Annotated in this window: 100 protein-coding genes (1 of these 100 only partly in view); 42 read left to right on the top strand and 58 right to left on the bottom strand. The window is 66.6% G+C overall.

What is annotated here, in order from left to right; genetic code table 11:
* Nucleotides 1–2,120, bottom strand: partial view of a TonB-dependent receptor gene (locus FBZ90_RS18650; RefSeq protein WP_211102160.1) — the 5' portion only. It extends 331 nt beyond the left edge of the window; the window shows 2,120 of its 2,451 coding nt (coding positions 1–2,120); it begins with the start codon at nt 2,118–2,120; the stop codon falls past the left edge of the window.
* Nucleotides 2,121–2,257: 137 nt separating this feature from the next.
* Nucleotides 2,258–3,778, bottom strand: a complete 1,521-nt coding sequence (locus tag FBZ90_RS18645; RefSeq protein WP_145734489.1) for a carboxylesterase/lipase family protein — start codon at nt 3,776–3,778, stop codon at nt 2,258–2,260.
* Nucleotides 3,779–4,055: 277 nt separating this feature from the next.
* Here FBZ90_RS18645 and FBZ90_RS18640 point away from each other — a divergent pair, with 277 nt between their 5' ends.
* Together FBZ90_RS18640 and FBZ90_RS18635 are read left to right on the top strand one after the other, a co-directional pair.
* Nucleotides 4,056–5,039 carry an AraC-like ligand-binding domain-containing protein gene (locus FBZ90_RS18640; protein WP_186455907.1) on the top strand — a complete coding sequence of 328 codons (984 nt, stop codon included), beginning with the start codon at nt 4,056–4,058 and terminating at the stop codon, nt 5,037–5,039.
* 450 nt (nt 5,040–5,489) lie between these two features.
* A complete protein-coding gene (locus FBZ90_RS18635; protein WP_246130489.1) occupies nt 5,490–6,725 on the top strand; it encodes a methyl-accepting chemotaxis protein in 1,236 nt (411 codons plus the stop codon).
* 48 nt (nt 6,726–6,773) lie between these two features.
* Here FBZ90_RS18635 and FBZ90_RS18630 read toward each other — a convergent pair whose 3' ends face one another.
* The 5 genes from FBZ90_RS18630 to FBZ90_RS18610 all read right to left on the bottom strand — a co-directional run bounded on the left by FBZ90_RS18630 (nt 6,774) and on the right by FBZ90_RS18610 (nt 13,437).
* Nucleotides 6,774–8,246 (bottom strand): PepSY domain-containing protein, encoded by a 1,473-nt coding sequence (locus FBZ90_RS18630; RefSeq protein WP_145734486.1) that lies wholly within the window; start codon nt 8,244–8,246, stop codon nt 6,774–6,776.
* The gene (locus FBZ90_RS18625; protein ID WP_211102159.1) at nt 8,230–10,371 is read right to left on the bottom strand and encodes a TonB-dependent receptor; all 2,142 of its coding nucleotides are present in this window, start codon (nt 10,369–10,371) and stop codon (nt 8,230–8,232) included. The genes FBZ90_RS18630 and FBZ90_RS18625 overlap by 17 nt, the downstream gene beginning before the upstream one ends.
* A gap of 176 nt (nt 10,372–10,547) precedes the next feature.
* Nucleotides 10,548–11,384 carry a HoxN/HupN/NixA family nickel/cobalt transporter gene (locus FBZ90_RS18620; RefSeq protein ID WP_145734484.1) on the bottom strand — a complete coding sequence of 279 codons (837 nt, stop codon included), beginning with the start codon at nt 11,382–11,384 and terminating at the stop codon, nt 10,548–10,550.
* On the bottom strand, nt 11,381–12,439 hold the full coding sequence (locus FBZ90_RS18615) for a WD40 repeat domain-containing protein (RefSeq protein WP_211102158.1): 1,059 nt from the start codon (nt 12,437–12,439) through the stop codon (nt 11,381–11,383). The genes FBZ90_RS18620 and FBZ90_RS18615 overlap by 4 nt, the downstream gene beginning before the upstream one ends.
* A 23-nt stretch (nt 12,440–12,462) precedes the next feature.
* Nucleotides 12,463–13,437: a CobW family GTP-binding protein gene (locus tag FBZ90_RS18610; protein ID WP_145734483.1), complete on the bottom strand. Its 975-nt coding sequence runs from the start codon at nt 13,435–13,437 to the stop codon at nt 12,463–12,465.
* A gap of 195 nt (nt 13,438–13,632) precedes the next feature.
* Between FBZ90_RS18610 and FBZ90_RS18605 the strand changes: the two genes are divergently transcribed.
* From FBZ90_RS18605 to FBZ90_RS18580, 6 genes are all read left to right on the top strand, one after another.
* Nucleotides 13,633–15,102, top strand: coding sequence for a sensor histidine kinase (locus FBZ90_RS18605; RefSeq protein WP_145734482.1), 1,470 nt, complete (start codon nt 13,633–13,635; stop codon nt 15,100–15,102).
* Complete coding sequence (locus FBZ90_RS18600) at nt 15,087–16,481, top strand: sigma-54-dependent transcriptional regulator (protein WP_145734481.1); 1,395 nt, start codon at nt 15,087–15,089, stop codon at nt 16,479–16,481. The genes FBZ90_RS18605 and FBZ90_RS18600 overlap by 16 nt, the downstream gene beginning before the upstream one ends.
* An 86-nt stretch (nt 16,482–16,567) precedes the next feature.
* Entirely contained in the window at nt 16,568–17,272 is a 705-nt protein-coding gene (locus tag FBZ90_RS18595; RefSeq protein ID WP_145734480.1) for a hypothetical protein, read from the top strand.
* Nucleotides 17,273–17,334: 62 nt separating this feature from the next.
* The gene (locus FBZ90_RS18590) at nt 17,335–18,018 is read left to right on the top strand and encodes a hypothetical protein (RefSeq protein WP_145734479.1); all 684 of its coding nucleotides are present in this window, start codon (nt 17,335–17,337) and stop codon (nt 18,016–18,018) included.
* Entirely contained in the window at nt 17,996–19,267 is a 1,272-nt protein-coding gene (locus FBZ90_RS18585) for an arsenic transporter (RefSeq protein WP_211102156.1), read from the top strand. Before FBZ90_RS18590 ends, FBZ90_RS18585 begins: the two co-directional genes overlap by 23 nt.
* Nucleotides 19,264–20,541: an MFS transporter gene (locus FBZ90_RS18580; protein ID WP_145734477.1), complete on the top strand. Its 1,278-nt coding sequence runs from the start codon at nt 19,264–19,266 to the stop codon at nt 20,539–20,541. Before FBZ90_RS18585 ends, FBZ90_RS18580 begins: the two co-directional genes overlap by 4 nt.
* A 4-nt stretch (nt 20,542–20,545) precedes the next feature.
* Here FBZ90_RS18580 and FBZ90_RS18575 read toward each other — a convergent pair whose 3' ends face one another.
* A complete protein-coding gene (locus FBZ90_RS18575; RefSeq protein ID WP_145734476.1) occupies nt 20,546–22,249 on the bottom strand; it encodes a S41 family peptidase in 1,704 nt (567 codons plus the stop codon).
* A gap of 330 nt (nt 22,250–22,579) precedes the next feature.
* Here FBZ90_RS18575 and FBZ90_RS18570 point away from each other — a divergent pair, with 330 nt between their 5' ends.
* A complete protein-coding gene (locus FBZ90_RS18570) occupies nt 22,580–23,572 on the top strand; it encodes an alpha/beta hydrolase family protein (RefSeq protein WP_186455906.1) in 993 nt (330 codons plus the stop codon).
* Complete coding sequence (mgtA, locus tag FBZ90_RS18565) at nt 23,557–26,118, top strand: magnesium-translocating P-type ATPase (protein ID WP_145734474.1); 2,562 nt, start codon at nt 23,557–23,559, stop codon at nt 26,116–26,118. The genes FBZ90_RS18570 and mgtA overlap by 16 nt, the downstream gene beginning before the upstream one ends.
* Before the next feature lie 58 nt (nt 26,119–26,176).
* Here mgtA and FBZ90_RS18560 read toward each other — a convergent pair whose 3' ends face one another.
* Together FBZ90_RS18560 and FBZ90_RS18555 are read right to left on the bottom strand one after the other, a co-directional pair.
* Entirely contained in the window at nt 26,177–26,740 is a 564-nt protein-coding gene (locus tag FBZ90_RS18560) for a peroxiredoxin (protein ID WP_145734473.1), read from the bottom strand.
* A gap of 140 nt (nt 26,741–26,880) precedes the next feature.
* The gene (locus tag FBZ90_RS18555; protein WP_145734472.1) at nt 26,881–28,503 is read right to left on the bottom strand and encodes an ABC-F family ATP-binding cassette domain-containing protein; all 1,623 of its coding nucleotides are present in this window, start codon (nt 28,501–28,503) and stop codon (nt 26,881–26,883) included.
* A gap of 215 nt (nt 28,504–28,718) precedes the next feature.
* Between FBZ90_RS18555 and FBZ90_RS18550 the strand changes: the two genes are divergently transcribed.
* Nucleotides 28,719–29,228: a YciE/YciF ferroxidase family protein gene (locus tag FBZ90_RS18550; RefSeq protein ID WP_145734471.1), complete on the top strand. Its 510-nt coding sequence runs from the start codon at nt 28,719–28,721 to the stop codon at nt 29,226–29,228.
* A gap of 120 nt (nt 29,229–29,348) precedes the next feature.
* Here FBZ90_RS18550 and FBZ90_RS18545 read toward each other — a convergent pair whose 3' ends face one another.
* Both FBZ90_RS18545 and FBZ90_RS18540 read right to left on the bottom strand, forming a co-directional pair.
* A complete protein-coding gene (locus tag FBZ90_RS18545; protein ID WP_186455905.1) occupies nt 29,349–29,594 on the bottom strand; it encodes a DUF2795 domain-containing protein in 246 nt (81 codons plus the stop codon).
* A 97-nt stretch (nt 29,595–29,691) separates the two neighbouring features.
* Entirely contained in the window at nt 29,692–30,198 is a 507-nt protein-coding gene (locus tag FBZ90_RS18540) for a hypothetical protein (protein WP_145734470.1), read from the bottom strand.
* 9 nt (nt 30,199–30,207) lie between these two features.
* Here FBZ90_RS18540 and FBZ90_RS18535 point away from each other — a divergent pair, with 9 nt between their 5' ends.
* Both FBZ90_RS18535 and FBZ90_RS18530 read left to right on the top strand, forming a co-directional pair.
* Complete coding sequence (locus FBZ90_RS18535) at nt 30,208–30,858, top strand: hypothetical protein (RefSeq protein ID WP_145734469.1); 651 nt, start codon at nt 30,208–30,210, stop codon at nt 30,856–30,858.
* Nucleotides 30,859–31,098 (top strand): hypothetical protein, encoded by a 240-nt coding sequence (locus FBZ90_RS18530; protein ID WP_145734468.1) that lies wholly within the window; start codon nt 30,859–30,861, stop codon nt 31,096–31,098.
* Nucleotides 31,099–31,499: 401 nt separating this feature from the next.
* Here FBZ90_RS18530 and FBZ90_RS18525 read toward each other — a convergent pair whose 3' ends face one another.
* The 9 genes from FBZ90_RS18525 to FBZ90_RS18485 all read right to left on the bottom strand — a co-directional run bounded on the left by FBZ90_RS18525 (nt 31,500) and on the right by FBZ90_RS18485 (nt 43,955).
* On the bottom strand, nt 31,500–32,780 hold the full coding sequence (locus FBZ90_RS18525) for a PAS domain-containing sensor histidine kinase (RefSeq protein ID WP_145734467.1): 1,281 nt from the start codon (nt 32,778–32,780) through the stop codon (nt 31,500–31,502).
* Nucleotides 32,781–32,808: 28 nt separating this feature from the next.
* The gene (locus FBZ90_RS18520) at nt 32,809–34,104 is read right to left on the bottom strand and encodes an MFS transporter (protein WP_186455904.1); all 1,296 of its coding nucleotides are present in this window, start codon (nt 34,102–34,104) and stop codon (nt 32,809–32,811) included.
* Between the two features lie 263 nt (nt 34,105–34,367).
* Nucleotides 34,368–34,907, bottom strand: a complete 540-nt coding sequence (locus tag FBZ90_RS18515; RefSeq protein WP_145734465.1) for a sigma-70 family RNA polymerase sigma factor — start codon at nt 34,905–34,907, stop codon at nt 34,368–34,370.
* A gap of 80 nt (nt 34,908–34,987) precedes the next feature.
* Nucleotides 34,988–35,794, bottom strand: coding sequence for an SDR family NAD(P)-dependent oxidoreductase (locus FBZ90_RS18510; RefSeq protein ID WP_145734464.1), 807 nt, complete (start codon nt 35,792–35,794; stop codon nt 34,988–34,990).
* Between the two features lie 39 nt (nt 35,795–35,833).
* Nucleotides 35,834–37,003, bottom strand: a complete 1,170-nt coding sequence (locus FBZ90_RS18505; RefSeq protein WP_145734463.1) for a zinc-dependent alcohol dehydrogenase — start codon at nt 37,001–37,003, stop codon at nt 35,834–35,836.
* A gap of 218 nt (nt 37,004–37,221) precedes the next feature.
* Nucleotides 37,222–37,620, bottom strand: coding sequence for a response regulator (locus FBZ90_RS18500; RefSeq protein WP_145734462.1), 399 nt, complete (start codon nt 37,618–37,620; stop codon nt 37,222–37,224).
* Entirely contained in the window at nt 37,604–41,095 is a 3,492-nt protein-coding gene (locus tag FBZ90_RS18495; RefSeq protein ID WP_145734461.1) for a chemotaxis protein CheB, read from the bottom strand. Before FBZ90_RS18495 ends, FBZ90_RS18500 begins: the two co-directional genes overlap by 17 nt.
* A gap of 173 nt (nt 41,096–41,268) precedes the next feature.
* Nucleotides 41,269–43,647 carry a membrane-bound PQQ-dependent dehydrogenase, glucose/quinate/shikimate family gene (locus FBZ90_RS18490; RefSeq protein WP_145734458.1) on the bottom strand — a complete coding sequence of 793 codons (2,379 nt, stop codon included), beginning with the start codon at nt 43,645–43,647 and terminating at the stop codon, nt 41,269–41,271.
* Complete coding sequence (locus tag FBZ90_RS18485) at nt 43,644–43,955, bottom strand: hypothetical protein (protein ID WP_145734456.1); 312 nt, start codon at nt 43,953–43,955, stop codon at nt 43,644–43,646. Before FBZ90_RS18485 ends, FBZ90_RS18490 begins: the two co-directional genes overlap by 4 nt.
* A gap of 127 nt (nt 43,956–44,082) precedes the next feature.
* On the opposite strand from FBZ90_RS18485, the gene arsH reads away from it, so the two are divergent.
* The 6 genes from arsH to FBZ90_RS18455 all read left to right on the top strand — a co-directional run bounded on the left by arsH (nt 44,083) and on the right by FBZ90_RS18455 (nt 49,119).
* Nucleotides 44,083–44,826 carry an arsenical resistance protein ArsH gene (gene arsH / locus FBZ90_RS18480; RefSeq protein ID WP_186455903.1) on the top strand — a complete coding sequence of 248 codons (744 nt, stop codon included), beginning with the start codon at nt 44,083–44,085 and terminating at the stop codon, nt 44,824–44,826.
* Nucleotides 44,827–44,831: 5 nt separating this feature from the next.
* Nucleotides 44,832–45,194 (top strand): ArsR/SmtB family transcription factor, encoded by a 363-nt coding sequence (locus FBZ90_RS18475; protein ID WP_145734454.1) that lies wholly within the window; start codon nt 44,832–44,834, stop codon nt 45,192–45,194.
* Nucleotides 45,191–46,036 carry an arsenate reductase (glutaredoxin) gene (arsC, locus tag FBZ90_RS28905; protein ID WP_145734452.1) on the top strand — a complete coding sequence of 282 codons (846 nt, stop codon included), beginning with the start codon at nt 45,191–45,193 and terminating at the stop codon, nt 46,034–46,036. The genes FBZ90_RS18475 and arsC overlap by 4 nt, the downstream gene beginning before the upstream one ends.
* Before the next feature lie 11 nt (nt 46,037–46,047).
* Nucleotides 46,048–47,073 (top strand): ACR3 family arsenite efflux transporter, encoded by a 1,026-nt coding sequence (gene arsB, locus FBZ90_RS18465; protein WP_145734451.1) that lies wholly within the window; start codon nt 46,048–46,050, stop codon nt 47,071–47,073.
* A gap of 103 nt (nt 47,074–47,176) precedes the next feature.
* Nucleotides 47,177–47,848, top strand: coding sequence for an ABC transporter ATP-binding protein (locus FBZ90_RS18460; protein ID WP_145734449.1), 672 nt, complete (start codon nt 47,177–47,179; stop codon nt 47,846–47,848).
* Nucleotides 47,845–49,119, top strand: coding sequence for an ABC transporter permease (locus FBZ90_RS18455; RefSeq protein WP_145734447.1), 1,275 nt, complete (start codon nt 47,845–47,847; stop codon nt 49,117–49,119). Before FBZ90_RS18460 ends, FBZ90_RS18455 begins: the two co-directional genes overlap by 4 nt.
* 3 nt (nt 49,120–49,122) lie before the next feature.
* On the opposite strand, the gene FBZ90_RS27920 is transcribed toward FBZ90_RS18455, so the two are convergent.
* Nucleotides 49,123–49,272: a hypothetical protein gene (locus FBZ90_RS27920; protein ID WP_186455902.1), complete on the bottom strand. Its 150-nt coding sequence runs from the start codon at nt 49,270–49,272 to the stop codon at nt 49,123–49,125.
* Nucleotides 49,273–49,567: 295 nt separating this feature from the next.
* Here FBZ90_RS27920 and FBZ90_RS18450 point away from each other — a divergent pair, with 295 nt between their 5' ends.
* The 16 genes from FBZ90_RS18450 (at nt 49,568) to tehA (ending at nt 75,633) form a co-directional block, all read left to right on the top strand.
* The gene (locus tag FBZ90_RS18450) at nt 49,568–50,062 is read left to right on the top strand and encodes a DUF3299 domain-containing protein (protein WP_145734446.1); all 495 of its coding nucleotides are present in this window, start codon (nt 49,568–49,570) and stop codon (nt 50,060–50,062) included.
* A gap of 135 nt (nt 50,063–50,197) precedes the next feature.
* Nucleotides 50,198–50,764 (top strand): RNA polymerase sigma factor, encoded by a 567-nt coding sequence (locus tag FBZ90_RS18445; protein ID WP_145734444.1) that lies wholly within the window; start codon nt 50,198–50,200, stop codon nt 50,762–50,764.
* Nucleotides 50,761–51,756, top strand: a complete 996-nt coding sequence (locus tag FBZ90_RS18440; protein WP_145734442.1) for a FecR family protein — start codon at nt 50,761–50,763, stop codon at nt 51,754–51,756. The genes FBZ90_RS18445 and FBZ90_RS18440 overlap by 4 nt, the downstream gene beginning before the upstream one ends.
* Nucleotides 51,757–51,963: 207 nt before the next feature.
* Nucleotides 51,964–54,765 (top strand): TonB-dependent receptor, encoded by a 2,802-nt coding sequence (locus FBZ90_RS18435; RefSeq protein WP_186455901.1) that lies wholly within the window; start codon nt 51,964–51,966, stop codon nt 54,763–54,765.
* 105 nt (nt 54,766–54,870) lie between these two features.
* Complete coding sequence (locus tag FBZ90_RS18430; RefSeq protein WP_145734438.1) at nt 54,871–56,388, top strand: tryptophan halogenase family protein; 1,518 nt, start codon at nt 54,871–54,873, stop codon at nt 56,386–56,388.
* 57 nt (nt 56,389–56,445) lie between these two features.
* A complete protein-coding gene (locus FBZ90_RS18425) occupies nt 56,446–58,512 on the top strand; it encodes a hypothetical protein (protein WP_145734436.1) in 2,067 nt (688 codons plus the stop codon).
* A 264-nt stretch (nt 58,513–58,776) separates the two neighbouring features.
* Nucleotides 58,777–61,563, top strand: a complete 2,787-nt coding sequence (locus FBZ90_RS18420) for a TonB-dependent receptor (RefSeq protein WP_246130488.1) — start codon at nt 58,777–58,779, stop codon at nt 61,561–61,563.
* A gap of 160 nt (nt 61,564–61,723) precedes the next feature.
* Nucleotides 61,724–62,272, top strand: a complete 549-nt coding sequence (locus FBZ90_RS18415) for an RNA polymerase sigma factor (protein ID WP_186455900.1) — start codon at nt 61,724–61,726, stop codon at nt 62,270–62,272.
* Nucleotides 62,269–63,264 carry a FecR family protein gene (locus tag FBZ90_RS18410; RefSeq protein ID WP_145734432.1) on the top strand — a complete coding sequence of 332 codons (996 nt, stop codon included), beginning with the start codon at nt 62,269–62,271 and terminating at the stop codon, nt 63,262–63,264. Before FBZ90_RS18415 ends, FBZ90_RS18410 begins: the two co-directional genes overlap by 4 nt.
* A gap of 67 nt (nt 63,265–63,331) precedes the next feature.
* The gene (locus FBZ90_RS18405; RefSeq protein WP_186455899.1) at nt 63,332–66,292 is read left to right on the top strand and encodes a TonB-dependent receptor; all 2,961 of its coding nucleotides are present in this window, start codon (nt 63,332–63,334) and stop codon (nt 66,290–66,292) included.
* 2 nt (nt 66,293–66,294) lie between these two features.
* Nucleotides 66,295–67,458, top strand: a complete 1,164-nt coding sequence (locus tag FBZ90_RS27915) for a hypothetical protein (protein ID WP_186455898.1) — start codon at nt 66,295–66,297, stop codon at nt 67,456–67,458.
* A 71-nt stretch (nt 67,459–67,529) separates the two neighbouring features.
* Entirely contained in the window at nt 67,530–68,789 is a 1,260-nt protein-coding gene (locus FBZ90_RS18395; protein WP_145734428.1) for a histidine-type phosphatase, read from the top strand.
* 47 nt (nt 68,790–68,836) lie between these two features.
* Nucleotides 68,837–70,930, top strand: coding sequence for a phosphocholine-specific phospholipase C (locus FBZ90_RS18390; protein ID WP_145734426.1), 2,094 nt, complete (start codon nt 68,837–68,839; stop codon nt 70,928–70,930).
* Nucleotides 70,931–71,139: 209 nt separating this feature from the next.
* Complete coding sequence (locus FBZ90_RS18385) at nt 71,140–73,440, top strand: glycoside hydrolase family 31 protein (RefSeq protein WP_246130487.1); 2,301 nt, start codon at nt 71,140–71,142, stop codon at nt 73,438–73,440.
* 224 nt (nt 73,441–73,664) lie between these two features.
* Nucleotides 73,665–74,534, top strand: a complete 870-nt coding sequence (gene cysE / locus FBZ90_RS18380; protein WP_145734423.1) for a serine O-acetyltransferase — start codon at nt 73,665–73,667, stop codon at nt 74,532–74,534.
* A gap of 106 nt (nt 74,535–74,640) precedes the next feature.
* Nucleotides 74,641–75,633: a dicarboxylate transporter/tellurite-resistance protein TehA gene (gene tehA / locus FBZ90_RS18375; protein ID WP_145734421.1), complete on the top strand. Its 993-nt coding sequence runs from the start codon at nt 74,641–74,643 to the stop codon at nt 75,631–75,633.
* A 532-nt stretch (nt 75,634–76,165) separates the two neighbouring features.
* Here the strand turns inward: tehA and FBZ90_RS18370 are convergent.
* The 15 genes from FBZ90_RS18370 to FBZ90_RS18300 all read right to left on the bottom strand — a co-directional run bounded on the left by FBZ90_RS18370 (nt 76,166) and on the right by FBZ90_RS18300 (nt 89,671).
* Complete coding sequence (locus tag FBZ90_RS18370) at nt 76,166–76,798, bottom strand: response regulator transcription factor (protein WP_145734419.1); 633 nt, start codon at nt 76,796–76,798, stop codon at nt 76,166–76,168.
* A complete protein-coding gene (locus FBZ90_RS18365) occupies nt 76,798–78,309 on the bottom strand; it encodes an ATP-binding protein (protein WP_145734417.1) in 1,512 nt (503 codons plus the stop codon). The genes FBZ90_RS18370 and FBZ90_RS18365 overlap by 1 nt, the downstream gene beginning before the upstream one ends.
* 21 nt (nt 78,310–78,330) lie before the next feature.
* Entirely contained in the window at nt 78,331–78,834 is a 504-nt protein-coding gene (locus tag FBZ90_RS18360) for a hypothetical protein (RefSeq protein WP_145734415.1), read from the bottom strand.
* The gene (locus tag FBZ90_RS18355) at nt 78,831–79,793 is read right to left on the bottom strand and encodes a YncE family protein (RefSeq protein ID WP_145734413.1); all 963 of its coding nucleotides are present in this window, start codon (nt 79,791–79,793) and stop codon (nt 78,831–78,833) included. Before FBZ90_RS18355 ends, FBZ90_RS18360 begins: the two co-directional genes overlap by 4 nt.
* Before the next feature lies 1 nt (nt 79,794).
* A complete protein-coding gene (locus FBZ90_RS18350; protein WP_145734411.1) occupies nt 79,795–80,322 on the bottom strand; it encodes an SRPBCC family protein in 528 nt (175 codons plus the stop codon).
* Nucleotides 80,319–81,332 (bottom strand): vWA domain-containing protein, encoded by a 1,014-nt coding sequence (locus FBZ90_RS18345; RefSeq protein ID WP_145734409.1) that lies wholly within the window; start codon nt 81,330–81,332, stop codon nt 80,319–80,321. Before FBZ90_RS18345 ends, FBZ90_RS18350 begins: the two co-directional genes overlap by 4 nt.
* Nucleotides 81,329–81,883, bottom strand: coding sequence for an MxaK protein (locus tag FBZ90_RS18340; protein WP_145734407.1), 555 nt, complete (start codon nt 81,881–81,883; stop codon nt 81,329–81,331). Before FBZ90_RS18340 ends, FBZ90_RS18345 begins: the two co-directional genes overlap by 4 nt.
* On the bottom strand, nt 81,880–82,902 hold the full coding sequence (locus FBZ90_RS18335; RefSeq protein WP_145734405.1) for a vWA domain-containing protein: 1,023 nt from the start codon (nt 82,900–82,902) through the stop codon (nt 81,880–81,882). The genes FBZ90_RS18340 and FBZ90_RS18335 overlap by 4 nt, the downstream gene beginning before the upstream one ends.
* Nucleotides 82,899–83,822: a nonribosomal peptide synthetase MxaA gene (locus FBZ90_RS18330; protein ID WP_145734403.1), complete on the bottom strand. Its 924-nt coding sequence runs from the start codon at nt 83,820–83,822 to the stop codon at nt 82,899–82,901. Before FBZ90_RS18330 ends, FBZ90_RS18335 begins: the two co-directional genes overlap by 4 nt.
* A gap of 3 nt (nt 83,823–83,825) precedes the next feature.
* Nucleotides 83,826–84,668: a DUF58 domain-containing protein gene (locus FBZ90_RS18325; RefSeq protein ID WP_145734401.1), complete on the bottom strand. Its 843-nt coding sequence runs from the start codon at nt 84,666–84,668 to the stop codon at nt 83,826–83,828.
* Nucleotides 84,665–85,687, bottom strand: a complete 1,023-nt coding sequence (locus FBZ90_RS18320) for an AAA family ATPase (RefSeq protein ID WP_246130486.1) — start codon at nt 85,685–85,687, stop codon at nt 84,665–84,667. The genes FBZ90_RS18325 and FBZ90_RS18320 overlap by 4 nt, the downstream gene beginning before the upstream one ends.
* 161 nt (nt 85,688–85,848) lie before the next feature.
* Entirely contained in the window at nt 85,849–86,139 is a 291-nt protein-coding gene (locus tag FBZ90_RS18315) for a methanol dehydrogenase (protein ID WP_145734397.1), read from the bottom strand.
* 28 nt (nt 86,140–86,167) lie between these two features.
* Entirely contained in the window at nt 86,168–86,773 is a 606-nt protein-coding gene (gene moxG, locus FBZ90_RS18310) for a cytochrome c(L), periplasmic (RefSeq protein WP_145734395.1), read from the bottom strand.
* A 40-nt stretch (nt 86,774–86,813) separates the two neighbouring features.
* The gene (gene moxJ, locus FBZ90_RS18305) at nt 86,814–87,689 is read right to left on the bottom strand and encodes a methanol oxidation system protein MoxJ (RefSeq protein WP_145734392.1); all 876 of its coding nucleotides are present in this window, start codon (nt 87,687–87,689) and stop codon (nt 86,814–86,816) included.
* A gap of 104 nt (nt 87,690–87,793) precedes the next feature.
* Nucleotides 87,794–89,671, bottom strand: coding sequence for a methanol/ethanol family PQQ-dependent dehydrogenase (locus FBZ90_RS18300; protein ID WP_145734390.1), 1,878 nt, complete (start codon nt 89,669–89,671; stop codon nt 87,794–87,796).
* A 455-nt stretch (nt 89,672–90,126) separates the two neighbouring features.
* Here FBZ90_RS18300 and FBZ90_RS27910 point away from each other — a divergent pair, with 455 nt between their 5' ends.
* Nucleotides 90,127–90,294 (top strand): hypothetical protein, encoded by a 168-nt coding sequence (locus FBZ90_RS27910; RefSeq protein WP_186455897.1) that lies wholly within the window; start codon nt 90,127–90,129, stop codon nt 90,292–90,294.
* 327 nt (nt 90,295–90,621) lie between these two features.
* Here FBZ90_RS27910 and istB read toward each other — a convergent pair whose 3' ends face one another.
* Nucleotides 90,622–91,350 (bottom strand): IS21-like element helper ATPase IstB, encoded by a 729-nt coding sequence (gene istB / locus FBZ90_RS18295; protein ID WP_145734388.1) that lies wholly within the window; start codon nt 91,348–91,350, stop codon nt 90,622–90,624.
* Nucleotides 91,350–92,849 carry an IS21 family transposase gene (gene istA, locus FBZ90_RS18290; protein ID WP_145734593.1) on the bottom strand — a complete coding sequence of 500 codons (1,500 nt, stop codon included), beginning with the start codon at nt 92,847–92,849 and terminating at the stop codon, nt 91,350–91,352. The genes istB and istA overlap by 1 nt, the downstream gene beginning before the upstream one ends.
* 37 nt (nt 92,850–92,886) lie before the next feature.
* Here istA and FBZ90_RS18285 point away from each other — a divergent pair, with 37 nt between their 5' ends.
* Complete coding sequence (locus FBZ90_RS18285) at nt 92,887–93,549, top strand: helix-turn-helix domain-containing protein (RefSeq protein ID WP_145734386.1); 663 nt, start codon at nt 92,887–92,889, stop codon at nt 93,547–93,549.
* Between the two features lie 13 nt (nt 93,550–93,562).
* On the opposite strand, the gene tnpB is transcribed toward FBZ90_RS18285, so the two are convergent.
* The 4 genes from tnpB to FBZ90_RS18265 all read right to left on the bottom strand — a co-directional run bounded on the left by tnpB (nt 93,563) and on the right by FBZ90_RS18265 (nt 99,091).
* Nucleotides 93,563–93,721 carry an IS66 family insertion sequence element accessory protein TnpB gene (gene tnpB, locus FBZ90_RS18280; protein WP_420872611.1) on the bottom strand — a complete coding sequence of 53 codons (159 nt, stop codon included), beginning with the start codon at nt 93,719–93,721 and terminating at the stop codon, nt 93,563–93,565.
* Nucleotides 93,722–93,726: 5 nt separating this feature from the next.
* On the bottom strand, nt 93,727–94,116 hold the full coding sequence (tnpA, locus tag FBZ90_RS18275) for an IS66-like element accessory protein TnpA (protein ID WP_145734381.1): 390 nt from the start codon (nt 94,114–94,116) through the stop codon (nt 93,727–93,729).
* 209 nt (nt 94,117–94,325) lie between these two features.
* A complete protein-coding gene (locus FBZ90_RS18270) occupies nt 94,326–94,760 on the bottom strand; it encodes a hypothetical protein (protein WP_145734380.1) in 435 nt (144 codons plus the stop codon).
* The gene (locus tag FBZ90_RS18265; protein ID WP_186455896.1) at nt 94,757–99,091 is read right to left on the bottom strand and encodes an RHS repeat-associated core domain-containing protein; all 4,335 of its coding nucleotides are present in this window, start codon (nt 99,089–99,091) and stop codon (nt 94,757–94,759) included. The genes FBZ90_RS18270 and FBZ90_RS18265 overlap by 4 nt, the downstream gene beginning before the upstream one ends.
* Nucleotides 99,092–99,358: 267 nt before the next feature.
* Here FBZ90_RS18265 and FBZ90_RS18260 point away from each other — a divergent pair, with 267 nt between their 5' ends.
* The 3 genes from FBZ90_RS18260 to FBZ90_RS18250 all read left to right on the top strand — a co-directional run bounded on the left by FBZ90_RS18260 (nt 99,359) and on the right by FBZ90_RS18250 (nt 100,541).
* Nucleotides 99,359–99,688 (top strand): RHS repeat domain-containing protein, encoded by a 330-nt coding sequence (locus FBZ90_RS18260; RefSeq protein ID WP_211102154.1) that lies wholly within the window; start codon nt 99,359–99,361, stop codon nt 99,686–99,688.
* A gap of 51 nt (nt 99,689–99,739) precedes the next feature.
* Nucleotides 99,740–100,072 carry a hypothetical protein gene (locus FBZ90_RS18255; RefSeq protein ID WP_145734374.1) on the top strand — a complete coding sequence of 111 codons (333 nt, stop codon included), beginning with the start codon at nt 99,740–99,742 and terminating at the stop codon, nt 100,070–100,072.
* A gap of 115 nt (nt 100,073–100,187) precedes the next feature.
* The gene (locus FBZ90_RS18250) at nt 100,188–100,541 is read left to right on the top strand and encodes a hypothetical protein (RefSeq protein WP_145734372.1); all 354 of its coding nucleotides are present in this window, start codon (nt 100,188–100,190) and stop codon (nt 100,539–100,541) included.
* A 654-nt stretch (nt 100,542–101,195) separates the two neighbouring features.
* Here the strand turns inward: FBZ90_RS18250 and FBZ90_RS18245 are convergent.
* The 13 genes from FBZ90_RS18245 to FBZ90_RS28850 form a co-directional block, all read right to left on the bottom strand.
* Nucleotides 101,196–102,023 (bottom strand): hypothetical protein, encoded by an 828-nt coding sequence (locus FBZ90_RS18245; RefSeq protein ID WP_145734370.1) that lies wholly within the window; start codon nt 102,021–102,023, stop codon nt 101,196–101,198.
* Nucleotides 102,004–104,100 carry a type II secretion system secretin GspD gene (gene gspD, locus FBZ90_RS18240; protein ID WP_186455895.1) on the bottom strand — a complete coding sequence of 699 codons (2,097 nt, stop codon included), beginning with the start codon at nt 104,098–104,100 and terminating at the stop codon, nt 102,004–102,006. The genes FBZ90_RS18245 and gspD overlap by 20 nt, the downstream gene beginning before the upstream one ends.
* 120 nt (nt 104,101–104,220) lie before the next feature.
* On the bottom strand, nt 104,221–104,727 hold the full coding sequence (locus FBZ90_RS18235; RefSeq protein WP_145734366.1) for a hypothetical protein: 507 nt from the start codon (nt 104,725–104,727) through the stop codon (nt 104,221–104,223).
* Nucleotides 104,705–105,256: a GspMb/PilO family protein gene (locus FBZ90_RS18230; protein WP_145734364.1), complete on the bottom strand. Its 552-nt coding sequence runs from the start codon at nt 105,254–105,256 to the stop codon at nt 104,705–104,707. Before FBZ90_RS18230 ends, FBZ90_RS18235 begins: the two co-directional genes overlap by 23 nt.
* Nucleotides 105,253–106,212 (bottom strand): PilN domain-containing protein, encoded by a 960-nt coding sequence (locus FBZ90_RS18225; protein WP_145734362.1) that lies wholly within the window; start codon nt 106,210–106,212, stop codon nt 105,253–105,255. Before FBZ90_RS18225 ends, FBZ90_RS18230 begins: the two co-directional genes overlap by 4 nt.
* Nucleotides 106,209–106,865, bottom strand: coding sequence for a prepilin-type N-terminal cleavage/methylation domain-containing protein (locus FBZ90_RS18220; RefSeq protein WP_145734360.1), 657 nt, complete (start codon nt 106,863–106,865; stop codon nt 106,209–106,211). The genes FBZ90_RS18225 and FBZ90_RS18220 overlap by 4 nt, the downstream gene beginning before the upstream one ends.
* A complete protein-coding gene (locus FBZ90_RS18215) occupies nt 106,862–107,215 on the bottom strand; it encodes a type II secretion system protein (RefSeq protein ID WP_246130511.1) in 354 nt (117 codons plus the stop codon). The genes FBZ90_RS18220 and FBZ90_RS18215 overlap by 4 nt, the downstream gene beginning before the upstream one ends.
* A 5-nt stretch (nt 107,216–107,220) precedes the next feature.
* Complete coding sequence (locus FBZ90_RS18210; protein WP_145734356.1) at nt 107,221–107,640, bottom strand: prepilin-type N-terminal cleavage/methylation domain-containing protein; 420 nt, start codon at nt 107,638–107,640, stop codon at nt 107,221–107,223.
* Between the two features lie 2 nt (nt 107,641–107,642).
* Nucleotides 107,643–108,068 carry a type II secretion system major pseudopilin GspG gene (gspG, locus tag FBZ90_RS18205; protein WP_246130485.1) on the bottom strand — a complete coding sequence of 142 codons (426 nt, stop codon included), beginning with the start codon at nt 108,066–108,068 and terminating at the stop codon, nt 107,643–107,645.
* Nucleotides 108,069–108,075: 7 nt separating this feature from the next.
* On the bottom strand, nt 108,076–109,248 hold the full coding sequence (locus FBZ90_RS18200) for a type II secretion system F family protein (RefSeq protein ID WP_145734352.1): 1,173 nt from the start codon (nt 109,246–109,248) through the stop codon (nt 108,076–108,078).
* Nucleotides 109,249–109,282: 34 nt separating this feature from the next.
* Nucleotides 109,283–110,983, bottom strand: a complete 1,701-nt coding sequence (locus FBZ90_RS18195; protein WP_145734350.1) for a GspE/PulE family protein — start codon at nt 110,981–110,983, stop codon at nt 109,283–109,285.
* A gap of 281 nt (nt 110,984–111,264) precedes the next feature.
* Nucleotides 111,265–111,681: a prepilin peptidase gene (locus tag FBZ90_RS18190; protein ID WP_145734349.1), complete on the bottom strand. Its 417-nt coding sequence runs from the start codon at nt 111,679–111,681 to the stop codon at nt 111,265–111,267.
* Nucleotides 111,639–111,986: a prepilin peptidase gene (locus FBZ90_RS28850; RefSeq protein ID WP_420872610.1), complete on the bottom strand. Its 348-nt coding sequence runs from the start codon at nt 111,984–111,986 to the stop codon at nt 111,639–111,641. The genes FBZ90_RS18190 and FBZ90_RS28850 overlap by 43 nt, the downstream gene beginning before the upstream one ends.
* A 367-nt stretch (nt 111,987–112,353) precedes the next feature.
* Between FBZ90_RS28850 and FBZ90_RS18180 the strand changes: the two genes are divergently transcribed.
* Together FBZ90_RS18180 and FBZ90_RS18175 are read left to right on the top strand one after the other, a co-directional pair.
* Nucleotides 112,354–112,902 (top strand): helix-turn-helix domain-containing protein, encoded by a 549-nt coding sequence (locus FBZ90_RS18180; RefSeq protein ID WP_145734346.1) that lies wholly within the window; start codon nt 112,354–112,356, stop codon nt 112,900–112,902.
* A 2-nt stretch (nt 112,903–112,904) separates the two neighbouring features.
* Nucleotides 112,905–113,207 (top strand): transposase, encoded by a 303-nt coding sequence (locus FBZ90_RS18175; RefSeq protein ID WP_186455892.1) that lies wholly within the window; start codon nt 112,905–112,907, stop codon nt 113,205–113,207.
* Here FBZ90_RS18175 and FBZ90_RS18170 read toward each other — a convergent pair.
* Together FBZ90_RS18170 and tnpC are read right to left on the bottom strand one after the other, a co-directional pair.
* Nucleotides 113,197–113,802 (bottom strand): plasmid pRiA4b ORF-3 family protein, encoded by a 606-nt coding sequence (locus FBZ90_RS18170; protein ID WP_145734345.1) that lies wholly within the window; start codon nt 113,800–113,802, stop codon nt 113,197–113,199. The two genes, FBZ90_RS18175 and FBZ90_RS18170, sit on opposite strands and share 11 nt — an antisense overlap.
* Nucleotides 113,799–114,513, bottom strand: a 715-nt coding sequence (gene tnpC, locus FBZ90_RS18165; RefSeq protein WP_145734343.1) for an IS66 family transposase, incomplete at its 5' end; no start/stop codon positions are given. The genes tnpC and FBZ90_RS18170, both read right to left, overlap by 4 nt.

The raw sequence follows: 114,513 nt of genomic DNA, 5'->3' as shown, positions 1-114,513 counted from the left end.
GTCTTGGGCAGGCGGCTGTCCAGGGTGACGCCCACCACCCGGGGATCGACGCTGGTGTAACGGGCATGCAGATAGCCCAGCGTGCCGTCCAGGGTGAAGCCGCCACCCAGCACGGCCTGGGCCTCCACCTCCCCGCCCCAGATCTCGGCGTCGCCGGCATTATGCAGGGTGGGGGAAACGCCTTCCTGGAAGTTCAGCTGGATGCCGGTGTAGTCGGTGTGGAAGCCGGCCACGTTGAGCCGCAGGTGCCGGTCCAGCAGTTCCGACTTCACACCCAGTTCCACGGTTTCCGCCTTTTCCGGGCCGAAGCCAGGGGCGGTGCCGAGGGGGTTGGACAGGCGCGTGGTCCAGCTGCCCGACTTGAAGCCCTTGGACCACGAGGTGTAGGCCATGACGTCGTCGGTCAGGTGGTACTCGGCCCCCAGCCGGGGCGTGAAGATGTAAAAGTCCTTGGTGTTGACGCCGGCGGGGTAATAGCGCAGCGGCTGCCCCGCCACCGGGAAGCCCAGGGCCGCGCGGCAGGCCTCCGACACCGGATAGCAGCCGGAAATCTTGTAGTTCAGGCCGTTCAGGTCGGACTGGAAGCCCTCGAAGGTCTTATGTTCCCAGGTGTAGCGACCGCCCAGGGTCAGGCCGATGCGGTCGGTCAGCTGATAGTTCAGGTGGCTGTAGGCGGCGACCGAGGTCGTATCCAGATTGTTGGGACCGTCCAGCTGCAGCAGCCCCTCGTCGAAGGTGACGTAGTCGTGCAGGTTGCCGCCCTCATTGAAGAAATAGAGGCCGTTGACGAAATGCAGCCGGCCGTCGAACGCCTTGCCCGTCAGCTGGAATTCCTGCGACGTCTGGTGCTGGTCCATGCTGAACGACAGCTCCGCGATGGTCAGGGGGGAGCCGTCGGCGTCCATGCCCGTCCGCCACAGCAGGCGGCGATAGGCGGTGATGGACTTGAGGTCCAGATCCTCGCCCAATTCCCAGTCCAGCGTGTTGGCGACGCCATAGGATTGCAGGCGGGAGAAGCTGAGCCCGTTGCCGTAGGTCTTGTCGATATCGCCCGTCAGGAACTGGTTGCCGAAGGTCAGGCGCGGCCCCGTGGTCAGCGCCGTGCCCACCACCGCGCGGGGCACGGTGCACAGATTGGTGAAGTTGGGATTGCCGCCCACGCCGCTGATGGCGTTGAGCGTGGCCACCGGCAGGGTGACGCAGGCGTTGTACAGGGCGGACAGGCCGCCGCCCGTCACCGTGCCCAGCAGGCTGTTGGGCGTGGCCGACTGGTCTTCCTGGGTGTAGTCGGCGACCAGGGTGTCGGTGACGCGACCCGGCCCCTTCCAGAACAGCTTGGCGCGCACGGTCTGGCTGTTCTGCCCGCCCTGGGTGTCCGAGGTGCCGGAGCCGGAGCGCGAGAACGGCGCCGTGTCGGTCACCGTTCCGGCGGCACCAGGATAGGGCACCACCTGCTGATAGCCATCCCGCCGCTTGGAAGAGACGGTGATGGTGCTGAACAAGGTATCGCTGAGCGGAATATCGGCCGAGGCCCCGACATCGATGCGGTTCAGGCTGCCGCCGGTGATGGAGGCCGTGGCGTGATAGTCCTCCGCCGGCTGGCGGGTGACGATGCTGATGGCGCCGCCGATGGTATTGCGGCCGAACAGCGTGCCCTGCGGGCCCTTCAGCACCTCGATATGGTCGACATCCATCAGGTCGCTGTTGGCGCCGACCGTGCGCGCCAGATAGATGCCGTCGACATAGACGCCGACGCCGGGGTCCAGGTTGAAGGCGAAGTCATCCTGGCCGATGCCGCGGATGGATGCCGACAGAACCGAGGTGGAACCGGAGAAGGGTGAGCCCGCGTCCAGCGTGACATTGGGCGCCAGGCCGCCGATGCGCTGGACATCGTCGATGCCCTTGCCCTGAAGGGCCTCGGCGGAGAAGGTGGAAACCGCGATGGGAACGTCCTGGACGTTTTCCGCGCGCTTTTGCGCGGTGATGATCACTTCCTGGATCTGGTCCTGGGCGGCGGCCTTCTCCGCCGCCAAGGTCGGCGGCGACAACACCGCCGCCGACACCCCGGCCAATAGACCCAACCGCCATAGAGCGGGCTTACGCCCTTTATTCATCGCCATCCTGTCGCCTCCCGTTCCAGTCCGGGCCTTGAGCGTGGCCCGGTTACCGATGACGACAGGGAAACACGGGATACGCGTCCGGATCTTGGAAGGGAGCGAAGGGGATTTGACGCCAGGCGAAGGGAAATGTCCGGCCGTCATTGCGGCCCGCGATAATCCCCCCACGCCTTGCGCCGCGCGGCGTTCGGATCACGCTCTTCGCGATCCACCCGGTCGATGATCCGCGTCCGGCGCGTTTGCGGGTCATAGGTCGGCCAGCCGGGCGACCCGCCTTCCGCGAAATCCAGGAAGGCGTCCTGAAAGCGGCGGCTGACCTGTCGGGAAAGGCGGCGGCGGAACAGGTCGAAGCGGCCCAGGTCACCCTCCCCCGTGGTGCCGAACAGCAAGGGCAGGTCCAGCGCGTGCGTGGCGCCCCCGAACACCAGTCGCGTCAACGGGGTGGCATAGTCGATGCGGTACATCCAGGTATCGGTGAAGGCCGCGTGCGCCTGCGCCATCTGGACCGATGGCGCCCAGAAGACGAAGTCGCCGCCCATGTCGATTGCCGCCCGGCGGGAGGGATATCCGTCATAGGCGGCGGCGACGCGGTCACGCACCGCCGGTTCCGTCGCCTGGAACATGGCCTCCAACCGCGCCACCCGGCTGGGCAGCAGTGGCAGCCCCTTGTCCAGGATGGCCGCCTCGCGGGCCATGGTGCCGATGACCAGCGGCACGCGGTGGGCGGCGCCGGTACGGAACGCGTCAACCGGATGCAGCGGCAGGAAATCGCCGTCGACGACCGGCGACATGGCCAGCACGCCGGGGTGCTTGTCCGGCGCCTCATCATAGAACAAGCGGAAGGACGCCTCGACCAGCCGGTCGGCCGGCAGCTGGCGCAAGGCCCGGCCCACGCCCCTGTCGGCGATATCGATGCCCAACGCGATCAGCAGGTCGCGCGCCAGCGCCGTATGGCGCGACTGGCCAAGGATGCAACTGGCTGCCGGGCTCATCGCGAAGGCGCGGTGGAACAGGCCGGCCGCCGACGGCGCGCACATCAGGCACAGCACCGACATGGCGCCCGCCGAATGGCCGACCAGGGTCACATTGTCCGGGTCCCCGCCGAAGGCAGCGATGTTGCGCCTTACCCATGCCAGAGCGGCGACCTGGTCGCGCAGGCCAAGATTGCTCTCCAGCGGCTGATCCGGCGTCGACCAGGCGCTGAAGTTGGTGAAACCGAACACGCCGAGCCGGTAATTGAGACTGACGAAGATGACATCGCCATCCTTCACCAGACGGTCGCCCTGATAAAGCGCACCGCGTGAGCCGCCCAAGGCAAATGCCCCGCCGTAAAGCCAGACCACCACCGGGCGGGGCGAGCCCGACACCGGCACGGGGGCGGAGATGTTCAGGGTCAGGCAATCCTCGGACATGGGTGTGGCCTCACCGGCGCCACCCATGAACTCAAACCCGCGCCGCTGCATGGGGATGGCCCCGGAGGCATCCGCGACAAGCATGTCCCCATGGGGCTGGACAGGTTGGGGCGCCCGGAAGCGCCAGGGGCCGGTGGGCGGGGCCGCATAGGGAATGCCCCGCCACATGCGGACACCGGCGTCGATGACGCCGTGGACATCCCCCTGTTCCGTTCGGACACGCAGGGTGTCCACCTCGTCCAGCGCCATTCCGCCCCCCCTTCATTCCCGTCGCCCTTGCCGATCCGGTGGGGACGGTGGCGAAGCTAAGCATGCGCACTGGCCAAACTTCTTGGATGGGAGCGAAAGGAATTTGGCGCCAGGCGAAGTCGCCCGCCCATTCGCCGGTCGATTTCATGGGTCCATGAATTGTTGTGGGCAATAACAGTTGAGTTTATGCTAGCACCAGAAGAACGAAGGCGTGGGGCCGGGCATCGCCCGGACCACGGCGCGGAAAAAGCAGGGAGGAAAAAGGACCATGGGCCTCATGGAGCGCTTTTCCGTGGACGGCGTCGCCCCGGCGCGGCGCCGCCATCATTGGAACGACATCGTCAGCCAGGCTTTTCCCAATGTCGCCGTCGATCCCGGTGAGGATGACTTCAGCGCCCATCTGGTGCGCCAACCCTTGGGGCAGTTGGACTTCGCCTATGTCCACTCGGGGCCGGCCACCGTCTGCCGACTGCCCCAGGGCCGGCCCCAGCAACCGGAAGAGCCCTATTTCAAGATCCATGCGCAGCATCGGGGCAGTAGTCTGAACCGGCAAGGCGGACGCGAAGCCGTACTGAGCGAGGGGGATTGGACCCTGTGCGATAGCCGCAGCCCCTATTCGATCACCTTTGCCGAGACCAACCAGATGCTGGTGGTGAAGCTGCCCCAGTCGTTGCTGACCCGGCGGGTACCGGACCCCGATCGTCTTGTCGGCATGCGCATGGGGGCGGAGCGGCCGGAATCCAGGATGCTTTTGTCCATGCTGCGATCCCTGGCCCCCCAACCCGACCTGCCCGGTGAACCCGGCTGGACCGGCGCCGTGGCGGACATCCTGTTGGATGTTCTGGCCCTGGCCTACCGATCCGACACCATCGCCGGTACGACCGGGAACGGATCAGGGGCCGCCATGGACGGTACCCCCACCCATGGGGCGCTATCGCACTGGACGCGACAGGTACGGGGCTATGTGGACGCCAACCTGCGCGATCCGGGACTGAACAGCGCCCAGGTGGCCGCGGCCCTGGGCATTTCCCCCCGCTATGTACAGATGGCCTTCGCCAGCCTGGGCACCACCGCCACGGCCTATATCCTGGCCCGGCGCCTGGACCTGGCGGCCACCACCCTGCGGTCACGGCGGGATGCCTCTGGCGCCAGCATCAGCGACATCGCCTATGATGTCGGTTTCAACGACCTGTCCCACTTCAGCCGCAGTTTCCGCGCCCACTTCGGCATCAGCCCGCGCTCCTACCGGGCCAGCCACTGACCTATCCCGATGAACATCGCGCCCCGGGGGCTGGGAACAACCGACCGATGGCGCCATCCCGCTTAATTCACAAGGTTGGTTTGGGATTTTTCCTGGCCAACGACCCTTACCATATGCAAAAGAATATAAATGATACGGATCGTCTATTAACTGAAATTTAGCATCAGCATGGCATTTATTGCGCATCCACACGGAAGGATAGGATAGATGTTTAATTTTAAGAGCAAAGATAAGGCCCTCACCAGAAAGGTATCCGCCATTGACGCCCTGCGGGCAAAGGTCATGGTGGCGGATGAGAACCTGAACATCGTTTATGTAAACCCTTCCGTTGTTACATTACTGCGTGAGGTCCAGGCTGATTTACGCAAAGAGCTGCCATTATTTAATGTCGACAAACTAGTTGGCAGCAACATTGATATATTTCATAAGAATCCAGCGCATCAGCGCGGCATGCTGGCGAAATTAACCAAGCCGTATTCGGCGACCATCAAGGTGGCGGAACATCAGTTCGACCTGCTGGTCACCCCGTTGACCGAGGATGGGCGGCGCATCGGCTTCGTCGTGGAATGGTCGGACGCCAAGGAGCGGCTGGAGAACCTGGACTACGCCAACCAGATGTCGGCCATCAAACGGTCGCAGGCGGTCATTGAGTTCACCACCGATGGCATCATCACCAAGGCCAACGACAATTTCCTGAATGTGATGGGCTATCGCCTGGACGAGGTGGTGGGCAAGCATCACCGGATGTTCGTGGAAAAAGACTACAGCACCAGCAGCGAATACGCCCAGTTCTGGGACACGCTGAAGCGGGGCGAATACAAGGCCGCCCAATTTAGGCGCATCGCCAAATCCGGCAAGGCCGTCTGGATCGAAGGCGCCTACAACCCGATCTTCGATGAGAAGGGTCGGGTGACCAAGGTGGTCAAGTTCGCGGTGGACGTGACGGCCCAGGTCAACCTTCTCGGCAACCTGAAGGTTCTGATCGACCAGAACTTCGGTGAGATCGAACGGGCGCTGGGACAGTCGACGCGCGAGTCCGCGTCCGCCGGTGCCGCCGCCGGCACCACGGCCAACAGCGTGCAGATGGTGGCCGCCAGCGCCGAGGAATTGGCCGCGTCCATCGGCGAAATCTCGCAAAGCATGTCCCGCGCCCGGGTCGCCACCGATACCGCGTTCGACCGCACCGTCACGGTGGGCGAAAGCACCGACCGGCTGGCGGCCGCCGCGCAGGCCATGAACGGCATCGTCGGGCTGATCAACAACATCGCGGGCCAGATCAACCTGCTGGCGCTGAACGCCACCATCGAGGCGGCGCGCGCGGGTGAGGCCGGCAAGGGTTTCGCCGTCGTGGCCAGCGAGGTGAAGAACCTGGCCAACCAGTCGGCCAAGGCGACCGAGCAAATCTCCGGCGAGATCGAGGGCATACAGTCGACCTCGACCGAGGTGGCCGCCGCCCTGGCCGCCATCCGCGAGGCGGTGTCCACCGTCCGTGAGCATGTCTCGGGCACGGCGGCGGCCGTCGAAGAGCAAAGTGCCGTGACCCGCAGCATGTCGACCAACATGCAAAGCGCATCCGCCGACGTTTCCACCGTGACCGCCAGCGTCACCGCCATCTCCGCCGCCATCGGCCAAGTGGCGGCGGCGGTGGACAAGACCAAGGAAGCGGCCCAGGTACTGGTTCGCTGACACAGGGGCGGGCGGAGGGCGGCTGAACAGCCGTCCCCCGCCGCCGCTTTACCCCAGGCGTCGGCGCAGGCGGCGCAAGCCGACGACGATCCCGGTCACGCTGAAAGCCAGCCCTAGGCTGAGCAGGGCCAGTTGCACGGCGGCGCGCAGGACCGGCCGGCTGGCCAGCCCGGGAACGGCGAAGGTGTGCAGCGCATAGTACAGCCAGGCATAAGCCTTGCGGCTGTCGTCCATCACGGCGCCGACACGCCCGGTCAAGGCATCGACATAGATGTCCGCGCGCATCGGGGCCTGGGTGCTGAACCGCCGTATCCCGGGTGGCAGGCCCTCCGCCAACAGGTAGAGGTCGTCGGCCCCCGGCGTGGCGCCCTCGGCCGCGTCGGGCCAGGCGGCGCGAACGGCCTGGGTCAGCAAATCCGGGGGCAAGGTCGACGCCGGCCGGCCCCCCGCCATCAACACCCGCGGCGCGCCGGAACCATGGGCGACCGCCACCCCATGGCCCGCGATGATGGCGAAGTCGACTTCCGCCGCCGGCGCGAGCAGACGCAGGTCGGCAAGAGATAAGGCCGCGACGGCCGTGGGCAGGGCCCCGCCCCGCATCGCCGCCACACGATTGGCCGGCGCCTCGCCGGTGGAAAACAGCCGGCCATGGTCCATGGACAGCCAGCCGCTGATGATCCAGGTGGCGACGAAGGTCCCCGCCACCAGCCCCGTCAGATGATGCCAGCCCAGCCAGCCCGGAAACGGGGTGTAGCGGGCCCGCCGGCCACGGCGCGCCTTCACCGTGCGCTGAATGCCCAGCCAAAGGCCGGCCATCGTCGTCAGCACGGCGCTGAACGACAGCCACCAGACGACCTGGTTCCATAAGCCCCAGTCCTGGCGCAGCGGGGTGATATAGACCCAATGCAGAACGGCGCCGCACCAGTTCCACAAGCGCTCGGCCCGCGTGGCGCGCTGCGCCACCTCCCCCGTCAGGGCCGAAACGTACAGCCAGGTACCCGCCCCGTCCGCCAGAACGACGCGATAGTAGGGCCGGCCGGAATCGAAACGCTGGTGGACGATCCATTGGTCATAGGGGTAGGGCCCCTCCACCCGCTCCACCGCCGCGCCGGCGAACCGGGACGCCACCAACGCCGCCTGGCCAGGGGTCAGCGGTCCCGCCTCCGGCCCCTCGTCCGCCACGACCAGCCGATCCCCCCGCCCCGGTACCGTCACGACATAGGTCGGGCGCCCGGCGCGGTTGATGAGGCGCAAGCCGGTGGCGTCGGGCGCCCCGGCCAGCGCGGCGGCGGGCGGCACCGCCAGGGCCCCCATGTCGATTGGCGACGACGACGCCCGCCGCGCCCCATCGGACAGGGCCGGAAAGGGCACGAAGAGCATCACGGCGCCGCTGGCGAACCAGACCGCGAACATCAGGCAGAGCAGGATGCCGGCCCAGCGGTGGAACCAGGCCAGTTGCCGCAGAGCCCCCGCCCCCCAGGGGCGTTTGGCCGCCAACGGCGCCTCAGAACTTGGCGACAATGCCCACCTCCGCGCTGCGCGGCGCGCCCAGCATGACCTCGGAGGGATAATAGATGTCCGCCCACTGGGCGTAGGCCTTGTCGAACAGATTGTTGATGCGCCCCGTCAGCATGACGCCGGGGGACAGGCGGTAACTGGCGTAGATGTCCACCAGGGTGTAGCTGTCCAGGCTGACCGTGTTCGCGGCGTTGGCGTAACGCTTGCCGATGTAGCGGAGGCCGCCGCCGATCTCCAGGGGCAGGCCGCCGATCTCCGACACGCTGGTCCACAGGTTGGCCGTCCATTTCGGGATGTTGGCCGGCTGTTTCCCGCTGTCGTCCAGGCCGGTGTTGGTGTCGACGAAATAGCCGTAATGGGTGTCGGTAAAGGCGGTGTTGGCGCTGATCGTCCAATGATCGGTCAGGCGCAGGTTGCCGGCCAGCTCCACACCCTTGGAACGCTGACTGCCGGCGGCGCTCAGCACATCCACGCCCGTCTGGACCAGGATGTTCTGCCGCAGGATGTCGTACAGCGACAAGGTGGCATCGGCGCGATGGTCCGGGGTGTTGGCCTTCACCCCCACCTCGACCTGGTGCGACCGGGACAGTCCGAAATTCTCCGACGCGTTGGCGACGAAGATATTGGACCCCACCGGGTCCTGCCCCGTGGTGAAGGAAACGTAGGGGGTGATGACATCCTGGATGGTGTAAACGGCGCCGACGCGCCAGGTGCCCGACCGGTAGGTCCGGGTGAAGCTGGTGGCGGCGCTGTAGCTGCCGTCGAAATTATAATTCTTGCGGTCCAGATCCAGCACGTCGAAACGGCCGCCGGTGACCAGCTTCAACGCCGGCGTGACGTCCAGGACGTCCTCGAAAAAGGCGGAGGCGTCGTCCCACTTGGTCGGGCTGTGCTTCCCCTTCAGGGCCCCGAAAAGGCCGGGGTCGGGATTGAAGGGATCGACGCTGTCGCCGTCCGGGAAACCGCGGGTGCGATCGAAATCCAGATGGTTGTAATCGAAGCCCGCCACCACCTTGTTGGGCAGCGAGAACAGATCACCCTGATAGGTCACGCTGCCCTGGTCGCCGACCAGATCCTGCTTATGAAAGACGAAGAAGCGGTCACGGTCGATCAGGCGCGTGGCGCTGTTGAACTGATAGGTTTCCGCGTCGATCCACCGGCGGTCGGCATGGAAGTAATAAGCGAAATTCTCAAACGTCAGGTCGGATCGCGGCGTCCATTTCACCAGCAGTTGCGGCCATGTCTGCTCCCCATGGATGCGGGCGTCACTGACATTGTAGTTCACATAGCGCATGCGCTGGTCCAGCGTCTGGCCATCGCTGGCGGAGACGACGCCCTTCAGCGGCCGGGTCGCGAAGCTGGCCGGCACCAGGGGCGTGCCGAAATAGGTGGACGGGTTGTCCTGCAGATAGTCCAGGGTCAGCTGGATTTCCCAGGTCTCCGCCGGGCGCCAGACCAGGGAGGCGGTGGCGTTGGTGGAATTGGCGCCCGCGCCGTGCACGTAGCCATCGGTGCCCGTGCGGCTGACATCCAGCCGCACCGCCAGCTTGTCCCCCACATGGGTGGTGCCGCCCACGCCCAGATTGGTGGTGCCGAAGCTGCCGACCGTGGCCAGCAGGTCAACCTCCGGCGTGCCGAAGCTGGGGCCCTTGTTGACGACGTTGACCACGCCGCCAATGGCGCCCTGGCCATACAGCACCGAGGCCGGGCCCTTCAGGATTTCCACACTGGCGAGGTTGAAGGTGTTTTGCGGCCGGTTGGTCATGTCGGACGGACCGATGTACAGGCCGTTGCGCAACACGGTGATCTGGTCGCCGGTGAACCCGCGCATGGCGAAGGACGAGGGGTCCCCGGGTGAACCGCCCGAGGTGACGCCCGGCAGGCTGTCGGCCGCCTGCTCCACGGTGGCGAAGCCCCGCCCGATCATCTGGTCGCTGTCGATGACATCCAGCGTCGCCGGCGTCTCCCGCGCGCTCAGCCCCAGGCGGCTGGCGGTGGGGGTGAACTGTTCCAACGACCGCGTCTTGGCGGCGGTAATGGTGATGACGTCCACCGGCTGGTCCGCCGCCGCTTCCTGCGCATGTGCAAACCCGCTCCAGCCCACCGCCAGGGCCAACGGCGCCGACATGGCCATGAACCGGCCCCACCGCATTCCTCTCAAACGCCCCATACCAATCCCCATGCGTCTATCCGACGGGGCGGTTCCCATCCGTCCCAGTCGGCATTCTTGTCGTAAGCGCCCCATGCCGTGGCCCCAAGAGCCACGGTCACAAGGTGGGTTCAAGGAAATCTGGCCGCTGTCGCTCAGGAACTGGTCCGGGACCGGACCACCGCGCGGAACCGGGGCCCCGCCAGCAAGGCGACAACGGCGAGCGCGGCCCCCACCCCCAGGAAGGTGAAGGTGGCATCGTCCAGCTCGATGCCATGGCCTGTCATCTCCAGCAGGTCGACCAGCGCCATGGCGTAGGACAAGCCGACGATCAGCCAGCCAACCGCCCGGCGATAGCGCTGGACCACCGCCCCCTTGACCACCCCTGGGGCCGCCCCTGTGGCGTCGCGTGACCGCAGCAGCCGACTGACGATCTGGCTGTCCAGCGTGTCCGTGATGATCATTCCGGCTGCGAAAACAATCATGATGCTCGCGACCGCCGCGATCCCACCCCGGGTCGACGCCGCAGCGCCCCAGGCGGCCGCCTGGGTGGCCGTGTCGAAAACCAGACCAAAAATGAGGCCCGTGACGATGACCGCCAGCGGGTGGGTATTGGTGCGCAGCGACACCGGCAGAATTTTGGCGCGCCACCCGACCGGGACGTAGCCGTGCCGACGGCATAGCGCCATCAGGTTCAAGGTGCCCACCAGGACCAACAGCGCGAACACGGCGATATCCACCCCGGTGGCAAACCAGGCCGGCAGGACCAGTTGGCCAGCCAGCAAGGAGACGCCAAGGGCCACCCCCGCCACGGCCAGATTGTGGCCCACCGCGAACAAGGTGCCCGTCCAGCGCGACAGGCTGGACCGCTGATCGACCGAACGAAAGACGATGTTGTCGATGACGGCGACATGGTCGGGATCGAGGCCATGCCGCAAGCCCAGAAGGAACATGAGGCCCAGGGCCGGGGCTGTCAGGGGGGCGTCGGTCATGGACGGGCTTCCGGCAGCGGCATGCGCGCCTCGAGATCGAGAATGCCGATGCGGCCGTCCTCATCCCCCCAGGCCAGGCGCGTGCCCTGGGCGTTCCAGGAAAGCGCCTTGATAGGGGCGCCCGTTAGATCGACATCCAGCGCGCCATCATCGGCGGGGCGCGACAGCAGGACCGCCCCATCGTCATAGCCGATCGCCAGAATGTCCTCACGCGGGTGGAAGGCCACACGGCTGACCACGGCATGTCGACTTTCCGCCAGCAGCAGCGGCGCCCTGCCCATGGGACCGGTCTTGCCCTCGAACGGCCATAGGACGGCCGACCGGGCGCCACCGGTCGCCAGCCACCGGCCCCGCCGGTCCCAGGAGAAGCTGCGGGTCTTGGCGACATATCCCGGCATGCGCATGTCATGCCGCTCCGGCAGTCGCCAACCGTGCAGGCCCGTCTCCTGCAGGGCGGTGATGAAATAGCGCCCGTCCGGGCTCATGGCGCAGGCAAGGTGGGACCCCACCCAGTTCAGCGCCACCTGTCCCCCGGTGGCGGAGGAGGCATAGTACAGGGTGGCCCCGTTGTAATGCGCGACGCCCAGGCGCTTGCCCTTGCCATCGAAGGCCAGGCCGCCGACGCTGGAGCCGACGGTGTAGCTGTGGGAGGGTTCGGCCGCCCCCTTGGCCCAAATGGCGACCTCGCGCCCGGCCGCCGCCGCGATCAGGCCCGATGACGGGCTGGCGATGAGGTGTTCCACCCAGCGCCGCCCGAAATGGCCCAGTTGCTCCACCTGGCCATCGACCGTCACCCGCTGGACGGCGCCATCATCCCCGCCGGTGATGATGGAAGAGCGATCGGGGTGGAGGCACGCGCTCAAAATGGCGCCGCGATGCGCCATCCAGAGGGCCGTGTCCGTCCCACGGGACAGGCGCCGCACGCTGCCATCGCCCAACGTCGCCAAGAGGATGTCGCCCAACCACAGCAGGGCGGTGGGCTCGGCACCGACCGACACGCGGCGGCCACACCGGTTCACCAGCGTGTCGGCCTTGGGGTTCATGGCGAGGTTCATGGCGAGGTTCATGGCGCCCAGCATCAGGAGACCGGAACGGCGCAGGCCTCGAACCCCTGGCGCAGGGCAGCCGCGTCCAGGTTCCGGCCGATGAAGACCAGCCGGCTGGTCCGGGGCTCATCCGGCTTCCAGTCGCGTTGGTACGTTCCCTGGATCAGCATATGGACACCCTGGACCACATAGCGCTGCTCCTCCGCCGGGAAGGCCAGGATGCCCTTGAGGCGAAGGATATCCTGCCCCCGTTCCATGGTCAGTTGCTGCAGCCAGGGAATGAAGCGCTCAGGCCGAAGGGGCACGCTGGAGGTCAGCGACACCGAGGCGACCGAATCGTCATGCTCGTGGTCGTCCTCGGACAGGAAATTGGGTTCGATCTTCAGGATGCGGTCGAGATCGAAGGCGCCGCGTTCCAGCACCTCCTGCAGGGGCACGACGCAGTTCAGCGTCTCATGCAGCCGCGCCTGGCTGTTGATGGCCTGGATGCGCCGGCGCACTTCCTGAAGCTGCTCGCCGGTCACCAGGTCGGTCTTGTTGAGCAGGATGACGTCGGCGAAGGCGATCTGCTCTTCCGCCTCATGGCTGTCCGCCAACCGCGCCAGCACATAGCGGCAATCCACCACGGTGACGATGGCGTCCAGGTTGACGCGGGCGCGCACCTCCTCATCCACGAAGAAGGTCTGCGCGACGGGGGCGGGGTCGGCGAGGCCCGTGGTCTCGATGATGATGGCGTCGAAGCCGCCCTTGCGTTTCATCAAGCCTTCGATGATGCGGATCAGGTCGCCCCGGACGGTGCAGCAGATGCACCCGTTGTTCATTTCGAACACTTCCTCGTCGGCATCAACCACCAGGTCGTTGTCGATGCCGATTTCACCAAATTCATTGACGATCACCGCATACTTACGGCCGTGGTTCTCGCTGAGGATCCGGTTCAGCAGCGTGGTCTTCCCGGCGCCGAGATAGCCGGTCAGGACGGTGACGGGAATGGACGGGGCCGGGGCCATGGAACGCTCCAAAGAAATGTTATGTTATAACGTAACGTATTTCACCGGCAAACTCAACCATGCCTGAACGGACCGGCGCGGGCCTGCGGGGGCGCTGGTTTCGGCGCCGCACCGGCCTACCTTTATGTTTCTTCCCCGGCCCCCGGCTGACCGCCCAGGACCACCGCCCCCAAGGACTGCGAGCCCACCCTCCCCGTGTTCCGATCCCTCCGCACCCGCCTATTCGCGCTTCTCGCCATCGTGGTCATCGCGGCTTGCGCCATCGGTGTCCTGATGATCGGCCTGTTCCAGCGCTCGACCGCGGCCCAAGTCGGACAGATGGAGGCTGAAATCAGCCGCGCCTGCGAGGCGCAGGCCAGCGCCTTCCGGTTCTATGCCGCCGGCTGGCATGACCATGCCTCCTCCGTCAGCGCGTCCGCCTTCCGCGATGGACTGGAGGCGGTGGTGCAAAGCGCGTTGCGCGACCATCCCGGGATCGAGGGTGGACTATGGCGGGAGGGCGACGGATCGCTGGCCTATGCCTATCCCACCTACGAAGGCGCCGGCCCCAAGACCGATCTGCCGCAGGCGGAAGCCGGGCGCATCCAGGCGGTCAATGAGACAGCCCTGGCCCAGGGTCACCCGGTCAATGCCCGCTATGCCGGATCGACCGAGGTGCTGCTGCTGTCCGCCTGCCCGTTGCCCGGGCCGCTGTCGGGCCTCACGGCCTGGACCATGACCCGGGTTCGGACCCTGGGCGGGCATGGCTATCAGCAGCTGATGATCGGCCTCGGCCTGCTGCTGGCCACCGTGCTGGCCGCCGTCGTGCTGCTGACCCAGCTGACCATGACCTGGTCCCGCCATATCTCCCGGATCGAGGCGACGCTGGCCGCCCATGACGTCAATGACCTGCCCCGCCTGCCCGCGACGGGGGAACGGGAACTGGACCGCATCGTCCGGGCCCTGAACGAGGCGGGAGACCGGCTGGCGGCGGCCCGCCAACGGGCGGAGGGCATGGCGCGGGAGATGGCGGCCAGCCAGCGCCTGGCCGCCATCGGCCGTATCACCGCCGGCGTGGCGCACGAAATCCGCAACCCCATCGCCGCCATGAAGCTGAAGGCGGAAAACGCCCTGGCCGGCGACGCCGGCCGGCGGGAGCAGGCCTTGACCGCCATCCTCGATCAGATCGACCGGCTGGACCTGCTGCTGCGCCGGCTGCTCAGCGTGACCGAGCGGGACGTGCCGGAGCGGGAAGAGGTCACCCTGGCGGACTTCCTGGACAGCCTTGCGCAACGGCACGCCGACCTGGCCGCGACGCGGGGCATACGGCTGAGCGCCGAGGCGGCCACGCCACGCGCCCGGTTCGATCCCGAACAGATGGGCCGGGCCCTGGACAATCTGGTCCTGAACGCCGTGCAGGCGGCGCCAGCGGGCACCGCCGTGCAGGTTCGCGCCCACCGCGCCGGTGATCGCCTGGTCCTTTCGGTGCGGGACCTGGGGGACGGGCCGCCGCCCGCCCTGCGGGACGACCTGTTTGAGCCCTTCGTCACCGGGCGGGCGGAAGGGACGGGGCTGGGCCTGTCCATCGTCCGGGAAATCGCGGTCGCCCACGACGGCATCGCCCGATTCCGTCGCGACGACGGCGCAACCACCTTCGAAATGGTGCTGCCATGGCAACCGTGCTGATTGTCGATGACGATGCCGCCCTGCGCGACGCCCTGGGCGAGGTGGTGGGGGATTGCGGTCATACGGCGCGGCCCGCCCCCTCGGGCGAGGCGGCATTGGCCATCCTGGCGAACGAGGCGGTGGACGCCATGGTGCTGGACCTGCGCATGCCGGGGCTGGACGGGATGGAGGTGTTGCGCCGCGTGCGCGACCGCTTCACCACCCTGCCCGTGACGGTGCTGACGGCCCACGCCACCGCCGCCAACACCATCGAGGCCATGCGCCTGGGCGCGTTCGACCACCTGACCAAACCCGTCGGCCGGGCCGCGTTGACACAGGCCCTGAACGGCATGCTGGCCCTGAACCGCGGCGGGGAAACACCCGGCGGCGCCACCCCCAGCCCGGCGGAGGGCCTGATCGGCGTGTGCGAGGCCATGCGCGCCGTGCAGAAGACCATCGGCATGCTGGTGGACAGCGACGCCACCGTGCTGATCACCGGGGAAACCGGCACCGGCAAGGAGGTGGTCGCCCGCGCCCTGCACGATCATGGTAGCCGGGCCGCCCGGCCGTTCGTCGCCGTCAACTGCGCCGCCATCCCCTCGGAATTGATGGAGAGCGAGTTGTTCGGCCATGTGAAAGGCGCCTTCACCGGCGCCACGGCCGACAGGATGGGGGCCTTTCGCCAGGCCGACGGGGGCACGCTGTTCCTAGATGAGATCGGCGACATGGACCTCGCCCTGCAGGCGAAAATCCTGCGCGCCTTGCAGGAACGCTCGGTCACGCCCATCGGGGGCAAGCCCATGGCCGTGGATGTGCGGGTGGTGGCCGCCACCCACCGCGACCTGCGCCAGCGGGTGAGCGAGGGCGGTTTCCGGGAGGACTTGTTTTACCGCCTGCATGTCGTCCCCATCCATCTGCCGCCCTTGCGGGAGCGCCGGGCCGACATCCTGCCCCTGGTCGAATCCTTCCTGGCCCAAGCGGGGAACAAGACGGGAAACAAGACCCTGGACGCCGATGCCGCCGCCCGCCTGGTGGCCTATCGCTGGCCCGGCAATGTCCGGGAGCTGCGCAACGTCGTCGAACGGTTGGCGGTGCTGGTCCGCGGCCCGGTGATCACCGCCGCCGACATCGGCTTTCTGGAGGGGGCGGGCGCCCGGTCGATGCCGGACAGCGCGGAAAGGGGGCTAGAGGAGGACCTGCCCGCCGCCGTGGCGAGGCTGGAGGAGTCCATGATCCGCCGGGCGTTGGAACGTTGTGCCGGCAACCGGGCGGAGGCGGCCCGGCTGCTGGGCATCCACCGCCCTTTGCTGTACGCCAAGATGAAGCGCTACGGCCTGGAAGCGTCCGAAGAGCGAACGGCGCCTGTTTCAAATTCGGACGCAAGCGTGTCGGAGCAGTGACCCTATCTATCTGTAAACATTAAGAGTCCTTTCTGGCACGCTGCTTGCCAATTCCCTCCTGGTCCCCATAACCAGGAGTCAGTCTGATGCTTACCGTTCGGAACCTCGGCCTGTTGGCCGGCACCGCCCTTCTTCTGCTGCAAACCCAGGGTCAAGCCCAGGTCGCCCCACCGATGGGCCCTCCGCCGCCGCCGCTGGCGGAAGCCGTGGGCGTGGGCCCGGTTTTCGACGCGACGCAGCTGCCATCGATCAAGGGCGTCGTCCGTCAATTCACCCAGACGCCCCGGGGCGACATCGACGGCCTGATCCTGACGGACGGCACGGAGGTGAAGACACCGCCGCATCTGTCCAGCCAGATCGCCTACGCCGTCCGCCCCGGCAGCACCGTGGTCGTGCATGGCCTGCGGGCCGCGGCGTTGCCCCTGGTGCGCGCCGTTTCCATCACCGATGAGACGTCGAAGATCACCATCACCGATGAGGGCCCCGGCCGCTGGGTGGATGCGTCGGGCGGCCCCACCCTGTCCAGCGGGCGGGTGCGCATGCCCCTGCATGGACCGGAGGGCGAGATCGACGGCGTGCTGCTGGACGACGGCACCGTGCTGCGGCTGCCGCCGGAAGCCTATCGCGGCGGCACCCGGCTTGAGCCCGGCCAGCCGGTCGTGGCCGAAGGGCCCGTCCTGACGACGCCGTTCGGCAAGGTTGTGGACGTGACGGCCCTGGGGGCCACGCGGGACCGCCTGGAGCCGCTGGCGCCGCAACCGCCGGCTCCGCCGCCGCCCCCGCGTCCTTGACGCCCTGCCCCCTTTCTGGCCGCCCCCTTTCTGAACAAGGCCCTTTCTAAGTGAGGACTCTCATGCATTGGATAGACCCAGAACACCTGCCGGTGATCCCCGGCCGCGTGACCCGGCTGTTGTTGAGCCCACGGGGCGAGGTTGACGGCTTTCTGTTGGGCGACGGGCTGGAGGTGCTCATGCCCCCCCACGTCGGTGCCGCGGTGGCCGCAGCCCTGACCGGCAGCCACGACGTGACCGTCGGCATACGGGGCGTGAAGCTCAGGGCCGGCAATGTCGTCGCCGCCGTCGCGGTGGATCTGCCCGATGGACGGCGCTTCGCCGACAACGGTCCAGACCACCCCCCGTCAGACCAACCCTCGCCCAACCACAGGCCACCGCCCCAGCCGGCGGTGGAGCGTACACCGGCCACCACCACGGGCCGCATCGAGCGCCTGTTGCATGGCGGCAAGGGTGAGTTGCGCGGCGTCCTGCTCCATGGCGGCGAGCAGGTGCGTTTCGCCGCCGCCGAGACGGAGCCGCTGGCCAAGGGGATACACATCGGCGCCCCCTTTGCCGCCGCCGGCGAGAGGGTGATGACCACGGCGGGGTCGGTCCTGGTGGCGCGGGCCATCGGCGCCAGCGCCGATGAGCTGCGGGATCTGCAACCCGCCAAGGAGAAGCCAGGCAAGCTCAAGCCCAGTCCCAAGCCGGGTCCCAAGGCCGACCACCAGCGGGATGCCGATGCCGGCCGTCACGCTGGTTGAGGGCGGGATTTGGACGGTGGCGGCCGTTACGACCGGCGGCGTCATCGTCCGACCCTGGCGCCTGCCTGAGGCCGTATGGGCCATGGCGGGCGCCGCCACCCTGGTCGCCACGGCGCTGGTTCCGTGGCGGCAGGCCTGGGGGGCCGTCGCGGAAGGCAGCGACCTCTACCTGTTCCTGATCGGCATGATGATGCTGGCCGAATTGGCCCGACAGGAGGGGCTTTTCGACTGGTTGGCCGCCATCGCCGTCAACCGGGCGGGCGGATCGGGCGGGCGACTTTTCACCCAGATGTTCCTGATCGGCGTGGCGGTGACTGCCTTCCTGTCCAACGATGCCACCGCCGTGGTCCTGACCCCCGCCGTCTATGCGGCGGTCCGGGCTGCGGGCGCCACCCCGGCGCCCTATCTTTTCGCCTGCGCCTTCGTCGCCAACGCCGCCAGTTTCCTGCTGCCCATCTCCAACCCCTCCAACCTGGTGATGTATGGCGGGCACCTGCCGCCGCTCACCGACTGGCTGGGCCGTTTCGCCCTGCCGTCGACCTTGGCCATCGGGGCGACGTTTCTGGCGCTTTTCCTGAGTCAGCGGCGCGCCCTCTCCGCCCCCATCGCCCGGCGCATACCGGTGCCGACGCTGGCCAGGGGCGGCCGCCTCGCGGCTTATGCCCTGGCGGTGGCCGCCGTCACCTTGGTGGCGGCCTCCACCGCCGGCCGCCCCCTGGGGGGACCGACGTTCGGCGTGGCGGCCCTGGCCGCCGCCCTGCTGTGCGCGGTGGAGCGGCGGTCCCTGCCCCGCCTGCTTGGCCACCTGTCGTGGAGCACCCTGCCCCTGGTCGCCGGCCTGTTCATCATGGTGCGCGCACTGGGCCAGACCAGCGTCGTGGACCGGCTGGCGGAACGGCTGGGTCAGGCCGGCGGGGCGGGGCTACTGGATGGGGGGCAGATGGGCGTCGGCCTGGTGGTGGCCGTCCTCTGCAACCTGATCAACAACCTGCCGGCGGGGCTGCTGGCCAACTCGGTGGTGGCCCTGGCGGCCCCGCCCGCCGCAACGGTGGGCGCGATGCTGATCGGCCTGAACCTGGGGCCGAACCTGTCCGTGACCGGGTCCCTGGCAACACTTCTCTGGCTGGCCGCGCTGCGGCGGGAGGGGGAGGAGATTAGCGCCTGGCGCTTCATGCGCCTGGGTGCCGTGGTCACCCTCCCGGCCCTGCTGCTGGCCCTGGCCGCGCTTTCCTTGGGAGCACGCCTATGATTTCGACGCCCTTAAGGGGCAGCGTGGCACGGCTGTGCAAAGGCCTGAACGCGCTGGACGCCCTCAACTTCCTGCTGGCCGACGTGCGCGGCGCCCTGGGGCCATTCCTGAACGTCTACCTGGTCACCCAGCAGGGCTGGAGCCAATCCGCCGTGGGCATGGTGACCATGGTGAGCGGCCTGCTGGGCCTGGCCGCCCAGGGGCCGGCCGGCGCCCTGATCGACGCCGTCCGCGCCAAGCGGGAACTGGTGGCCGCCGCGCTGGCGGTGTTGGCCATCGGCAGCGTCGTCATCTTCGCCGTGCCGACGTTCTGGCCCGTCCTGCTGGCCAATACCGTGCTGGCGGTGGTGGGCGACATCTTCGGGCCGGCCGTTGCGGCACTGACCCTGGGGCTGTACGCCCGGTCCCAGTTGGCGGGGCGGATGGGGCGCAACGGCGCCTTCGACCACGCCGGCAATGTTTTCATCGCCCTGGCCGCCGGGGTGCTGGGTCACCTTTTCGGCCAGCGGTCGGTCTTCCTGCTGGGGCCGTTCTTCGCCGTGCTGGCCATCATCGCGGTGCTGTCCATCCCGGCGGCGGCCATCGACCACCAGCGCGCCCGGGGTCAGGACGGCCAGGGCCGTGACGAGAAGGCCACCCGTCCGGCCCAGGGAAGCGTACGCGCCCTGCTCCGATGCCGGCCGCTGATGATCTTCGCCGGCTGCGGGCTGCTGTTCCATTTCGCCAACGCCCCCCTGCTGCCCCTGGTGGGTCAGAAGCTGGCCAACGCCAACCCGGAATGGGCGACAGCCATGATGTCCTCCTGCATCATCGCCGCCCAATTGGTCATGCTGCCCATGGCGCTGCTGGCCGGTCATTACGCGGAGAAATGGGGACGCAAGCCGGTGCTGCTGATCGCCTTCGCCGTGCTGCCCCTGCGCGCCTGCCTCTACCTGGCATCCGACAACCCCGCCTGGCTGATCGGCGTCCAGCTTCTGGACGGCGTCGGCGCCGGGCTGGTCGGGGTGCTGACACCCCTGATCGTCGCCGACCTGACGCGGGAGAGCGGCCATTACAACCTGGCCCTGGGCCTCATCATGTCGGCGCAGGGGATAGGCGGAGCCATCAGCGGCCTGGCGGCGGGCGCCGTGGTCGACAGGTTCGGCTATTCGTGGGCCTTCCTGGGCCTGGGGGCGGCGGCGGGACTGGCCGTCATGGCGCTGACGGCCCTGTTCCCGGAAACCGCCGGCCGAACGGGCCCCCGGCTGGCGGTCGCCCCCACCCGAACGGGGTGACGGGTCAGGGCCGCGCCGCAGCCGCCCCAGGGGCTTCGGCAGGGGGGACTTTGACAGGAGGGGCTTGGGCCCCCGTCACCACCGCCAGGGCGGCTTCCAGCGGCAGGTCCCGCCCTTCGCGGATGGTCGCCAGGGTCTTCCACACCGTGATGTCCGGTGTCAGGCCAGAGCCCTCCAGATCCCGCCCCTTGGGGTCCCTCAGCGCCGCCTCGGGCACCTGGATCAAGCCACCGTTCGGCAAACGGTAGGCCCGCGCCATGAGAACATCGCCGGATGTCTTCCGGCCCACGATGGTCGCCCGGCCATAAGCCTGAAGTGCTGCGGCGGAAACCTCGGCGGCACTGGCGGAGGCCGGGCCGACCAGGACGGCCAACGAACCGGATAAGGCAGCATTCCCGTCCGAAACCTTGATCATTTCGGTCTCGGTGGCGCCCCGTTGTTCCATGATCGTGGTCCCGGCGGGCAGGAAGTAACCCAGGAAGCGTTGCATAGCTTTAACGGTGCCGCCGGAATTATTGCGTAAATCGAAAATTACGGCCCCAGAATTCTGCTGTTTAAGTTGCATTCCAACCCAGTCGACATTCTCATCGTTGAATTTGTCGAATCGGATGACCAGGGTGGCGCCAACCTTCTCAGCGGACCGGTGGTAGGGCTGCCATCCCTCGATATAGCTAATCGGCACCTTCGCCTCAAACTTCCTCTCTTCCCCGTTGGGCAACTGGATGGTTAACGCGATACCGTCCTCGCCATCCTGGCGCGGCAGGCTGGTCATTCCCCTGAGGAACGAGCCGATCTCAATGCCCTCACGATCCGCCACCGAGTCCTTTTGAACGTCGATCACCGACAAGCCCTCGTCAGTCGCAGCTCCCCCAAGGGTGGTGATGATGCCACTGGGGCGGTAGAACACCGTCAGATCGGCGTTCGCCGGGTCCGTCCGAAGTGCATTCAGCTTCACGAAAGAAGCAGCGTCGAAGTTACCGAATACAATTCTTCGGTTTTCTATATAGGGAGCGTCATCGCCACGAGCCATCTGAGATTTATTAACTTTTACCTCAAATTTGCGGCCATCTATTTTTGTTACATAATACGATATAACATCTTCTCCATTTTCGTCTTTATGAATTCCAATTAATATGTGATCTCCCACCCTAACCCCTTGTTTATAAAGATAAGAATCCGTCTCTATTTGTGTAATGATCGGCGCCTTCATATGTCTAGGACCAATAACGCTGAGGCCCGCCATCTCCATACTGTCAGGAAAGATCAAATCGGCACCCGGCTCTGATCCGATGGCGAATTCAGCCTGGGCGGGCGTCTGGTAATCCAGGTGAGAGCTTTCAAGAAGCCGCAGCATGGAGTTGATGACCTCGGCGGTATCGAATCCCCTGCTGTCCCACCAGGGCAGCTTGGCCCTGAAGGTCTGGCCCACCTTCACCCAGTCATACCCGTTGAAGGTACGGTCATAATAATGCGTGTTCACCACATCCCAGGCGGCATCGAACACGCGCGACGGTTTGTGCCGCAGGTAGAAGACGGCGCCCGCCGCCGTGCTTCCTATCAACAGAAGGCAGACCGAAACCCTGAGCAGGCGGCTTCCGCGCCAGATCTTGTTAAGCATGCCCGCACGACCCAACATCGCCTCCTGTTTTTTTAACCATCTCGGCCCCTGGCAGCCAACCAGACGGTTGCCATCCCAGGACATCATCATCCAAAGCGCGCAGGCAAGATAAAAATGCAAGTTAATTTAAAAATCTAGATGTTGCTGTGGTGTTAACATACGCAACTTCACGCCCATCGACTTGGCTTTTAATGTCGTTGCCGACGATAGGCGCCCCCTTTGTTACGATAGTGCCAAGGAATGGGCCGATGATCCGTCCCTTGCGTTGGGTCAATGCGATCCGGTGCTGGTGTGGCAAGATCCCGGCATCCTGGTCCGCTTCACCACGCCTGCTCCCCAACCCGATGGGAGGAGACCATGCCGGAACCATCACTCCCGCCGCACGGGCTGCCGTCCCTTGTGGGCTTCAGGGAAGAGATTGTGAAGGACGGCGTCTTTGATCGGCTGGTACGGTTCCATGCGCTGGCAGGCGGGGCCCTGGCGGGTGCGGCGCCGGCGACGGCCCATCGGGTTCTGATCATCGCCCCGCTGTCGGGGATCAATCCCCGGCTGCTGCATGACATGGTGGCGGACATGGCGCCCTGGTGCGACCTGCACCTGTTGGAATGGCGCGATGCCGCCGAGGTGCCGGCCCCTTGCGGCGGCTTCGGTTTGGCCGACTGCCTGTCGCGGGTGCTGGATGCCGTGCAACAGCTGGGCGAAGTCGATCTCATCGGCCTGTGCCAGTCCGCCCTGCCGGCCCTGGCCGCGACCGCCCTGCTGGCGTCCAGCCGGACCCTGCCCAATCCGCGCAGCCTGGTGCTGATCGGCGGTAAGATCGACCCGCGCATCAACCCCACGGTCGGGGATAAATTCGCCTTCGCCCATTCCCTGGACTGGTTCCGCGCCCACGCCCTTTCCCTGGTCCCGGAGGGACGGCTAGGGGCCGGGCGGGCCGTCTATGCGCACGAAACGCAGCGGCGCGTGCTGTGGTCCTATGTGAACCGGCACATGGCGGACGGCTGCGACATCATCCGCAAGGCCCTGCACGATGACGGCCTGGACCCGGCGGGACATCCCTTCCTGTCCGACCTGGCGTCGCTGATCGACGTGCCCGCCGAATTCTTCCTGGATGTCATCGCCACCGTCTATCACGCCGACGCCTTGGCCCACGGAACCCTGCGCTGGTGCGACCTGCCGGTGACCCCCGGCCTGATCCGGGAAACCGCCCTGCTGACCATCGAGGGCGGGCGGGACGACATCGCCGGCCCCGGCCAATGCGAGGTGGCCCATCGCCTCTGCCCCGCCATACCCAAGGCCCGGCGCGGGCACCGCCTTTTCATGCCCGCCGGGCATTTCAATCTTTTCCACGGCGCCGTCTGGCATGACCGGGTGCATCCCGTGGTTCGGGATTTCCTATGCCGCCATCCCTAGAATCCGCCGCGCCACAGCCCAGCTGGTCGCTGCCGCTGGAGGCCGTGCTGGCCTCGCTATCGACCAGCCCCGCCGGACTGGGCAATGAGGAGGCGGAGGACAGGCGGCGGCGCTGGGGCCCGAACCAGCCGGTGCCGCCGCGCCGGCGGCGGGCGTGGGTCGACTTCCTGGCCCGGTTCGCCAACCCGCTAGTGCTGATCCTGCTGTTCGCCAGCGGGCTGTCGGCGGCCACCGGCAACACCTCCAGCTTCATCATCGTCGCCATCGTCGTGCTGCTGAGCGTCGTGCTGGATTTCATCCAGGAGCGGCAGGCCGAGGCGGCGGTGGAAGCCCTGCGCCGCACGGTTGCCGTCCGGGCGCGGGTGTTGCGCGACGGCGCGGAGGCCACCCTGCCACTGGACCAGCTGGTCCCCGGCGATGTCGTACGCCTGTCGGCCGGTGACCTGGTGCCGGCCGACTGCCGCCTGCTGCAGGCGCGGGACCTGTTCGTGAATCAGGCCGTCCTGACCGGTGAGGCTTATCCCGTAGAAAAGCGGGCGGAGGACACGCCGACCGCCCCGGCCATGGCGGGAGAGGCCACCGCCTGCCTGTTCATGGGAACCTCGGTCATCGCCGGCAGCGCCACGGCCGTGATCTGCCAGACCGGCGCTGCCACCTTGTTCGGACGGATCAGCGGCAGCCTGCGATCCGTTCCCCCGCCGACCGCCTTTGAGATCGGCGTCCGGCGCTTCGGCTTCCTGATCCTGCGGCTGACCATCTTCCTGGTGTTGTTCGTCCTGACGGTGAACGTGCTGTTCCACCGGCCCTGGCTGGACTCCCTGATGTTCGCGCTGGCCTTGGCCGTGGGGCTGACGCCGGAGCTGCTGCCCATGATCGTCACCGTCACCCTGGCGCGCGGGGCCCTGCGCCTGGCCAAGCGGCGGGTGATCGTGAAGCGCCTGGCCTCCATGCACAATGTCGGCGCCATGGACGTCCTGTGCACCGACAAGACGGGAACGTTGACCGAGGCCAGCATCCGCCTGGTCCGCGCCCTGGACTGCCAGGGGACCGAGGGGCGCCACCCCTTCGACCTGGCCTATCTCAACAGCCGGTTCGAAACCGGCCTGCGCAGCCCGCTGGACGAGGCCATCCTGGTCCACGGCGAGGCCGCCCAGGGCGCGCCCGACCTGGCGGCCTGGCGCAAATGCGATGAGGTGCCTTTCGACTTTGAACGCCGTCGGGTGTCCGTGCTGGTGGAAAACGGCGGGGAGAGGCTGCTGGTGGTCAAGGGCGCGCCGGAGGATTTGCTGCGTCTGTCCGGGCGCTATCGCGGCCCTGGCGGGGACGCACTGCCCTTGGATGACGGCACGCGGGCGCGGCTGGACGCCCAGTTCCAGGCTCTGGGTCGTGAAGGGTGCCGCGCCCTGGCCGTGGCGACCAAGCCGCTGCCGCCGGACCGGGAGCATATCGATCGCGCCGACGAATGCGACCTGGTGTTCGAGGGCCACCTGGCCTTCCTCGATCCGCCCAAGGCCAGCGCCACGGCCGCGGTCGCGGCCCTGGCCCGGTCCGGGGTGGCCATCAAGATCCTGACCGGCGACACGGAGGCGGTGACCCGCCACCTGTGCGGGGAGTTGGACCTGCCCATCCGCGGCGTGATGACCGGGGAGGAGTTGCGGTCGCTGAGCGAGGACGCGCTGCGCGCCCGGCTGCCGCAGGTCACCGTCTTCTGCCGCGTCACGCCGCAACAGAAGGAACGGGTGCTGCTGGCCTGCCGGCAGACGGGGCATGTGGTGGGCTTCATGGGCGACGGGGTGAACGACGCCTCCGCCCTGCATGCCGCCGATGTCGGCATCTCCGTCGACAGCGCCACCGACGTGGCGAAGGAGGCGGCCGGCATCATCCTGCTGGACCAGGATTTGTCGGTGGTGCATGAGGCCGTGCTGGAGGGGCGCCGCACCGTCCTGAACGTCACCAAATACGTGCTGATGGGCAGCAGCTCGAACTTCGGCAACATGTTCAGCATGGCCGGCGCCGCGCTGTTCCTGCCCTTTCTGCCCATGACGCCGGTGCAGGTGCTGTTGAACAACCTGCTGTACGACGCCTCGGAAACCGGCATTCCCTTCGACAATGTGGAGGAGGAGGCGCTGGCCCGGCCGGTGTACTGGAACCTGCCCCTGATCCTGCGCTTCATGCTGGTGCTGGGGCCGGTCAGTTCCCTGTTCGACTTCCTGACCTTCTACGTCCTGCTGCACCTGCTGCACGCGAATGAGGCCCTGTTCCAAACGGGCTGGTTCGTTGAAAGCCTGGCGACCCAGGTGCTGGTGATCTTCATCATCCGAACGCCACGGGCCCCGTGGCGCAGCCATCCCCACCCCGTGCTGGCGGGCCTGGCCCTGGCGACGGCGGCCCTGGCCGCCCTGCTGCCGCTGACGCCGCTGGCGCCAGTCTTCGGGCTGGTCGCCCCGCCGCCGCTGTTCTACCTGCTGCTGGGCGCCGCCGTTCTCGCCTATCTCGCCCTGGCGGAGGGGGTCAAGCGGCTGTTCTTCCGGCGTTTCTCAACCTGAGCCGTCGGCGCCACCCTGGAGGGGGGGGGCGCCGGCGGCCGATGTCAGGCTAGGTGCTTTACTTAGCCGTCTTGGCGTAGGCCTTCACCGCCTCCATCGCCTTTTCGATGTGCGTGTCGGGGTTCTTGTCGGTGAAGCTCAGCAGGATTTTGCCGCCGGGCGCGATCACATAGGACGTCCGGTCGGAGATCACGCGGCCATCGGCCTGGATGATGTTCTGGTATTCGGTGGCGACCTTGGCGTCGGGGTCGGCCGCCACGGCGAACTTGTCGCGGCATTCCAGGCTGGAGAACTCCGCCACGCGGTCGACATTGCCGGCGGTGACGCCGATGACGGTGGCGCCCAGCTTCTTGAAGTCGTCCGTCGCCTCGGCGAACTCATGGGCTTCGATCGTGCATCCCTTGGTGAAGGCCGCCGGGAAGAAGTACAGCACCACCGGCCCCTTGCTCAGCGCCTCGTGCAGCGAGAAGGTCAGCGGCTTGCCGGCCAGGGCGCCCTGCAGCTGGAAGTCGGGCGCGGTGGCGCCCACCGGCAGCGCGGCCGAGGCCACGGTGGCGCCCCCCGCCACGGCCAGGACCGCCGCCGCGGCCAGGATGGTGCGGGCACTGTGGATGATGTTCATGGTTTGCTCCGTCCCTTTCAAAACACACGGGCCCCCACGCAGGGGGAAGACCGTTCATAATTCGCTTGAGCGGTCCGATTGGTTTGGTGCGAAATCGCCGCACATGAAAAAAAGTGGCGGGCGGACGGTCACAGGCCGCCTCAACTGCGCAAGCCCGGCGCCTCCTGCCCCGTGCGCGCCACGTATTCGGTGTAGCCTCCGCCGTATTGGTGGATGCCGTCCGGCGTCAGTTCCAGCACCCGGTTGGACAGCCGCGCCAGGAAATGGCGGTCGTGCGACACGAACAGCATAGTGCCCTCATAGGCGGCCAGGGCGGTGATCAGCATCTGCTTGGTGTCCAGGTCCAGGTGGTTGGTCGGTTCGTCCAGCACCAGGAAATTGGGCGGGTTGTACAACATCATGGCCATCACCAGACGGGCCTTCTCGCCACCCGACAGAACGCGGCATTTCTTTTCCACGTCATCGCCGGAAAAGCCGAAGCAGCCCGAAAGGGCACGCAGTGAGCCCTGGCCCGCCTGCGGGAACTTCGCCTCCAGCGCCTCGAACACCGTCTGCTCACCGTCCAGCAGTTCCATGGCATGCTGCGAGAAATAGCCCATCTTGACGCTGCCGCCGACCGTGACGGTCCCGGAATCCGGCTGGTCCGCGCCGGCGATCAGCTTCAGCAGGGTGGATTTCCCCGCCCCGTTGACGCCCATGACACACCAGCGTTCCTTGCGGCGGATGGTGAGGTCCAGCCCCTGGTAGATGACACGACTGCCATAGCCCTTGTGCACGTTCTTCAGCACCGCGACGTCGTCGCCCGAGCGCGGCGCGGGCGGAAATTCGAACGTCACCGTCTGGCGCCGCTTGGGCGGCTCGACCCGGTCGATCTTGTCCAGCTTTTTCACCCGGCTCTGCACCTGGCTGGCGTGCGAGGCGCGGGCCTTGAAGCGCTCGATGAACTTCAGTTCCTTGGCCAGCATGGCCTGCTGGCGTTCGAACTGCGCCTGCTGCTGCCGCTCGTTCAGCGCCCGCTGCTGCTCATAGAAGGCGTAGTCGCCGGAATAGCTGGTGAGCGACCCGCCGTCGATTTCGATGATCTTGGTGACGATGCGGTTCATGAACTCCCGGTCGTGGGAGGTCATGAGCAGGGCGCCGTCATAGCCCTTGAGGAACCCCTCCAGCCAGATCAGGCTTTCGATGTCCAGATGGTTGCTGGGTTCGTCCAGTAGCATGGCGTCAGGCTTCATCAGCAGGATGCGGGCCAGCGCCACGCGCATCTTCCAGCCGCCCGACAGGCCGCCCACGTCCTTGTCCATCATCTCCTGGCTGAAGCTGAGGCCGGCCAGCACCTCGCGCGCCTTCCCCTCCAGCTCATACCCGCCCAGTTCGTCGAAGCGCGCCTGCACCTCGCCATAGCGCTCGATGATCGCGTCCATCTGGTCGGCCTGGTCGGGGTCGGCCATGGCCGCCTCCAGGCTGGCCAGTTCCTTGGCCACGTCGCTGACCGGCCCGGCGCCGTCCATCACCTCCGCCACGGCGCTGCGGCCGGACATCTCTCCCACATCCTGGTTGAAATAGCCGATGGTGACCAGCTTCTCGATCGACACCTGGCCGCCGTCCGGCATCTCCTCCCCCGTGATCATGCGGAACAGGGTGGTCTTGCCGGCACCGTTGGGCCCGACCAGGCCGATCTTCTCCCCCCGGTTCAGCGCGGCCGACGCCTCCATGAACAGAATGCGGTGGCCGTTGTGCTTGCTGACGTTTTCAAAGCGGATCATGGGAGAGCGTGTTCCTGGAGACTTTTAGGGACTGAAGCGTGACGGCCCCCTTATGCCACAGGATGCGCGGCGGCATAGAGCCCTGATGGGCGGGACGCTGAGGACCATAACGATGAAAGGGGGGAACCGAAGTCCCGCTGAACGCTTCTCCGCCAGCAACGGAACCACGGGAGGCCGATCCGCCACGGACGGCCCCATAGTCGGGAGAGCGAGCGATGGCCCAGAAGACCCTTGAGACCATGTTCATTGAAGAGTTGCGGGACCTCTACAGCGCGGAACGGCAGATCGTCCGCGCCCTGCCCAAGCTGGCCAAGGCAGCCTCGGCGGAGGAGTTGAGGCAAGCCATGGAAACCCATCTGGAAGAAACCCGCGGCCAAGTGGAACGGCTGGACAAGGTGTTCGAGGCCTTGGACACCAACAGCCGCAGCCGCGGCAAGAAGTGCGAGGCGATGGAGGGCATGCTGGCCGAAGCCGGCGAGTTGCTGGACCTGGGCCTGTCGCCAGAGGCCCTGGACAGCGCCCTGATCGCCGCCGCGCAGAAGGTGGAACATTATGAAATCGCCAGCTACGGCTCCGCCATCGCCTGGGCCAAGGCCCTGGGCCTCGACGATGTGGCGGACCTGCTGGCCGAAACCCTGGACGAGGAAAAGAACGCGGACCAGGTGCTGAACAAGGCCTCCACCAGGATCAACAACTCGGCGGCCAGCCAGATCAAGGCCGCCTAAGCAACAGGGACCAGCACAGCCGCGGCCGGAATGGCCGCGGCTTCCCACCCCCACGCGGAAACGACTTGGGCGGACACCCGAGGGGGCCCGCCCAAGATCGCGGCCGCACCGCAAATCGCATCAATGGCTACGCCCGGAACGGCCGCCGCCAGCGCCACCATCGTCCGCTTCGCCATAGCCTTTCATGACATCGGCCGCCGTCTCATAGTCGGTGTCCGGCATCGCCTCCAGCATGTCCAGGACATCGCCTTCTGCACCGTTTTCCTTGGCCTTGCGGATCAGCGCCTGCTTGTCGGCGGGGAAGTCGATGCCTTTCAGGTAGTGGGCCACGTTGGCGGGGGAATGGCCACCCAATCCTCGCGTCATGTGTACTCTCCCGTTGGGAATGGCCCCCAGGGCCTGTCTGACCCCGGGCCAGTGTGTTAGGTGGAGCGGGGCGCCGAGGCGCCCCGCCCCTTATAGGTCAGTGCATGCTGCCGGAGCTGCTGCGACGCCGGCGGATCGGCTTTTCCTCGTCGTCGGACTCCGAAGATGACGAGGAGCGACTGCTGGCGCGGGAGCGCGACCGGCTGGGCGTCTCTTCCTCATCCTCGCGGCTGCTGGCCGAACGGCCCCGGCTCTGGCCACCGCGACGACCGGCTTCGGCATGCTCCTCCGGGTCACCGAAGTTGCCGCCCTGGCCCTCGTCCTCAGCGTGGCCCTCATCGTCATGGCGGGCCCGCTGGGCACGTTCATGGCGAACCTGACCACCGCGACGGCCAATCTCGGCATGGCCCTCCGGGTCGCCGAAGTAGCCGCCTTGGCCCTCGTCTTCCGCGTAGCCGTTTTCGTCACGGCGAGCCCGCTGGGCGCGTTCATGACGCACCTGACCACCCCGGCGGCCGATCTCCGAATGGCCCTCCGGATCACCGAAGTAGCCGCCCTGGCCCTCGTCCTCGGCATGGCCGTCCTCGTCGTGGCGGGCCCTCATCGCCCGCTCATGACGGACCTGGCCGCCCCGGCGGCCGATTTCCGAATGGCCCTCCGGGTCACCGAAGTAGCCGCCCTGACCGCGATCCTCCGCGTGGCCGTACTCGTCACGCCGCGCCTGCTGCGCACGCTCATGGCGAACCTGACCGCCACGCCGGCCGATCTCCGAATGGCCCTCGGTATCGCCGAAGTACCCGCCCTGGCCGCGATCTTCCGCGTGGCCGTATTCATCACGGCGCGCCTGCTGCGCACGCTCATGGCGAACCTGACCACCACGGCGGCCGATCTCCGAATGACCCTCGGGGTCGCCGAAGTAGCCGCCCTGGCCCCGGTCCTCGGAATGCCCGTACTCGTCACGGCGCGCCTGCTGCGCCCGCTCATGCCGAACCTGACCGCCACGGCGGCCGATCTCCGAATGGCCCTCGGGGTCGCCGAAGTAGCCGCCCTGGCCCCGGTCCTCGGAATGCCCGTACTCGTCACGGCGCGCCTGCTGCGCCCGCTCGTGCCGAACCTGACCGCCGCGACGCCCGATCTCCGAATGACCCTCGGGGTCGCCGAAGTAGCCGCCCTGGCCCCGGTCCTCGGAATGCCCATACTCGTCGCGGCGCGCCTGCTGCGCCCGCTCATGCCGAACCTGACCGCCACGGCGGCCTATCTCTGAATGACCCTCGGGATCACCGAAGTAGCCGCCCTGGCCGCGATCCTCGGCGTAGCCGCCACGGCTACTGCGGTAATCGCCATCGTCGTCATCCTCGCGGCTGCGCGAATGCCGGCGATCGTCGTCGTAATCCTCGTAATCCCGGCGTCCGCCCTGAGGGGCGCGGGATTGGCGGCGCGGATCCTCATATTGTTCTCGTGCCATGAATTTTCCTCCTGGCTTATCCGACAGCCGGGCAGGTGATAGGGGTGCCCGGTCCATCAAACAACGCGAGAGAGGCCGAAACGATCCTTTAATTTTCTGTATAAATCCAATTTGCCCAACATTTCAAATGCCACACACCCCACATGGAACCACACCTACCTCATACTTTATTGATTCAAAACCATAAATACTGCGAAGATAAAGCTTCGTTCCAGATTTATACGGCCATTTATCGCGCACATTCTCAAACCGACAGAAAAGGCCACGCCGGCGACCCAGCGTGGCCTATACAATGTCAGTTGAAGAAATCACGGAGCCGCCGGCGTCAACGGCGGCACAGGCATATAAGAATGGGGACCATCATCGGTTCCATCTGAAGCCGATTACCGTCCGCGCGCAGCGTCATGCCCAAAGGCGATTCTGCCGTTGGCCGATCCACTCTAGTTGGGGACCACGCCCCGATCATAGGGCAGGGTGAAGCGGAAGGCGGTGCCCACCTGGTCGGCGCTTTGCACCGTCAATTCACCGCCATGGCTTTTGACGATGGATTTGCAGATAACCAATCCCAAACCCATGCCCTCCGCCTTGGTGGAAAAAAACGGCTCGAATATGCGGCCAATAATGCTTTGGTCGATACCGGGGCCATTGTCGCGGACCTGGACCTCCATGACCGCTTCCTGCGGCTTGTCGGCAACGGCCACGGTCAGTTGACGGTCGCTCGTGCCGGCATTGGCCATGGCCTGCATGGCATTGAGGGCCAAGTTGATAACGACCTGTTTGATTTCCCCCTCATCCACCCGGGCGGTAGGCAGGCTAGGTTCGATCAGGATATGAACCTTGACGTCATATCGCTGGGCCTCGCCCTGGATGAGTTGCAGCGCGTCACGAACCAGGGCGTCCAGACTGGTGGCGTTGCGCTTGGGCGCCTTGCGCAAAAAGGTCTTGATACGCCCCACGACGTCGTTCGCCCGCTGGGCGTTCTGGCGAATCTGATGCAGGGTACTCAGGGCCCGGTCAACGTTGGGCTGCCCGTTTGTCAGCCAGCGTTCCGCCGCTGATACCGATACGGAGATCGCCGCCAACGGCTGGGCGACATCATGTGCGATCGAAGCGCTCAGCTCACCAACAGTGGAGACGCGGGCGGCATGGGCCAGGTCCGCACGAGCGTCCGTCAGCGCTTTCTGCGCCCGCTTTTGGTCGGTGATGTCGAAGCCGTAGAACAGGATGCGGCTGGCATCGCCCGACGGGGGCAGGGTCGCGCGCCAGATGATAGGCACGACCCGCCCATCCAGGGTATGCAGCACGCGCTCCCCCTGGGCCGTCAGCTTGCCCTCCATCAACGTTTGATAGACACGGACGTTGCTTTCCAGGCTGGCCGGCAGCAACTGGGGGGCGATGGCCAGGAATTGCGCTTTGCTGGTGGCGCCGAACAGCCGCAGCACCGCCTCGTTCGCGTCCACGAAACGATGGCTCTTCCGATACTGCAGCACCAGCTCAGGGTGCTCCGCCAGGAAGGCGCCGATGTCCGCAACACCTTGCGCCTTTAGGGCGGCCAGGGTGGAGCGGACACCGGACCAGTCCTCAATCAGAATGGGAATGGGGGAGGCGTCGAAATAGGTGCGCTTGAACGCCTGGTTCCGCCGGCGCGTATTAAACAACAATGCGACCAGCAGGCAGAGCAGCGACGCATTCGCCAGGGTAATGAAGAAATTATACGTCATTGCGGGGCTCGGAGGTCGAAGCGAGGCTTCACAGCGTCACAGTGCATGGCGCTGCTGACGGCTCCGGGCGGGTCTCAGGCAGGGCGACCATGGCGATCAGGCCGATCAAGCTGGTGATGATGAGGTAATAGGCGGGGGAAATGGGGTCGCCGGTGTATTGCGTCAGCCAAGTGATGATGAACTGCGTCGTTCCGCCGAACAAGGAAATGGTAAAGCCATAGACCATGGCCAAGCCACCCGCCCGCACGGGGCGGGGCAGCAGCTCGGTTATGGCGGTCAGGCTGGCGGCGCCGCTGACGGCGCCCAGCGCGGCCAGCAAACCCGAGGCCGCGAGCATCGCCGCGGCACCGGGCCGTTCCAGCATCAGCGCGAAACAGGGGTAGGCCAGCAAGGCTAAAGCCAGGCGAGGCAGCAGCATGACCGGGCGCCGGCCCACCCGGTCCGCCAGCCAGCCGCCAGCAAGGGCGAAGACCATGACACAGCCGCCCACCATGGCGGTAACGGCGATGGACGCCGCCGGCGGCATCCGCAGGATGGTCAGCGCATAAGTTGTCATGTAGTTGGTGGTGAAGGTGGTGACCGTGCCGCACAACAGCACCGGGACAGCGACCAGCAGGGTCCGCCGGTGGCGGGCCAAGTCTCGGACCAGGCTGGCCGTGCCGGCCGCCGGCCGGGCATCCGCCGGCAGGCACCGGCGCAAATACAGGCCGGCGGGCAGGATGGCCAGCCCCGGCAGCAGCAGCAGACGCCAGCCCCACTGTTCCATGACGGCCTGCGGCAGGCAAAGGGTCAGCCCCAGACCCAGCAGCCCGGCCGCCAAGGTGGCGCCACCTTGGCTCGCCAGTTGCCAGGCCGTATAAAGGCTGCGGCGCCGCGCCGGGGCCAGTTCCAATAACAGGGCGGTCGACGCCCCAACCTCGCCCCCCAACGCGAAGCCCTGGATCAGACGGGCCAGCACAATCAGCGTGGGACCTGCCATGCCGATGCTGGCATAACCGGGCGTCAGGGCCAGGATCAACAGGCCCACCGCCATCAAGCCAATGGTCAGGGTCAAGGCCGGGCGCCGTCCCCGGCGGTCGGCGTAGAACCCGATGATGATGGCGCCGATGGGGCGGGCCAGGAAGCCAACGCCAAATACCGCGGTGGCCAGCAATAGCGCCGTCCAGGGCTCCCCAGCCGGGAAGAAGACCCGGCCGATGCTGACGGTGATGAAGGCATAGGTGCTGAAGTCGTAGAATTCCAGGGCGTTGCCCAGCACCAGCGCGGTGACCAGCCTGGGCCCCGAAAGGGGACGGCCTTCCCGCGAGTTGGCAACCGTTCGCACCGTCCGTCCTTTCTCTGCGCCATGTGCCAGCCCATACCGGCATGGATGCGATCTATCAAGCGCGGCGAGGCACCGGCCCCAGCCTCCAGGCAAGGGTAAGGCGCGCCAAACCTAAACCATAGTTGGGAGCGTCGCCCACCCCTCCCGGGGGGTAGCACGAGCAAGGGTGCGATTCCATAAATTGCCCGGCAACGCACCATAAGATCCGTTTGCCGCAACAGCCGTCCTCGGCACCCGGGCGTTCGTCATGCGGAGGAGAGAGTTCAGGCAACGAACGCCGTGGGCGCCGGCCGCTTGAAGATGCTTGCCGGCATGGGATCGTTCAGCTTCATGAGGCGGCTGCGCGCCCGGTTCACCCGGCTCTTGACCGTGCCTACGGCGCAACCGCACCGGTCGGCTGCCTCCTCATAACTGGCACCGCCAGCGCCGACCAGCAACAGCGCCTGCCGCTGCTCCACAGGCAGACGGGCCAGCGCCGCCGCCACCTCCCGTCCTCGTATCCGCCATTCCTGGCGGGGCTCCACCGCCAATTGGGCGTAATAAGCGCCGTCGGGGTCGCCCTGTTCCCGCCGGCGCTGCTTGACCATAGCGTAGAAGTGATTGCGCAGGATGGTGAAAAGCCAGGCGCGCAGGCAACTGCCGGGGTGGAACTGACCCGCGTGCGCCCACGCCCGCACCACCGTTTCCTGAACCAGATCCTCCGTGTCCGCGTCATTGCGAGCCAGGGATTTGGCGAAGGCGCGCAGGCTGGGCAGCAATTCCAAGACATCGCCGTGAAAACCGAGGTAGGGCTCCACACTCATTCTGAGAACTCTCCCACATTGCGGAAAATACTGGGAACTCCACATCCTGTTTATTGGGGATTTCCGCCTACCGAACGCCCTCAATGTTTGCGCGCCGTGCCCGGTGCGGCCATGCCGCGGTGCTGCTCCGCCAACATCTCATTCGGGGTGATGTTGGCCAGCGTCGCTTGCAGCTTGTTCTTCCAGCCGCTGACCACATCGGCCTGCCCGTTCATGACGGCATCGAAGCCGTCGCGGGCCACCTTGGCCGGGTCGTCCTTCTGGGTGGTGCCGATGTCGGTGTCCAGCAATTCGGCGCGGCGGAAGAACTCCGTCTGCGTCGGGCCGGGCATGAGACAGGATACGGTGACGCCCGTGTCCTTAAGTTCGTTGCGCAGGGCGAAGGCGAAATTGTCCAGGAACGCCTTGCTGGCGTTGTAGACGGCCTGGTAGCTGCCGGGAATGAAGCCGGCGATGGAGCCGGTGATGAGGATGCGGCCGGAGTTCACCAGCCGCATGTCCCGGCCCACCTTGTGGATAAGGTAGACGGTGCCGGTCACGTTGGTGTCGATCACCCGTTTGGCCTTGGCGAAGTCCTGGTCCAGGAAGCCCTTGCCCAGGCCGCGTCCGGCATTGGCGAACAGGATGTCGACCGGGCGCCCCGTGGCCTGGATGGTGGTGTAGAGGGTGTCCACGCCCTCCACCGTGGCCAGGTCCGCTTCCACCGCGTCAACGTGCACGCCCATGGCGCGAAAGGTTTCAGCGGCGATATGGATTTCCGGTTCGTCGGCAGCGATCACGAGGTCGAAGCCGTTCTGGGCGCACAGCTTGGCCAATTCGTAGCCGATGCCGGTGGACGCGCCGGTGACGACGGCCAACAGGCGCACGGGCGCGCGGGAAGCAGCCATGGCGTTACTCCTTCACGATAGGGGTTGGGACTGCCCGCCTCAGGGCCGCAACACGACCTTGATGCAGCCGTCCTTCTTGTCGCGGAACGTCTTGTAGAGATCCGGCCCCTCCTCCAGCGACGCGCGGTGGGTGATGACGAAGGAGGGGTCGATGTCCCCCTCTTCGATCCGCCGCAGCAGGTGGGGCAGGTAACGCTGGACCGGTGTCTGGGCCATGCGGAAGGTCAGCCCCCGGTTGATGGCGGAGCCCATGGGGATCTTGTCCAGGAAGCCGCCATAGACGCCAACGATCGACACGACGCCGAAGTTGCGGCAGCACATGATGGCCTGGCGCAACACATGGGGACGGTCGGTGCCCATGAAGGTGGCGACCTTGACCCGGTCGATCACGGCATCGAACCCGCTGCCGATATCCGGCTCGGTGCCCACGGCATCGATGCAGGCGTCCGCCCCCCGGCCCTGGGTCAGGTCCATGATGCGGTCGTAGATGTCCTCTTCCTTGAAATCCAGGGTCACCGCCCCGCCCTGGCGGGCCAGGGCCAGCCGCTCGGGCACGTGATCGACGGCGATCACCCGCTCGGCTCCCAGCAGGTAGGCGCTGCGGATGGCCATCTGGCCCACCGGCCCGCCCCCCCAGATGGCGATGGTGTCGCCCGGCTGGATGTTGCAGAAGTCGGCGGCCATGTAGCCGGTGGGGAAGATGTCCGACAGGAACAGAGCCTGCTCGTCGGTCAGGCCGCTGGGCACCTTGATGGGGCCGACATCCGCATAAGGAACGCGGAGATATTCCGCCTGGCCGCCGCTGTAGCCGCCCAGCAGATGCGAATAGCCGAACAGCCCCGCCGGGGAATTACCCCACAGCTTCGTGGCCTTCGACCTGTCGGGGTTGGAGCGTTCGCAGGCGGAGTAGTAGCCGCGCTTACAGAAAAAGCATTCCCCGCAAGAGATGGTGAAGGGCACGACCACCCGGTCGCCAACCTTCAGGTTGCCCACACCGCTGCCCACGGCGACGACTTCGCCCATCGTCTCGTGGCCCAGCACATCCCCGCTTTCCATGGAGGGGATGATGCCGTCGTAAAGATGGACGTCCGAACCACAGATGGCGCAGGCCGTCACCTTGATGACGCAGTCCCGGGCATGCTCGATCGTCGGATCGGGAACATGCTCGCACCGGACGTCCCCCTTGCCGTGCCAGGTCAGCGCTTTCATGGGAATCCCTTCCATGGTGGATGGCTCGGAACGTCCCTTCCCCGATGGTCAGCGCCCATTCCCGCCCAGCGGGGCTGGCCCGGGGTGAAAGGATGGGACCGCATCCCGGACGGGGATGGGGCGCAGGGTGGCGGTGGTTCCGAATGCGCCATAAATCCCTGAGGAAGGGCCGGGTTCCCCCAGCCAGGCGGCGCCTCTGAAATTTATTGGCTGAAACCTCAGGCCAGCGCCCGTTCCCGGCCAACCAGCGTCAGCATGCACGACATGAAAGCGTCCTGCCGTACCGGCTTGGTCAAGACCGGGACGTGGGGGTACTTGGCCTGCATCCCGGGCGACAACATTTGCCCGCTGTAGAAAAAGAAGGGAATCCCGCGCTGCGACAGGACGTCAGCCACGGGTTCCGACGTATCCCGGCCCAACCGGACATCCAGGATGGCCGCCGTCAACCCGGGATCACGGGCCGCGACCAGCGCCTGCGGCACCGTGGCGGCGCTGAGAATCTCGGCACCGGCCTCGCGGAACGTCTCTTCCAGGTTGAGGGCGATCATGACCTCGTCATCGGCGACCAGGATGCGTGTGCCGGCCAGCGGCAATTCCGGATCAGTCGTCGTCGCCATCCCGCTCCTCCTCCTCCAAGTCGATGTCCATGGTGCAAATGAGGCCGCCGGGCTCGAAACGCCGTGTCACCGCCGCGCCGGGCAGACCCCGTTCAATAAGAACACCGCCAAAGCCATGATGTTCCGGCGGGACGACGGGCGGGCCATCGAACTCCTGCCACGTCACCGTCAGCAGCGGCGCGCCCTCGCGGTCTTGCCGGGCCCAGCTCAGCACCACCCGTCCGCAGGCCACGGAAAACGCGCCGTACTTGGCGGCGTTGGTCGCCAGTTCGTGCAGCACCAGGCCAAAGGGGGTCGCCAGATGGGGCGGCAGCAGGACGTTCTCCCCCTCCAGGCGCAGGCGTTGCGGATCGGCGCTGATATAGGCGGCAAGCTGGATGCGGGCCAGGGCCATCAGTTCCGCCCCCTCCCACTGGCAGTCCACCAGCAGGGCGTGTGCGCGGGCCAGCGCGGTCAGGCGCCCCTCGAACAGGTCGACGAAGCGCTCGTTCGACCCCGCGGTGCGCAAGGTCTGGCGGGCCAGGGACTGCACGACCGCCAGCGTGTTGCCCACCCGATGGCGCAGTTCGCCCAGCAACAGCTGGCGGCGTTGTTCCCACTTCTTCTGGTCGGTGACGTCGCGGGTGCTTTCCAGCACAAGCCGCCGCCCTCCGACCTCGATCATCTCGATCTGGCTTTCCACGGTCAGCACCCGGCCGTCCTTGGTGGTATGCCGCAGTTCGCCGCTCCAGGCACCCTTTTCGGACAGCGCCCGGCGAACGATGTCGAAGCTTCCCTCAACCGGCGTTGAGCGCAGCAGGTCGGCCACGTCCCGCCCCTTCGCCTCCTCCCGCGAATAGCCGTAGAGATCCTCGCTGCCCCGGTTCCACTGGACGATGCCGTGGTCATATTCCCAGACGAAGATGGGCGCGCGGGAGAATTCCACCAGGCGCATTTCCTGCTTCAGCCGCGCGTCGCTGTCCCGCAGCGCGCCCTCCACCCGCCGCCTCTCTGTGATGTCGACGAAGGTGACCACCACGCCGTCGATCCTGTCATCCACCGTGCGATAGGGGCGGATGCGGACAAGGTACCAATCGCCCCCCCGGCTCTTCACCTCATGCTCCAGCAAGGTCAGTTCGCGCAGGACGGCATGTGCGTGGTCGGCCAGCTGGTCGTAATCCAGCTGGTGGGTGAAGTCGGTGATGGGGCGGCCGGCGTCGGTGGCGGTGATGTTGAACAGCTCGGTCACGCGCGGGGTGAACCGCTTGATGCGCAGCGCCGGGTCCAGGAACAGGGTGCCGAAATCCGCCGCCGCCATCAGGTTCTGCAGGTCGCTGTGCGCCCGGGACACGCTGGCCAGCTTCTGCTTCAGCTCATTGTTGACGGTCTGCAGCTCCTCATTGGTGGATTGCAGCTCCTCCTTGCTGGTTTCCAACTCTTCGGAGGTGGAGCGGTATTCCTCGTTGATGGATTGCAGTTCCTCGTTGGCGGCGCGCAGCTCCTCGTTGGTGGCCTCCGCCTCCTCGCGGGTCGCCCGCAGGCGGCTCTGGGCCATCTGCAACTCTTCCTGCAAACGGCGGACGGTTTCGTCGTTCGGCTCCCGGGCCAGGTCGTCATCCACCCCAGTGTCACCGTTGGCCCGCACCGCCTCGCCCTCGATGAACAGCACCAGGGCGTAGCGGCCGGGGTCCCCCTCCTCCAGCACCGGCTTCACCTGCACATAGACGCGCTGGGGCTGTCCATCGAAGCGCACCGCCAGGGGGCGGCTGAGCGTGGTTTCCCCGCGATCGAAGGCGCGATGCAGGGCCGCCTCCAGATCGAAACGCAATTCGGGCCGCACCATGTCGGTGGCCACCGTGGTGACCGGCCCACCGGACGGCTGAAGGAAGCGGCCGGCGGTTTCGGACAAATGGATGGCACGGTGGGTTTCATCCACCAGCATGCTGGGTGGGGCCACCCGTTCCAGCATCTGCCGGTGCAGCGCCACCGCCCCCCCGGCGCCGGCGGAACGATGGGCCGGGGCGCCCCGGCTGGGAGCGGCCTGGTGGGTGCTGGGCATGATGGGCAAGGCCGTCCGTCTCTCCCCCGTGTTGGGCACCATGCGGTAGATGCGCGCGTCCCGGTCGATGGCGCGAAACAGGCCGGGTGGATTGTCCGCGCTTTCCGACGCGCCCAGGAACAGGAAGCCGCCGGTGTTCAAGGCGTAATGGAAGGTGGTGTAGACCTGATGCTGCAGCTCGCGGTCCAGATAGATCAGCAGGTTACGGCAGGACACCAGGTCGACGCGGGCGAAGGGCGGGTCGCGCAGGACGCTGTGGCTGGCGAACATGACGACGTCGCGCAGTTCCCGGCGCACGCGGTAATGCTCCCCCTCCCGCTGGAAAAAGCGGCGCAGACGCTCCTCCGCGATGTCCTGGTCGATGGCGACGGGGAAACAGCCTTCGCGGGCGACGACCAGCGCGTCGGTGTCCAGGTCCGATCCGAAAACCTGGATCTCGGGCCGGACGTCGCGCCGCGCCGCTTCCTCCAACAGCAGCATGGCGATGGAGTAGGCCTCCTCACCGGTGGCGCAGGCCGGCACCCAGATACGGATGCTGTGGGCCGCCTCCTTACCCTCGAACAGCTGGGGGATGACCAGGGTCTCCAACTGTTCAAACGCCCGCTTGTCGCGGAAAAAGGTGGTGACGGAGATCAGGAAGTCGGCGAACAGGGCATGCACCTCGTTCGCGTGTTCCCGCAGGTGGGTGTAATAGTCGGCCAGGGTGTCGTGCTGTGTCACCTGCATGCGCCGCGTCACCCGGCGGGCGATGGTGGCGCGCTTGTACTGGCTGAAATCATGCCCCAGGCGCACGCGGACATGGGCCAGGATGCGGCGCATGATATCGTCGTCATCCGCCGGGGGCGCCAGCGGCACGCCGTCCCGCCGCTTGCGCAACAGGTCGGCCAGTTGGCGGGCCAGGTCACGCACCGGCAGCACGAAGTCGGCGGCATCGGTGGCGATGGCGTTGCGCGGCATGGACGCGAACTCCGCCTCGTCCGGATCCTGCACCAGGACGATGCCGCCCACCTCCTTGATGGCCCGCACGCCGGCGGCGCCATCGGCGCCCGCCCCGGTCAGGATGATAGCGAAGCCGTCGCTGTGCTGCGCCGCCAGGGAGCGGAAGAACAGGTCGATGGGCGCGCGCTTGGCCCGCGGCTCATCGAACGGCAGGGCCGAGATCATGTGGTCGGCGATGTTCAGCGCGCTGTCGGGGGCGATGACATAGACATGGTTGTTGCGCAGGTGCACCTGGTCAGACACCTGCGACACCGGCATGCGGGTGCGGGTCGCCAGGATGGTGGCCAGTTCGCTGCGCCGTTCCGGGTTCAGGTGGATGACCACGACGAAGGCGGCGTTGGGCTCATCGGGCAGCGCCTCGAAAAAGGCCTGCAGCGCCTTCACCCCACCCGCCGACGCCCCGATACCGACGATGGGCGGATCGGTTTCCAACTCCACATGCCCCTCCACACGCCCGTTTTCCACCCTGCGCGTGGCGGGGCAGGTCGGCGTAAGCCATTGAAACCATGGGTGCCGCCCATGCTCCCGCAGCCCCGTTTCCCTCCCTTGAAAAGCGCAGTCCAGGGCGCTCGGCGCAAGGACGAAAAAGGGCCTATGCCCAAGGCCGGCACTCAATCAGCCAATGTGTAAGCCCGGACGTAGTCGCCTATCTTGGTGCCGAATGAGCCGTGGCCGCCGTCCACCGTAACGATGTATTGCCGCCCCCCTTGTTCATAGGACATGGGCGTGGACTGCCCGCCGGCGGGCAGCCTGTCCTGCCACAGCAAGCGCCCATCGGTGACGTCGTAGGCCCGGATGGCATAGTCCATGGTGGAGGTCAGGAACACCACGCCCCCCGCCGTCACCAGCGGCCCGCCCAGCATGGGCACCCCCAGTTCCAGCGGAACCGGCAGGGGGGCCATGTCGCGGATGGTGCCCACGCGGTGCCGCCACACCACACGGTTGGTGCGCAGGTCTATGGCCGCCAGCTCGCCCCAAGGCGGTTGCAGGCAGGGAATGCCCAAGGGGGAGAGGAAAACCCCCAGACTGGCGCCGAAGGGAGTGCCATACATGGGCTGCACGCCCAACTCGGTCCCCGGCGGATGCTGGCCGTTGGGCGCCGCCGGATTGTCGTGCCCGCGCGGGATCAGGCGGGAGACGAAGGGCAGCGACATGGGGTTGGCGATGGCCACCTGACGCCGGCCGTCCACGGCCAGGCCTCCCCATTCGAACATGCCGAGGTCGCCGGGAAAGACCAGCGTGCCTTGAACCGAGGGCGGCGTGAACGGCCCCTCGTACCGCAGCCGCTTGAACAGGATGCGGCAGGCCAACTGATCGAACATCGTGCCGCCCCACATCTGGGCGCCGGTCAGCCGCTGCCGGGGCCGGAAGCTGAGTTGCGAGGCGGGCTGCGTCGGCGCCAGCCGGTCACCCGGCGCGGGGCCCTGGGGCACCGGCACCTCGGGCGCCGGGACGATGGGATGTCCATCGCGCCGGTCCAGCACGAAGATATTGCCGGTCTTGGCCGGGACATAGACGGCCGACACCGGGCCGTCGCGCGTGGCGATGTCGGCCAGGCTGGGCTGGGCGGGCACATCCATGTCCCAGATGTCGTGGTGCACGTTCTGATAAGACCAGCGCAGCTTGCCCGTGGCGATGTCCAGCGCCACCAGCGCGCTGTCGTACCGTTCCTGCGCCGGCGTCCGGTTACCGCCCCAGATGTCGGGCGACGCCGACCCCAGGGGCACGTAGACCAGCCCCAGCGCTTCATCCACCGCCGAGACCGCCCAGGAATTAGGCGACCCGGCGGTGAAATGGTGGGTGGGCGACGGCATCTCGTTGGGGTCCGGGTTACCGGCGTCGAAGGCCCACAGCAGGCGGCCGCTGTAGACATCGAAGCCGCGGATGACGCCGGAAGGCACCTTGCCCGAGTAGTTGTCGATGACGGCGCCGCCCATGATCAGCACCTTGTCCGTCACCGCCGGCGGTGAGGTGCCCTGGTAGAAGCCGACCTGCTTGACCTCGCTCCCGCGCTTCAGGTCGATCTGGCCATGGTCGCCGAAGCCCTGGCACGGCTGCCCGGTCTGGCCATCCAGGGCGAACAGGCGGCCATCGTCGGTGGGCAGATAGACGCGGGTGGGGCATTCCGCCGGCGCCGGCGTTCCGTCAGCCGCCGTGGCATCGGGCCGGGTGCGGTGGAAGGCGACCCCTCGGCAGGTCATATGCTGGAAACTGGGATCACGCCGCACCTGGGGATCGAATTTCCAGCGCAGCTTGCCCGTCGCGGCCTCCAGCGCGAAGACGATCTGGTGCGGGGAGCAGGTGTAGAGCAGATCGCCGACCTTCAGGGGCGTCACCTCCGTCGTGATTTCGGCGGGATCATCGGGGCCGGGCAGGTCGCCGGTGCGGAACTGCCAGGTGAGCTTCAGGCGCCCCACAGTGCGCGGGGTGATCTGCGCCAACTCGGAGTACCGGTCACCCCGGCCGCTGCCGCCATAGGCCGTCCAGTCGTCGGCGGCCTGGTCCACGGCCGGGGGCTCCAGCCCCGTCGGCGCCACTGTGCCCCGTATGGCATGGCGATCGCGGGCCAGGGAGACGCCGACAACCACCAGGGCCAGCGCCAGCATGGCGCCCAAAGCCAGCAGCGGGCCCCTGCCTACCTGCCTCTCGCCTACCGGCGCCAGGGTGCGGGTGATGAAGGGCAGCATGAGCCACGCGCCCAGGGGAACCAGGACATCGCCCCGGGGCGCCAGCGCCCAGAAATCGAACCCCACCTCCCACACCGCCCAGGCCATGGTGGCCAGCACCACCACCGCGTAAAGCCACAGCGCCGCCGCCCGCCGGCGCCACAGCAGCAGGGCGACGACCACCAGGGCGATACCGGCCGCGAGGTAATAGGGACTGCCCCCCAGGACGATGAGCCAGCCGCCGCCCAGCATGAGGTAGATGCCGAACAGCGCCACCACCACGGCCGTCGCCAGGAACAGCCGCTTGTCCCAGGACGGACTCATAATGAGGGCTTCCCAGCCGCCACCTTGGCAAAATGGAGCGTCAGCCCCACGCCGGTCCCCAGCGCGCCCAGCGCCGCCACCCCGAAGTCCGGCGTCAGCACCGCCGTCACCGGGTACAGCGACCATAGGGCCAGGCCGATGACGATGTTGGCGAACCCCCAGAGGAAGTTGACCAGGGGTGGACTGTCCCCGACCGCCGGCGGCTTGGCGAACGGCGTGGGAAAGGGGCGGCCATGCAGGCCCGCCACCAGGTGGGGAATGCCGTTGCACAGGAAGGCACCGGCGAAGAACAGGGCGACATAATCCATGGGTGATCACCGGGACGGCTGGTGGGGGCGAAGCGCCCCGCATCGGGCATTGAAAGGCTTGGGCCGTGGGAAGGTTCCGGGCGCCTTCGTTTGACATTTCGAGAGATATCGAATTATCGTGGGGATCATGAACGACCTGCCCAACATCGACGCCGACCGGTTCGATCTTCCGGACCTGGACAAGCTCACGCCCAAGCGGATTTCCAGCCATCCGCCGCGCATCCTGCTGCTCTATGGCTCCCTGCGGGAACGGTCCTACAGCCGCTTCCTGACGCAGGAGGCCGCGCGCCTGCTGCAACGGTTCGGCTGTGAAACCCGCATTTTCGATCCCGCCGGCCTGCCCCTGCCGGACAGCGTGCCCCCCACCCATCCCAAGGTGGCGGAGCTGCGCGAGCTGTCGATCTGGTCCGAGGGGCAGGTCTGGTGCTCCCCCGAGCGGCACGGAACCATCACCGGCGTGTTCAAGAGCCAGATTGACTGGCTGCCCCTGGAAACGGGCAGCGTTCGCCCCACCCAGGGCCGCACCCTGGCGGTGATGCAGGTCTGCGGCGGCAGCCAATCCTTCAACGCCGTCAATGCCCTGCGGGTGCTGGGGCGGTGGATGCGCATGGTGACCATCCCCAACCAGTCGTCGGTGGCCAAGGCCTATCAGGAGTTCGACGACGACGGCCGCATGAAGCCGTCCGCCTACTACGACCGTGTGGTGGACGTGATGGAGGAGTTGGTGAAGTTCACCCTGCTGGTGCGCGACCGCGCCGACTACATGGTCGACCGCTACAGCGAGCGGAAGGAGGCCGCGGCCAAGGAGCCGAAGCCCGATTTGGGGGCCGTGGCCATGAGCCACGAGACGCCGGCGGCGGGCAAGGCCTGACCGTTATGGAACCGAAAGCCGCCATCGGGGCCTTCGCCGCCCTGGCACAGGAAACCCGCCTGGGGGTGTTCCGCCTGCTGGTGCAGGCGGGGCCGGACGGGCTGAACGCTGGGGACATCGCCGCCCGCGTCGGCGTGCCGGCATCCACCCTGTCGCATCATTTGGGCATTCTGGAACGGGCGGGTCTGCTGCGCGCCTGGCGGGTACAGCGGCAGATTTACTACGCCACCGATTATGACGGCACCCGCCGCCTGCTGGACTTCCTGATGCAGGATTGCTGCGGCGGTGTGCCGGAGCTGTGCCGCACCGACATTGCCAAGACGATCGACTGCTGCCCGAAGCCGGCCATCATCCAGGGGGCGTCATGAGCCGCGTCACGATCTACCACAACCCCGCCTGCGGCACGTCCCGCAACGTCCTGGCCCTGCTGGAGCGGGCGCGGACGGAACCCGAGGTGGTGGAGTATCTGAAGACCCCACCCAGCCGCGACGTCCTGGCCGACCTGATCCGGCGCATGGGCCTGCCCGTCCGCCAGGTGTTGCGCCGCAAGGGCACGCCCTATGCGGAGCTTGGCCTGGACGATCCGAAATGGACCGACGACGAGTTGCTGGATTTCATGATGGCCCACCCCATCCTGATCAACCGGCCCATCGTGGTGACGCCCCGAGGCGTGACGCTCTGCCGGCCGTCTGACGTCGTCCTGGACCTGCTGCCCGATCTGCCCCCCATGGATATTAATCTCGCGGACCTCGACAAAGAGGAAGGGGTGCCCTTCCTGAAGGATACACCGATCCCGGCCTCCCACCCCGGCCTGGTGGCGGCGCTGACGGCCGCTGGCCTGCCAGTGGCGGACCTCGCTGACGGCGAGGGCAAGTTCTTCGCCTATTGGACCCTGGGCGGCACGCTCGCGGGCTATGGCGGCTACGTGCCGCTGGACGCCGACGTCCTGGTCCGCTCCGTAGTGGTGCCGGCAGCGGCGCAGGGCAAGGGCATCGGCCGCACCCTGGTGGCCCTGCTGCTGCGCCGAGCCTGGGAGGAAGGTCACCAGCGGGCTTGGTTGCTGACCACGTCCGCCGGCGGCTTCTTCGAGAAGGCCGGGTTCAAGCCCGTCTCCCGCGACCAGGCCCCGGCCTCCGTCCTGGCCACGCCCCAGGCCCAGGGCCTGTGCCCCTCCACCGCGACGCTGCTGTCGCGGACCATCACCGTCTGAGGACTGCCGCCATGTCCCGCTTCGAACGGTACCTCAGCCTTTGGGTGGCGCTGTGCATCGTCGCCGGCATCGCCCTGGGCCACCTGCTGCCGGGCGTGTTCAGCACCGTGGCGGCGGCCGAGGTGGCCAAGGTCAACCTGCCGGTGGCCGGGCTGATCTGGCTGATGATCATCCCCATGCTGCTGAAGATCGACTTCGGCGCCCTGGCGCAAGTGAAGGAGCATTGGCGGGGGGTGATGGTCACCCTGTTCATCAACTGGGCGGTCAAGCCCTTCTCCATGGCGCTGCTGGGTACGCTGTTCATCGGCACCCTGTTCGCCGGCCTGCTGCCGGCCGGGCAGGGCCCGTCCTACATCGCCGGCCTGATCCTGCTGGCGTCCGCCCCCTGCACGGCCATGGTGTTCGTCTGGTCCAACCTTTGTGAAGGCGAACCACACTACACCCTGAGCCAAGTGGCGCTGAACGACGTGATCATGGTGTTCGCCTTCGCGCCGCTGGTGGGCCTGCTGCTGGGCGTGGCCTCCATCACCGTGCCCTGGGCCACCCTGGCGCTATCCGTCGCCCTCTACATCGTCGTGCCGGTGGTGGTGGCGCAAGGTTGGCGCCGCGCCCTACTGGCGGGCGGCGAGACGCGGCTGAAGCGCGCCCTGTCCGTCCTGCAGCCGCTGTCCCTGGTGGCGCTGCTGACCACGCTGGTGCTGCTATTCGGCTTCCAAGGGGAGCAGATCCTGGCCCAGCCTGTGGTGATCGCCCTGCTGGCCGTGCCCATCCTCATCCAGGTCTACCTGAACGCCGGCCTGGCCTATCTACTGAGCCGGCGGTTCGGCGTCGCCTGGTGCGTGGCGGCCCCGGCGGCCTTGATCGGCGCCAGCAACTTCTTCGAGCTGGCCGTGGCCGCCGCCATCAGCCTGTTCGGCCTCAATTCCGGGGCGGCGCTCGCCACCGTGGTGGGCGTGTTGGTGGAGGTGCCGGTGATGCTCTCGGTGGTGCGCCTGGTGAAGGCGTCCCGCCCCTGGTACGAACGGCAGTCCCTTTAAAAAGCGCTCGGTGTCCCCAACGGGCCTGCGGCGAAAAAGGCATGGACGGGCCGAAACGGCACCGGTATCTAGTTATGTTATAACATAACGTACATGGTGCCGTATGTCCCCGCCCTCCCCCTTGATTCATCTGCGCGCCCTGCGTCACCGGGTGGCCGGCCGCCTCGTGCTGGACCTGCCGGATTGGCGGGTTGAAGACGGGGAGCACGGCCTGCTTCTGGGGCCCAGCGGCAGCGGCAAGACCACGTTGCTGCAGATCATCGCGGGGCTGCTGTCCCCCACCAGCGGGCAGGTCATAGTGGCCGGCCAGGACATGACGAGCCTCAGTGAAGGCGTGCGCGACACGGTGCGCGGTGCCTGCGTCGGCCTGGTGTTCCAGCAGTTGCACCTGGTGAACGCCTTGACCCTGGCCGACAATCTGCGCCTGGCGCAGCGTCTGGCGGGTTATCCGCTGGATGATGACCGCGTCGCCCATCTGCTGGCGCGTATCGGCCTGGCCAGCAGGGCGGAGGCCCGTCCCCAACAGCTTTCCCAGGGTGAACGCCAGCGGCTGGCCATCGCCCGCGCCGTCGTCAACCGCCCCGCCCTGGTCCTGGCGGATGAGCCGACCAGCGCGCTGGACGACGGCAATTGCCAGCGCCTGCTGGACCTGATGCTGGAACAGGCGGCGGAGAACGGGGCCACCCTGCTGATCGCCACCCACGATGCCCGATTGAAGGCCCGCCTGCCCGCCCGCCTGACCCTGGCGGCGTCCGTTCTGGAGGTGGTGGCATGAGTGGCCGCACCGTTATCGGCGGCGGCCTGGGCCCGTTCGGGCTCAGTCTGGCCTATTTGCGCCAGAACCGCCTGGCCACGGGCCTGAACCTGTTGCTGCTGGCCCTGGGCGTGGCCGCCATCGCCGGGCTGGCGCTGATCGACAACCAGATGCAGGGGCGGCTGACCCGCGATGTCGCCGGCATAGACCTGGTGGTGGGCGCCAAGGGCAGTCCGTTGCAGTTGATCCTGTCCAGCGTCTACCAGGCGGACGTGCCCACGGGGAATGTCCCCCTGTCCACCCTGGACGATTTGCGGCGCAACCCGCTGGTCAAGCAGGCCATCCCGGTGGCCATGGGCGACAGCTACCACGGTTTCCGCATCGTCGGGACCACGGCGGATTATCCCGCCCATTACCAAGCGGCCCTGGCGCAGGGGCGCATGTTCGCCACCGCCATGGAGGCGACCGTGGGCGCCACAGTGGCGCGCAGCGCCAACCTGCATGTGGGCGACAGCTTCGCCGGCAGCCACGGCCTAACCCCCGGCGGGGAGGTGCATGCCCACACCCCTTACACCGTGGTCGGCATCCTGGCCCCCACCGGCACCGTTGTGGACCGTCTGGTGCTGACGCCGGTGGAAAGCGTCTGGGCGGTACATGACCATCACCATCATCACAATGATGGTGATGACGACGATCACGACGCGGACCATGATGCGCCCCATTCCGCCGAGGCCGGCGCGCAGCCCCCGCGCGAGGTGACCGCCATCCTGGTGCGCTATGCCTCGCCCCTCGCCGCCGCCCGGCTGCCCCGCGCCATCAACAGCGAAACCGGGGCCCAGGCGGCCAGCCCCGCCGTGGAATTGGTGCGGCTGATGTCGTTGCTGGGTGCCGGGCTGGACGCCTTCCGCGCCGTGGGCGTGCTGCTGGTGGTGACATCGGCGCTGGGCACCTTCGTCGCACTGACCAACGCCCTGCAGCAGCGGCGTTATGATCTGGCCGTCATGCGCAGCCTGGGCGCCAGCCGGGCCCGCATCGTCATCCAGATCGGGGTGGAAGCGCTGCTGGTCAGCGGTACCGGGACCGTGGCCGGCCTGGTCCTGGCCCATGGCGGCATCGCCCTGTTCGCCCTGCTGTCGCCCAGGGCGCGGGACTTCGGCCTCAGCCCCTTCACCGTGGTGCCGGCCGACCTGGGCCTGCTGGGCCTGGGCATCGCCGTCGCGGCGGTGGCGGCGGCCCTGCCAGCCATCCAAGCCTACCGCACCGACGTGGCCCGGACGCTGGCGCGGGGTTGAAAGCTAGTGACACCACTGCGTGCCGTAGGGCGTGGGATGGCAGCATAGGCCGGCGGAACCGTGCGGGGCGTCGGGGCCCAGACTGTCCTGATAGGCGCGCGCGGCCTCGCGCCACTTTTCCTCCCGCATGTTGCGGACGGCGGCGGCGGCCATCTCCGCATCCTCAGCCGTTGAGGGCGCCGATGGGGTCGCCGCTGGCGATGCGCCCCCTTGCGGAGTGCCGGCCGGCGTCGGTACGGGCGGAGGAAGTGACGACGCGGCGGGCGATGGCGCCGGGTCGGCAACCCGGGCCGCCCCCGACCCGCTGGCGAGGCAGGCGGCAACCAGCATCGTCCAAAGCATCCCCTTGCGCGTCATAGCGCCCCACCTTTCCATCGCCTATCGAAACCGCCAAATTGTGATATGTTATATCATAACTTGTTCACGGCGACCATTCTTGGAAATCCCCATGCCGCTGCCCCGCTTGCCCGTCCTGCTGCTGGCCCTGGCCCTGCCCGCCTTCACTCCGGCCCCCGCCCTGGCCCTGCGCCTGGAAAAGGGGACGGCGCCCAAGGTCCAGGACATCCCGCGCGCCACCCTGGGCTGGGACAAGATCGCCGATGTGAAGGAGATCGAGGTGAAAGTGAAGAACGGCACGCGGCTGCGCGCCGTCTTCGGCCCCACGGTGCAGCATATGGCGGGGCAAAGCCTGACGCTGGGCGGATACATCATCCCGCTGGACCAGACGGAACACTCGACCCACTTCCTGCTGAGCGCCCTGGCCCCCAGTTGCCCCTTCTGCCCGCCGCCCGGCGCGGCCGACGTGGTGGAGGTGCGCACGACCGAGCCTGTCACCTTCACCTATGACCTGGTGGTCCTGACAGGCACCGTGCGGCTGACGCCGGACGATGAGAATTGCCTGTATTATCATCTGGATAGCGCCCACCAGCAGCCCAGCGGCTGATCCCTCCCGCCGTCACCCGCCGCTTTTTTGCATTTGCCCATCCTGGATTTTTCGGGCCCGTTCGTCATACCTGGATAAGACGCCGCTGAATAAGGCGTCGGCCAGGCGTGAAAACCCAGGGAGGAATGAGGGTCGGTGAACAGGAGCGCGGTGGATCTATGGTTCATGGAGGAAGTCCTGCCCCTGGAGGCGGCGCTGACCGGCTATCTGCGCCGCAAGTGGCGGGAGGCCAACGAGATCCCCGACCTGCGGCAGGAGATCTACACCCGTGTCTACGAGGCGGCGACCGTGGCGATCCCTGAACTGACCAAGCCCTTCCTGTTCATGACGGCCCGCAACCTGCTGATCGACCGCGCCCGCCGTGCCCAGGTGGTATCGATCGAAACGGTGATCGACCTTGAGGATCTGGACGTGGCCGACACCGTGCCCGATCCGGAGCGCAACGCTGTCGGGCGCGAGGCCGTGCGGCTGTTGCAGGCGGCCATCAACCGCCTGCCCCCGCGCTGCCGGGAGGTGACGCTGCTGCGGAAAGTGCACGGCCTGCCGCAGCGCGACGTCGCCCGGCGCATGGGCATCAGCGAAAGCACGGTGGAGCAGCAGGTGGCCAAGGGTGTCCGGCTGATCGCCGACGCCATGGCGGACATCGCCCCAGAACCCATCGCCCGTCGCCTCGGCCGCGCCCGGAAAGCGGGGCGCTCATGATCGAGCACGACCCCATCGAGGAACAAGCGGCGCGCTGGCTGGCCCGCCAGGACGCCGGACCGCTGAACGCGGCGGCCAAGGCCGGGTTCGACGCCTGGCTGGCCACCTCCACCCGCCATCGCGTGACCTATCTGAGGCTGGAGGCCGCCTGGAGGCGAGCGGACCATCTGCGGTCACCCGGGCAGGCCACCACCCTGCCGCTGCCGCCCACCGACGCCCCGCCGGCACCGTGGCGCCGCTGGCCCGCCCGACGTGCCGCCCGATGGGCCACCATGACGGCTGCTGCGGCGGCGGTGCTGCTGCTCGTGCTGCCGCTGGTGGATGAGTGGGACTGGCCCTTTGCCGCCGGCCAGAAATTCAGCACGGGCGTGGGCGACCGCTACACCGCTCATTTGCAGGACGGCTCGCAGATCGAGCTGAACACCAACACCCGGCTGCGCGCCTCGGTGGACCAGACGGCGCGTGAGGTGCGGCTGGACAAGGGTGAAGCCTTCTTCGAGGTGGTGCATGACGACAAGCACCCCTTCGTCGTCATCAGCGGGGACCTGCGCATCGTCGATGTCGGCACCAAATTCTCCGTCCGCCGCGATGGCGACAAGCTGGAGGTGGTGGTGGCCGAAGGGGCGGTGCTGGTGGAGGACATGGCGCATCCCAACGACGTGCCCCCGACCCTGGTGACACAATCCATGGCGGCGGTGGCCCAGCCCAAGGCCATCCGCAAATCCAGCCGCAGCGAGGAACAAATCCGGGAGGCGCTGGGTTGGCGGCACGGGACGCTGGTGTTCACCGACCGGCCGCTGCGTGAGGTGGCGGCGGAATTCAACCGGTATAACCGCAAGCAGTTGGTGGTGCCGGCTGAGGGCCCCATGGGCGACATCCGCATCGGCGGCAGCTTCGAAGCCACCAATGTCGACGCCTTCGCCCGCCTGCTGCACAGCGGTTTCGGCCTCAAGGTCATCGACGACGGCCGGGAAATAAGAATTTCAAATTGAGCATAGGGGATTTGGCACGGCCCTTCGTCAAAGCTCAATACAACAACCGAGAAATAGGGGAGAATCGTGCCAAATCCGACTATCCGTCGCACCCTTTCCGCAGCACTCATGTCAACGGTTTGTTGGCCGGCGCTGACTCACGCCGCTGAGCCTGTCACGAAGACTAATGCAACCACCGCGATCACTTTGGCATCCGCTGCCGAAGCCGTGCCGCAGACCGTGATCGACATCCCCGCCGGCGACCTGCGCGCGGCGCTGGAAAGCTATATCCGCCAGACCGGATCGCAGTTGATCTACAAAGCCGACGATGTGGCCGGCATCAGCACCAAGGGGGCGCAAGGCCGCCTGTCGGCCGAACAGGCGCTGGACAGCATCCTGGCCAATACCGGTCTGACGGTGCACCGGGATTCATCGGGGGCCGTGGTCGTCAGCCGCAAGACCGACCACGCCGCCACCCTGACCCCCGCCCTGCGCCATACGGCCGCCGAGGGTGGCGCGGGCCAGGTCGCCCAGACCACCCCAGCCACCACCGCCACCGATGACGCCACCGCCCTGGGCGGCGCGCCGGACCTTCAGGAAATCATCGTCACGGGCACGCGATCCAAGCGCAACCTGCTGAACGCCTCGGTCGCCATCACCACGGTGAACGAGGCCGACCTGGCCCAGAAGGCGCCGCGCAGCACGGTGGACGTGCTGGAAATGATCCCCGGCATCTTTGTCGAGGGCACGGCCGGTCCGGTGTCCAACAATTACTCGGTGCGCGGCCTGCCGGGCGGCAGCCAGCAGTTCGTCCGCCTGATCGAGGACGGCATGCCCGCCATCTACGGCGGCCTGAACGATGACGAGGTGTTCCAGAACGACATCTCGATCGACCGGGTCGAGGCGTTGCAGGGCGGCAGCTCCGGCATCCTGACGCCCAACGCCGCCGGCGCCTCCATCAACTTCATCTCGCGCAAGCTGAACTTCGACGAGGCCGGCGGCGTCGCCCGCATCACCGGCACCACCTATGGCGACCGGCGCGGCGACCTGTGGTTCTCGTCCCCCATACCGGACCTGAAGGACACTGCCTTCGCCATCTCCGGCTATTATGACAGCACGCCGGGCGTGCGCAGCTCGCCCTTCCGATACGAGACGTATCACATCAAGGGGCAGCTGGAGCACAAGTTCGAGGACGGCTGGATCCGCTTCACCGTCAAGGACTGGGACGAGCACGACCCCTACTACGCCGACCAGCCCTACGCCTACAACAACGGCACCATTTCCAGCGTCCCCGGCCTGGACAGCCAGTTCGGCAACATCATCGGCAAGGGTTTCGCCAACATCAGCGTGCCGGATTCCTGCTACGCCCATGGCCAGTGCTTTCGCAATTTCAGCATGCAGGACGGCATCCACGCCACCGGCCACCAGTTCCGCGTGGATGGGGAGCGTGAGTTCGACCACGGCATCTCCCTCTTCGCCCGGGGGCGCTATACCGAGACCGACTGGGACTTCAACGGCGTGTTCGCCGGCAGCGGCACAGGCAACGGCGGCCTGGCCTCGGCCCTCACCTACCTGACGCCCACCAGCGCCTCCCCCATCTACAGCCTGCTGCAGCAGGGCCTGGCGGCCTTCCCCGGCACGACGCAGTTCGGAATCCGCAACCTGACCAACGGCCAGGTCACCCCGGCGTCCAACGCCGCCGCGCTGAACGCCCTGAACGGCAACGGCCTGCTGCAGCAGACCGTGCTGAACCGGCAGTTGGTGAAGCTGCGCGACTGGGGCAGCGATTTCGGCGCCAAGTGGGAAACCTCGGGCGACGGCTGGGCCAACAGCCTGACGGTGGGTGGCATGATCTACGCCACCGACATCAACACCGACCAGTCGGGTGTCTCCACCGTCATCAACGACGTGACGAACCAGTCCAACATCTATGACGTCGTGGCCATGAACAACGCCGGCGCCGTGCTGGGGACCCTGGGCAACAACGGCCTGATCTCCTACGGCAACTGGGGCCAGGGCATCAGCGCCACCCACCAGACATCCAAGTCGGTCTATGTGAACAACGAATTCACCTGGAACCAGGACCTGCACGTCGACTTCGGCGTGCGGTATGAGCGTGAGGACACCGACGCGGTGGCGGGCAACAGTTCCGCCCTGCCCATCCCGGCCGGCGTGGGCGGTCTGACGCAGGTGAACCCCAGCGCCTTCAACGGCACCTACAGCTATAATTCGGGGCATGAATCGCCGGTGCATGTCACCGCCGGCGTCAACTACACCGTCGCCCAGAACCTGTCGGTCTATGCCCGCTACGCCCACGCCTATCAGACCCAGGGCACCAACGCGCAGGCCGCGGCGCTGACCCTGTATGAAGGCGGCGTCACCTATTCCGACTATGGGCTGACGGGCACCATCCGGGGCTTCCGGACGGAATTCAACAACCAGACCTGGGGCGGCGGCGTCAATCCCGACAATCCCAACCTGAACCAGGCCTTCTTCGCCGACTCCCAGACCAATGGCGTCGACGTCGACCTGTTCTACCGCCCGCAGTATGAGCCGCTGAGCGCCTTCGCCATCCACGCTCAGGCGACCTACCAGGACCCGACGTTCAGCAACGTCAAGGTGGGGTTCACCGACGTCAACGGCACCAACATCGCGCCGCAGGTGGCCGCCTTCTACAATGGCAAGGTTCCGGGCCGCACGCCCAAGATCCTGTACGCCATCACGCCGGAATACGACCTGCCGGACAACAAGGGCCAGATTTACCTGCGCTACAAGTATGTCGGGCGCATCTTCGCCGACAACGGCAACCAGGTGGAACTGCCCGGCTATGGCGTCGTGACCATCGGCGCCATCTATAACCTGACACCAGCCATGACGCTGAACGTCAGCGTCGACAACGTGACGGATGAGCTGGGCCTGACGGAGGGCAACCCCCGCCAGGGCTTCACCCAGCAGATCGTGAATGGCTATTTCTATGGCCGTGGCATCGTCGGCCCCAACGCCATGGTGTCCCTGACCGCGAAGTTCTGACCCCGCTTGCTTCCTCCCCTCCTCCCTGGGGCGGGCGGCGGATCAGTTCGGGGCCCGCCGCCCGCCTTTCTTTTTAAAATGCCTTGTCATGGGAGTGCGCACGCCGTGTCAGACCGACGGATCCGGAAGGTCGTCATCCTGGGCGGGGGCACCGCTGGATGGATGACGGCCGCGGCCTTGGCCAAGGTTAACGCGCCGCCGCAGTTCGAGGTGACGCTGATCGAGTCCGAGGAAATCGGCATCATCGGCGTGGGGGAGGCCACCATCCCCACCATCCACTGGTTCAACACCCTGATCGGCCTGGATGAGGCGCGCTTCCTGCGCGAAACCAAGGCCACCTTCAAACTGGGCATCGAGTTCGTCGGCTGGAACGGGACCCCGGGTGGGAATCCCAGCCGCTATTTCCATCCCTTCGGCCGCTATGGCGGGCCGGCCGACGCCCAGATGTTCGTCCACCGCTGGGTCCGGGCCCGCCAGGACGGCCTGCCCCACAGCCACGAGGATTATTCCCTGGCGACGTTGGCGGCCCGGACGGGAAAGTTCGGCCCGCCCGCCCCCGATCCCCATTCCCTCTTCTCCACCCTGGGCCATGCCTACCATTTCGACGCCGGCCTCTACGCCGCCCATCTGCGCCAATTGGCGGAGGCCCGGGGGGTCAGGCGCGTCGAGGGCAAGGTGGAGCGGATCGAGCGGCATCCCGAAACCGGCTTCGTCACCCGCCTGACCACCCACCGGGGCGATGTCATCGCCGGCGACCTGTTTGTCGATTGTTCCGGCCTGCGCGCCCTGTTGATCGGCGGCGTCATGGAAAGCGGGTTCGAGGACTGGTCGCACTGGCTGCCCTGCGACCGCGCCCTGGCCGTGCCGTGCGAGCGGGTGGCCGACACCCCACCCTACACCCGCGCCACCGCCCACGCCTTCGGTTGGCAATGGCGCATCCCGCTGCAGCACCGCACCGGCAACGGCATGGTCTACAGCAGCCAAGTCGCCAGCGACGACGCGGCCGCCGACGCCCTGATGGCCAACCTGGACGGCAAGGCCCTGGCGGAGCCGCGCCTGATCCGTTTCCAGACGGGCCGCCGGCGGCAGGCCTGGGTCAAGAACGTGGTGGCCATCGGCCTGTCCAGCGGCTTCCTGGAGCCGTTGGAGTCCACCTCCATCCACCTAATCCAGAGCGGCATCGCCAAGCTGCTGTCCCTGTTCCCCAGCCGGGAATGCCCGGAGGAGACGGCGGGCCAGTTCAACCAGGTCTTCGCCACCGACATGGAGTCCGTGCGCGACTTCCTGGTGCTGCACTACAGCCGCACCCAAGGCCGCGAGGAACAGCTGTGGCGCCACTGCCAGGCCATGGCCGTGCCGGAGGGCCTGACCTGGAAGGAGCGGCACTTCACCCGCACCGGCCGCATTGTGCTGTCGACCGATGAGCTGTTCCGCGACGCCAGTTGGTTCGCCGTCATGATGGGCCAGGGCCTGCGGGCCGCCGATTACAACCCGCTGCTGGACACCCTGCCAGCGGCCGAGAACATCGCTTATCTGCAGCGCCTCCGGGAGCAGATGGCCAAGGCCATGGCCACCCTGCCCAGCCATGACGCCTACCTCCGCCGCGTCATGGCGCCGGCCTAGCCGGGTCACCGCACTGCCCCAGCCCACCCCCACCGCCTTCGCGCAGGACCTTTGCCCATGCCGCGCCTCCCCCGCCTCGTCCTCAGTTCCGCCCTGACCCTGACCCTGGCGTGCGCCCCTATGGCCGCCATCGCGGACGCGGGCGCCCAACCGGCGCTGTCCTACAGCCTGACGGAAGGGCGCAACCTCAACGCCTTCGTGCGGGAGGGCGCGGTGGCGGCACACCTGCTGTTGCGGTCGGGCAAGGACGCCCGCATCCTGGTGGCCTTTCCCGCTGGCAACAGCGGCGTGGGCCTGTGGCTGGACACCCAGGACGGCGCGCAGTGGAGCATGGCTGGGGTCCCCCGGCCCATCACCACGACGGACAGCAGGGGCCGCCCCCTGCGCGGCATCGTGTTCGACGCCACGCTGAAGGCCGACAGCGCCGTGCCCCGCCAGGGCGTGCTGTCCAGCGTCCGGGTGCTGCGCGATTATGAGACGCTGCACACCCTGCCGACGCAGGTCGAGGTATCGCCCACCCGCACCCAGGACACGCTGGACTGGGCGCGCGACCGGCTGGACGGCGAGCCCGGCTATCGCCTGATGGTCACCGTCACGCGTGGCCGGTTGGCGGACGGCATGCTGAGGGCCGGCGCCGACGGCACCATCGGCCTGCGCGTCACGGCGCTGACGGGCGAAACACCGCTGACCCCACTGGCGGGCGACCAGCTATTGAGCGCCCAGGCGGCGACCCAACCAGGGGCCCGCGACGCACTGACCTTCCTCAGCTATCGGGAAAAGCTGCTGGCCGGGTCCTGGCGGTTCGACACCTATTTCGGGCGCGACACGCTGATGTCCGTCATGCTGCTGATGCCGGCCTTGCAGCCGGACGCGGTAGCGGCGGGCCTGCGCTCCGTCCTCGCCCGGCTGTCACCCGGCGGCGAGGTGGCGCATGAGGAGGACATCGGCGAATTCGCCATTCTGGACCATCTGAAGACGGACGGCACCCTGTCGGACGCGCCGGTCTACGACTACAAGATGGTGGACAGCGATTTCCTGCTGGCGCCGGTGGCCCGCGCCTGGCTGGTGGACGACGCGCGCGGCCGCGCCACCGCCCGGGACTTCCTGGCCGGTCCTGCCCTGACAAATCCCGATGGCCGCTCCGGCCTGGAGGAGGTGGCGGGCGTCGCCCTGGTGCGCAACCTGCGCCATGTGGTCGCCCAGGCGGCACCCTTCGCCGCGGCGCCGGGGGTCAACACCCTGGTACGGCTTAAGCCCGGCGTGCCGGTGGGGGAATGGCGTGACAGCAACACCGGACTGGGCGGCGGCGTCTATCCCTATGACGTCAACGCCATCCTAGTTCCGGCGGCGCTGGAAGCCACGGACGCCCTGCTGCGGGCCAAGCTGCTGGACCCCTGGCTGGACACCACCTCCCGGGCGGAACTGGCCAAGGCCGCCGACCTGGCCAAGGTGTGGCGGGCCAAGGCCCCCGCCCTGTTCGACGTAGCCGTGCCGCCGGCTGAGGCGCGGCGGGCCGTGGCCGCGTACGCCGCCAAGGCGGGCGTGCCCGCCGACACCGCTCTGGCCAGTCTGCCGGACGGCCCGGTGCACTTCCATGCCCTATCACTGGACGCGGCGGGCAAGCCGGTGCCCGTGCTGCATTCCGACGAGGGCTTCGACCTGCTGTTCGACCATCCAGCCCCCCAGGCGCTGAACGCCGCCGTGGACGCAGCCAGCCGCCCCTTCCCCGCCGGCCTGATGACCGGCATCGGCATGCTGGTGGCCAACCCGGCCTACGCCCCCGCGGCGGTGCAGGACCTGTTCCCGCGCACCGCCTATCACGGCACGGTGGTGTGGTCATGGCAGCAGGCCCTGACCGCCGCCGGCCTGGCCCGGCAGCTGTCCCGCACCGACCTTCCGCCCGCCACGCGGGCCAAGCTGACCCGCCTACAAACCGCCCTGTGGCAGGCCATCACCGCGACCCGCAGCGTGCAGAGTTCGGAACTGTGGTCCTGGGACTTCCACGACGGCCACTACGTCGTGGCCCCCTATGGTGCTGCCGGCGGCGACGCCGACGAGTCCAACGCCGCCCAACTGTGGAGCACCGTCTTCCTGGCCGTGCGGCCGCCGAAGGAACGGCAATGATCTCGAACTGAATCCGACCCACTCAGCGGGAGCGGGAGGGCATGTCCAATCCTATCAAAACCCAAGCGCTTAGGAGTTCCGTCCTACCGTTCAGCTTCCCGGCTATTGCCAGGCAGGTCGAGGTCAAAAGGAGGAAGGCTCCTCGCCGAATAACGAAACCAAAATTGCTAAAGTTACGTGACAGGCCGGAATCTTGCCGTGTGCCGCGTCTTGGCTTTTAGGGGCGCCCGCCGGGGGCGTCCAAAAGGGAGCCGAAAGAAGACTATGCGACACACGATGCTCAAGGACGTCCTGCTCTGCGGCGCCATGGCGGGCGCCCTGCTGGCCGCACCGACCATCCATGCCGCCGAAGCCACCGCCGCCACCGCCAAAGACGCGACCACGGCCAGCACGGACGGAACGCTGGAGGAAATCCTGGTGTTCGCCAACCGCGAGCAGGCCGACAGCGGCAAGCTGCGGGCGTCCAACACCGTCGACATCATGTCGGCGACCGAACTGGAACACACCGCCGTTCATAACGTGGCCGAGGCCCTGGGCCTGCTGCCCGGCGTGACCGTCAGCAACACCGGGCAGTCGGTGGCCGGCGGCATCGACGGCGCCTCGCGCGGCGAAGGCATGCTGGTGGCCATCCGCGGCATGAACTCGGAATTCGCCGTCGACCTGATGAACGGCGTGGAAGTGGCCCAGGGCCTGCCCTACAGCCGCAGCGTCCAGCTGGACCTGCTGCCGCCGTCAGGCCTGCAGACCATCGTCGTGAACAAGACGCTGGACGCGTCCATGAGCGGCGACGCCATCTCCGGCACCGTCGACTTCCGCACCCCCACGGCCTTCGACTTCACCAACCCGCTGCACATCAGCGTGCAGGGCGGCGCCCGCCTGGAAAGCCGCGCCCGCGACTATGGCGAGACCGGCCTGGGCGGCAACACCGCCGCCGAGATCGCCAGCCAGTTCGGCCGCGACCGCCAGTTCGGCGTCTATGTCAGCGGCTATTACGACAAGCGCCACTTCACCAACAGCGAGATGGCCGGCGTCGACGCCGCCCATAACGACGGCGGCTGGGGCTTCGCCGTCAGCAGCACCAGCAACGGCGCGACCAACCCGGCCGGCACGGACCCGACGTCCAACCTGCGCCAGACCGGCATCAGCGTCGGCGTGTCGGACGGCAGCACGGAACGTTACGGCGGCAACCTGTCGCTGGATTGGCGTCCGGACGACACCACCGCCATCTTCCTGCGCGGCTCCTTCGCCCGCGAGAACGCGGTGCAGAACAGCACGCTGAGCCAGATCATCAGCACCAACAAGAGCTGGAACCAGCTGGCCAGCGGCCTGTACGGCCTGAGCGTGGACAAGTACCGCACCTCCGTCTGGTATGAGACCAACCCGGAGCGCGCCGACCTGTCCACCATTCAGCTGGGCGGTGAGAAGAAGCTGGGCAACCTGACGCTGACGCCCACCGTGTTCTTCAGCGCCGCCAACAACGACCGCCCCAACCACATCGAGGCGTCGGCCCGCAACGACCAGTACAGCAGCAGCGCCCGCTTCCCCAGCGGCATCGCCGGCATGGGCAGCAACGACGGCTATCCGGTGCCGGTGTTCAGCCCCGGCATGTATGACGCCCTGAACAACTCCGCCACCGCCCTCTGGGCCCGCCGCGCCGGCCAGCTGACCCAGCAGGGCAGCCACCAGGACAAGTACGGCGCCAAGATGGACGGCCAGTACGACATGGCGGACAACGGCCCGCTGTCCTTCATCAAGGCGGGCGTGAAGTTCGTGGAAAGCGACCGCGCGGTCACCAACCGCGACTGGACCAACCCCTATTTCTCGGCCTTGGGCTACCCTAACAGCACCTGGTCCAGCCTGGGCATCGCCAACGGCTATTATTCCTCGGTCTACCCCGGCCGCTACAACTGGTCGGTGCCCAAGGTGAACCAGCAGACCCTGCTGGACTACTTCTACAAGCTGCAGACGGCCAGCAGCTTCGACACCTGCAACGGCAACTACGTCGACAACATGAACTGCAACACCCTGAAGGGGCGTGAGCAGGTGACGTCGGCTTATGTCATGGGCGACCTGCAGTTCGGCCAGGTGGAGGTCATCCCCGGCATCCGGTTCGAGCATACGGACATCCACAACACCTTCTGGCAGCTGGACAGCAGCGGCAAGACCGTCGGCCATTGGGAAAACAGCAGCACCACCTACAACGAGCCGCTGCCCAGCGTGCTGGTGAACTGGCGCCCGGACAACGACACCGTCTACCGCGCGTCGGTCAGCCAGTCCTACACCCGGCCGGCCCTGGTGCAGCTGGGCGCCTCTTCCTCCGTGTCCATCAGCGCCGACACGGGCGTCAAGACCATCACCCAGGGCAACCCCAACCTGAAGCCCATCGAGTCCACCAACCTGGACATGTCGGGTGAATGGCACAACAGCCAGGGCGGCATGGCCTCCACCGCTGTCTATTACAAGCGTCTGTCGAACTACCTGTTCGACAACGGCTCGTCCCTGGTCAACCCGTTCAGCACCACCAGCGACCTGGTCAGCATCAGCCAGCCCAAGAACGGCGGCAACGGCAACGTCTACGGCATCGAGCTGGCCTTCCGGCAGAAGTTCGACACCATCCTGACCGGCTGGCTGTCCGACTTCAGCATCGGCGGCAACCTGACCCGCCAGTGGTCGATGGTCGACACGGGCATCAAGGGCCTGGACGAACAGCCCATCCAGAACGCCCCGGGCTGGCTGGCCAACGCCACCCTCTCCTATGCCGTGGGCGGCTTCTCCGCCGACATCACCTATAACCACACCGGTTCCTACCTGGCCTATTACGACTACCTGGGCCAAGGCGGCAGCTGGGATAACCTGTGGGTCCGGCCGACCAACCGCCTGGACCTGCACGTCGGCTACAAGTTCGACAACGGCGTCGCCGTCGACGGCTCCGTTTCCAACCTGACCGGCGACTACACCTACTGGTCCCACATCGGGCACAACAGCCTGACGCTGTCGAACATCGTCGACAGCGGCACCACCGCGCTGATGACCGTGAAGTATACCTACTGATATAGTCTGCTACCGGGGGTGGGGTCCATGGCCCCACCCCTTTTTTAACCCCCGCGTCCCCGTCATCGGGAGCCTGCATATGGCGCAGCCCTCTATCATAAAATTGAAGCCTGCCGCCGCTATGACCTTGTCCGCGCCAGCACAGCGGCCGAGGGGAAAGATGGATAGCCAGGCCGATGCCAGGACCGACAGCACGCCGTCGTCAGTATTCGACAGCGCGGAGCTGGAAGCGCACCAATCGGCGCTGCGGGGATATTTCGCCCGCCGCGTCCGGCAGGCGCAAGACGTGGACGATTATGTCCAGGACGTTTATCTGCGCGCGCTGTCCGCGGCCCCGGACCGGGGCGTGGACAACTGGCGCGCCTTTCTGCTGCGCGTGGCCAACAATCTGCTGATCGACCGCTTCCGTCGCAACACCGCCCGCCACCAGGACGCCCATGACGGCCTGGAGGAGGTGGCGGAGCTGGTGGACGATGGCGCCGCGACGCCCGAACGCACCCTGATGTTCCGGCAGGAACTGGCCTGCCTGGAGGCGGCGCTGCGCGACGTGGACCCGCTGGCGCGCCACGCCTTCCTGCTGGTGCGGGTCGACGGGCTGAGCCACCGGGAGGTTGCCGGCCGCCTGGGTCTTGAGGTCAAAACGGTGTCCCGTCAAATCGAACGTGTCCTGGCCCATCTGGCCCGGACGATGGTGGAGCCGTCGCGTTGACCCCCACCGATCAGGACCAAGCCATACTGGAAAACGCCGCCGCCTGGCTGCGGCGCATACACAACGGGGACCTGGGCGCCGAGGGCCAGCGGACCTTCCGCGCCTGGCTGGAAACCGACCCCCGCCACACCGCCGCCATGGACCTGGTGACACGCGCCTGGACGGCCAGCGGCGCCATCACCGACAAGGGCGCGCTGCGGCCGGATCTGACCCGCGCCCGGGGCCTGCGCCTGGCCGACGACCAGACGCGCCCGCACCGGTCCTGGCGCCGCGCCGTCTGGATGCCGCCGCTGGCGGGCCTGGCCACCGCCATGGCCCTGGCGCTGGTCTGGCTGTGGAACGGCGCGGTCAGCGAGGCCGACTATGTCACCGCCGCCCACGACCATCCGCAGGTGACGCTGTCCGACGGCACGGTCATGCGCCTGGGTGGGTCCACCCACCTGCATGTGCGCATCGACCCCCTGGGCCGCCGGGTGGACCTGGCCCAGGGCGAGGCCGAATTCGAGGTGACGCATGAGAGGCTGCGGCCCTTCCACGTCCTGGCCGGGGGGCTGGAGGTGCGCGACCTGGGCACGCGCTTCACCGTGTCGTCCCACGGCACCCAGGTGCGCGCCATCCTGCTGGAGGGGGCAGCGGAAATTCGCGACCGGGACAGCGGCCGCGTGCTGTTGAACCTGAGCCCCGGCCAGCAGGTGGACCAGGACGGCCAGGGTCCGGTGCGCCTGGGAAAGGCCAACCTGGCCCAGGTGGCGGCGCGCCAGGACGGCCGCCTGCTGTTCGACGACATGCCCCTGGCGCAGGTGGTGCCGGAGGTGGCGGCCCGCACGGGCATCGTGCTGCGCCTGGATGATCCCGCCCTGGGCGCCATCCGCGTCAGCGGCAGCTACCGCGCCGACGACATCGCCGGTTTTTTGGCGGCCCTGGCCCGCCTGCATCCCATCACCTGGCGGCAGGACGCCAATGGGGATTACCGGATTGGCCGCCGGCGGTGACCCTTCGCGCAGGCCAGGACACCGCCGGCTGGCGGTGTCGTGCGCCCTGCTGCCCGGTCTGACCGGAATGGTGGCCACCGCCCCGGCGGCGGCGCACGCCGCCTATACCATTACGGAGCAACCCCTGGGCAGCGCGCTGCTGGAGCTGGCACGGCAGTCGGGCCGGGACGTGCTGTTCCGGCCCGAGTTGGTGCACGGCTGTCGCACGGCGCCGCTGTCGGGTGAAACCGATTTCGAGACGGCGCTGGCCCATATGATCTCAGGGTGCCATTTACGCTATCGCCTGGGCGACGGCGGGGCCATCGAGCTGGAGCGGGCGCCGGTTCCCGCGACCGTCGCCATCCCGGCCTTGGCGCCGGCGCCCGGTCAGTTGCCGGAGGTGCTGATCGTCCGCGCCGCCCACCACGACACGCCGCCCGGCGAAATCACCGCCACCGCCCTGACAGACAGCCTGACAGCGACCGAATTGCGGGAACGGGCGGACCGCACCCTGGCGGAAGGGCTGGGCCGCTTGGCCGGGGTGAACGTGCTGGTCACGTCCCTGCAAGGGGACTTGGGCGGCATCGACCGGGCCGCGCGTGGGGAGGGCCAGTTCGCCGCCGTGCGCGGGCTGGACAGCGCCTATGCCGTCACGCGCCTGGACGGGGTCTCGGTGGCGCAAAGCATGCCCTACAGCCGGGCCGTGCAATTGAGCCTGCTGCCGCCGCTGGCCATGGACGGTGTGGAACTGACCAAGACGCCGGACGCCCACGACGACGGCGACGCCACCGCCGGCCAGTTCGACTTGCGCCTGGCCTCGGCCCTGGAAGGGGGGGAGCATACCCGCCTGCTGGTCCAGGGCAACCTGGATGAGCGGTCCGCCAGCCTGGGACGTCCATCCGGCGGGGGCATGGCCATCGCCGATATCTCCCGCCAGTTCGGCCGGGACCATACGCTGGGGCTGTCGGTCACGGGCTATTACGGCCGCAACCGCTTCGCCAGCGTGGAACAGTCCTATCAGACGACGCAATTCGAGTACCGCCTGGTCGACGCCAGCGGCAAGCCCCCGGCCGGGATGGACCCGGCGCGCGACCTGATGGCCACCTCGCTGAACGTGCAATATTCGGAAGGTGAAACGCGACGCTGGGGCGGCAGCCTGGCCGGCGACTGGCAGCCCAGCGACACCTTCCACGCCTTCGCCCATGTCACGGTCGCCACAGCCGACACGGACCAGGAGGTCTACCAGATGGGCTTCCAGGGCGGGCGGGACCCCAGCTTCATCTCCCGCGTGGCGCTGGGCAACGGCCTTTATGAGAACCGCAGCGTCAAGACCCAGGTGCATTACTGGTTCGAGACCAATCCGGACACGGCGACCCTGGGAACGGCGCAGGTCGGGGCGGACTGGCACGCCGGCGCCCTGACCCTGGCGCCCCGCCTGTTCTACACCTGGGGAGAGAACGGCCGGCCCCAGCATATCGAGATGTCATTCTGGAACCCGGTGGCCACCACGGTGAACCAGGGCTTGAGCCTGGGGCGCCAGGACGGATATCCGGTGGTGGCGGGGCCGTCCGCCGCCTTGGCCATGGCCGATGGCGTGGAGAACCTGCCTGTTTCCAACCGGGGCCAGATCACCAGCCTGTCCAGCCGCCAGGACCGGATCGGCGGCGCCTTGGATGGCAAGCTGGCGCTGTCCGCCGACGCCACGCTGGAAGCCGGGGTGAAGATCACCGACAGCCAGCGCGACAGTTACCGCCGGGACCAGGAGGGCCAGTTGGTCGGCGGCCAGGGGGCGGTGGATGCCGGCAGCACGGTGGCCAGCCTGGCGGCGGCGGGCCTGCGCGCCGGCACCCTGACAGCCCCCCTGGCCGGCATCTACGATTTCACCTTCCCCCTGATCAACGCCGACCGGCTGGCGCAGCTGTACCGCCAGCGCGACGGCGGCGCCACCTGGACCGCCGACGCCTGGAACGGCAACACGCTGAGCGGCGGGGAGCGACGGGTCGCGGCCTACGGCCAGGTGCGCCTGACCTGGGATGATTTCGTGCTGCTGCCCGGCTTCCGCGCCGAATTCTCCGACCTGACCAACCGCTATTGGCTGTCCGGCGGCAACGGCGCGCCGGCGGGCGGCGTCCATTACGGCTGGAACGACAGCAACAGTCAGTTCACCGCCCTGCTGCCCCGGCTGCTGGCCAAGTGGCAGCCGGACCCGCAGCTGACCTACCGCGCCGCCGTGTGGACCAGCCAGACGGCCCCGTCCCCCTACCAGCTGGCCGGCAACGCCACCGCCACCCAGGACAGCGACGGCGTGCTCACCATCACGCGGGGCAACCCGGACCTTAAGGCGGTGGACGGGCTGAACTTCGACCTGTCGGGCGCCTGGGCCTGGACGGGCCAGGCCGCCGGCGAGGACGGCCGGCTGGAATTGGCGGTCTTCCGCAAGCGGCTGAAGAACTACCTGTACGACGCCGGCGGCAGCCTGGCGACCGGATCCGCCACCAATGACGCGCAGGTGCGCCTCAGCATCCCCACCAACGGCGGCACCGCCCGGCTGACGGGGGCGGAACTGTCGCTGGACCAGGGGCTGGCGACCGTGGCCGACGCGCTGAGCGACTTTCGCCTGGCGGGCACCCTGAGCTGGGAAACGACATCGGTGCGCCTCAACAACGCCGACCTGAACGCGGTGGAGCGGGTGCAGTACGCGCCCCGCTGGCTGGCCGGGGTGCAACTGCGGTACGACCGGGGCCCCCTGCACCTGGCGATGGATTACCGCTGGGCCGACGACTACGTCCAATCCTATGGCACCGCCTTTGTTTCCGGGGGCGGAACGACCATGGCCGGCAGCGCCCTGGATACCTGGGTGCATCCGACGCGGCGGCTGGACCTCAGCGCGGGCTATGACGCCGGCGGGGGTTTGAGCGCCCGGTTGACGGTGCGCAACCTGGGCGATGCCCTGGCCTATCGCACCAGCGTGGGCCGCCACGGCGACGCGGTGGTGCAGACCATCAGCGCCGGCCGCAGCTTCGAACTCAGCCTTCAGCAGGAATTCTGACGATGCCGCGTTCCGTGCTTCGCCCGGCCCTCCTGGCCGCCACCCTGCTGCTGGCCCCGCCCGCCTTGGCCGCCCCCTCCAGCCCTGCCGCCATCGCCGACGCCTCCCCCCTCACCCGGGACGCGCTGGTCCGGCTGCGGAGTGACGTGGACGCGATCCACGATCCGGCGATCAAGGCGGCGACCCGGGACGCCCTATTCAACCCCGACACTTGTGTCGTCCATCGCGCCAACCTGGACGCCGCGGCGCGCCAGGCCATCATCGACCGGCTGGTGGCGGCGGGCCTGGCCGATGCCGCCGACGCCACCGCTCTGCCCGGCGGTTTGATGGCGGGTCTGTTCCCCGCCCTGCCGAACGACGGCGGCCCCTGCCCCCACCTGCCCCAGCCGTTCGCCGCCGCCCCCGGCGGCAATGCCGGCAGCCATCATTCCTGGCCGGGCGGCCTGCCCGTGCATGAGGCGTTCAACGCCCGGAGCGCCCAGGACTTCGCCGACGCCTACCGCACCCTTGAGGGGGTGGACCTGGACGGCCAGGACGATCTGATCACCGCCGCCCCCCTGTGGCATGACTGGGCCAAGGCCCTCCTGTTCGTCTGGCGCGCCGACGGCGGCCTGCCGCCGGAGATTCCCCTGGGCGGCCACGGAGCGGACGGCGACTTCCGCACCGGGGCCCACCACATCCTGGGCCTGGCGGAGGCCATGGCCCGCCACCTGCCCGCCGATCTGGTCATCGTCCAGGCCTGCGCCCACCAGGCGCCGGAGCGCGGCAAGCCGGAACGGCTGGTCCATTGGTTGCGCGCCGCCGCCATCATCGCCCGCGTCGATCCGGTGGAGGCCGGATATCTGGTGCCCACCGCGCAAGGCGGCCTGACCCTGCCCGGTGTGGGCAGCGTGCCCCGCTGGTGGTCCGCCTGCCTGATCCACGCCCAGTCGGACCACAACTGGGTCTATGCCGAGCCGGCCGTCGAGGACGCCGATGCGCTGCTGCGCCAATTGGCCCCGCGCTTCGGCATTGATGCCACCGATCCCGCCCGTTACGCCTGGGGATATCGCCATCCGGTACTGGCCCGCCTGGGAGCGGCCCGTATCCAATCCCTGGCGGCCACGGGCGGACTGGACGCCCTGGCCCAGACGCTGACCCAACTGCGCGCCCAAGGGGTGTTCTGATACCCCGATCCCTCATTCCCACCCTGGTCCCCACCTTGGTTCCACCGGGGATCACAACTGGAAAGAAGCCCGTGACCCGCCTCGCTTCCCTATTCCTGGCCGGCCTGCTGCTGGCCGCCGCCGCCCCCGCCGCCCAGGCCAACCTGCCGACCGATGCCACCACCGGGCCCCACGCCGGCAACGGCCAGCCCCTGCGGCTGGAGCGTGTGGTGATGCTGGTGCGCCATGGCGTGCGTGCACCCCTGGACACCGAGGCCGCCCCCGGCCTGGCCCAGGGTGAATGGGCCGCCTGGCCGGTGGCACCCAGCCTGCTGACGCCCCATGGCGCCGCCGCCGCCACCCTGATGGGTGCGTATCAGCGCCAATGGCTGGCCGCCAACGGCCTGCTGCCGGCCCAGGGCTGCCCGGCCGAGGGCCAGGTGGCCATATGGACCAATTCGGCGGAGCGCACCATCCGCACGGGCGAGGCCATGGCCAAGGGCCTGGCGCCCGACTGCGCCCTGGACATCGGCCACAAGCCGCCGGGCACGCTGGACCCCCTGTTCGACCCCTTCGAGGCGGGGGCCGCCACCGTTGACGCCAAAGCCGCCGTGGCGGCGATGGAACCGGAAATGGGCGATGTGCGCAACGCCTCGACCTATCTGGTGCCCGCCATCACGCTGACGGCGCGGGGCTTGGGCTGCGACCGCGCCACCCCGGCGTGCGACCTGGTGCAGATGCGCACCACCATCACCCCCAGCGCCGACAACCGGGGCGTGGATCTGCGCGGTCCCGTCGCGCAGACGGCCGGCGCCGCCCAGATCTTCATCCTGCAGTACCTGGAAGGACTGCCGGCCAGCCAGGTCGCCTGGGGCCGGCTGGGCGACGGCCAGGGGCTGCGTGACGCGCTGGCCCAAATCTCCCGCCTGCACGGCCTGCAGTTCGACGTGTTCGCCCGCAACGCCTACATGGCGCCGCGCAAAGCGGTGGCGCTGGCCCCGCGCATGGTCCAGGCGCTGACCGGCACCGGCCAGCCGCCCGTCACCCTGCTGGTGGGCCATGACGACAACATCGCCGCCATCTCCGGCCTGCTGGGCGTCCATTTCCAGGTTCAGGGCTACGGCGAGGACGACCCGCCCGTGGGCGGCGGCCTGCGGCTGGAACTGTGGCGGGATGCCGCCGGCCAGGCCCTGGTCCGCGTCGCCTATGTCGCCCAGACCCCGGACCAGGTGCGCAGCCTGGCGCCGCTCAGCCTGGCCACCCCGCCGTGGAGCGCCGTCCTGACCCTGCCCGGCTGTGCCGAGCTGTGCCCCGTGAAAACGGTGACGGACAAACTGTCCGTCGTCCGCTGACGCCCCCCGCCCGCCCACGGTCTCTCTTACTGGAAAGCCGCCCAATCATGATGGATCGCCGTTCGCTTCTTCGCCATGCATTGGGCGGCGTCGCCCTGGCCGGCCTGCCGCCGGCCTTGGCCCGTGCCGCCGCCATTCCCGCCGATGTGCGCACCGGAACCCTGGAGGACGTGGCCCACATCGTCGTCCTGATGCAGGAAAACCGGGGCTTCGACCATTATTTCGGCACCCTGTCCGGTGTCTGCGGCTTCGGCGACCGCTTCCCCATCCCGGTGCCACCGGGTCCGGACGGCCAGACGATGACCGTGTGGGACCAGCGCGACCGCACCGACCCGCATCCCCGCATCGTCAATCCCTTCCACCTGTCGACCAAGGCGCATTTCGAACTGATGCGCATGCTGGGCACGCCGCACCAGTGGAACAACGCCCAGGCCGCCTGGGACAACGGCCGCATGGCGCACTGGCCGGAGGCCAAGACCCAGCGCGCCATGGGCTATTACACGCGGGAGGACATCCCCTTCCAGTTCGCCATGGCGGAGGCGTTCACCCTCTGCGACGCCTATCACTGCGCCATGCACACCGGCACCAACACCAACCGGCTGTTCCTGTGGACCGGCACCAACGACCCGCACGGCAAGGGCGGCGGCCCGGCCATCGACAACCCCGACGATGACCTGAAAAAGCCGGACGCGGCCAGCATCCCGCGCTTTTCCTGGACAACCTATCCGGAGCGGCTGGAAGCGGCAGGCGTCACCTGGGGCCATTACCAGGACATGGCCGACAATTTCGGCGACAACCCGCTGGCCAATTTCCTGCAGTACCGCGCCGCCTATCGCGGCGACCCGGGCTCCCGTGCCGTGCTGCGGGACAAGGGCCTGTCCACCCGGGCGCTGGACAAGCTGCGCGAGGATGTGCTGGCCGACCGGCTGCCCCAGATCTCCTGGGTCGTCGGCACGGAAGAGGGGTCGGAGCATCCGGGCCCGTCCAGCCCGGCGCAGGGCGCGGCCTACACCGCCCAGGTCATCGACGCCCTGACCGCCAACCCCAAGGTCTGGGCGCGCACGGTGCTGTTCATCACCTTCGATGAGAATGACGGCTTTTTCGACCATGCGCCGCCACCGGCCCCGCCGTCGCCCGACCCGGACGCCCCCGGCGGTTTCGCCGGGGCCAGCACAGCGGCGACGGATGACGACTATCACCGCCTGAAGGCCCCCGGCGCCGATGGCGACGACCTGAACCTGCGCGGCCGCCCCTATGGCCTGGGCCCGCGCGTGCCCTGCTACATCCTGTCCCCGTGGTCGCGCGGCGGCTGGGTGCATTCGGAGGTGGCGGACCACACCTCCATCATCCGTTTCATGGAAAAGCGCTTCGGCGTGATGGAGCCCAACATCTCGCCCTGGCGGCGGGCGGTGTGCGGCGACCTGACCACGGCCTTCGATTTCAAGACCCCCAACGCCAAGCTGCCCACCCTGCCGGAGACGGCGCCCACCCGGGAACGCGCCCGCGCCATCGTCGGCCAGGCCATCCCCGAGACGCCGGTGGCCCCGCCCCATCCGGTGCAGGAGGCGGGAACCCGGCCGTCGCGGCGCCTGCGCTATGCCCTGGAGGTGAGCGACCATGTCGACTCCGCCGCCGGCACCATCCGCCTGGATTTCGTGGCCGGGGCCGGCCAGGGCGCGGTGTTCCATGTCTATGACCGCCTGCGGCTGGACGCCATCCCCCGTCGCTACACGGTGGAGGCTGGCCGCACCCTGTCGGGGGAATGGCACCTGACGGGGCCGGAGGGCGCCTATGATCTGTGGGTGCGGGGACCGAACGGCTTCCACCGCGCCTTCACCGGCACCCGCATGGGAACCGCTGGCCTCAGCTGGGCGGTGGAGGGCGATGCCCTGCGCATCACCGTCGCCCCGGGCGGGGGTGCCGACGTGACCGTCCAGCCCGCCGCCTACAAGGACCAGCACCGTGCTTGGACGCCGGGGCCGGAGGGCGGTGTCATGCGCTGGCCGCTGCGCCCGACACTGGGCTGGTACGACCTGCTGATCACGGGGGAACACGTCCAGCGCCGCCTGGCGGGCCGCGTGGACGGGGACTGGCCGGCCAGCACCGACCCGGCCCTCGCCTCCCCCGCCGCCGCCGGCTGAGGGCAATTATCGCTTTGATCCACGGCCCCGGCATGCGAATAGGATTTTTATAATACTTATCGCGAGGATCGGTGCCGGCCACCATAAGGCCGGCACCGTCAGCCGGAGGACTGGATCTCAAGATGGTGGGTTCAAGGAAAAGGGCGCCGTTCCCGCGGGCGACGCTGTCTGGTTTCGTTTCCGCCCTGGCACTGACGGGGGCCCTGACGGTGGGCCTTACGACCGGGGCGAAGGCCGATCCCCTGGCGGTGCTGGACCACTATGGCGCCTATGTTTCGGTGGAGGGATACGGCACCAACGTGGTGCGCGTCACCATCGCGGCGGAGAAGGACCAGGCGGTGAAAGGCCCCGGCTATGGCCTGTTGCCGGGTGCTGCCGACAACGCCGGCTTCCGCCACAGCGGCGACGTGGGCGGCGACAGCTTCACCTCCGGCGCCTTGAGCCTGCATGTCGACGCCGCCAAGCCGCCGCACGTGCCCAGCCAGATGGAGAAGTATTTCGCCCCCCAGCTGCCGCCCGTCACCCTGCAGGTGAAGAACGCGCGGGGACAGGTGGTGCTGGACATGACCAGCTGGTCCATGGCGCCGCACACAGTGGCGGGGGAGAAGACCTATCAGGTGGGTGCCAGCTTCAAGGCGCCAGCGGACGAGCATTATTACGGCATGGGCCAGAACCAACAGTCGCTGGGCCCGCTGGACCTGCGCGGCCGCACACTGGACTGCAAGCACTGGTATGACGCCCCCGGGGGTGAAACCGTGTGCGTGCCGGTGCTCGTCAGCTCCAAGGGCTACGCCATCGTCTGGGACAACCCGGCGGAAACGGTGCTGAGCGCCGGCATCAGCGGCGCCACCTCCCTCTCGTCGACGGTGGGGGAGCGGGTCAGCTTCTTCGTCATCACCGGCGACACCCCGGCCGAGATTTACGGCGCCTACGCCCGCCTGACGGGCAAGACGCCCATCCCGCCCAAGGCCGCCTTCGGCCTGATCCAGTCCAAGGCGCGTTACGACAGCCAGGATGAGATCCTGCGCGTGGCCAAAACCTACCGGCAGAAGAAGTACCCGCTGGATATCATGGTGCTGGACTGGTTCTACTGGACTCGCATGGGCCAGTTGGACATCAACCCGGCGGAATTCCCCAACCCAGACGCCATGAACCAGGACCTGCACGCCATGGGCCTGCAGTCCATCGTTTCGCTCTGGCCGCGGTTCGAGACCTCGGGACGCTATTTCAACGAGCTGGACACCAAGGGCTATCTGCTGAAGGACGAGGACGGCAAGACCGTGGACGGCCTGCCCTTCCGCTCCGACCGGGCCGGCGCCCTGATCGACGCCACCAACCCTGCCGCCCGCGCGTGGTTCTGGGACCATATCCGCGACAACGTGCTGAGCCACGGCTTCGACTATCCCTGGCTGGACGAGACCGAGCCGGACCTGGTGCCCGATGGCTTCTTCTATTCCATCGGTTCCGGCGACCGGTACCACAACGTCTTCCCCCTGCTGCATGTCGAGGGGGTGGCGCAGGGACTGCGGGCCTGGCGGCCCAACCGGCGGCCCCTGATCCTGTCGCGCGCCGCCTATCTGGGATCGCAGCGCACCGGCGCCCTGTTCTGGTCATCGGACATCAGCCCGCAGTGGGAGGCGCTGCGCCGCCAGATCCCGGCCGGCCTGAACATGACGGCGTCCGGCATCGCCTATTGGGGCAACGACATCGGCGGCTGGCAGTACCTGCCGCAGACCACCAGCTATACCGGCACGCCCCTGGTCAGCCCGGCGGGGGCCGAGGAGACGGTGGGCCAGAACCATGACTATCCGGAACTGATGGTCCGCTGGTTCCAGTACGGCACCTTCCTGCCCACCCTGCGGCTGCACGGCGACCGCAAGCATACGGAAATCTGGGCCTTCGGCGCGGAGGCGGAAGCCATCATGGCCCGCTATGACCGGCTGCGCTATGCCCTGATCCCCTATCTCTACGCCCAGGCCAAGGCCACCTACGACACGGGCGTGCCCTTCATGCGGGCCTTGTGGATGGACTTCCCCCACGACCCCAATGTCGCCGACATGGGCACGGAATACATGTTCGGCCCCGCCTTCCTGGTGGCGCCGGTGACGGAGGTGGGCCAGACGAGCAAGCCGGTTTACCTGCCGGCCGGCACCGACTGGTACAACTACTGGACCAACGAGAAGCTGGCCGGCGGCCAGTGGGTGACCGTGGCATCCCCCATCGACCAGATCCCCCTGTTCGTACGGGCCGGGTCCATCCTGCCGCTGGGCGCCGACGTGCAATCGACGGCGGAGAAGCAGAAGATCGTGGCCCTGAAGGTCTATCCCGGCCGCGACGGCAGCGCCACCGTCTATGACGACGACGGGCTGAGCCTGGATTATGAGAAGGGCAAGGGCGGCAGCGTCGCCACCCTCCGCTGGGACGACAAGGCGGGAAAGCTGACGGCCGAAGGTGCCCGCGAGCCCTTCGCCAAGGCGCCCGCCGACCTGGTCCAGGTCGTGGGCCGCTAGGCCAAGCCCAGCAGGTCCTCGCGAGAGGAACCTTGTGACGGGCGTCATCGCCCCTAGGGACCGGCCACGGCTATCGTCGTGGCCGTTTCCATTTCATGAGCATGGCTCAAGGAACCGCCCGGTTCGGTTGAGCATTGTCAAATTGTTGACGTTCCCGCTGGGGGTTAATAGCTTCCGGGCACAGCCTTTCGCTGTCGTGGGATGCATTGGGGCGGAGGGTGGCGATGGCGGTGCTGGGAGGGCGTTTGGCTTTGGTGCGCCGTGAGAAAGCAGCCGCGCAGCTGACCGGCGATACCCTGTGGGACCGCATCCGGCAGGAGGCGGAGGCCGCCCTGGCGGGCGCCCCCATGCTGGCCCCGCTATTCCTGGACTCCGTCATCAACCAATCCTCGTTCGAGACGGCGCTGTTCCACCGCATCGCGGCGCGGCTGAAGAACGACGTGGTGTCCCAGGCCCTGATCGTCGACACCTTCAACCAGGCGGCCGCCGACGACACGACCCTGGCGCCGGCGTTGCGCGCCGACATCGCCGCCGTGCTGGACCGTGACCCGGCGTGCGAGCGGCTGATCGAACCCTTCCTGTACTTCAAGGGCTTCCACGCCATCCAGACCCATCGCCTGGCCCACTGGCTGTGGATCAACGGCGCGCGCGACTTCGCGCTGTACCTGCAAAGCCGCTCGTCGGAGGTGTTCCAGACCGACATCCACCCGGCGGCCACCATCGGCCAGGGAGTCTTTCTCGACCACGCCACCGGGCTGGTGGTGGGCGAGACGGCGGTGATCGAGGATGACGTGTCGCTGCTTCAGGACGTGACGCTGGGCGGCACGGGCAAGAACATGACGGACCGCCACCCCAAGGTGCGCAAGGGCACCATCATCGGCGCCGGCGCCAAGATCCTGGGCAATATCGAGATCGGGGCCTACACGCGGGTGGCCGCCGGCTCAGTCGTGCTGCGCCCCACCGAGCCCTATTCCACCGTGGCGGGCATCCCGGCCAAGGTGGTGAAGGTGGACGACGCCGGGCGGGAGGCCGCCCGCGAACTGGACCAGGCGCTGAGCGACTTGGCCTACACATCCTTCAACTACTCGATCTGACGTCCGCCGCGCCTCGCTTTGTTGCGATTACCGGGCCTTCCCTTGACGGGCACCCGCGTTCGGTCAGGCTTGCCTTCCTGACCGTCGCCCCGTCGAGGAACCCGCCATGCGCGTCCGTTCGCTTCTGCCCCCCGTACCCGCCGCCTTCTTCGGCATCGTCCTGGGCCTGACCGGCCTGGGCGGGTGCTGGCGCGCCGCCCATGACGCTTGGGGCATGCCGGCGGCAGCGGGTGAGGCGCTGATGGCGACGGGTGCCGCCGTATGGGCCATCGTGCTGCTGCTCTACGGCGCCAAGTGGGTCAATCACCGCGCGGCGGCCATGGCGGAAGTGGACCACCCGGTGCAGTGTTGCTTCATCGGCTTGGCCGGGGTCGCCACCATGCTGGTGGCGGGCGGCGCCCTACCCCATTCCCGGCCCGTCGCGCTGGCGCTTTATATACCGGGCGCCGTCTTCACCCTGCTATTCGCGGTGTGGCGAACCGGGAGACTGTGGCAGGGGGACCGCGACCCGGCAACGACCACTGCGGTGCTGTACCTGCCAACGGTGGCCGGCAGCTTCGTCGCCGGCATCGTGGCCGCGGCGCTGGGATACAGGGAGGCGGGGCAGATGGCTTTCGGCGCCGGCTTCTTCGCCTGGCTGGCCATCGAATCCGTACTCCTGCACCGTCTGCTGACCGCCCCCGCCCTGGCGACCGCGCTGCGCCCCACCCTGGGGGTGCAACTGGCACCGCCGGTGGTGGGCGCGCTGGCGCTGATCAGCGTGGCGCCCGATTTGTCCCCCATCTTCCCGCGCCTGTTGGTTGGCTATGGCCTGCTGCAAGCGCTGGTGCTGGGACGCCTGCTTCCCTGGATCCTCAAGGAAGGATTCACCCCCGCCTATTGGGCCTTCACCTTCGGCGCCACCGCCCTGGCCACGACGCCGATACGCCTGGCGGCACGGGGTGATACCGGCGTGATGGCGGATCTGGCCCCGGCGTTGTTCCTCGTGGCCAACGGCGTGGTGGGGGTGGTGGCGCTCGGCACGCTCCTGCGCGCCCTGCAGGGCCGCCTGCTGCCCCCACCTCCCGCCATTCCCGCCGCCCCCGCGACGGCGCCCTGACGCACCGAATATCCGGTTCGCCCGATATCCGGCCCGGTCAAGGTGTATGAGCCATCATCCGCGGCACAGGCTCACCACATCATGAGCGTATCGTGGGCCGGATGGCACCATGCCGCCATAGTCGTCCGCGTTTAACCGGACATAGTCGGTTCAGAGCGCTAGAGCGGATCGCCCGAAGGTGGAATCGCCTTTGGGCGTGAATCCGCTCGCGGGACAGACTCAAGCGATATCCGACTGTGCTTCCAATTGAAACGCAGCCGTATATTGCCAGCGTGGGCCCCTTAGGAAGGACAAGCGGCGGCGGGTGTCAACCGGCAATTGCGCGCGACACCGCCACCCCGGACTGGGCCCCAGAACGCCAGAACCCCGCCAGCGAGGTGCTGACGGGGTTCTGGGTAATTTGGTTGCGGGGGCACACAACCAACGATACTTGCGTTTGGTTGGACGTCAGATTCCTCGACTGGCGGCCTGACTGAAATGCTTGGTATCGGCGACAATGGACTCTGCGGCGCCCCGCATGTGGGCGAAATCATCAGCTGTCCATCTGGTTCGAAATCGCGAAGCGGATCAGGCCGGCCAGGTTCTTGACCCGCAGCTTGTCCCGCATCAGGGATGAGGCGTTGGCCACGGTCTTGTAGCTGATACCCAACTTGGACGCGATCTGGTCGTATGTATTGCCCCGAGCCAGCAGGGACAGCACCTGCTTCTCCCGTTCCGACAGATCCTTGGCCGGCGTGCTGTCCCCCCGGCTTCGTAGCAGGGCAACCTGCAGGGCCAGCTTGTGGTTGAGGTGCGGCTCCCCCGCCAGCGCCCGCTCGCAGGCGGCCATCAGTTCCGATGGCGGCGCATCCTTCAGCACGTATCCCAAGGCGCCGCATTCCAGGGCGCGGGCCACGACGGTGGGATCGTTATGCATGCTGAACACGACCACGCGGGCGTTGACGTTGGTGGTGCGGATGCGGCGGATCAGGGCCAAGCCACCCAAATCGTCACCGCTGAAGGTCAGGTCGGCGATGACCATGTCCGGCTTGCGACGCAGGAAGGAGCGGTAGCCGGCCACCACCGATCCGGCGTCCAACACCGTGTCCACCCCCATGTCCTGTAGTATCCGGCGACAGCCCTGGTACACGATGGGATGGTCATCAACAACAAGGGCGGAGGTCATCAGATCGTCTCCTGGGATGTGGAGCGGGCGAGTTCCGCGATGGTGTCCAACGGCAAGCGGATGGTGAGCGCCGTGCCCTCGGCCGAACTGCGCAGCTCAAACCAGCCGGCCAACGCCTCCACCCGTTCCCGCATGCCGGCCAATCCCATTCCGGAAAGGCCCATTCCGGAAAGGCCCCCACTTGGCCGGCCGCGGCGGTCGATGCCCTTGCCGTCGTCCTCGATGCGCATCTCCAGGCACGGCGTACCGGCGTGCGTCACCTCGCCGAAGGTCAACCCCACCTTCTGGGCGCGGGCGTGGCGGATGGCGTTCAGCAGGCCCTCGCGGGCGCAGCGGTAAAAGGTGAGGTCGACGATGACGCCGTAGCTGTCGTGCAGAGTGCCAAAGCTATGGTCGATGGCGGGGCCGTCATCGTCGCTGAAATCCAACAGGACCTTGTGGATGCAGTCCTTGAGCGGCACCTGGCCCAGGGCCATGGGGCGCAGGCCGTCCAGCACCTGGCGGTTCACCCGCTTGATGTTCTGCACCAGGGAGACGACGTCCTGCGCCCGTTCATACAAGCGGGCGTCGACTTCCTTCCCCTGGGTCATGGTGACGATGGAAGCGGCGCTGGCCTCCAGCGCGAACAGGCAGGGACCGACATCGTCGTGCAGTTCCATGGCCGTGCGCCGCCGTTCGTCGTCATGGGCGGTCAGCAGCTTGCGGTTCAGGTCGCGGTTGGCCTGGTTGGCGGCCAGCAGGGCGGCGGCGGCCTTGTTGAAATGGTCGGTGATCTGCACCAGCTCCTGCGAGGACGGGCGCGGCAGGCGCACCATGTAATTCTTGCCCTCCAGTTCCCGCAGGCCGGCGCCCAGGCGGGTCAGCGGCGCCAGGGCGCGCCCGAAGGCCAAATACAGCACGCCCAGGATGGCCAGGTTGACGCCCAGCACCAGCCCCATGACGGAGCGGGCGTAGGTCCAGGCTTCATCGATCTCATCGCTGGGCTCGGACTCCACCGTCACGGCCCCGATATGCCGCTGCCGGACGATGATAGGGAAGATCTTGGACTCGATGGGCGGGGCGATCAGCTGGTTGAACCAGCGGGGCGCCTCGGCATAGGTGTCGGCACTGGCATGGCCGCCGGTGGGGGCATTTGCGGCCTGGCGGCTGGCCTCGATCACCTGACCGGCATTGTCTGTCACCGTGATCTTGACATGCCGCAGGGACCGCAGCGGCATGGGCACGTTCTCCAGCCGGGGCGTGCCGGTTTCATCCGCCAGAAGGCGGGTCGCGTCAGCCACCAGCAAGTCGGCCAGCTGGATGGAGGACGCGATCTCCAAGCGGGTGGCGGTCCGGGCCTTCAGGATGATGACGCCCCCCAACAGCACCGCCGCCACGCAATCGACCGCCAGCACGATGGCGATCAGGCGCACGCGCAGGGAATGACGCGACAGATCGAGCAACGCGGCCCGGGGCTGCCGGGCCGACGGGTCCATCACCGGTTCGACCGCCGGCACCGAACTATGCGGCAATGACGTATCCATCCCTGCCCATCATAGGTTGTTTTGGGTCTTATAGGACGCGACCAGCCGCGCCAGCGCCGCGGACCGCTCCATGCCTGATTTTCGCAAGTTTAGGTAATGCTGGCACAACGCACCATAGATTTGCTTGTGCGGCGTGGCGTCGGCCACATCGATCATGCCCACCAGGATATCCACAGCCAGTTCAGGCTGCCCCATTTCCATCAGCGCGTCGCTGGTTTGGGCCGTGCGGTTGGCGATCATGCGCGGTTCCTCGATAAAGCGCTCCGCCGCCTGACGCAGCGCACGGCGCAGCCGATCAACCTCCGGATCGGCGGCCAGCACCGGGTGCCCCTCCTCCCGGCTGCGCAGCCAAAGGGCTGGCTCCATCGTCTCGCGGACGTCCAGCCAGGCGGGCAACCTCTCACCCCCCTGTCGCGCCACCACCTTGCCCTTGGGCGACGGCGCCGTCTCATCATCGCAGGCCAGAAGTGCCACGCCGCACAGCAAGAGGATCGCCAGGGCCACCGTCCTCATGGCGTGCCACCCTTGGCGCCCCCGGCCGGTGAAGGGAGCAGCGCCAGGAAGCGCGGGCCATCACCAACCTTGAGGCGCGCCAGTTCGCGGCGCTGGGCGATGTCGATCACCGACACGTCGCCAGAGAACCAGTTCGCAACGTAGGCGCGGCCGGCGCCGTCTGCCACCACGCCCTCGGGATAGCGCCCTACCGGAACCTGGCCTTCCTGTAGCAGGCGGGCGGCGTCGATGATGACTAGGCTGTTGCCGTGCTGGCTGGTGACCAGGATATGGGCGCCGTCCGGCGTCACCGCCACACCATAGGGCATGCGGCCGGCCGGGACGCGCGCGGTGCGCGTCAATGTGGCGGTGTCCACCACCGCGATATCGTCGCTCCGGACATTGACGACATAGAGGGTCCGTCCGTCTGGCGACAACGTCAGAGCGTAGGGACTGTCTCCGGTGGGGATGGTCGCCAGGACGCGCATGTCGTCCACCGACAGCACGGTCACGGCACCGCTCTCGCGGTCGGCGACATAGAGGCGGCCACCGCCCATCGCCACACCAGCCGGGCTACGGCCGACCGCCGCTATGGCAACCATCCGACCACTGGCGGCGTCAAGCTTAATCACGCGGTCCTTGGACCAGTCGGAGGCATAAATGAAACGACCGTTGGCGGCGATGCCGAAAGGCTGCCCCTCGACCGGCATTGTGCGCCGTATCGAGCCAGTCGCCCGATCCAGCACGGCGACACAACCGCCGTCGGGAAAGGCCAAGTACATCTGCGCCCCATCCGGCGACAGGGCGATGCCCGCCGGTCCCTTTCCCACCGGATAGGCGACAGACGCGCCGCCGTCCGTGTCCAGCAGGCTGACCGTGCCCGAATCCTGGCTGACCACCGCGACCTGCTCACCCGCCAGGACGGCGCCAGCCACCAGGATCAGGCTCAGCAGCAGCAGCGCGAGGAGCCGGCCGACCATCTCAGCCTTTCCCCTCCGCCTTGGCCTTGATGCCTTGCAAGCCCGCCTTGAACAACTGGCTCAGGGCCGCCTTCGCCGCCTCGTCATTCAGCTCGTCCGGCGGTTCATTGCCGGTGTCTCCGCGATAGACACGGGCGTACCATTGCACTTGGGCCCCCCCTTGCGCACCCGGGCTCACCACCAAGGTGGCGGAGTAGGAACTGGCCGGCAACGCCTTCAGGTTCGGATCCAGCATGCGGTAGGTGTAGGTCATGCGGGCCGGATCATATTCATCGACCTCCTCCTCGATCTTCTCGCCGTTCTTCAGGGTCATGACCCGCTTCTTGTTCGTACCCTCGCTGGCCTTGACCTCCGCATCCCATTTGGCGATGCCGGCGAAGTCGCCAGCCACGGCCCACACGGCGGCCGGGGATGCCTTGATCTCCACCGTCTCATCCACCTTCTGCGGCGTCGGGCCGTGGGCGACGGCGGGGCTCGCCATCAGGGCCCCGACGGCCAAGGCCAGAGGGAGTAGAAGCGCGCGTTTCATGACCACCTTCCAACTGCGTTGACGAAACGGGGAACGGCACCCCACCACCGCGCGGTGGGGAAAAGACCGTAGGCCGCCAGCAGGGCCGCCAGGGCCAGGGCGCCCGGTACCCAGCGGACGTCGGCATGGCCCGCGCTGGGGCGCGGTGTGGCGGCGGCCAGCAGGGCACGGGTCAGGCGCCGACCATCCTCCAGGTGCGCGTAGGTCAGGCCCGTACCGCCCGCCAGGGCGCGCAGATAGGGCTCACGGACGGAGGACAGATGCTCGGTGCCCGTGGGCATGCCCGACCCGAAGGGGGCATTGCGGGCCTGGTACCCGGGGCGGCTTTCCGCGTCAGGCGGCGGCGGGCCGAAATGGTTCTCGTGCTGCACATCGTTGACGCCCCAGAAGCCGATTTCGTTGCCCCGGTCATCAAACTTGGGGATAGGCGCCAGGCCGTAACCGCCGGCACCGACGACCACACCCCGTACCGCGCCTGGCTTCCCGTCGAAGACCGGTCCGCCGGACAGGGGCAAGGGCGGCGTCTCCTGCCCATCGGTGATGAACATCAGGTCGCTGTCCAGGCCTTGAGCCATGGCGATGGCGCCGTAAAGGCCCTCGGCGATATGGCTGTCCCCCTCCCATCCCTCACGCCAATCGACGGAGTCCACCGCACCGGCCACGGCGCCATAGTCGCGGCAAACATCCACCGGCTCGAACAGCAGGAAAGGCACGCGCTCGCTGAACAGGGCCAGGCCCACGCGACTGGGACACGGCAAACGGCCCAGCAGGTCGCGCAGCGCCTCCTTGGCGACGACAAGGCGGCTGACCGGGGCACCGCCCCGGCTGTAATCACGGGTGTTCATGCTGCCGGTGATGTCAACCACCACCAGCACCCGTACCCCGTCGCGGGTAATGGGCAGGCGGGGTAGCGCCACGGCGGCGACCGCCAGGACGATGGCGGTGGCCAGGGCCAGCACTCGGGGGTCCCGGGCGTTTTGGCGGATCATGGCGGCGATGGGCACCCTCATGGCCCACCTCGCGGCGTGCCGGGAATGTCCGTCCATAGGCGCTTGCGATCCACCTGGCCGGTGTCGCCCACCGTGCGCTCGAAGGCGGGAAAGTCACGGATCAGGCGGGACGCCACATCCAGGTTGAACTTGGCATCCCAATCGTCCGGCGCCAGGGTCAAGGCGCGGCGGTATTCCTGGCGCGCCAGCACGACGAAGGGGCCGGCTGCGTCGATCTTCCCCTCGGTGATGAGGTCCAAGCCCCGGCGCAGCCAGGCGTTGGCCAGGTTGTAATGGGCATCGGTGCGGATGCGCGGGTCCGCGCGCCCGTCCAGCGCCTCCACCAGCGGCTGGGCCTCCGTCAGGCGATCCTGCCGGATCAGGAACTCCACCCGCGCCAGCACCACGGCCGGCGCCGCGCCGGGCGCCACGGCCAGATCGCGGTTGGCCTTCAGCCCTGTGATGGCTCGGTTATCCGCCGCCAGATGCCGCGCCCAGACCGCGGTGGCCAACACCGCCAGCACCAACAGAACGGGCAAGCCGGTGAAGAGGATGGTGGGTGCCCGCCTCATGCCGCCACCCTCCGATCCGGTCGCGTGGCAGCGGGTCGCACCCTGACGCGGGCCTCCATCAGCTTGGCAGCCAGAAGCAGCAAGAGGGGCGGGCAGGCCAGCGCGTAGGCCCAACCCGTCAGGTCGCGGCGGGGCAGATGTTCCGTATAGGTAATGGGATAGCGTTCCAGGGCGTCGATCTGGCGGATGGCCTCTTCCACCTGCCCAGGGCTTTCCGCCTGGAAGGCGTGGTACGGGACGCCCAGGGTTTGGAAATAGCGGTGCAGGAAGTGCTCCGGCATGGCCTGGGGCGTGTTCTCGTCGGGCCCAGGCTCATCGAACAGCCCCTTGCTCCCGGCGGTGCGCAGGAACAGGAAATAGAGGTCGGCGCGATAGCGGGCGAACAGGGCGCGCAGTTGATCCTGGACATGCGGGTCGATGACCGCCCCACCGTCGGAGACCAGCAGGATGACATGATGCTCATCGGGCCGGTCGGCGGCGAACATGGACAAAGCCATCCCCAGGCCGCGCGCGATATTGGTGAAGTTCAGACCGCGCCGATCGCTGGCGTTCACCGCCGCCAGCACGGCGTCCTGGTGGTCCGTCAGGGGCAGCACCAACATGGGCGCCGTGGAAAAGGCGGCCACGCCGAACAAGTCATGTGGCCGCCGGCCGATGAAGTCACGCAGCAGGCGTTTGGTGGCGGACGCCTTGGACTCCTCCGCCCCCTCCGGCGTGCGGCCGGCGAAGGTGTCGCTCATGCTGCCGCTGCGGTCCAACAGCAAAACCAGTTGGGCGCCCGTGCCGATGCGGCTGACCAGCCGGCCGCCATGATAGGGGCCGGACAGCGCCAGGATGATGAGGGCGATCGCCAGCATGCCGGCGATCCGCAGCCCCAAGCGCACCCAAGCGGACAGCCGGTCGGCGGGGACCACGGCGATGGATCCGATGGCGGTACGGCGGTGGGGGGATCGCAGCCAAGGCAGAACGGCCAGCGGCAGCAGGACCAGTACCCAGGGATGGTCGGCATTCAGGATCATGGCCGTCCCCGCTCGGCAGCGGCCAGGGATCGGCCCAGGACCTGCAGGTCCTTGAAGGGCAGCACCTGCCGCGCCTTGGCCGGCGCGCTGCCGAAGAAGGCCTGACGCGAGGCCTGGAAGAAGGCCTCCAGGCCGGCGCGTGCGGGGGTGAAGACGGGGCGGCGGTTGAGGAAGGCGGGCATATCGTCGGCCAGGACACGGCGGCCGGCGGCGCCGTCCAGCGCGCGATGGAGGATCAGCAGCGCCTCGAGATAGCCCGTCTCCGTCTCCCCCCGCGCGCCCAGACGGCGCAGATGACGTACGGCGGCGGCGAAGTCGCGGGCGGGCCGGCGGCGGAAGGGCCCCCAGGCGCGATGATAGGCCAGGGGCAACAGCGCCAGGAGGGCCGCCACGGCCAACCCGCCGGTAACCGTCCACCAACGTCCGGTATCCAGGTACCCTGCCGGCCGGTCGGGTTGCAGATAAGCCTTGGGGTCCTCCTGAACCGGCGGCGCCACCTCACGGAGCGGGGAGACGCCGATGGTCCAGGGCGGCACGTCCACAGCCTGCGCTGTCCCGCCGATCAAGAGCCCCACGGGAAAACCCGGCATCTGCATGCGCCGCGCATCCAGCGCCACATAGAAATTCTGATAGATCAGGTGCAGGGTTATGGTCCGACCATGCCGCACCACCGTGATGTCCCGCAGGTCCAGCCAATAGGCGACAGGCCCCGGCACCGGCAAGCTGGCGCGATCCAGGGTGGCACCGGCGGGCACAGTGAGGATGACATCCGCCCGGATAAGATCGCCCGTGAAGAAACCAATGTCCCGCTCCGCCCGCACCACCACGTCTGGGGAGGCATCCCCGGCCGGCTGAGCCTGGGCGGCCCCCAACAGCAGGACGGTCAGCGTCGCCGCGATGGGAAGGATGCGGGCCGCCATCTTTCAAGCCTCCAGCAAGCCGCGGGAGAAATCGTCCAGGTCCAGCCGGTCGGTCACCACCACCGGGGTGCGGCCATATTGTCCCGCCAATTGGCGCAGCGCCGTCTGACGGGCGGCATCCTCCGCCAACCATCGCCGTTTCAGTGCCGGACGCATGAACACCAACCGCCGGGCACCGCTTTCCAGGTCGGCAAGATCCAGAAGCCCCCACTCGGGGAGGTCGGCCCCTTCGGTGGAATCGCGAATGATCACCGGCACGATGTCATGTAGGGCCAGGCTCTCGAACACCCGGCGCAGCAGGTCCAGGGGCAGCAGGAAGTCGGAAACGAGGAAGACCATCTTGCGCGCACCGGCCAGGTAGGGCGCGGCCTCAAGCAGCCCCTCCGCCCCAGCCCCCACCCACCGCGACGGCTCCAGCAGCATTTCCACATCGGCGGCCACGCCACGGCGGGCGGTGGCGGGCAGAAAGCAGTCCAGCCGCAGGATGGCGTCACAGCCGATCAGGCCGAAGCGGTCGCCGATGCGGGTCGCCGACCGAGCCAGCGCCGCGCACAGTTCCCCCACCAGTGCCGCCTTGGCGGCATTCCCCTGGTAGCGCAGGGAGGCGGACAGATCGACCAGGGCATAGACATCGATGGACGCCCGCTGGCGAAGGCGGCGGACCATGGTGGTGTCGAAGGGATCCAGGGCGGTGGCGCGCACGTCGATGCGCCGGGCATCGGGATGCGCCGCGAAAGGCACCAGGTCGCGGAAGGTGCCCATCCCCCCCACCTGCCGGCTGGGGTGGGCGCCGACGCGCAGGCCGGTGACGGCCCCCCGGGGGCGGTAATGGATATCCGCCGTCATGGCACCGGCACCGTGGCCAGCACGGCGGCGCATAGATCGCGGACGATGCTTTCCCGCCGCAGTTCATAGACCGGGTCCAGAAAGACACGGTGGGCCATGGTTTCCACGAAGACGTCGCGCACGTCCTCCGGCACCAGCATGTCGCGCCCCTCCAGCCAAGCGCGCACCCGGCCGGCACGCACCAGGAAAGCCAGACCGCGCGGGCTGGCCCCACCCAGGACCAAGCGGTCCATATCGACGCCCGGAAGCGCGACGCCAGCGGCGGCGGGGTGGACGATGGCCTCCCAGAGGCGGGTGACGTAATCCTGAACGGCCGTGCTGGTGTGGACGGACTGCTGCACCTGGGCGGCGGCGTCCTCCAGTCCGCGATGGTCCAGGACGGGGCCGGCGATGCCATCCAATAGCCGGTCCACGTCGTGGAAGCGGGGATCGAAGATCAGCTGCCGCCGCGCCTCGAAATCCGTGGGCGCCTCCACCGGGATTTCCATGAAGAAGCGGTCGCGCGCCGCCGCCGGCAGTTCAAAGGTTTCCTCCTTCTCCACCCGGTTCCGGTCGGCATAGACCTGAAGGAAGGGAAACTGGTACGTGCGGTTGAAGGCCGTGACCGAGCGTTCCGCCATCAGGCGCAGCAGCAGGGCGTGGACCTGCGGCCGGGCGCGATTGATCTCGTTGAAGAAGAAGATGGACAGGCTGTCGGCCTTGGCCAGCACGGCCGACGGCTGCACCCGGGGGCGCCCGTCCTCAGCAATGAAGGTATGGTAGAGCAAGTCGGCGGGCATCATGTCCACGGTGCCCTCCATCCGTTCATAGGCACCGCCCAGCGCACGGCCGAAGGCCCGCAGCAAGGTGGTCTTGCCCACGCCGACATCGCCCACCAGCAGGACGTGCCCCCGCGCGAAGATGGAGATCGTCACCAACCGGATGGCGCGCGCCTGGCCCACCACCACCCGACCCACGGCAGCCTCCAGGGCATTCGCCGTCCCCCGCAGATCGTTCAACGTCGCACCGTTGGATGCCATGTCTTTCATGAGCGCCGTGTTCAGTGAAGGCCGTCAAGCCGATCGCTTCGCCAACATTGCGGAAAGGTCGGCCCAGGTGGAAGATCGCCACCCGGGCCGCCGCGACGAAATGCGGAAGTCCCAGGGTAAAAAATCGGTACTCAGACGAAACAGCGGCACGTTCAATCGTTCGGGATCTTGTCCACGTCGTAAATGAACTTGCCGGTCTTCTTGAAGTACGCGACACGCTTGGCGTTTCGCGCCTCCATCTCCCGCTCGGACTGGTCCTGCTTGGCCAGTTCCTTGGGGTCATGCTTGGGGTCATACTTGGACCCCGCGATCACCGCGGGGAAGCCGGGCTTCGGCTCCCAGCAGTTACCAGGCTCCTTGCAATGGGTGCCGTCGTAGGCGAGGGCCGGGGCGGCGAGGCCCAGACCCGCAGCCATGGCCAGCACCGCGACAGTATTTTTCATGGTTTCCTCCGTTGCTGTGGGCAACACGTCAGCGGACGTGCGTCTTGTCCGCTGCACACATTCCCGGCGCGTCTTCCGGGAATTTCTCCCCGACCTTGAAAGGCCGGTAATTCTTCTTCTGGGCGTCGGTCAGCCAAGGGGCGTGCTTGACGTCGTCCTTGTAGAGGTGCCGCACCCAGGCCATGACCTTCAGGATCTCATCCAAGGTCAGATCGTAATGGGGGCCCATCTGGGCGCGCGCGCCGCCAAAAATGGTCTCAAACAGCCCCTGGTCCGTCTCATTCTTTGGATAGGTCCAGTAATCGTCGTTGAGACCCGGGCCGATTTTGCCCTCGCCCACATGGCCATGGCAGCCGGAACAAGCCTCAAGATAGATGACCTCGCCCTTCTTCAGGCAGCTCTTGTCCTCAAGGTAGGGGTCGACGCCGGTTTGAAGGAATTTCCTCACACCCGGCGTGTCGCGCCCTTCCTCCTGCGCCATCGACAAATCCAAGGGTTCGCCCGTGTCGGTGTTGCGCAGGTCCAGGCTGGTGGGTGGAAGGCCTGCGGCGGCGCGCGCGCTGGTCCACCAGGCGCCACCGGCCGCCACGCCGGTGCAGGTGAGCAAAGTCAGGCTGACGAACAACTTCTTCATGACTCATCCCGATTTCCGTGAACCCCAATCAAGTCGGTGCTCAGTTGGCGACTTCGACCAGAGGTATCCCCTCCTCCGCCAGGACGGCCGCGATCTGGGGGCGGGCCTTGACCAGTGCGGCGTTCAGGGCGGCCAGCAATTCGGTATCGCCTTGGCGGACACCCATCGACTGGTCATAGGTCTGGGGCAGTTTCTGTCCATCGCTCCGGCTGGCGTCGTCCTTCACCGGCGTCATCCGCAGGGCCGGGTCGGCCTTGACATAACGGGCGATGGAGGGCGCGAAGGCCACGGCCAGATCGGCGCCGCCGTTGCGCACCTCGCCCGCCATGCGCTCCGGTGCGATCTGGACGTATTCGTTCCGGGGAGAGCGGAAGCCCACCAGGGAATAGAGGTAGGACATGTTGTCGTTATAGCGGTCCACCTGCTTCAGCATCGCCTCGCTGGGTGAACCGAACTCCACCACGATATGGCCGACCTTGCGGATGGCCGGATCGTTCCAGGACTGGATGTCCAGGTGCTTGTCCTGGCGGGTAACGAAGACGTAGCCGGTGCGATAATAGGGGGTCGTGGTCAGGACGCGCGGGTCGCTGGCATCCAGGCCGACGACGACATCGCATTTCTTTTTGTCCAGCCAGTCACGCACCAGATAGATCGCCGGCTTATCGGCATAGACGAATACCGGCTGACGACCCATGGCCTGGGCAACGGCGGCGGCGATCTTGTTCTCGAAGCCGGAGCCGTCAGAGGCGGAGTACGGCGGTTCCTCGGCGCTGACACAGATGCGCAGGGCGGGCTGAGGGGCTTCCGGCGCGACCGCGGGACCGGCACCGGCCTCCGCGACGACGGGCGCCAACAGGACACCGGCGGCCAGCAAGGCGCGCGCGGTGAGGGAACGGACTGTCACGGATTTGGACATGGGGCTCACCAACAGCAATGTCGGGGTCTGCGACGGTTCCCCCCGATCCGCTCTCGCCCATGGGACAGGGCAGCCGCAGACCGGGGAGAAGGCGGAGGAAGCGCTCACTTGCCGCCCTGGTACTCGCCCACGTTCACGTCGTCATAAGGGCCCTTGCCGTTCAGCGAGAAGACCATGACGCCGCCGCCCATCTGGGTGTAGTTGGCCAACTTCTTGAAGGCGCCCACGGCACCCAGGCCGGCGGTCGGGTCCTGCAGGTCGAAGACCAGGCCCACCCCCGGCCAGCCGCCCACGCCATAATAGATGGCGACGTACTGCGTGCCGTTGTGGCTGTAGGTGATGGGATAGCCGATAGCGCCGGACGGCAGCTTGAACTTCCACAGCAACTCGCCCGTGTCGCTGTTCCGCGCCTTGATGAAGCCATCCAGCGTTCCGTAGAAGACAAGGTTGCCGGCGGTGGCGGTGGTGCCGCCCCAGACGGCGAACCGTTCCATCTTCTCCCATTTGAACTGGCCGGTGATGGCGTTGTAGGCCTTGATCTGGCCCAGCCCCTCGAAATTCTGCCGGTCGCCCTTGGGGCCGGGATACATGTTCAGCGTGGCGCCGACGAAAAACTGGCCGGCACGATAGGGCAGCATGAACGGTTCCCAGTCCATGCAGATGTGGTTGATGCCCATGAAGAACAGCTGTTTGTTGGGATCGTAGCTGTCATGGCCCTGGTTATGATAGCCCATGGCGGACGGGCAGATATCCTTGCCCAGATGGTCCATGCGCGTGCCGTACTCTGGATCACGCACCGGGACACCGGACTTGAGGTCCACCGTCTTGAAGACATTGACGGTGTCATCGATCTTGTTGGCGGAAACCAGGTCGCCGGTGGTACGGTCCAGGGTGTAGACGATGCCGTTGCGATCCGGATGCGTCAGCAAGCTGCGCATCTTGCCGTCCTTGTCCTTCTGCTCGGACAGCATCATCACATTGACGCCGGCATAGTCCCATTCGTCATGGGGCGTTTTCTGATAGCCAAACTTGGCCTGGCCGGTATCCACATCGCGGGCGAAGATGGTCATCGTCCATTTGTTGTCACCCGGGCGCATGGTCTCATTCCACGGGGCCGGGTTGCCGGTACCGAAATATATCAGGTTGGTCTTAGGGTCGAAGGCATACCAGCCCCAGTTGGTGCCGCCACCGATCTTCCAGGCCTCACCCTCCCAAGTGGATTGGCCCAGCCCCTTCTGGCCGTAATGGGGATTCTTGATGTTGAAATCGGACGCCAGCAGCAGGTCCTTGTCTGGACCGGTGGCATAGGCCCGCCAAACCTGCTCGCCCGTATGAACATCGTAGGCGGTGATATATCCGCGGACGCCCAATTCAGCGCCGGAGGACCCGACGATTACCTTATCCTTCACGACATAGGGCGCGATGGTCAGGGTGGAACCGACCTTGATGTCGGAATTCTCCATCTTCCACACCAGTTCACCCGTCTTGGCGTTCAGCGCCTCGATATGGCCGTCCAGCAAGGTCTTCAGGATCAGCGGCGGCGTCTTGGCATCACCCGGCCAGTAGGCCAAGCCGCGGTTGACGATGTCGCAGCAGGCGACGGAGCGGGCCGCCGGGTTCTGCTTCGGCTTGTCCTGCCACAGGATCTTGCCGGGATCGTCCAGGCCCAGGGCGAAGGTGACGTTGGGGAAGGAGGTGTGGACGTACATCACCCCATCGACCACCAAGGGGGCGCCCTCGTGGCCGTTCAGCAGACCGGTGGAAAACGTCCAGGCCGCCTTCAGATTCTTGACGTTATCGACGTTGATCTGGTTGAGCTTGCTGTAATTGTCCGAGTGATAATCCTTGCCCGGCATCACCCAGTTGGAGTCATCGTTGGACATCTTGTCCAGCGTGTCGTTGGCCTTGGCCACCCCCATGCACGCCAGCATCAGAACTGAAAAGACCGCAGTCATCGACGTGGTGGCGCGAAGCGCTTTCATTTTTCGTGACCTCCCAGCTGTTCAGCGTGCCAGCCTTGTTATCGCGGCTGGTAACGAGGTCAATAAGAGCCACATACCTTTGCGGGGTCTATAGTACTTTGTGTGGTCTTTATTATAACAAGCACCAACTATTACTTAAAATAATTTCCCCATGATCATTCTTTATCATGGGCGCGGCCACAGAAAATTCCACAAGGAGGTTCCGCAAAAGTAATGGGAACATTTGGCAAATGCCTTGGGAAACTTGCCGGGAATTTGATAGGCGGGTGCGGACGAAATGTGAACCGGCATGCGGTTTAGACGCCGATCGGCACAGAAACTATTTGATTTTATTGGGGTTAACCGGGCGCATATGATAGCGCCGATTCTCTGCCCGGCACATGCCCCTTGAGACCGCCACACTCAGCGCAGCCTTCATGCTGGCAACCATGGCAGCATGACACAGCCGGCCAGATATGCCGGAGAGCACGACGCCAAGGCGCGCCAGCTACCTGGCGGACAGCCACATGGGCGGCACCCTGGGTGAAATGCGCATGCCGGACTTCGCCAAGGGCTATCCCGACACGGAGATCGCAGACCTGGCCAACTATGCCCTAGCAGGGTGCGGAAGAATGGAGCGTTAAGGCCCCTTTCCCCATGAACCAAGCCGATTGAAGGCTTGATCGAGGGGCTACGGGCCGCTTTTGCGGCCATTTTTCCCGGATACCGCCGTTTGCAGGCGGAATCCGGTGTCAATCGGCGGCGTAACGGGACCCCGTATCGGCGCCCAATAGGGACCCCAGTGATGTGCTGGCAATCGGGTTGTCCCGGTAGCGCATAGGAGGGCCCCGTCCCCGGAGCGCAGCGCCCCCGGCGATGCGCGGAGCGGAGGGGACGGGAGGTGCCTGTGCGCCCACCGGGGGAACCCGCGGGGGTGGGGTCCGGGGCGGGGGGCGGTGATGGGAAGGCGGTCAGGCGCGGTTCTTGAAGCGCCAGCTCTCGTTGCCGGTCTCGACGATCTCGCAGTGATGGGTCAGGCGATCGAGCAGGGCGGTGGTCATCTTGGCGTCGCCGAAGACGGACGGCCATTCGCCGAAGGCGAGGTTGGTGGTGACGATGACCGATGTCTGTTCATAGAGGCGGCTGACGAGGTGGAACAGGAGCTGGCCGCCCGCTTGGGGGAACGGCAGGTAGCCGAGTTCGTCCAGGATGATGAAGTCCAGGCGGCTGAGGTGGTCGGCCAGCCGCCCCTGGCGCCCCAAGCGGCTCTCGGCCTCCAGCTTGTTGACCAGGTCGACGACGTTGAAGAAGCGGCCGCGCCGCCCACCCCGGATGCAGGCGCGCGCGATGGCGATGGCCAGGTGGCTCTTGCCGGTGCCGGTTCCGCCGACCAGGACGACGTTGCGCTGATGGGCCAGGAAGTCGCCGCCCGCCAGGTCGCGGACCAGGGTCTGGTTGATGGGCGTGTCGTCGAACGCGAAGTCGTCGATGTCCTTGGCCAGGGGCAGCTTGGCCAAGGTGATCTGGTAGCGGATGGATCGCGCCTGCTTCTCGCTGATCTCAGCAGCCAGCAGGTCACCGACGATGCGCTGGGGCTCATGCTGGCGCTTGACGGCCGTGGTGATGATCTCGTCATACGCCGCCTTCATGCCGTAGAGCTTCAACTCGGCCATGGCGGCCAGGATTTCCGGGCGCTCCATCACTGTACCCTCCTCAAGGTGTCGTAGCGGGCGCAATCGGCCATGGGGGCTTGGCGCAGCACCAGCGTGGCGGGTGTCTGGATGGGCGCCGGCGCCGCCGCTTCCCGCCGCCGGGCCAGGATGTTGAGGATGACGGCAGCGGAATGGACGTTCTCGCGCAACGCCTCGGCACAGGCCGCCTCCACCGCCGGGAGGCCGTCGCTCAGCACCGCCGTCAGGATGTCGACCATCTGCCGGTCGCCGTCGTCGCTGCCCGCCAGCTTGCGCCGCACCCGGTCCAGCGCCGTGGGCAGCACCCAATCCTTGAAGGGGGCGCCGTTGCGCAGGGCCCCCGGCTTGCGCGCCAGCACCGGCACATAGTGCCAGGGGTCGTAGACGGTGCGGTCGCGGCCGAAGCAGCGCGCGTGCGTCCCCACCACTTGGCCGTCCTGGCGCAACTCGATCCGGTCGGCATAGGCCCGCACCTCCACCGGGCGGCCCACCGCCTTGGCCGCCACCGAGTACTTGTTGTGGTCGAACCGCACCAGGCAGGTCTTGGACACCGACGCCGGGGTGGCGTGGAAGCCGTCGAACCGCCCCGCGTAGCCAACCAGGCTGTGCCGCTCCGCCTCGAACATCTCCCAGACGGTACGGTCCCGCTGCTCGGGATGCCGGTGCGCCTTGGCGTAGGCGACGCACTGGTCCACCAGCCAGCCGTTCAGCTCCTCGTAGCTCGCCACCCGCAGGCGCGGCGTGAAGAACCGTTCCCGCACCAGGCCTACCTGGTTCTCAACCTGGCCCTTCTCCCATCCCGCCGCCGGGGTGCAGGCCACCGGCTCCACCAGGTAATGGCTGCACATCTGCTGGAAGCGCCGGTTGTAGGCCCGCTCCTTGCCCACGAAGATCGCGTCCACCGCCGTCTTCATGTTGTCGTAGATCCCGCGCGTGCAGGTGCCCTTGAAGAAGGCGAACGCCCGGTCGTGGGCGTCGAACACCATCTCCTGCGTCTCGCGCGGATATGCCCGCACGAACAGCATCCGGCTGTGGCACAGGCGGACATGGGCCACCTTCACCGTGACCGTCACCCCGCCGATCAGCACCACCTCGTGGCTCCAGTCGAACTGGTAGGCCTCCCCCGGCGCAAAGCTCAACGGCACATAGGCCGCCGCCTGCGACGCTCCCCGCGCCTTCTGCCAGGAACGGGCGTAGCGCCGCACGGCGTCATAACTGCCATCGTACCCGGCGCCCCGCAACTCCTCGTAAATCCGCACCAGCGTCAGCCGCTCACGCGCCGCCTTGGCCTCATTGGCCAACAGCAACGCGTCCAGCCGTTCCCGCCACGGGCCGATCTTCGGCTGGGGCTGCGCCGTTCGCTCGTACCGGAACTCCGTCGCCTCCGAACGAAGCACCTTGCGGACTACCTTCCGCGACAAACCCAGTTCACGGCAGATCGCCTTGATCGGCTTCTGCTGAACAAAGTACGCGCGCCGGATCTTCGCGATCGTCTCCACCACCAGCATCCCAATCAAGGCTCCCGCCATTGCCATGGGAGCCAGTATGGACCCGCGCAAAAGGGGGCCCGATTGGACGCAGATCACCCCTCATACGGGGTCCTTATTCCATGCCGATTCACAGCGGACCAAGCAGCGGATCACGCACATCCTCATCCGCGAGGTCATTCTCGACCTCGACGAGACGACCAACGAGGCCTTGGTCACCATTCATTGGCAAGGCGGCCGTCACACCGAACTGCGCGTGTCGCGCGTTAAAACCGGACGCCATACCGCCGACCGCCAGCCCAATGCCTTGGAGGCCATGCGAAGGCTAGGCGGGCAATGGCCGGATCGGGAAGTCGCGGTGACGATGAACCGGATGCACTGCAAGCCGCCCGATGGAAAAGCATGGACAGCCGTGCGGGTCCGGGAGATGCGCGAGCGTCTTGGGATCGCACCATTCGATCCGAAGTCACGAGGCGAAGAGACGATCAGCGCCGAACAGGCCGCAGCCCGCCTCGGAATCTGCGTCGGTTCGGTTCATAAGCTGATCCGAGAGGGCATCCTTCCCGCAACACAGCTCATGTTCTCGGCGCCGTGGCAGATCCCGACAGCCGCGCTTGAAACCGACGTCGTCAAGGCAGGCGCACGGGAAATCGCAGCCCGAAGGCCAAAGTTCTATAAGCGATTCCATGAGGATAAGTCGATCAAGCTACCGGGCTTCTAAGCAGAGGGATGCACTATGTCACGTGACCGCCCCGCTTGCCCCGGAACAGGAACAGATGGCCGCTGAACGGGTCGGCCCTCAGCACCTGCTGCACCTTGGCCGCCAGGCCGTCGAAGCCGTTGCGCAGGTCAACCGGACGGCAGGCCAGGTGGACCTTGGTGCCGGACGCCACGCTGATCAAAGTGCTGCCTTCAAGGCCCGCACCACCCGCGACAGCGCCTTCTCGTTGACGGACGTGTCCACCCGCAGCCGCACGCCGCTGGGAAGCTCGACCTCGATCAGGCCCGAACGATTCCGTTCCCAAGGAACCACCGCCTCCGCTTCAGGCGGCGGGCTCTCTGCGTCCGCGACAGTCCCCAACGGCAGGAACTCCAACGGCGCCTCAGACCGAAACGCCGCCGCTGCCTTCTGCGCCGCCCGCCAGTTGTAGATCAGGCTGCGGGGAAGGCCGTATCGCTCCGCCACCACCGGCACTTTGCCGCCCGCCGCGTCAACTTCGGCCAGCAACGCCGCCTTCTCTTCCGTCGTCCAGCGCCGCCGACGCGCCAGCAGTGTCGCCCCCGCCACGTTCCCTCCTTCTGGACCCCTCCAGAAGGAATCCCGACGGCCAAGCTTCCGCAGCCATCGTCAAAGGCGCAACACGGCCAAGGCCGGACGCTTACTTATGAATAACGGGTTCACAGAAAGATCTTTGCCCATCTGTCCAAATATCTTGGCGTACTGAGGCTGCATGATCTTCTTTTGGCATTTTGGATTAGACTTATCACTTTGTGCTATCACTTATTGAATAAAATTCTTCCAATATCATAATGCACAACAATACCGTTAATATGGCTTAATTTCTTATTTATATAAGATACGACCCCTATCGATATATTTAGAGATCCATCATTATTCCATGATATATTTGGGTCAGCTTCACCAGATTCCTTAACAAAGGAATAGGCCGCCCCATACTCCATTATTATGTCGCTATTTCCATTCCTCATATTAATCTTGATCGACACATCATCAGAACTGGCAATCCCATCACATAACTTATTCACTAACGCGATCTGCATGCCGTTGTGAGGCGGCCCGATATTTTCTTCTGCTATCGAACAGGATTGAAATTTATGGGTTTCGAACCAGACGATAACGCCTGCACTTGACGCTATAAGCATCACGATGCACAGCAGTAAAATGCGCTTTCTGAGAACATGACCTTTCATCTTTTGCAGGCTCCGCTTTGGGCAGCATTCCATCCATTGGTCCAGGCACTAACTTGGGCAGGATCACCGGCGTTACTAGAAAACATGCCAGCAAAACCACCAGCTATATCCATGGTTTGAGACAGAGAATATCCCGCTCCATTCATAACAATGCCCACCGCATAATTACTCGCATAAGTATATGCTCTTATGAACGACTGTCCATTCCTTTGGAAATCATACATTCCCCCATGCCCTACAGCCATCTGTATACCGAAAGTATCTAATGGGAAAGGAGTCCCATTCAAAGATTTTCCGAAAGCATAAGCAGCTGCAAAATCTGCATAGCCCGGCGCATTGAACGTAGTGCCATCAGGAGCCGTTACCGACTGCGATCCTGCCGGGACTCCCTGTACCCGGTTTTGTATTCCCTTATATGGATCAAAAGGCGCTTTCGGAACTGGACCAATCTTCCCCGAGCCAGGGCAGGGCGTAGTTTTATCACTTTGTGGCGCCCCCCCTGTAGAGCCACCTGTCTCTCCCCATGACAGCGCCCCACCTTGAGGATTAGGGCTGTTAAGGGGAATATCGCGTTCAGGCCGATAACCCGGAACAGGAATATCTGGAATAGGAGGCAGGCCATCCAGTGCTTTTTCCAGAGGGTTTCTTTCTGTTCCAGTGGGACATGAGTTATCTTCTAAACATGATTGTAGCCCGGTTGGATCCGTCCTGTTGATTGGATCCCCCTCCGCATAAGCATACAGGTTCATGCCGGCGGCGTAGCCGGTGGGATCGGCCTGGGCGAACTTGCCCAGGGTGGGGATGTAGATGCGAGCCTTGTAGTGGTAGGCCTCGATCTCCGCCAGCCAGATCTGGCCCGTGTACTGGAAGCGACCCATGTTGTTACGGGCCGGCCGGCCGTACTCGTCGTAGGTGTTGATGCCCAGCACCCGGCCACTGTCGTTGGCTACCGCGATGATCGAGCCACGTTCGTCCGGGATCAGCCAGCGGCGGTCACCCGTGCCCGCCCCCTGGTACCACACCACCGTCTCGTCCACTCCAGCCCCGGGGATGTAGCGCCGCTGCATCACCCCGGGGCTGGAGCCGTCGTATTCCGCCACCAGCCGGTCCCCGAAGTACAGGAAACGCGTGGTCGAGGACTGCACCACCTGGTACAGGCGCCCCAGGCCGTCATATCCCAGGCTGGTCCCCGACAGGCTGGTCAAGTGGTTGTCCACGTCATAGGCCATGGTCGCGCCGGCAAAACCGGTGATGTTGCCCCGGCCATCATAAGTGATCGCCTGCCCGCCAGACGACGTCGCCTGGTTCAGCGCGTTCACCGGCTGGCTGAGCGTGCCGTTGGTCGGCACCGGCGCCGTGTATTGGGCGTTCGACAGCGTCCGTCCCAGGATCTGGCCCGCTTGGTTGTAGCTGAACGTCACCGACAGGTCGGCATTGCTGCCCGTCATCTTCTGCGAGGTCAGTCGCGACGCGCCGTCGAAGCCATAGCTGGTCGTCACCCCGTTCGCCCGCTTCGTCGCAGTCCGCCGGCCCGACTCGTCATAGGTGTAAGTCACCAGCCGTGACGCGTTGCTATCCGACACCGAGCTGACCCCGTCGGCGTTGGTGCAACTGGTGCCTGGCACCCACCCCGCCCAGATGCTGGTCAGCGCGCCCGTCCCGTCATAACAGTACGTCGCCGTGAAGTTGTCCGGCCACACCAGGTTCACCAGCCGTCCCGCCGCGTCGTACCGGCTGCCCACCGTCTGGGTTCCCGTGGTCTGGCTGGTCAGGTGGCCCAGCGCGTCATACGTCTGAGAAACCGTCGGCCCCGTCGACGATGTGGCGCTCGTCAGGCGGCCTAGGTTGTCGTACGTGCTGCCCAGCGTCACGCCCGCGCCCGTCCGCCCCGTTATCAGGCCCAGGTTGTCGTAGCTGTAGGTCAGCTGTTGCCCGTCGCGCAGCGTCTGCGTCTTCACCCGCCCCGTCGCCCCGTCGTAGCCGTAGCCCGCCTGCGACGCGCCACCGTTCGCCGACGGGTAGGTCACTGTCTGCAGCCGGTTCAGCGTGTCGTAGGCATACGAGGTCGTGTTGTTGTTGCCGTCCATCAGGGTCTGGGTCAGGCCATCGGCTGTGTAACTCGTCTGCGCCACCAACTGGCCGTTTGCCGACTGCGTAAGCGGGCGCCCGGCACCGTCATACGTCACGCTACTCACCCGGTCATCAACCTGGCCCCCCATGGGTCGCGTGATCGACTTTGGATAGTTCGCCTTGTCATAGTCGTACTTGGTCACCACCTGGTTGCCATCCGACCCCGTCAGCGTATCCTGCGTCTTGCGACCGGCGGCATCGTACAGGCTATCAACCTGCTGCCGCACCGAGATCGCGCCGGCGACATTGCTTTCCGTCGCGTTGCCCACCGTGCCCTGCTTGACCGTCACGACCAGGTTCTTCCGGTCGTCATAGGTGGTGCTGACCGCCCGGTAGCCGCCTGTGCCGGCCACCGGCGCCCCCACCGTGCCCACCACTCGGCGGATGGCGTCATAGGTAAGATAGGTCGTGCCGCTGCCCGGCTGGGTCACCGACAGCGTGTTGCCGATCGTGTCATAGGTGTACGACGTGGTGGCCGACACGCTGTTGTTCCCCGCCCGCCGCGTCACCGAAACCGGCAGCGGGTTGGAGGTGCCGTAGCTCACCGTGGTGATCACCCCATCAGCCGAGCCCGTGCAGGACGCCCCGCTTGCGCATGCGGACGTGCCTGACAGGCGGTAGACCGCCGCCCCCGTCACCTGCCCGCTGCCGTTGTTGTAAACGGCGCTGTATTGACCATAGGTGTAAGACGTGGTGGGCGTCAGGTTGTTGGCCCCCGTGGGGGCCGTGACCTGCGTCACCCCGCCGTGGGTGGAATCATAGCTGTAGGTCGTCACCTTGCCGGCCGCGTCGGTGGTGGTCAGCGGCTTGTTGCACCGGGCGGGATAGTTGCACGTGACCGAACCATTGTCTTCATACGTGGCCGATGTGGTGCTGGTGGCGCCATCCGTGCCCACCACCTGCGTCTGCGTCACATCACCGCGGACGTTATAGCTGTACTGCGTGTAATCGCCCTGGGGACGGGTGATCTTCTGGACCCGGTTCAGGGTGTCGTAGCCGATGGTGGTCGTCAGCGACAGACTCGAACTGACGACCCGCGTGTCACTCTTCATCAAACCCGTGGTGAGGTCGGATGTCACGATCCGCTGGCGGCCCTCGGGATCGGTCACCGTCGTCGTGCGGACGGATCCGTTGTTGCTGTAGCCGTAGGCCCACGTGCCGACGCCATTGTTGACGCTGATGACGCGGTTGGAGGTGTCATAGCTGATGACGAGGTCATCCGAGCGGGTAGAGTCATCGGTGGCATCCTTGCTCCACCGGATTCCGGTCATGTTGCCGGAGGTGTAGGTGTAACGCGTGACGCGACCTAGGTTATCGGTGGCCGTGCGGTACGTCCCGCCGCCCCCATAAGTGACCTCGGGCCACTTAGGCGTCTTCTGGTCGGCCAGCTTTCTTTGTTCAACCGCCGTGCATTGCTGTGCTTTCGGGTCGCACACCTCTTCCGCCATGTTGAAGCCGACGACGCCGGTAACCGAAACCCAATTCCGTAAATCATCAATCAAAGTAGTATTGTTAGCCAGATAGATATAACGAATTTGATAGCCAAGATTACTCGAAACAGATTGTAAACGCCCGAATGGCTTCGGTTTATTGCTGCCGTCGGCGTCCACAAACGTGGAATAAACGTAGTTCCACGTCCAGATCTCACCAGACGGGAACGTCATGGTTACAATGCGTGCTTGATTGGCGCGACCCATCGTACTGGTTGTACCCGAGTAGCTTTGAAGGCCGACATTACAACATACCGAATGCTGGAAACTGGCGACGGTGCCATCCGCCATGGTGTAGGTGAAAATCTGGCCGAAGGAATCGACCGTCAAAGTCGATGGGCCACCGCCGGCGTTGGTAAAGACGCCGTTGGCCAAGGTGAACGACTCGGATGCCCCACCGAGACTTACCGTATAGACGTTGCCGGTGGCGTCGATGCCCCCTATTAGTGTATCACGCCAGCCTGTGCCGATGAAGCTGCGCCCATAGCTCAGCCCTCCCGCCCCCGGCTTGCCGATTACCACCTCCTGCACCGACAAGGTGAACGTCCCTGTGCCTAGATCTACGTTCTGTGGATCGACATCCGAGTAAACCGGCGGCGGAAGGGTCAGGGCATCCTGTGCCCAAGCTCCAGACGGCGCCAGCGCCCCCAATGCCAGAATGGGAAGAAGGGCAAACAGGCGACCAGCGGCACGGCGGCAGGCGGAAATCATGCGTCCTCGCGAAGGCGGGCGAAAATGACGAAGGCGGATTATGGGAAAGGGGAATGAGCGAGTGAGAATGCGCTGCGTACGATGGTGAACGACGCACACCCCATTGCAAACGCTCCCCATCAATGGCAATTAGGCAATAATCAATTCCGCACGCTAGCCTAGTGGCGCGGCACGGACAAAGAACTTTCTATCGTTAAAATGCGCGGAACAACTCCCATGCCGTGTGCTACGGTGCTCACGCGCTGGTCAGAATCGGAAGAGACCTTGATGGCACCCCATCCTGCTTCGACGGCGGCCCGCCGCCAAGGTTCCGCCGTGGCGTTCGCCATTGCCCTTGCCGTCGCGGGACTGTTCGCCAACACTACCCGCGCGGATGATACCACCAGCTACACCTACGACAACCAGGGCCGCTTGTGGAAGGTCACCGCACCCGGTGGCGCCGTTACCACCTACACCTACGACGCCGCCGGCAACCGCACCGGTGCGACCACCACGGGCGGTTCCGCCACCTCCAACTACGCGACCAACACGGTCATCGTGCTGCCCCTGCTGGGGGGCTTCGTCCTGCCTGTCACGAAAGATCCCTGGCCGCAGTAAATTCGTAAAGTAGATTGCGGAGCGGCCTTTTCCTTTTGGGGTTTAGCAAAAATGAAATCTTGTCGTTATTTCGCGGCGGCGGCCATTTTGGCGCTTCTGACCGCGCCCAAGGCGTCCTTGGCGCAGAGCCTGCAGATTCTTCGCATTCCGGATGCTAGCCTCATCAAATACGCCATAACTGCAGATGGAAACGTCTACTTAAGAAACATTTCTGATTTTGACAGTACTTGGCTGGGATGCTGCCAAGCCTATTGGATACCACTCAATACAGATTCCGGAAAAGCAATGTATTCCGCCATACTGTCGGCAGCCATGACGCATACACCTATATTCTTATATGGACCAAAGACGGGCGGAGCCGTCGTTCAAGTGGGGCAGTTTTAGATACTGTATCTAAATCTGAATTAGAAGACACTTATGCGGGTCCAGTAAGTTCGGACATAAAATCATTAATCACCATACTTTCTTCAATTGCGCAGGAGCGCCAGGGGGATTCAAGTTGTCTAAAATTTATGGGAAATTCGGCATTATCACCACCACCTTGATGTGGCTTTTTAGCACCCAGCCCAGCTTATCTTGGGATTTTTCTTCTTCTGGCCACATTGTTTCTCTTTATCATGCCAATCCGGGTAATGCCTGGGGGGTGATTGTGGCCATCGACGGCACCATTACCGGATGCAATGGCGTTGGCGCTCCAAATACTGCCTATCTCGCACAATCGAGTTCCAATTATCAACAATACTTATCCGCAATTATGTCAGCATATTATGCTGGAAAAGTCGTTGTTTTGTTTGGAAGCAAGGACAATCAGGGCTTTTGTCAAATTGTCGATTTCTATGTTGGGAACAAGTAATCGAAGCAGTGAAATACTTCCGAACCAACCTCTGCCCACGCTGGCACTTCAACATTGGTGGAAAAATGAAAAAACTACTCCTCTTTTCTACAACTTTAACTTTTCTGACTGGCGTTATCGCAAGCAGTCGAGCACTGGCCGATAATGTGGTTTTTATTAACGCTAAAATTGTTCAAATAGAAGCCACATACATGCCCGCATTTGTCCAGTTCAAGACCGACATGTCGGTGGGATCATGCCCGGCTGGTATTTGGTTGGTTTGGAATCCCAGCACGCTAAGCACAGTTCCCTCTGATGCGGAATCACGTATCCAGAGCGCCAACGCCGTGTACTCGCTTTTAATTCTGGCCAGGTCCACGGGATCAACGGTTTCTTTCGTGGCCTCCACAACGGGTGATGGAGTCCATTGTGCGGTTACTACCATGGGCGCCCCATAACTTTGCTGTGTTACAAATATGGCAATGAAGTGAGGACTAGATTATGAGAGGCGTTCACGCTTTATTCGAGGAGCAGATGAGTTCTATAGCGCCAGATGGTCTCAGCGAAATGCGATTAGCGGCCTATATTGACCACCTTGCTTGAACCTGAAACGCCCTTGATATTCGGCAAGCAAAAAAATATTTCCAAGTTAGTAGCGTCGTGGTCGGAGCTGCGTCAGTATGGACAACTCCCCCTCTCGGCCACAGGGCGCATCCATTCCAAAACCAACCATGGCGCCGGCGTAATGGTCCGCGCTCCGGGCTGTCGCGCGGGAGTGCCGCGATATAGCGCGATGGTCCGAAAAACCTCCCCGGTGGTGGTGTCGGTGGCAAGAACCCGCAGCATGGTACCGGCGATCAGTCCGCCGCCTCCGCCAAAACCCGTCGTGGCGAACGCCTGCCCTTCTAAGGCGGCTTTCCCCCGAAACGGCGCCCGCGCATGCACGGTTCCCCAAACCTGGAGGCAAGCCCGAACCACGCCATCCAGACCGGACACAGCCCCCAGATCATCGAGTGACCAAAGGGCCGTACGGCCGTTCATCCTCAGGTTCTTGCCGTCGGCGCCGGGCGGATCCATGCCCCGCCACTGGGCAATGGCGTCCGCCGCTTGCACCGCTTGGCGCTCGGGGAAGCCCAGCCCGTGTATCGCCTCCGCCAGGTCCTTGCGGGAGAGACCGTTCAGGTCGATGCGCCCCACCTCCGACATCACCGTGACGCCCACCATTTTGCCCTCGACGGCAACCGAACCGCCCTGGGAAGAGGACGGCGCCCTACCGGAAGCGGCGACGCCATCCAGCACCTGCCAGGTGGCCAGGGCAGCCCGCTCTTCTCCACCCAGCGCCACCGACGCCGACCGCGTGAGCCGGCGCGCGGCCACCCCGTTGCCGACGACAACGGCCCCCACCGCCGTGGCAATGGCCAGCAGGAACAGCGTCAACAACAGGGCATAGCCGCGCTGCCCCGCCCAACGGTCCCCCTCAAGATCAGCGCGGGGCGGTGCCATTCGCCCCCGCGAGCGCTTCCAGCTGGTTCATGCGGGCCTTCAGGGCGTCCGTCACCTCCCGGGCCTGGATCACGTTGCGCACGATCACCGGCCGCAGGAAGACCAACAGCTCGGTCCGGCCATGACTGTTCTTGTCACTGCCGAACAGCTTGCCCACCACCGGAATCTCGCTGAGGTAAGGGATGCCACTGCCGGACTTGCTGGAGGTGTCGCTGATCAGACCGCCCAGGGCCACCGTCTCGCCGTCCTGGATGTTGACGATGCTGCTGATCTTGCGCTGCTGGATGGTGGGGCTGTCGATGCCCGAGGTGGTCGTGGTCGCCACGCTGCTCACCTCCTGGTTCACGTCCAGCACCACGGCCCCGCTGTGGTTGATGCGGGGCGTCACCTCCAGGATCACGCCCGTGCTCTGGTACTGGATGGAGTTCACCACGGCGCTGTCGCTGGTCAGCGTGCTGGTCGCCTGCTGCACCACCACCGGCACCTCGTCACCCACCTGCAGCCGGGCCGTCTCATTGTTCAGCACCAGCAGCCGGGGCGCGGACAGGACCTGCACATCCGTCACACTGGACAGCGCGTTCAGCACCACCTGGGTGTTGGGCGTCAGGAAGGTGTAGTTGAAGTTGGGGTAGCTGGCACCCAGCTTGGCGGCCGTGCCGTAGCCGGCGGTGCTGCTTCCCCTGTCCAGGAACCATTGCACGCCGAAATTGAGGTCGTTGTTGAGGGTGACCTCGGCGATCGTCGCCTCAATCAGTACCTGTTCCCGGGGGGAATCCAGCCGCGTCAACGCCTGCTCCAGCATGGCGTACTGGCTGGCCGTGCCATAGATCAGCAGGGCGTTGCGCCGCTCATCGGCCACGACCTTGGCGCCTTTCAACTCCGGGATCGCTTCCCCCTCCCCTCCGCCGTCCGAACCGCCGAAACCCGCCGATGCCGGGGATGGCACTGGACTGACCGGGCTGGTGCTCAGCGCGCCGCTGGAGCCAAAGCCTGAGGAATTGCTGCCAAAGCCGCTACCACCGGCGGGTGTGCCGCCAAGACCTCCGCCCGTCAGCGAGGAATTGTTCGTCGCGCTTGCCGCGGTCGTCCGGCTTGATGAACGAGCGCTTTCACCACTTCTGTCCGAAGAGGATGAAGAACCGCCGCCTCGACCCATCAGGCGGTTCAAAGAGGCCGCCAGTTCCGCTGCGGATCCGTTCTGCACCTCATAGTAATGCACCATGCGGCCCCCGTCCGTGGAGGTATGGTCCAGCCTCTCCACCCACGATCCGATGGTTGCCAGGAACTCTGGCCGCTTGGCCGCGACCAGCAGCGCGTTCAGGCGCGGCAGCGGCACGAACTCCACCATACCCTGCAGTGGCCCGGTGTTGAGCTGCAGCACCTGGCGCAGTTCCGCCTCAAGCTTGGCCGGCTCCACCGACTGGAGCGTGAACAGCGAGAACGATAGGCCGGCCAGCCAATCGACGTCGAAACTGGCGACCAGCTGGGTGAATGACTCGATTTCCCGGGCGGTGCCGCTAACGATAAAGATGTTGCGGTTGGTGTCCACCATCTGGATCAGGCCGGGCCGGGTCAGCGGCCGGACGATCTTGTCGATGTCAGCCGTGGAAATGAAGCGTACCGGCACGATGGCCGTGCTGAAGCCGGCCGCCTGCTCGGCAGCGGACAGCCGCTGGAAGGGCGCCTGGGCGGCCGCCTCGGAAACAGGAACAACTTGATAGAAACCATCCCCGGCGATGATGGCGAAACCTTGGGCCCGCAGGACGGTATCGATCGCGGCCAAGGCCTGGGCACGGGGCAGAGGTCGCGTGGTGCGGATAGTGACCTGCCCCTGGACCTTGGGATCGATCGTGTAGTTTAGGTTCAGCATGCCACCCAGGACCGCGTCCAGGACGGCGCGAACATCGGCGTTGACGAAGTTCACGTCGATGGGTTCGCCCTCGCCGCCGCCCAGGCCCCGCACCGAGCCCCCTGGCCGGACGAACTCCCCGGTGCCGCTGAAGGTCTGGGCCGGCTGGCGGGGCGCTGTCGATGCCTGCGCCGTGAACAAGGTGGTGTCCGGGCCGGCTTTTGGCATGGCGGGAGCCGACGGCAGGGGTATGCCGGTGCCCGCCTTCTCAGGTGCGCTGGAGCAACCGGCCAGCGCTGCGCCGGCCAAGAGCGAAAACGAGAGGAATCTGCGAATCATAACGTTGCTTTACCTGGGGTGCGGTGACGGCGCGAGAGGGGGCGGGGTGACAAGGGGATAGTCCTGCACCTGGTCGGCATGGCGCAGGCGAAGACTGGTCCGGGTGATGGCCTCGACTTGCCATTCCCCCAGCGTGTCGCCGGTCCTGAGACGGAAGGGCTTTTGCGCACGCTTATCCGTGCCGGTCGCCACCCCGCTGCTGGTGCCGGCGATGATGCCGACGACCTGCAGATCGGGGGGCTGGGCCAGAGTGGACGGGGGCGGCTGCACTGGCTTCGGCGGAGGTGGCCGGCGGCCTTCAGCGAAAAGGGGGCGGCGGACAGCTTCGCCCATGTCCGCCATGGGGTGAGCCACAGCTGGCGCGGGCACGGCGCTGGCTGGTGGCAACGCCGGCACCGCCACGGCCGTCGGCCCGGCCGCGGACAAGACGCCCACCAGCGCCAGGGCGACACCAGTCGCCGCGCCAACGCCCGCCAGCACCAGGGCCGCGCGGTCAAGGTGGGGTAAGGTCGGCATAGGCGTCGATTTCCAATTCCATGCTCAAGGCCACAGAGTCGTCAGGCGTCACGGGGACCGGGGGGCGAAGGCGCATATCCCGTAGCAATAGTCGCGGGCGGGCCGCTTCAAGCTGGGTCAGCGCGTTCTGGACGGCCTCAGGCGTCCCGTCGATGACGAGGCGGCTGGTCAGCCGCTGACGGTGTGAGCCTATGGCTTCCGTTGCGGTGTCGAGACTGCGCAGGGTGGCGCCGGTTGGCTGGACCGCCATGCGTATGGCCGTTTGCGTCCCGGCGACGGTACCGCCCTTTTGGAAGATAGCCCCCTCATCTACTACGCGTTCCAGCTGTGCGGTCCGCCGCATGAGTTCCTCCCGCTGGGCCGCGCTTCCCCGGGCCACGGCCAGCTGAACGGACCGAGCCTGGCGCCGCTCCATGGCGGCGGTCACGCGCTCCATCAATGGCGGAGTCAGCGCGTAAAGGGTGGCGGCGCCCACCGCCAGGATCAAAATCAGGGTAAAGCCCGGCCGCAATTGAAGCGTCACTTTCATCGTACCTCTCCCCTCGTCCCCACCGCGGAGGCTACCCCGCTTAAGGGAAGGACCAGACCGAAAGCGGCCCCGTTGTGCCCGGGCGGCGCCAGGAAATGGGCCCTGGAAAAGAGGGGAACTTCCTGGAAGCGGGCGAGAACCGCCTGAGGATCGGCCGCGCGAACCTGCAGGACCATTTCCCCGCCGTGCAGGGATAGCTCCTGCAACCAGGCGTCGTCGGGCAAGGCCCGTGCGACCTCATCCAGCAGCTGGCGGCGGGATGGCTGAACCAAGGCGTCGCTGTCACGGCTCAGCACCGCGCCCAGCACCTCCGCCCTTTCCCGCAGTTGGCGCACGGCTTTGACCTCGTCCGCCAGGGTTTTGAGCTTCTGCTCCATATGCGCGGTCTGCTGGTCCAGCGTCCAGGCGGCCAACAGGGGCGGAAGCGGCAGAACCACAGCCGCCACGGTCAAAAGCGCCAGCATGCGACCCAGACGCCGACGCAACCGCATCACGTCCAGGCGCAGGAATTGCGGCTGCGGGCCGGGACCGGCCGTCGTCACGGACGTGATGCGCCCACCCGCATGCAAGGCCGCCGCCAGCACACTCCGCCGAACCATGGATATACGGGCGATGACGTCATTGCCCTCGCGGACCGTGACCAGATCCCAAGCCAGCAACTCAGGCTTCAGGGGCATGTAGCGGTGCGCTAGCATAGCCGCCTGTTTCCAGGGGTCGATGCCGATCCCGCGCGGAATGGGCAGATCGACCGTGTAGACATCCTGGCTGTCCAGCAACAGGGTGAGCGGTCCATGTCCCGCCCGCCCCACCACGCTCATTCCGCCCGGCGCCAGTTGCACCGGTTGCGGCGACAGCCCCAGGTATCGCGCCATCGGCTGCGGCAATGCCGCGGCTACAGCCTCCGCCAAACCATCGATCATGCCGGCGGTCAACACCAGGGCGCGTCCGTGTTTCATGACGCGCTCCGCCGGCAGACATTGGCGATGGTGTCGAATTCGCAGAAAACGCCGCCCGCGAGCATCGGTGCCGCGATCATGGGTGGCCACCAGCCAGCGCCGGCCGTCTTCACATCCAACCGTACCAGGTCGGGCAGCGCGTCCTTGCGCGTCCATCGGGCCGACCAGCTGTCCTGCCGCCGATCAAAGTAAGACCAGGCGATTTGGGACGCGTCCTCCACCAACGTGCCATCGGTCGCGGCAGGCGCATCGGGGCGCAGCCCCGCCACATGCAGATGCAACGCCTGGTGATCCGCAGCTCCCTCCACCGTCATGGTCACCCGATAGAGGCCTCCGCGCCCCAACCCCGGCGGCAGGGTGGTCAGCAGTTCCAGATGGGTGGCGTCAGCGGACAAGGGCATCACTTCGGCCCCCACCGCGCCGAGATCGGCGACGGGCAGGGCGTTCTGCACAACGGCGCGGGTGAAATCGTGGACGCGCTCCAAGGCGGCCGCCCCTTTTTGCAACGATCCGCTCCGGTCCGACATCCGACTCATCAGGGGCAACAGCTCGACGCCTGCCAGGGCCAACAGGCCCAACAGCGCCAGCACCACCAAGGCCTCAACCAAGGTCATTCCCCGCTGCCCCGCACTCTGGGAAAGGGTCGCGTTCATGGCGTCCTTTCTCCCGGCACACGTTTTGTGGACACGGCCAAGGTCTGGCCGCTGGGCGTCGCCACCTCCACCCGATACGTCGCTCCCCCCTCTCCAAGGGCACGGTTGTCCTTGAGCAGGAACGGCAGGCCGGTGATAGCGGGATCGGCCTTGGCCATGGTCCCATCCGCGCCCACGGGCAGGGCGCCGCCCGCGGTCGCCACCGATTGCGCCAGCCGCAGGGCGACGGTCTCGCTCCAGGCCTGCCGGGCGGCCCAGACACCCGACCAGGCGTTATGCGCCAGCATGGCCGTGACCAAGCTGAAAATGGTCAGCGCCACCAGCATCTCCAGCAGGGTGAAGCCCCGCATCCTCTTCACGGCTGGCGCTCCTCATGCACGGTGCCCAGAGGCCAGTCCACCAGGACGGTCTTTTCCTGCCCGGCATCCCGCAGCAGGAGCCGTCCTCCCTTGGACCAGCCACCTGGCAGGAAACGGATAGCCTCGGGAAAGGCTGGATCCCCTCCCACGACGCGCACTTCCACCGCCGCGATGCGGCGCAGCCGGAGACCTCCGGTTCCCTCCGTCAGATCTTTGAGCGAGAATGCCGTCTCCCGCCGGTAGACCAGCGCATCGGACTGGCGATTGCGCAACTCCTCTTCAAGGGCGGCGACCGCCGCGGTAAGACGCAAGCCGGGCAGGCGCTGCTGCAAGCCAAGGGAAAGCACGCTCCCGGCCAAGCCGATGATCGCCAGGACCACAAGCAGTTCCACCAAGGTGAAGCCAGCGTCGCGCATGCCTACCAGTTCGTGACGTCGTGGGCATCGCCCTCGCCGCCTTCCTTGTTGTCGCTACCATAGGAGAACAGGTCGTAGGCGCCGTGCGCGCCCGGCACCTTGTAACGATAGGGATTCCCCCAGGGATCGATGAGGGCCTGGCGCTTGCGCAGGTAAGGCCCACGCCAGTTGGCGTCGCTGCCAGGCGCGGTCATCAGCGCTTCCAGCCCCTCGTCATTGTTGGGATAGCGCCCCATGTCGACATAGAAGAGGTCAACGGCAGACACCAGCGTATTGATTTGGGCCTGCGCCGCCTCGCCCTTGGCTTTCCCTAGACGGCCCACCAGGTTGGGCGCCACCAAGAGGCCCAGAAGGCCGATGATGACCAGCACCACCAGGACTTCCACCAGGGTGAAGCCGCTCTGGCCCTCCCTCGGCCGCTGCGTCATCGCTTTTTCAGATCGCAATGTCATTGAGGCTCATAATTCCCGATATGAGGGCGGCGAAAATCACACCGACCATTCCGCCTAAAACAAGGGTCAAGGCCGGCGTCAGCAGGGACAGCGCCCGGTCCAAGGCTGTCGTCCGTTCCCGCTCCAACGCCTTAGAAAGGTCCAGCAGAGCCTGCGGCAAGCTGGCGGTCTGCTCCGCGATGGCCATCAGCCGGACCAGACGCATGGGGAAGAGCGGTTCATTTCCAAAAGCGCGGCTGAGCCCCTGCCCGCCCCGCACAGCCACCCGCACCCGGTCGGCGGCATTCGCCAAGGCGCTGTTCCCCATGCATCCGCCTGCCGTCGCCAATGCCCCCGCCAATGGCACACCCCCCGCCAGCAAACTGGCAAGCGTGCGGGTATAGAGGGTCAACTGAGCATCCCGCAACAAGCGGCCGAACGGCCCGGTGGCGACCAGCAGCAAATGGTCAATGCGCAGACGCGCCTGGGCCTGCCGATAGACCCGCAGCAGTATCAGCAGCCCCACAGCCATAGCGGCCAGCAGGCCTGGACCGAAGTGCCCCATAAAATCCCCAACAGCGAGGACCGCGGTGGTGGCGGGCGGCAGTTTGGCCTTGCTGCCGGCGAACAGATCCTGGAACTGCGGCAGGACATAGCCCGTCATCAGCGCCAAGGCCGCCAAGGTCAGCAAGGCGATCAGCGCGGGATAGATCAGGGCACTGATTAAGCGCTGCCGAAACTGCGCACGATCCGCCTCCAGCAGCGCCAGGTGCTCCAAGGCTGCCGGCAGGGAACCGCTCTGCTCCCCCGCCCCCACCAGGCCCATGAACTCCAACGGAAAGACTTTGGGATAGCGCTCCAGGGCGCGACCAAGATTTTCGCCGGACCGTACGCGTTGCCTCAGATCGGCCACCAAGCCGCCGGCTGCCGGCCGCTCCATCTGATCCGCGACCAATCCTAGGGCCGGTTCCAGCGCGATACCGGCGCCAACCAGATTGGCCAGATCGCGGACGAAAGACAAGCGCTCCGCTCGCGTCAGGCCGGCGCCGCGACGCCACCACCGAAAGGTCCGTTCCGTTTCCACCGAGATCGGCCGCAAGCCGCGCTGCAGCAACTGGTCGATGGCCGCTGCCTGGTCATGAGCATCCAGCCCGCCACGGCTGCGGCGTCCCTCCATCGACACGGCGTTATATAGATATCGGGGCAAGGGGTCAGTCCGCCTTGGTCACGCGCAAAATTTCTTCAGGCGTGGTGACGCCGTCCAACACCCGCTGCAGGCCGTCCTGGTACAGGGGCACCATGCCGCCCGTCTGAACCGCCGCCGCTTCGATCTCCGCCGACGACGCCCCCTGGCGGATCAGCGTCCGCACCGCGTCGGTGATGGGCAGCCATTCGGCGATGGCCGACCGCCCGCGATAGCCGGTGCCGTTGCAGGCCGGGCAGCCCACGGCGCGATGAACGGTGGTTTCCCGTGCCGGCAGCCCCAGGGCCGCCGCCGCGTCGGCCGACAGGGTGTGGGGCTGGCGGCAGGTAGGGCACAGGGTGCGCACCAGGCGCTGGGCCAGCACCCCGTTCAAGGTGGAGGCCAGCAAGTAGGGGTCCACGCCCATGTCCATCAGGCGCGGGACGGCGCCGGCGGCGTCGTTGGTGTGCAGGGTGGACAGCACCAGGTGGCCAGTTAGGGCCGCCTGCACCGCCACCTTGGTGGTTTCGCCGTCGCGCATCTCCCCCACCAGGATGACATCGGGGTCCTGGCGCAGGAAGCTGCGCAGGGCGTGGGCGAAGGTCAGGCCGATGCCGGGCTTCACCTGGGTCTGGTTAATGCCGTCCAGCAGGTATTCCACCGGATCCTCGACCGTGAGGATCTTGCGGCGCGCGGCATCCATGCCGCGCAGCCCGGCATAGAGGGTGGTGGTCTTGCCGCTGCCGGTGGGGCCGGTCACCAGCACGATGCCGTGCGGTCGATCCAGCTGGGCGGCCAGCGGCTGCGCCACCCAGGCGGGCAGGCCCAGGCTGTCCAGCCGACCGCCCGCCGTCTGCTGGTCCAGGATGCGCATCACCACGTCTTCGCCATGCACGGTGGGGGTGGTGGAGACGCGGAAATCGATCTCGCGGCCCTGCAGGGTTTGACGGATGCGCCCGTCCTGAGGCAGGCGGCGTTCCCCGATGTCCAGTCCAGCCATGACCTTGACACGGGTGATGAAGCCGGCGGCCATGCGGCGGGGCAACACCTCCGCCTCGCGCAGAATGCCGTCCACGCGATGGCGGATGACCAGGCGGTCGGCCATGGGCTCGACATGGATGTCGGTGGCGCCGGCGGCCAGCGCCGCCTGGATGGCGTTGCCCACCAGGCGCACCACCGGCCCCTCGCTGGCGAGATCGCGCAGGCGCTCGGCATCGCCCTCCAACAGGTCGGGCATCGCGTCCTGGTTGGCGGCGGGCTGCGCCGGCTCATACAGCCGGTCCAGGGCGGCGGCGATGGCCGTGCCGGTCATGACCACCGGGCGCACCGGCCGGCCGGCCAGGAAGGCGGCCGCGCCGAGCGCCTGACCATCCAGCGGATCGGCCATGGCGAACACCACCTCGGCGCCCTCATCGATCAGCGGCAGCATCAGCTTGGCCTTGAGGAAGGCCAGGTTGGCCACATCCATCATCACCGGCACCTGGGGCAGGTGGTCGGCGGGCCACAGCGCCAAGCCCAGGGCCTGGGCATACGCGGCCGCCATATGCTCCTCCGACACCAGGCCCAAATCCAACAGCCGCCGATCCACCCGGCCACCGGCCGCCTGGGCCCGGCCCAACGCGCCCGCGGACAGCTGCCCCTGCGCCGCCAGCGCGAACAGGACGCGGACCAGAGGATCATCTGGAAGCGCCCGGAAATCGGCGACAGTTTCGGGGGCAAGCGCCAGCATGGGTTAGATCGAACGTGAGAGATTAGAGTGCGTTTCCACCGCCAGATTGTATAGCAATCCCCGCCAGAAGGGGCTACCTAAACCGGCTGGGCGGCCACGATCTTGGCGGCTTCTGTCAGGCATCCACCTCACCCGGATACCGCTACGAGGCTGGCACCCTGACCATCGGTCTCTGCCAACACCGCCGACGCGCTGGTGTCCACCCCAAGGGACGCACTCCACCTTCTGGGGAGTATTCATCCGCCACTGACAATCATTCCACGCGCGACCAAATACTGAAGCTACAGCTGCGCCCACGCCACCCCGAAAAGGCCCAAGGCGATCGCTGGGCCAAACGGCATTTCGGTTCCTTGTCCCAGTCGGCGCCAGACCAGGTTTCCAGCCAGCCCGCTTAACGCTGCCACCAACAGCAGCCAAGGCACGCCGCCCAGCCCTACCCAGAGGCCGGCAGCAGTAAACAGCTTCACGTCGCCCAGCCCCATCGCTTCACGCCGCAGACGCCAGCCAACCATGGCCCTAAGAGCCAATGTCAGGCTCCCCGCCAGTACGGCAGCCAATGCCCCGTCCAAAGGCGTGACCGACAGCCCCATCAGGGAGGTCCCCGCCCCGAGAAGCGCGATTGCTACAGTCAGCCCGTCAGGTAGATATCGATGGGTCAGATCAACGGTCGCCGCTGCCATAAGCAACGGGACGACCATGATGAGGGGCAAAACCTCCGGCCCGCCCCCCCTCGCCCCACCACAGCGGCACAAGCGACACCGGCGCCCAGTTCCCCAAGCACATACCGCCTTCGAATGGAGCTACCACACAACCGACAACGGCCACGGTTCAATAGCCAGGACAGAATGGGAATAAGATCCCGGAAGGCGAGCCGTCGACCGCAAGCATCACACCGAGACCGGCCAGTTCGCCAATTCATGCCCCTCGGCAATCGCCATGCAAGCGCCATAGCGAAACTGCCGGTCACAAGGCCCCAGATCCAAGCCCAAATTATTGCTTCCATCCCAACCAATAGCTTTCCCTCCAGCGTCGTCGCCCTATACGATCGCATTTCACAAGGAGATAGAATATGCGGCGTCAACGGCTCCGCCGTCCTCGTCTTACAACACGAGGCGTATGAATCGCATGCGGTCTAGAAGCCGATCGACACGGCAACTGGTCGATTTATTGGAATTAGCGGGGCTATTTGATCGCACTGCTCCGCAGCTCATCTTCGATGAGCACCGACGCGCTCCCAAGGACGAGTGGGCTGCTGCCGACTTGGATGACACCGGGATAATACCAAGGAGCGCTGATGGCGACTCTCACTGAGGGGATTCCCTTCAGGCGGATTTTCTGATTCACCAGAGCAAGCACAGAGGAGGCTTGCGATGGGTTCGGCAGTCGAGGTTCGTTCGGATTATTCAGCGGCGGCCTTGCGCCAATTCGCCCGCCGATGCGGCGATGCTGATCAGGTTCGGCGGTTGTTGGCCCTGGCGGAGATCCTCGACGGCCGGAGCCGGGGTGAAGCGGCCAGGACGGCCGGCGTGACGTTGCAGATCGTGCGGGATTGGGTCCTTCGTTTCAACGCGGATGGCCCGGACGGCCTGGCGACACGCAAGGCGCCCGGCAAGGCGTCGCTGCTGAACGATACACACCGCGCGCGCTTGGCCGCGGCCGTCGAGGCCGGGCCGATCCCGGCCGTGCACGGCGTCGTGCGCTGGCGGCTTATCGATCTGGCCCAGTTGCTGTGGGACGAGTTCGGCGTGTCGGTGACGCGCTTCACCCTTGGTCGCGAACTGCGCGCGCTGGGCTATCGCAAGCTCTCGGCCCGCCCGCGCCATCGCGGCCAGAAGCCCGAAGACCTCGCCGATTTTAAAAAACCTTCGCAACCCGTCTGGCGGCCATCCGGCGCCACCTCCCGGCGGGAACGCCCGTAGAGTTGTGGTGGCAGGACGAGGCGCGGATCGGTCAGCAGACCGAGCTCACCCGGCGCTGGGCCAGGATTGGCACCAGGCCATCAGCCCCGAAGGATCAGCGCCGGGCCTCAGCCTGGATCTTCGGTGCGATCTGCCCGGCGGTGGGCAAAGGTGCCGGCATCGTCATGCCCCGCTGCAACAGCGCCGCGATGAACCGCCATCTCCAGGAAATCGCCGTTCACGTCGCCCCAGGAGCGCAAGCTCTCCTCATCCTCGATCAGGCCGGTTGTAAGCGTCAGCGGATCGGCGAGCATTTCAAGGGTTGACGGCCTTCTTCATTCTTGAAGCGTTGGCGATCCGCTTGAGGGTTATCCGGATCTGCTCTTCATCGATATCGTCCGGGTCGTAGGGGCCACCGTACCAATCGAGGGCTTCCTTCTTCTTTTTGCTGCCTCTGCCCTTGTCGGGCCCGGCGATGTCGTCGAGGAACTCGTAGTAGCCGGGAATGCCGCCACAGTCCTCTGGCGGGCAGCGCCGCTCGCCACCAAGGAACTGGGGATAGGGCTGGTCCGGTTGAGCGCCCTCGACACGCTCGATGATGATCTGGTGTTCCCAGTTGTCGCCCATGTCGTAGACGTAGCCGAACGTCTCGACACCGGCATCGAGCAACTTTTGCAGCTTGATCGTGCTGGCGCGCTTGATGGTGCGCCCCCAGTCCATGCCATCGGGATCGGGAAGGCCGTAGGTGGCCCCCTCGACCTCGAACTCCCACAGATGGTAGTCGAGCCAACCCATGGCGGCCTGGATGATCTTGTGGAGCGCCGCGAGGCTGGTGGTGCCGCGCACGGCAACGCGGCGCCAGACCAGGGGTTCGGTATGGAGCAGTTCGATGCGCAGGATGACAAGGGTGTCGGCGGTCATGCCGCGAGTTTGTCAGCCCGGCGTGTCCAGTTCCAGGGCAGAAGTTCGGCCAGCCGGTTGATCGGATGGCCCTTGGCCATGCGGTCCAGGACATCCGTCAGATAGGCCTCGGGGTCGAGCCCATTCAGCTTCGCCGTCTCCAGGACGGAGTAGAAGGGTGCCGCCCGGTCGCCGCCCGCCTCCGATCCCAGGAACAGGAAGTTCTTCCTGGTGATCGCGATGCCGCGCAGGGAGCGCTCGGCGGGGTTGTTGTCGATGGCGATGCGGCCGTCGGCGACATAGAGGGTGAGCGCGTCCCAGCGGTTCAGCGCATACCCGATCGCCTTGCCCAGCGTGTTCTTGGCCGACAGGCGCCGCTGCTGCGCCTCCAGCCATGGTTTGAGGTCGTCGAGGATGGGAACGGCGAGTTGCCGCCGGGCGTCCCGGCGCTGTTCGGCCGATAGGCCGGTGATCGCGGCTTCAACCTCGTAGAGCCGCCCGATCCGGCGCAAGGCTTCCTCGGCAATGGGTGACCTGGTCTTCTCGTACTGGTCGTAGAGATGCCGCCGCGCATGGGCCCAGCAGGCCGCGTGGACGACGCCCGATGGGACGACGCCCGATGGGACGATGCCGGGCGGGACCAGGCCCGATGGCCGGGTCAGGGCCTCATAGCCCGTGTAGGCGTCGGCCTGGATCACGCCACTGAACCCGGAGAGATGCTCACGCGGGCGC

It is taken from the genome of Nitrospirillum pindoramense, assembly GCF_007827955.1.
Lineage (GTDB): Bacteria > Pseudomonadota > Alphaproteobacteria > Azospirillales > Azospirillaceae > Nitrospirillum > Nitrospirillum amazonense_B.
Note: the sequence above shows the minus strand (reverse complement) of the source record. Positions and strands in the feature narration are given on the sequence as shown.

Excerpts from the sequence above, each read along its gene's own strand:
- FBZ90_RS18645 (WP_145734489.1), bottom strand. The coding sequence starts at position 3,778 with ATGGCGCTGGACGAGGTGGACACCCTGCGTGTCCGAACGGAACAGGGG.
- FBZ90_RS18640 (WP_186455907.1), top strand. The coding sequence starts at position 4,056 with ATGGAGCGCTTTTCCGTGGACGGCGTCGCCCCGGCGCGGCGCCGCCAT.
- FBZ90_RS18635 (WP_246130489.1), top strand. The coding sequence starts at position 5,490 with ATGCTGGCGAAATTAACCAAGCCGTATTCGGCGACCATCAAGGTGGCG.
- FBZ90_RS18625 (WP_211102159.1), bottom strand. The coding sequence starts at position 10,371 with ATGTCGGCGCCGTTGGCCCTGGCGGTGGGCTGGAGCGGGTTTGCACAT.
- FBZ90_RS18620 (WP_145734484.1), bottom strand. The coding sequence starts at position 11,384 with ATGACCGACGCCCCCCTGACAGCCCCGGCCCTGGGCCTCATGTTCCTT.
- FBZ90_RS18615 (WP_211102158.1), bottom strand. The coding sequence starts at position 12,439 with ATGAACCTCGCCATGAACCCCAAGGCCGACACGCTGGTGAACCGGTGT.
- FBZ90_RS18610 (WP_145734483.1), bottom strand. The coding sequence starts at position 13,437 with ATGGCCCCGGCCCCGTCCATTCCCGTCACCGTCCTGACCGGCTATCTC.
- FBZ90_RS18600 (WP_145734481.1), top strand. The coding sequence starts at position 15,087 with ATGGCAACCGTGCTGATTGTCGATGACGATGCCGCCCTGCGCGACGCC.
- FBZ90_RS18595 (WP_145734480.1), top strand. The coding sequence starts at position 16,568 with ATGCTTACCGTTCGGAACCTCGGCCTGTTGGCCGGCACCGCCCTTCTT.
- FBZ90_RS18590 (WP_145734479.1), top strand. The coding sequence starts at position 17,335 with ATGCATTGGATAGACCCAGAACACCTGCCGGTGATCCCCGGCCGCGTG.
- FBZ90_RS18585 (WP_211102156.1), top strand. The coding sequence starts at position 17,996 with ATGCCGGCCGTCACGCTGGTTGAGGGCGGGATTTGGACGGTGGCGGCC.
- FBZ90_RS18580 (WP_145734477.1), top strand. The coding sequence starts at position 19,264 with ATGATTTCGACGCCCTTAAGGGGCAGCGTGGCACGGCTGTGCAAAGGC.
- FBZ90_RS18575 (WP_145734476.1), bottom strand. The coding sequence starts at position 22,249 with ATGATGATGTCCTGGGATGGCAACCGTCTGGTTGGCTGCCAGGGGCCG.
- mgtA (WP_145734474.1), top strand. The coding sequence starts at position 23,557 with ATGCCGCCATCCCTAGAATCCGCCGCGCCACAGCCCAGCTGGTCGCTG.
- FBZ90_RS18560 (WP_145734473.1), bottom strand. The coding sequence starts at position 26,740 with ATGAACATCATCCACAGTGCCCGCACCATCCTGGCCGCGGCGGCGGTC.
- FBZ90_RS18555 (WP_145734472.1), bottom strand. The coding sequence starts at position 28,503 with ATGATCCGCTTTGAAAACGTCAGCAAGCACAACGGCCACCGCATTCTG.
- FBZ90_RS18550 (WP_145734471.1), top strand. The coding sequence starts at position 28,719 with ATGGCCCAGAAGACCCTTGAGACCATGTTCATTGAAGAGTTGCGGGAC.
- FBZ90_RS18545 (WP_186455905.1), bottom strand. The coding sequence starts at position 29,594 with ATGACGCGAGGATTGGGTGGCCATTCCCCCGCCAACGTGGCCCACTAC.
- FBZ90_RS18540 (WP_145734470.1), bottom strand. The coding sequence starts at position 30,198 with ATGAGGGCCCGCCACGACGAGGACGGCCATGCCGAGGACGAGGGCCAG.
- FBZ90_RS18535 (WP_145734469.1), top strand. The coding sequence starts at position 30,208 with ATGACGGACCTGGCCGCCCCGGCGGCCGATTTCCGAATGGCCCTCCGG.
- FBZ90_RS18530 (WP_145734468.1), top strand. The coding sequence starts at position 30,859 with ATGACCCTCGGGATCACCGAAGTAGCCGCCCTGGCCGCGATCCTCGGC.
- FBZ90_RS18525 (WP_145734467.1), bottom strand. The coding sequence starts at position 32,780 with ATGACGTATAATTTCTTCATTACCCTGGCGAATGCGTCGCTGCTCTGC.
- FBZ90_RS18515 (WP_145734465.1), bottom strand. The coding sequence starts at position 34,907 with ATGAGTGTGGAGCCCTACCTCGGTTTTCACGGCGATGTCTTGGAATTG.
- FBZ90_RS18510 (WP_145734464.1), bottom strand. The coding sequence starts at position 35,794 with ATGGCTGCTTCCCGCGCGCCCGTGCGCCTGTTGGCCGTCGTCACCGGC.
- FBZ90_RS18505 (WP_145734463.1), bottom strand. The coding sequence starts at position 37,003 with ATGAAAGCGCTGACCTGGCACGGCAAGGGGGACGTCCGGTGCGAGCAT.
- FBZ90_RS18500 (WP_145734462.1), bottom strand. The coding sequence starts at position 37,620 with ATGGCGACGACGACTGATCCGGAATTGCCGCTGGCCGGCACACGCATC.
- FBZ90_RS18490 (WP_145734458.1), bottom strand. The coding sequence starts at position 43,647 with ATGAGTCCGTCCTGGGACAAGCGGCTGTTCCTGGCGACGGCCGTGGTG.
- FBZ90_RS18485 (WP_145734456.1), bottom strand. The coding sequence starts at position 43,955 with ATGGATTATGTCGCCCTGTTCTTCGCCGGTGCCTTCCTGTGCAACGGC.
- arsH (WP_186455903.1), top strand. The coding sequence starts at position 44,083 with ATGAACGACCTGCCCAACATCGACGCCGACCGGTTCGATCTTCCGGAC.
- FBZ90_RS18475 (WP_145734454.1), top strand. The coding sequence starts at position 44,832 with ATGGAACCGAAAGCCGCCATCGGGGCCTTCGCCGCCCTGGCACAGGAA.
- arsC (WP_145734452.1), top strand. The coding sequence starts at position 45,191 with ATGAGCCGCGTCACGATCTACCACAACCCCGCCTGCGGCACGTCCCGC.
- arsB (WP_145734451.1), top strand. The coding sequence starts at position 46,048 with ATGTCCCGCTTCGAACGGTACCTCAGCCTTTGGGTGGCGCTGTGCATC.
- FBZ90_RS18460 (WP_145734449.1), top strand. The coding sequence starts at position 47,177 with ATGTCCCCGCCCTCCCCCTTGATTCATCTGCGCGCCCTGCGTCACCGG.
- FBZ90_RS18455 (WP_145734447.1), top strand. The coding sequence starts at position 47,845 with ATGAGTGGCCGCACCGTTATCGGCGGCGGCCTGGGCCCGTTCGGGCTC.
- FBZ90_RS27920 (WP_186455902.1), bottom strand. The coding sequence starts at position 49,272 with ATGGCCGCCGCCGCCGTCCGCAACATGCGGGAGGAAAAGTGGCGCGAG.
- FBZ90_RS18450 (WP_145734446.1), top strand. The coding sequence starts at position 49,568 with ATGCCGCTGCCCCGCTTGCCCGTCCTGCTGCTGGCCCTGGCCCTGCCC.
- FBZ90_RS18440 (WP_145734442.1), top strand. The coding sequence starts at position 50,761 with ATGATCGAGCACGACCCCATCGAGGAACAAGCGGCGCGCTGGCTGGCC.
- FBZ90_RS18425 (WP_145734436.1), top strand. The coding sequence starts at position 56,446 with ATGCCGCGCCTCCCCCGCCTCGTCCTCAGTTCCGCCCTGACCCTGACC.
- FBZ90_RS18420 (WP_246130488.1), top strand. The coding sequence starts at position 58,777 with ATGCGACACACGATGCTCAAGGACGTCCTGCTCTGCGGCGCCATGGCG.
- FBZ90_RS18415 (WP_186455900.1), top strand. The coding sequence starts at position 61,724 with ATGGATAGCCAGGCCGATGCCAGGACCGACAGCACGCCGTCGTCAGTA.
- FBZ90_RS18405 (WP_186455899.1), top strand. The coding sequence starts at position 63,332 with ATGGTGGCCACCGCCCCGGCGGCGGCGCACGCCGCCTATACCATTACG.
- FBZ90_RS27915 (WP_186455898.1), top strand. The coding sequence starts at position 66,295 with ATGCCGCGTTCCGTGCTTCGCCCGGCCCTCCTGGCCGCCACCCTGCTG.
- FBZ90_RS18390 (WP_145734426.1), top strand. The coding sequence starts at position 68,837 with ATGATGGATCGCCGTTCGCTTCTTCGCCATGCATTGGGCGGCGTCGCC.
- cysE (WP_145734423.1), top strand. The coding sequence starts at position 73,665 with ATGGCGGTGCTGGGAGGGCGTTTGGCTTTGGTGCGCCGTGAGAAAGCA.
- tehA (WP_145734421.1), top strand. The coding sequence starts at position 74,641 with ATGCGCGTCCGTTCGCTTCTGCCCCCCGTACCCGCCGCCTTCTTCGGC.
- FBZ90_RS18370 (WP_145734419.1), bottom strand. The coding sequence starts at position 76,798 with ATGACCTCCGCCCTTGTTGTTGATGACCATCCCATCGTGTACCAGGGC.
- FBZ90_RS18360 (WP_145734415.1), bottom strand. The coding sequence starts at position 78,834 with ATGAGGACGGTGGCCCTGGCGATCCTCTTGCTGTGCGGCGTGGCACTT.
- FBZ90_RS18355 (WP_145734413.1), bottom strand. The coding sequence starts at position 79,793 with ATGGTCGGCCGGCTCCTCGCGCTGCTGCTGCTGAGCCTGATCCTGGTG.
- FBZ90_RS18350 (WP_145734411.1), bottom strand. The coding sequence starts at position 80,322 with ATGAAACGCGCGCTTCTACTCCCTCTGGCCTTGGCCGTCGGGGCCCTG.
- FBZ90_RS18345 (WP_145734409.1), bottom strand. The coding sequence starts at position 81,332 with ATGAGGGTGCCCATCGCCGCCATGATCCGCCAAAACGCCCGGGACCCC.
- FBZ90_RS18340 (WP_145734407.1), bottom strand. The coding sequence starts at position 81,883 with ATGAGGCGGGCACCCACCATCCTCTTCACCGGCTTGCCCGTTCTGTTG.
- FBZ90_RS18335 (WP_145734405.1), bottom strand. The coding sequence starts at position 82,902 with ATGATCCTGAATGCCGACCATCCCTGGGTACTGGTCCTGCTGCCGCTG.
- FBZ90_RS18330 (WP_145734403.1), bottom strand. The coding sequence starts at position 83,822 with ATGGCGGCCCGCATCCTTCCCATCGCGGCGACGCTGACCGTCCTGCTG.
- FBZ90_RS18325 (WP_145734401.1), bottom strand. The coding sequence starts at position 84,668 with ATGACGGCGGATATCCATTACCGCCCCCGGGGGGCCGTCACCGGCCTG.
- FBZ90_RS18320 (WP_246130486.1), bottom strand. The coding sequence starts at position 85,687 with ATGGCATCCAACGGTGCGACGTTGAACGATCTGCGGGGGACGGCGAAT.
- FBZ90_RS18315 (WP_145734397.1), bottom strand. The coding sequence starts at position 86,139 with ATGAAAAATACTGTCGCGGTGCTGGCCATGGCTGCGGGTCTGGGCCTC.
- moxG (WP_145734395.1), bottom strand. The coding sequence starts at position 86,773 with ATGAAGAAGTTGTTCGTCAGCCTGACTTTGCTCACCTGCACCGGCGTG.
- moxJ (WP_145734392.1), bottom strand. The coding sequence starts at position 87,689 with ATGTCCAAATCCGTGACAGTCCGTTCCCTCACCGCGCGCGCCTTGCTG.
- FBZ90_RS18300 (WP_145734390.1), bottom strand. The coding sequence starts at position 89,671 with ATGAAAGCGCTTCGCGCCACCACGTCGATGACTGCGGTCTTTTCAGTT.
- FBZ90_RS27910 (WP_186455897.1), top strand. The coding sequence starts at position 90,127 with ATGCCGGAGAGCACGACGCCAAGGCGCGCCAGCTACCTGGCGGACAGC.
- istB (WP_145734388.1), bottom strand. The coding sequence starts at position 91,350 with ATGGAGCGCCCGGAAATCCTGGCCGCCATGGCCGAGTTGAAGCTCTAC.
- istA (WP_145734593.1), bottom strand. The coding sequence starts at position 92,849 with ATGCTGGTGGTGGAGACGATCGCGAAGATCCGGCGCGCGTACTTTGTT.
- FBZ90_RS18285 (WP_145734386.1), top strand. The coding sequence starts at position 92,887 with ATGGACCCGCGCAAAAGGGGGCCCGATTGGACGCAGATCACCCCTCAT.
- FBZ90_RS18270 (WP_145734380.1), bottom strand. The coding sequence starts at position 94,760 with ATGAAAGGTCATGTTCTCAGAAAGCGCATTTTACTGCTGTGCATCGTG.
- FBZ90_RS18265 (WP_186455896.1), bottom strand. The coding sequence starts at position 99,091 with ATGATTTCCGCCTGCCGCCGTGCCGCTGGTCGCCTGTTTGCCCTTCTT.
- FBZ90_RS18260 (WP_211102154.1), top strand. The coding sequence starts at position 99,359 with ATGGCACCCCATCCTGCTTCGACGGCGGCCCGCCGCCAAGGTTCCGCC.
- FBZ90_RS18255 (WP_145734374.1), top strand. The coding sequence starts at position 99,740 with ATGAAATCTTGTCGTTATTTCGCGGCGGCGGCCATTTTGGCGCTTCTG.
- FBZ90_RS18245 (WP_145734370.1), bottom strand. The coding sequence starts at position 102,023 with ATGGCACCGCCCCGCGCTGATCTTGAGGGGGACCGTTGGGCGGGGCAG.
- gspD (WP_186455895.1), bottom strand. The coding sequence starts at position 104,100 with ATGCCAAAAGCCGGCCCGGACACCACCTTGTTCACGGCGCAGGCATCG.
- FBZ90_RS18235 (WP_145734366.1), bottom strand. The coding sequence starts at position 104,727 with ATGCCGACCTTACCCCACCTTGACCGCGCGGCCCTGGTGCTGGCGGGC.
- FBZ90_RS18230 (WP_145734364.1), bottom strand. The coding sequence starts at position 105,256 with ATGAAAGTGACGCTTCAATTGCGGCCGGGCTTTACCCTGATTTTGATC.
- FBZ90_RS18225 (WP_145734362.1), bottom strand. The coding sequence starts at position 106,212 with ATGAAACACGGACGCGCCCTGGTGTTGACCGCCGGCATGATCGATGGT.
- FBZ90_RS18220 (WP_145734360.1), bottom strand. The coding sequence starts at position 106,865 with ATGAACGCGACCCTTTCCCAGAGTGCGGGGCAGCGGGGAATGACCTTG.
- FBZ90_RS18215 (WP_246130511.1), bottom strand. The coding sequence starts at position 107,215 with ATGCGGGGCTTCACCCTGCTGGAGATGCTGGTGGCGCTGACCATTTTC.
- FBZ90_RS18210 (WP_145734356.1), bottom strand. The coding sequence starts at position 107,640 with ATGCGCGACGCTGGCTTCACCTTGGTGGAACTGCTTGTGGTCCTGGCG.
- gspG (WP_246130485.1), bottom strand. The coding sequence starts at position 108,068 with ATGACGCAGCGGCCGAGGGAGGGCCAGAGCGGCTTCACCCTGGTGGAA.
- FBZ90_RS18200 (WP_145734352.1), bottom strand. The coding sequence starts at position 109,248 with ATGGAGGGACGCCGCAGCCGTGGCGGGCTGGATGCTCATGACCAGGCA.
- FBZ90_RS18195 (WP_145734350.1), bottom strand. The coding sequence starts at position 110,983 with ATGCTGGCGCTTGCCCCCGAAACTGTCGCCGATTTCCGGGCGCTTCCA.
- FBZ90_RS18190 (WP_145734349.1), bottom strand. The coding sequence starts at position 111,681 with ATGGTCGTCCCGTTGCTTATGGCAGCGGCGACCGTTGATCTGACCCAT.
- FBZ90_RS28850 (WP_420872610.1), bottom strand. The coding sequence starts at position 111,986 with ATGGAAGCAATAATTTGGGCTTGGATCTGGGGCCTTGTGACCGGCAGT.
- FBZ90_RS18180 (WP_145734346.1), top strand. The coding sequence starts at position 112,354 with ATGGGTTCGGCAGTCGAGGTTCGTTCGGATTATTCAGCGGCGGCCTTG.
- FBZ90_RS18170 (WP_145734345.1), bottom strand. The coding sequence starts at position 113,802 with ATGACCGCCGACACCCTTGTCATCCTGCGCATCGAACTGCTCCATACC.